The sequence below is a fragment of the Nocardia sp. A7 genome, assembly GCF_046549215.1.
Lineage (GTDB): Bacteria > Actinomycetota > Actinomycetes > Mycobacteriales > Mycobacteriaceae > Nocardia.
The window spans coordinates 1-115,343 of sequence record NZ_JAJPWE010000002.1; the positions used below are offsets into that span (position 1 = coordinate 1).

Sequence of the window (115,343 nt, forward strand, 5' to 3'; positions counted from 1 at the left end):
ACAACAAGGACGCCATCTCCAACATCATCATCAAGCTCAACGAGCTGACGACGATGCTGGCCGACAACGATCAGTCGGTGCGCGACTTCAGCGACCGGATGACCGCCATGACGGGGCTGCTCGCCGAACAGGCCCCCGGCCTGCAGGCCACCCTCGATCAGCTCAACCAGTTCCTGGCCAACACCTCGACGACTTTCGCCGGGCACCAGGACGAACTGGCCGCCTCGCTGACGGGCTTGACCACCGTCACCAACCAGTTGCGCGACAACTCGGGCGCGGTGGTCGAGATCGTCGACGTGGTGCCGTTGCTGATGCGGAACATCGACGGTGCGATGGACAAGGAAAGGGGCTTCATGCGCAATCATGCGCTGATCGGTACCGCTCTCTCGGGCGAGCTCATCAGCGTGTTCTGTGAGCGGATCCAGATGCGGGCCGATGGTTGCCGCACCGGCAACGTCCAGGATTTCGGCCCCGACTACGGGCTCACCGCCGCACTGCTCGGACTGACGAAGTAACGAAGCGGAGCCGGTACGCCAAACCTGCACACCTCCCCGGACTCGGGCGCGCAAAAGCGCCCGGATGCGGTGAGCAGCAACCAGCATCATCCGACCGAGCAATACACCACCGTTTCGACACAGCCGAATGTCGTGGTCGTGCCGTCTGCCGAAGCCGCGAGACCTCACCGAAGTCACAGGCGTTGTGCGGTCTGTGTTGCGGTGAACTGGCACTCACGAAGGAGACTTTCGTAGCGAATTCAACCCGGACGGGATCGCTCATCTGGCATTCTCGATTTCGTTGCCGCGATATGCGATCTCGTCGGCCCGCCGCAATTTCCGCACGATGTCCTCGTCGGAGTGCCGTTACCGTCCACCGCACCGGTCGAACTGCACGGCGTCGAGATCCCGGCGGCTGCCCGGGTCCTGCTGCTCACCGGATCGGCGCATCGCGACGAGACAGTCTCCGCCAACCCGACACCTTCGATCTCGACCGCGACACCGGTGCCGCCTTCGCCTTCGGTGCTGGCCGACATCACTGCATCGGGGAATCTGGCGCAGGTGGAACTGCGGGTGGCGCTGGAGGAGATCGTCGCCGCGTTGGCCTGGTCGACAGGCGCGTGATCATCGAGGCAGCAAGGTGATTCGTGCGTTGTCGGCTGGGCTGAGGCCGGTGTGATAGCGGCGCGGTGGTTCCATCGGGCCCGCGATCGTTGCGATGCGGCGGTGTTGCAGGACGGTGCGGAACAGGATGCGGGCCTCGGCGAGGGCGAACTGCGCGCCGAGGCAGCGGTGCGCGCCGGCGCCGAAGGTGAGCCAGGAGTGGGTGCTCGGTCGGTTGTCGAGGAAACGTTCGGGCTGGAAGGCCATTGGTTCGCTGTAGTGCCGTTCGGATTCGTGGATCAACAGGATCGGCACGATAACGATGGCGCCCCGCGGGATCGCGACACCGTTGATCTCGGTATCGCGCAACGCTCGCCGCCCGGTGAACGGCGACACCGGCCGCAACCGCATCACCTCGGCGACCACGGCGTCGAGGTAGGCGTCGAGTCGGTCGGTGTCACCAGCGTCGACCGCGGCGTCCACCTCGGCCATGGCCGCCGGATGGCCGGCCAGCATGGTCGCGATCCAGCCGAGGGTGATCGCGGTCGTCTCGTAGGCGCCGAGCAGGATGCCGCGCATATCGCGGGCAAGGGCGGCGTCATCGTGTTGATCGAGGTCGGTGCCGATGTAGCGCGAGAGCACGTCACGCCGCTCGCTCGCCGCACCGGGAGTGGCGCGACGTGCGGCGATCTCTTCGATGACGACGGCGTCGACCTCGTTCTGGCGCCGCCGCAGCGGCGGGTAGGGCACCGTGTAGCCGCCGATGAACGGGGTGATCAGGGTGACGGCGAGGAAGCCGCGACTCTCGATCTCGCCGAACCAGCCGCTCACCGCCGCCTTCAGCCGGTCTCGGCGGGCGGGCGCGACATCGCCGAACACGACGCCGAGCAACACCCCGATGGCCAGGTCATAGCCGGCCGTCAAGAACTCGAACGGTGTACCGACCGGCCAGGTGGGCAGTTCCCGCTCGACCACCTCGACCATCAATTCCTCATAGGATCGCAGCGCGGCGGTCTGGAAAGGCGGTGCATACAGTCGGCGTTCACGACGGTGCTCGGCACCATCGAGGAAGATCATCGTCTGTTTACCGAACATGACATCGTGGCTCGAGAATCGGCTCAGCACCTGCCCGATCGAGAAATCATCGTGATTGGCGAACAATGCGCGCACGTCGCCCATTTCGTGAGTGACCAGCATTGTCGGAAATCCCGGCGGTGTCACGACGAACCGTTCCCCGAGTTCGAGCAGGGGCGAGGCGTGCGTGCCCGGCCGCAGCAGTCCGCCGAGTTGAGCGAGGTTGCGGGTGCGTAGCCGGGGCAGGTCGCGCAGCGAGATCGCAGTGTTGGACACCTCGCCATCCTCACGGCTGGCTCTGCGACTTGCAATCATGAAATTACTTCCATAGCAATGAGAATCGATTCTGGGGTGCCCCCAATTCCAGGGGCTCACCATGACTGACTCTATTCCAATGGTCCCGCTGTGGGCTGCCATGACAGCTAGGGTGGGCGCAGTTCCTGCGTTCCACGGTCAGAGGAAGTAGTTCGTGCTCAACACTTTCGTCGAAACACTGTTTGCCCGGGTAGAGAATCGCAAGGACGGAGCGGTGTATCGGTTCCTGGACAATGGTGACGTCGATGGTTCCGTTCGCGAAATGTCCTATGCCGAGCTGGGACGGCGCGCCCGCGCGATCGGTGCCGTGCTGCAGGATTCGGCGCCGCAACGGGCACTGCTGCTGTTTCCGGCGGGTCTGGAGTTCGCCGAGGCCTTCTTCGGCTGCCTGGTCGCGGGTGTCGTCGCGGTCCCCGCGCCACTGCCCGAGCTCGACAACCGCTCACTGCGCCGCCTCCGACGGATGGTGGCGCACGCCGATGTCGATGTGGTGTTGGCCCCGCGGCGCGTTGTCGCGGAGTCAGCGGCGCTGTGCGCGGAGGTCCCCGAGCTGACCGGGGTGCCGTGGCTGGCCACCGACGAACTACCCAACGCTGCCGCGCTGCGCTGGCGGGAACCGGATCTGAAGCCGGATTCGCCCGCGTTCATCCAGTACACGTCAGGTTCGACGAGCGCGCCGCGCGGTGTCGTCGTGACGCACGGGAATCTGCTGCACAACCAGGAGGCGCTCGCCGCCGGGCTCGGCCACGACCGCGACCTCGGCGGTCTCGTCGATGGGTCCGACGGTGCGCTGTTCGCCAGTTGGCTGCCGATGTATCACGACATGGGTCTGATCGCGCCGCTGCTGCACACGGTCTATATCGGCGCGCATTCGGTGTTGATGTCGCCGCTGCACTTTCTGCAGCGTCCTGAGCGTTGGCTGCAGGCGATTTCCACCTACCGCGCGCACACCAGTGGTGGGCCCAATTTCGGCTATGAACTGTGTCTGCGGCGGATCACCTCGGCGCAGATCGATGAGCTCGACCTGAGCCACTGGCGGGTGGCGTTCAATGGCTCCGAACCGGTGCGGGCCGCGACGCTACGGCGGTTCACCGACACCTTCGCCCACGCGGGCTTTCGCGCCGAATCTCACCAGCCGGTCTACGGATTGGCCGAGTCGACCCTGATCGTGACCGCGCCGTCGACCGCGGCGGCACCGACACTACTGACGGTTCCCGCCAGCCTCGGCGACGGATCACGTTCGCGGGGTACGGAACTCGTCGGGGTCGGCCGGGCAGTCGTCGGCATGTCGCTCGCGGTTGTCGACCCGGACACCGGTGCCCCGCGTGGCGACGGTGTCGAGGGCGAGATCTGGGTCGCCGGCCCCAGCGTGGCCGCAGGCTACTTCCGGGACGAGCAGGCCGGCGCGGCGGTGTTCGGTGCGCGGCAGGTGGGCGACGATCGTCGTTTCCTGCGCACCGGTGATCTCGGAATCCTCGCCGATGGCGAGCTGTTCGTCACCGGAAGGCGCAAAGATCTGGTGATTGTGGACGGTCGCAATCACTATCCACACGACATCGAGTCGACGGTCGAGACGGCCCATAGTGATGTTCGCGCCGGATGTGTCGCGGCGTTCTCCGTCGATCTCGGGGTGGACGGAGAACAGCCCGTCGTCGTGGCTGAAGTCCGCAGCACCGACCCCGACGCACTGTCCGCGATCGAGGGTGCGGTGCGCGCCGCGGTGGCTACCGAGCACGGGCTCACCCTCGCCGCGGTACTACTGATTCGGCCGGGGACGGTGTTCAAGACCAGCAGCGGCAAGATTCAGCGGTCGGCGTGCCGGGCGGGGTATCTGTCGGGCGAACTGCTCACCCTGCTGGCAGGCCCGATGCGGTCACCGGAGGACGAGTTCGACTTCGAGGCCACAGAGACCACCGGGTCCGCCGAGCCGGACGAGGCCACCGAATTGTCGGCGGAGGCCGTGCGATCGTGGCTCGTGAGCGCCATCGCGCGGCAGGCGCTGCTGGATCCCGAGCGTATCGACGTGCATCGTCCGCTGGTCGAATTCGGTTTGGGCTCAGCTGATCTGGTGGAGCTCGTCGTCGATCTATCGGACTTCGTCGGCCGCTTCATCGACACCAATCTGTTCTTCGACCACCCGACGATCGACGGTGTCGCGGTGGCGCTGAGCGCGCCGACCGACCCGAGTCCCGCGGTGCCCGAACAGGTCGAGGACATCACCGACACCGATGACGCGATCGCGATCGTCGCGATGTCGTGTCGCTTCCCCGGGGCCGCCGATTCCCCCGAGGCACTGTGGCGGCTGCTCGACGGTGATGTCGACGGGCTCAGCGAGGTGCCGCCGGGCCGCTGGGACATCGACGGCCTCTACGACCCGGATCCCACCGCGACCGGCACGGCCTACACCTTCCGTGGCGGCTACGTCGATGGGGTCGACCGCTTCGACGCCGCCTTCTTCGGCATCGGCCCCCGCGAAGCCGCGGTCATGGATCCGCAGCAGCGGATGATGCTGCAACTCGCCTGGGAGGCGATCGAACGGTCGGGTCGTGATCCGCGCACCCTGCACGGCAGCGCGACGGGGGTGTACCTCGGCGTGTACAGCACCGGCTATCTCGCCGATCCCGCACCGGAACAGCTCAACGGACAGGTCGGAACGGGACTTTCGCCGAGCGTCGCGTCCGGTCGGATCTCCTACACGCTGGGACTGCACGGACCGGCCGTCACGTTGGATACCGCGTGCTCGTCCTCGATTGTCGCGATGCACCTGGCGATCCAGGCGTTGCGGGCGGGGGAGTGTGACCTCGCGCTGGCCGGCGGTGCGACGCTGCTGATGTCACCCATCGCCCATATCGAACTGTGCCGATTGGGTGTGCTGTCGCCGACCGGTCGGTGCGCGCCGTTCTCGGCCGAGGCCGACGGAACCGTGTGGGCTGAGGGCGCCGGGCTGGTGCTGTTGAAGCGACTCGGTGATGCCCGCCGTGACGGGGACCAGGTGCTCGCGGTTGTTCGTGGGTCGGCGGTCAACCAGGATGGCCGCAGCCAGGGACTGAGCGCGCCCAACGGTGCTGCCCAGGAACAAGTTCTGCGCTCGGCCCTGCGCACCTGCGGTCTGGCACCACACGACATCGACTATGTCGAGGCACACGGAACCGGGACGGCGCTCGGTGATCCGATCGAAGCGCGGGCCCTGGCACGGGTATTCGGGCCCGGTCGTGATCCGCAGCGGCCACTGGGCATCGGGTCGTTGAAATCGCATCTGGGACATACCCAGGCCGCGGCGGGCGTGGCCAGCGTCATCAAACTCGTGCTGGCACTGCAGCACGAACGCATCCCGGCGACCTTGAACGTGAGTACGCCCTCACCGCACGTCGATTGGGCGCGCAGCGGTGTCGCGGTGCACGCGCAGCCCGCGCCGTGGCGGCGTGGCGATCGGCCACGCCGGGCCGGGGTGAGTGCCTTCGGGCTCAGCGGGACGAACGCGCACCTGATCCTCGAGGAAGCGCCGGCGGCTGAGGTGAGCTCGCCGTCGCCGGATGACGGGCGGGTGTTGCTGCTACCGATCACCGCGCGCAGCGCGGCCTCGGTGCAGGGGCAGGCGCAGCGGTTACTCGACCTGGTTCGCGCCGATCCGACACTGCAACCGGGTCCGCTCGCGCGGGCGCTTGCCCTGCAGCGCACCCAGTTCGAGCGGCGCGCGGTCGTGCTCGCCGCCGATCGCGACGACCTGCTCGGTGCCTTGGGTGACCTGGTCGCCGCGACCTCGTCGGCGAATGTGGTGCTCGGCGCCGGACCGGTGCTCACCAATGCCAAGACCGCCTTCATCTTCCCCGGGCAGGGTATGCAGTGGGTCGGCATGGGTCGCGACCTGCTCACCGACTCCGCGGAGTTCCGCGCGGAATTCGATTTGTGCGACAAGGTATTCGGTGCGCACCTCGGCTGGTCGCTGACCGACCGGCTGACCACGATGAGTGCCGCGGACCTGGTCGACTTCCCGGTGGTCCAGCCGCTGCTGTTCGCCACGATGGTCGCGCTGGCGGCCACCTGGCGGGCGGCGGGGGTATCCCCGGACGCGGTCATCGGGCACAGCCAGGGTGAGATCGCCGCCGCCTACTGCGCGGGTGTGCTCGCACTCGATGACGCCGCCAGGATTGTTGTCACCCGCAGCCGTTTGATGCAGGCCATCGACGAACCCGCCGCGATGGCGATGATCGGGCTGCCCGAGGCCGATGTCGCCACGCGACTGCTGGACTTCGATGGCCGCGTTTCGATCGCGGCGGTCAATGTGCGGCGGTCGACGATCGTGGCGGGGGAGCAGGCCGCGGTGACGCAACTGCTGGCCGAGCTCGACCGGGCCCGGATCTACACCAGGCTCGGTGCCGCCGGTCCCGGCTTGGCCGGGCACTGCCGAATGATCGAAACGATCCGCGAGCCATTTACTGAGCAACTGGCCGACCTGACCACGGATTCGCCCGCGCTGCCGTGGTATTCGACCGTGACCGGTGCACTGGTGTCCAGCGCGTCGATCGAACCGGAGTACTGGTACCGCAATGCGCGCGAGACCGTGCGGTTCGCGGCCACCATCGAGCAGATGATCGCCGACGGGTTCCGGTATTTCGTCGAACTCGGCGCGCACCCGTCGCTCACCGCGGCGGTGCGGACCGTGTCCGAGGAGCTGGCGCGCGAAGTGGTGGCTGTCGGCTCGCTCGCGCGCGATGAGGACGGACCGACCGCGCTGGCGCGGGCGCGGGCGCAACTCTATGTCGCCGGGCATGATCTCGACTGGACCAGGTTGGTGCCGACGACCGGTCGCGTCGACCTGCCCACCTATGCCTTCGATGAACGCCGATTCTGGACCGAGGGAGCCAACCGCGCGAGCACCGCGCTCGGGATCGATGATCTGGCCCATCCGGTCCTCGGCGCCGTGGTGCCGCAGCCGGAGACCGGTGGTGTCAGCCTGACCGGTCGGTTCTCGCGGGCGCGCCAGCCATGGGTCCTCGATCACGCGGGCCCCGACACGGTGCTGGTACCAGGGGCCGCGCTCGTCGAATGGGCTGTTCGCGCTGGTGACGAAGTGGACTGCCCCGCCGTGCGCGAGCTGGTGCTGCGCGCCCCACTGCTGGTCCCCGAACAGGGGTCCGTGCAGATCCAGACGGTGGTCGGTGGTCGCGACGCCGACGATCGCAGGGCCGTGCGCATCTACGCCCGCGACGAAGGTCAACCCGACGCGCAGTGGACGCTGCATGCCGACGGAGTCCTGGGCGAGGAACCGGTAGCGGTCTCGACGCACCAGGACGGCGCGGTATGGCCGCCGACCGATGCCACCCGCGTCGATGTCGATGACCTGTACGGCCGCCTGCACGACCGAGGCCACCACTACGGCCCGCTGTTCCGGGCGATGCGGGCGGCGTGGCGGCGTGGCGACGAGCTCTTCGTCGAGGTCGAACTCGACGAATCCGCGCACGGTGACGCCGCGAAATTCGGTATCCACCCGGCACTGCTCGACGCTGCCCTGCACGCCACCGCGGTGTTCGCCGAGGACGGCGGGAATGCGCTGCTGCCGTTCGTCTGGTCCGATGTCGCGCTGTCGGCCACCGGTGCCACCGCACTGCGGGTGCGGCTCACGCGCTCGGGCCCCGAGACCGTCGCCATGTCGGCCACCGACCGAACCGGACGCCTGGTCGTCTCGGTGGGGTCGTTGTTGTTGCGCCCGGTCGATGCCGCCCAGTGGCAGGCCGCCGCGCTCGCACCGGCCTACCGCCGCCTGTTCCAGGTCGAGTGGTCGCGGCTCGCGCTCCCCGCCCAGTCACGCGGCCGCACCATCACCGACTGGAACGGCGCCGAGACCACCGCGACCGATACGGTCATTGCGACTGTGCCAGTGGGCAATTCGCCCGCTCAGGTCCATGAGGCCGCCCAACATGTCCTCGCCGTACTGCAGAGCTTCCTCGGCGATCCACGCTTCGAGCAGTCGACCCTGGTGGTGCTGACCCGTGGCGCGGTCGTGGTGAACGCAACCGGACACCAGCCCGCGGACCCGCACGGTACGCGGGTCAACGGTGCGAGCGCGGTGAGCGCCGAACCGGCGCGTGCGGTCGGCCCTGATCCGGCCGGCGCGGTGGCGTGGGGTTTGGTTCGCTCGGCGCAGTCGGAGAATCCGGGCCGGATCGTCCTACTCGACACCGCCGACCTCGCAGTGGACTTCAATGCTGTGCTGGCGGTCGAACACCAGCAGGTGGCCGTTCGTGACGGTGTGGTGTTAGCTCCGCGACTGGCCCGACTGGCCGAGACCGCGGTTCCGCACGATCGGGTGGTCTTGGGCGAGGGCGCGGTCCTGATCACCGGTGCGCCCGGGCGACTCGGATCGGCTTTGGCCCGACATCTGGCCGATGCCTACGGTGCCCGCGAGCTGGTGTTGGTCAGTCGGCGCGGGATCGACGGTCCCGGCGGCACCGAATTGCGCGATGACCTCGAAAAGCGTGGTGTGCGTGTGCGATTCGCCGCCTGCGATATCGCCGACCGGTCGGCGCTGGCCGAGCTGCTCGACGGTCTGCCCCTCGCGGGTGTCGTGCACGCGGCCGCTGTGTTCGATGACGCGACCATCGGCTCACTGACACCGTCGCAGTTGACGGCGGTCCTGCGCCCGAAAGTCGAGGCGGCGCACCATTTACACGAGCTGACCGCGGATCGGAAGCTCTCGATCTTCGTGCTGTTCTCCGCGGCGGGCGGACTGTTCGGTACACCGGGTCAGGCCAACTACGCGGCAGCCAACGCCTATCTCGACGCGTTGGCGGTGCACCGCCGCGCACTGGGTCTGCCCGGCCAGTCACTGGCCTGGGGCGCCTGGGACCTCGACATGCACGACCACCTGGCCGAGGCCGACATTCGGCGGATCAGCCGGGCCGGCGTGCGCGCGTTCTCGGTGCCCGACGGCATGGCCTGCTTCGATGCCGCACTGGCCCACGGTGATCCGGTGCTGGTACCGCTGCTGCTCGACACCGAGGTATTGCGGCGCTCGACCGCGGTGCCGCCGCTGCTGCGCGGGCTGGTGCGGCGGGCACCACGCCGTGCGGTCGCCGATCGAGCATCGGTGGAGCACGTCGCGGGATCGGCGTTCGCGCGAGAACTTCGAACAGCACCGCGGGCCGAGGCCATCAACCTGGCGATGGCCTCGGTCGCCGCCTGGATCGGTGAGGTGCTCGGTCATGCCGGTGGTGAGAAGATCGCCGCCGAGCAGACCTTCCAGAGCTTGGGCCTCGACTCGTTGATGGCTGTCGAACTGCGCAACAAGGTGCGCGAACACACCGGCATCGCGGTACCGCTCGGCACGATCCTCGCCGAGCAGAATCTCACCGACCTCGCGACCTATCTCGTCGACCAGGTCGCCGCACTCGACACCGGTGCCCGCACCGACACCGTCACCGCCGTACCCGAGGTGGAAACCCTGCCGGTGACCAGGGACATGATGCGACTGCTGCGCAGCGAACAACTCGGCATCCCCAGCGCCGCGCAGACCGGCGGTGTCGCGGTGCGGCTACCCATTGCGGTCACCAGGGCGCAGCTCGAACAGGCAATCGCGCGACTGGCAGGCCGACATGGCGCACTGCGCACCACCATTCACGCCGGCGACGAGCACGGTCGCCGACTCGAGATCCGCCGCGACGCTGTCCCGCCGCTCGCCTGGCGCGACCTCGACCACCTCGACACCGCCGTCGCCGAGGCCCATTTCCGGGAACTGATGGCGCGGCCCTACGACCTGGCGGCAGGCCCGCTCTGGCGGTTCGAACTTCTGCATACCGAATCCTTCGGGCAGATCCTGCTTTTCGGCGCGCACCACAGCATGAGCGACGTGCAGTCGATGCTGCTCGTCGCCGGTGAGCTCGCCGCCGAGCTCTCCGGTGCGCCACTCGACGACATCGTGACCAACCGGGACCTGCACCAACTGCTCGCTGCCCAGACGAGCCGCCGCGACGACACCGCGATCACGCGTTGGCGTGCGGCATTCGCCGGCGTGCAACGCCTCGAGCTGACCCTGGCCCAGCCACGTCCGGCCCAGCGCAGCTACGGCGCGGGAGCTCTCGCCCTCACCTTGCCTGCGGGCCTGCACGATCGAGTCGCTGACCGGGCTCGCGAACTCGGCATCACCCCCGCCGCGCTATTCCTCGGCGCACTGACGCTCACCCTGGCCCGCAGGCAACGGATCGACCGATTCGTCCTGGCGGTCCCGGTCGACACCCGGATGCACGCCGATGCCACCGACGCCGTCGGATACTTCGGTGTGCCAGTACCCTTTCCCGCGGTGCTCGACAGTGGCGACCTCGTCGCGGATGTGCTGCGGCGCACGGGTGATCGACTACGCAACCTGCTCGCCCCCGGCGCCGGATTCGCCGAAGTCCTCGCCGCGCTGGCCGGTGCGGGGCTCGCTCGCGACAATGCGCCGCTGGTCGAGGTCTACTTCAACTACCTGCGGGCCAACTCCGCGGTCAGCCACGCCGAGCTCGTCCCGGTGAGTACGGGTTTCTCCGACCTCGATCTGATGATCGCGGTGCTGCCCGACACCGGACAGGTGTGGTTCACCTACAACACCGACATCATCGACGCGCGCACCTGCACCGACTTCGGCACCGACTATCTGGCTGTAGTCGAAGCCGCGGTGGCTGATCCCGGTGCGCTCGCCCGACCCGAAACCGGTACGCAGCAGCCGAACTCCGGCGTGCGCGTCGCGCTGGGTGCGACCTTCGCGCTCGGCCGCGTGCCCGAGTTGTTGGCTGCCGCGTCATCGGAGTTCCCGTTGACCGTCGCCGAAGCGCCGTACCACCAGGTGCTTGCGTGTCTGCGCGATCCGTCCGGAGTCTTCGCCCAGCCCTCGACAACACTGGGCGCGGTGCTGGTGCGGGCGGCCGATCTGGAACGTTTCGGGGAGCTCTCCGACGAACTGCTCACCGAACTCGCCACCGAATTCTCGGCCGCGGTCGGTGATCTGGTTGCCCGCACCCGCCGACCGCTCATCGTCGCCATCCTGCCCACGCAGCGGCCCGCGCAGCGACTGCTCGACTGGGAACAGCTCCTCGCGCACCGCCTGCGCGAGGTACCGGGCGTCGCGGTGCTGGAGGCGGGGGACTGGTCGCACCGGCATCCGGTCGAGAATCCCTTCGACGACCGGACCGAGATCCTGGCGCACCTGCCCTTCACCCCCGAATTCCAGGCCGCGCTCGCCCTCACCCTCGTCGCCACCGTGACCGCCGCCACCGAACCAGCCCCGAAGGTCGTCGCCGTCGACGGCGACGACACGCTGTGGGGTGGCATCGCCGGGGAAATCGGTGCCGGCGGTGTCACATTCGACACACCGCGGCTGGCCTTGGCGACGCGGCTGCGGCAATGGCGCCGGGCGGGCACCCTGCTGGTGCTGCTCAGCAACAATGACGACGACATCGTCCGCGAGATCCTGGACCGACCGGACAGTCCGTTGCGATACGAGGATTTCGCTGTTGTCTCGACCGGCTGGGACGCCAAACCCGCACGGCTCGAACAGCTCGCGCGCACCCTCGGCCTCGGTCTCGACACCGTCAGCTATCTCGATGACAACCCGGTGGAAGTGGCGCGCATGCGCGCCCAGCTGCCCGAGGTGCTGTCGGTGACCTGCCCGCCCGGTGCGCAACTTCCGGCGTTCCTGCGCCGATGGTGGCCGGTCGTTCCGCTCGCCGCGACCGTCGAGGACCGCTACCGCGCCGACTTCTACCGTGCCGAGGCCGACCGCGACCACGCGCGTGACGGCACGGAATTCGCGGAGTTCCTCGATCGCCTCGACCTCGCGGTGACCATCGAGGCACTGACCGAGGACACCGCGCCTCGGGCCGCGCAACTGGTGCGCCGAACCAACCAGTTCACCCTCGCCGCGGTCACTGTCGCGGACCTGGACCGCTGGCGCACGGACGGCGAAGTATGGACCGCGACGGCGAGCGACCGCTTCGGCGACTACGGGCTTATCTCGGTACTCGCCCTGCGACCCGACGGCGACACCCTGCGGATCACCGGCTGGCAACTCAGCTGCCGGGCGTTGGCTCGCGGCGTCGAGGAGCGCCTGCTGTCCTGGGTCGCCGACCGCGCCGAGGTCCTCGGCTGCACAACGATCGCCATGACGGTCGAACACACCACCCGCAACGAACCAGCCCGCCGGTTGGCCGCCCTTTTGTCCGCGAGCCCCACGGGCGAGGGAGCACAGGAGGTCTCGGCGACTCCGCAGCACCTACGCGCGTTCAGGTCCTGGCAGGTAGTGGAGGCGACGCGATGACCGTTCCGAACGACCCGACGACAGTCCGCACCCCGGCCGTCGACCGTCGCGCCCGCGGTGAATCGCTCGAACGCGACCAGGGCGGCCTCGATGTCGCGTCGCTGCTCGCGCGGGTCGGTGCCGTCAGTACCGCGGCAGCGCCCGGGCCGGAGCCGAGTGCGCGTCGATCGGCGATCGCCGCACCCACACCGCGGACAGGCGCGCCGAGCAGCGTGGACGAACTGGCCACCGCGATCACCGCGGTGGCGAATCAGTTCACCGACAAGCCCCTCGACCCCGACACCGACTTCTTCGATGTGGGCGGAACCTCCCTCGCCGCGGTGGAATTGGCCGCGGCACTGGCACGTGAGCTCGATCTCGACCTCGATCTCGACACGGTGTTCTTCGACGCGCGACCCCGCAGGCTGGCCCATCGCTGGCTGGCCGAGCATCCGGGATATGTGTTGCCGCAATCCGCTGTGTTGCCGCGGCCCATGGTGTCGCCGCTCGCCACGGACACCGCGCTGAGCAACCCGGCCGGCACCGCGTCGGCACCTGTCCCGGCCGACACCGATGAGCTGGCCCAACTCTTTGCCGACCTCGCCGGTGCCGATCGCTTGCCGGTGGTGTCAGCGCCGCGACGGATCGCCCCACGACGCATCCTGCTGACCGGGGCCACCGGATTCCTGGGCAGTCATCTGCTCCTGGATCTGCTGCGGCACAGCGAAGCCCACGTCGTGTGCCTGATCCGGGCCGACGACGACGCCGCCGCGGCGAAACGTCTCGAACAAGCCATCCGCCGCTATTCCCTGCCCTGGTCACGGGAGGTACTGCGGCGGGTGACCCCGTTGGCCGGTGATCTGCGGGAGCCGCGGCTGGGGCTGACCGAGCAGCGGTGGGAATCGCTGGCCGCCGACCTCGACTCGATTGTCAATGCCGGTGCCGCCGTTGACTTCCTGCGCGGCTATCCGTCCTTGCGGCGAACGAATGTCCTCGGCCCGCTCACCCTGGCCGAACTGGCCTGTACCACCCGCCCCAAACCGCTGCACCACATCTCCTCACTGGCGGTGTTCAACGGCTCCGATGCCACCACCCTCGGCGAAGATGTCGCGACGGCCAACGTCGCCGACTTGCCGATCGGCTACGACCGAGCCAAATGGGCGGCCGAGGCGCTGCTGCGCCGGGCAGGCGAGCACGGTCTGGTGGTGACGGTGCTGCGGCCAGGTGGGATCGGCAGCCACCCCGAGACCGGGGCGCACAACCCGCGCGACCTCGCCACCGGCATCACCGCGGCGCTGCTGCGCTTGCGTACCGTGCCAGGTTTCCGGTATCTGAATGCGGCCCCGGTGGATTGGGTCAGCCGCGTCACCGCGCAGATAGTCACCACCCCGAGTGCCTGGGGCCACACCTACCACCTCACCGGCCCACCCACCTCCCTCGAACAAGTCGTCGCCGAAACCACGCTGGGCGGCATGGGCGTTCGCGTACAGCACTGGGAACAGTGGTGCGAGGACGTGGTGCGGGCGATCAGGGAGGAACCGGTGCCGCAACTGCAACCCCTGGCCCAGGTGTTGCAGAGTCCGGTGGCACGCCGACAGTTGGCGGCCATGGTGCGCACCCCGCCCGCCACGGCCACCCGCACCGACGCCTTTGTCGCGGCCAACGGCCTGCCCGCGCCGAACACCTCGGTCCAGGCCCGCGGGCGAATGCTGGCGGCGATGGCCGCCCTCGGCCCTCGCCCCGGCGAGCAGCCGTATCTGCGGTTCTCCGAGACCCTGTCCGGAACCATCACCGCCGCAGGCGAAACCGGCGAGATCCCGTGCGATCTGCGACTGACCCTGTCGGTAGTGAACAGCGCACAGGCCTTCACCGCGCGCACACTGGACGTCACCGGCGAGATCACCTGCCCCGCACTGCACGAGCACCCGCTCACCGTCGAGGGCACCGCGACGGTCCGCCCGCACGACGGGACCCCGCTGCGCGATGAACTACGGCATCCGATCATGCATTATCAACTGCGACTGCGTGATTCGTCGGGTGCGGACTGGTGGCTCGACGGCTACAAGTTCGCCGCGGCGCGCCGACGCCTGGTGCGCCAACTCGGCACCCAGGTGATCGAGATCGGCAGAAGCGGTGCACCGGCCACCTACACCGGTGAGGTCGCGGTCCCCCCGCACACCTACCTACCCGACCAGATCGACGGCATCGTCATCGACCCACGGCTCTCGCAACGTCAGCAACGCGTGGCGAAACTGTTGTGGCTCAGCTGGTTCGGCGGTCAACTCGGCCAGAGCCTGATGGAACCGGTCCTGCGGGTCGGTATCGACCTGCTCGACCTGCGTCGCGCCATGCGAAAGGAGCAGCGCCGATGAGTGCCCTGCGGTCGAGCCCTCTCGAACCCGAGGTGATCGAGTTCCGCACCGACGACGGCCTCGAGCTGCACCTGCGTCGCGTCGGCCCCGCCGATGGCCCCGCGGTGCTCCTGGTACACGGCCAGGGCGTGTCCTCAGAAATGTTCGCGCTCACCGAGATTCGCAATGTGACCGACGTGCTGGCCGACGCGGGCTACCAATCCTGGCTGCTCGACTGGCGGGGCAGTTGCCGCCTGCCGTACAACGAATCCGGCCCGCCCTACACCATCGATGACGTCGCGCTCTACGACCTGCCCGCCGCCGTGGCACAGATCAGAGCACGGATCGGCGACCGTTCGCTGTTCGTGGTCGGGCACTGCATCGGCGCACTGGCCGTGGCGCAGAGCCTCACCGCCGGCCTGCTCCCCGGACTGGCAGGCGTGGTCGCCCAGGGCGTCTTCCTCACGCCCAAGGTCGCCACCTCGACCCGCATGCGGGTACTGCTGGGCAGCGAACTCCTCGGCTCGCGGGTCGGCCACCTCGAATCCGACTTCCGCAAGGTCGGGCTGTGGTCACGGCGCACCCTGCTCTACGCGGCACTCTCGCGCAAGGGCGAGTGCCCCGACCCCACCTGTCGAATGGTCCATCACGGCTGGGGGATGGGCGCCGAACTGTTCGAACACGACCACCTCGACCCCCGCACGCACGACCGGCTGGGCGAACTGTTCGGCCCGATCGCACTGGGCGTGCTCGGCCATCTGCGGCAGATGGAACTCGCGCACGCCGTTGTGCGCTGGAACGTCGACGACGACCGCTACCGCGTGCTCCCGGAGAACGCACTCGATCACGCCGATCGCATCGACTGCCCCGTGCTGCTGCTCGCGGGTACCCGCAATGCGGCCTGGATCGATTCCAACAAGCTGTGTTACGAGGTGCTCGCGGACCGCAATCCAGGCCTCGATGTCCGCTACACCGAAATCCCCTCCTATGGACACCTCGACACCTTCATCGGCCGTGGCGCGGCGCTCGACGTCTTCGGCTATCTCGTCGACTTCTTCGACGAGCTGTCAGCTGGGCAGGCGTAGTGGCAGGCCCGCCGACCGGTAGACGGCATCGATGACCGACATGGTGTCGACGGCATCGTCGGGCGTGGTCGGCACCGGCACACCGCGCAGGACCGCAGCGGCGAAGGCGTCGAGTTGATAGTCGTAGGAGCTGCGGCGCGAGAACCGGTGCACCCGCCTGCCCTGTTCGGTGCGGACCACCAGCAGATGCCCCAGATGCGGCAGCACCGGGTTGACCAACCGCAGCCGGCCGCGCTCGCCGACCACTGTGGCGCTGATCCGCAGCAGGTCCGAAGACCACATCGAGCAGCGGATGCGGCCGGTGTGTCCGGACGGGAAACGCAGGTCGGCCGACATCGCGCGATCGATTCGCGCGTCGTGCAGCTTCGCCCGCGCCGCAACCACTTCCGGGTTCTCGCCACCGAGGAGCCGGGCCATGTGCACGGCGTAGCAGCCCGCGTCCATCAGCGCACCGCCCGCGAGGTCGTAGTCGTAGCGGATATCGGAGAACTTGGGCAGCGGAAACGACAGGGCGGCGTCCACGTTCCGCAGCGTCCCCAATTCGCCTGCGGCGATGATCTCTTCGGCGGCCTTCGTCAACGGGTGGTAGCGGTAGTGGAACGCCTCCATCACCACTCGATCGGAAGCACCGGCGAGCGCGGCGATCTCGCGCGCTTCCTCGGCATTGGCGGTGAACGGCTTCTCGCACAGCACATGCTTTCCGGCCGCCACGGCAGCGCGGGTCCAGCGACCGTGCAGACCATTGGGCAGCGGAATGTAGACCGCGTCGATATCGGGTGCGTCGATCAGCTCCTGATAGTTGTCGTACACCGTGCCGATGCGGTGCTTGCGGGCGAACTTCTCCCCGCGCGACCGCTCACGCGCCGCCACCGCGGCGACGACGACGACCTCCGGATTCCGCTCGGCCGGTCCGATCACCGCCGCGGGCGCGATACCGGCCGCGCCGAGGATTCCGATACGGAGTTCTGCGGGCCTGTCTTCGCTCACCACCAGACGTTAACACCGGAAACGACCACGAACGGAAGTCGAGAATATGCGTATCGCCTTGTTGACGGCGGGAACCCGCGGCGATCACCAGCCGTATCTCGCGCTGGCCGACGAATTCGCCGCGCGCGGCCATCACGTCGAGATCACCGCCACCGAGAACTACGCGGAGGTGGTGCGGCGCTCGGGTTTCCAACCACACGTTATCCCGTTCAACTCGGCGGAACTGCTGGAATCGCCGACGGCCAAACGGGCGCTGTCCTCGGGCAAGACGCTGCCGTTCGTGCGGATCATGCTCGACACGGTCAAGATCATGGCGGGCGAGCGCGGTGAGCGCATGCACCACGTGCTCAGCGACGCCTGCGACTCGGCGGATGTGATCGTCAGCTGTGCCTCGACCCTGCCGTGGGCGATGGAGCGTGGCGAGCAGACCGGCCAGCGGGTCCTCGGCTGCCTGCCGTATCCGCTCGAACGGACCGCGGAGTTCCCCTCCTCGTTCATGGTCAAGCGAATGATCTCCTCGCGCTGGTTGCGTCGCGCGAGCTATGCGGCCTTCGAATTCGCCTACGGTGTCGCCTATCGCCGGGTGGATCGGCGGGTGCGGGAAATGATGGAGTTGCCCGGTGCGCCGCGCAACCCGTTCCGGCGCATCCGCGAGGACGGCATCGCGTTGGTGCACATGGTGAGTCCGGTGCTGCTGCCCACCCCGGCGGACTGGCCGGACCGCTCGATCGTCGTCGGCGCGCCGACCCTGGCACCGCGGCTGCGCGGTGCGTGGGGTGAGGACGAGCTCGATTCGACGCTGACCGAATGGCTCGACGAGGGGGAGCCCCCGATCTACTTCTGTCTGACCGGAATGCCGATCCTCGACCCGGTCGGCTGCTGCGCGTTGATCGCCGCCGTGTGCCGCAGGTTGGGGGCGCGCGCCTTGGTGACGGTCAAGGGCGAGGGGTACCCGCGCGGCATCAGCGAGGACCGCACCCTCCATGTCGTCGACTCCTTCGACTATGACCGCGTGCTGCCTCGCTGCCGGGCGGTGGTCCACCACGGCGGCAGCGGCAATACCCACGACGTGCTGCGCGCAGGCCTGCCCGCGGTGGTGATCGGGGTGCACAGCGACCAGTTCTTCTACGGCTGGCGCATCACCGCCCTCGGTATCGGCGCCGACTTCCCCTATCCCGCGCTCACCGAGGACCGGCTGCACGACGCGCTGGTCCGCACGCTCACGCCCGAAGCGCGCAGCAGGGCAGCGGAACTCGGTCGCGAGGTCGCTGCCGAGAACGGTGTCCGGGCGGCGGCCGACGCCGTGGAACGCCTGGCCGTCGCGACCTCGGCCTGAGCGGTGGGCGATCGCGTGCATGTCGCGCTCTTCACCGACTTCCACCCCGACACCCTCGGCGGCGTGCAGACCGCGATGCGGTCACTGTGCGACGGGCTGCGCGGACTCGGTCATCGAGTGACCGTATTCACCGCTCCCGCACCGGGTTCCGTGCTCGGCGACGCGGACACCGTCGTGCTGTCGGCGTCGCCGTTCTCGATGTCGAACGGCCTGCCGATGGTGCTGCCGAGCCGAGCCAACCGGCGCCTGATCGATGCGGCGTTGCGTGCGCGAGATATCGATATCATCCACTCGCTGACCACCTACGGTGCCGGGATCGCCGGGATTCGTGCTGCCCGCCGACACGGCGTCCCACTCGTGCAGACCATGCAGAGCCGCGACGACACCGTCATCGAAAAGTACTCGCCTGCACCGTATCTCGCCGCGTGGATGATGCGTTGGGTGCATGGCCTGTTCGTACCGCTGCGCCGTCAACCGCCCTGTGCCGACGACAGTCGCACCGCCCGGCTCGCGTGGCGCCCGCTGATCGCTCAGGCACAGGCCGCCGACCGAGTGATCGTGCCGACCAACCACTTCGCCCGCCGCCTCGCTGATCGTGGCGTCGACCGCCCGATCCATGTGGTGTCCAACGGGATCGATGACGCGCTCCTCGACCGTGTCCGACACGGGCGCGGTGCGGCGAGGAACACCGATGCCCCACTGCGGGTTCTCTGGTGCGGTCGCCTGTCCGCGGAGAAGCGTCCCATCGAGGCGATCCAGGTGGTGGGCCTCGTCCCCGACTGCACCCTCGACATCTACGGCAGCGGTCCGCTCGCCGACCGGGTTGCTGCTGCCGCCGCCGATCTGCACGACCGCGTGCGCCTGCACGGCCGAGTCGACCAGGCCAGCTGCCTGGCCGCGATGGGTGCGCACGACCTGCTGCTGCTCACCTCCGACTGCGACACCCAGGGCATGGTCCTGCTGGAAGCGGTGGCCATGGGCCTGCCGGTCCTGTACTGCGACCCCGAACTGTCCGAAACCGTGCCCGCGCAGGGCGGTATCCGCACCACCGATGCCTCGGTGGAGTCCTTCGCCGCCGAACTCGCCGCTCTCGCGTCGGACCGAAACCGCCTGTCCACCATGGTCGAGGCGCTCACCGCCCATGCCGAGGAGCCACGCCAATCTCGACACCTCACCGATATTGTGTCGGTCTACACGGACGCCATGTCCACGACATCAACGACTGCGCGTTGACCTCCTTGACCCCGACCAATGCGCATTCATGCGAATCGTTGAGAAGTGTCGTTCCGCGAAACGGCTTGGTGCTGAGCACTATTGGGTCTTGATCGGTCACCCGGGCGCACCTATCGCTTTGCGCAGACTCGTCAGCGCCTGCGTCTGCGCATGCATGCGGCTGGCCGACCCACGGTTGACGTGGTCGACGGCGGCATACAGCAGCGCCCACATCATGTTCACGATCCACGAGGCATCGAGCGCTGCGTCGATCGAGCTGTCGTCGCGCCCCCGTTCTATCGCCGCGATCGCTTCGTCGTCGGACAGGCACGATGTGGTCTCGTCGTATACGCCGGATGTGAAGAACATGACCGTCAGGACATCGCTGAGTTCGAAGTACTCCTGACACAGCCGCAGGACCGCGTCGAGCCCTGTCCCGTCAGCCAGGCGCGCACGCTTGGAGGCGTCGGCCACGGCCTGTTCGGTGCGCCGCCCGACGGCGGTGATCAGGTCGGATCGTTCGGGAAAGTAGCGGTGCAGCGTCGTACGCCCGACGCGAGCCTTCTCGGCGACTTCCGTCAGCGACGCGTTGGGCGATTTCGCGAACGTCGCCACTGCCGCATCGAGAATCGCGCGACGGGTGCGTTCGCGGGCACTGGTCTCTTCGACATCCTCCACAGGAGCAGAGTAAACGAGATCCATCCTGGATATTCGCTTTACTAAAATGGAACAGTGCTGTTCCATTGAAGGGTGACGACGATTGCGCCTCCCACCGGAACCGCTCCACCGATGACCATGTCGAACCTGGGTGTCCTGATCGGTTATGCCCGACCGCACACCCGCGCTCTGCTGATCGGACTCGTACTCGCTCTCGGCAGTTCCGCGACGGTGATGGCGACGCCGATGGTGACCAAGTCGATCCTCGACGCGCTCGGCACGGGCGCGTCGATCATGGGCCCGACCGTTGCCCTGTTGGTGCTGCTCGTCATCGGCGCCGCACTCGGGTGGGGCTACTGGATACTGCTCGGGACCGTCGCCGAGAACATCGTCTTCGACGCACGCACGTCGCTCGTTCGACGACTGCTCGGCGCGACGGTTCCGTCGGTGCAGGCGCGTCCCACCGGCGAGTTGGTCACGCGCGTCACGGCGGACACCTTGCTGCTGAAGGAGGCCGCGTCGTCGGCGGTGATCGGCATCATCAACGCCACCTTCCTGACGGTGGGCACCGTGATCCTCATGGGTGTGCTCGACATGATGCTGCTCGGCGTCACCGTGCTGGCCATCGTGGTCGTCGGCATCCTGTTCGGAACACTCATGCCGCGAATTGCCAAGGCGGACGCGCAAACTCAGGAATCGCTCGGCCGCCTCGGCGGAGTGCTGGAAGGCAGCCTGCGTTCGGTGCGCACCGTCAAGGCGGCACGCGCCGAGCACCGCATCGCCACGTTGATCGGCGCCGACGCACGCAACGCCCGGACACACGCGATCGAGTCGGTGCGCGTCTCGGCAACGGCATGGACCGTCGCGTGGACCGGCGTGCAGGGCGCCATCATCGCGATCCTGGCCATCGGCGCCTGGCGCGTCGACAACGGTTCGCTGACCGTGTCGACGCTGATCGCGTTCCTGCTGTACGCGTTCACGTTGATGGGACCGATCCAAGAACTGACCACGCACATCACGGCCATGCAGTCGGGTATCGCTGCCGCCATGCGTATCCGGGAGATGGAGGCGCTGCACTCCGAAGCAGACGTGGCGCACGAGTTTGCGCCGGCGACGACCGCCGAGCCCGACGCCGCCTTGCGTTTCGACGACGTCACGGTCCGCTACGCACCTGATGGACCGCACGCATTGAAGGGATTGACGCTGCGGATTCCGGCGACCGGCCATACCGCCATCGTTGGCCCGTCCGGCGCGGGCAAGACAACGGTGTTCTCGACGATCCTGCGATTCGTCGAACCCAACACCGGGACCATCTCGGTGGGCGGCGTGGCGTACCGGAACCTGACGATGTCGGAAGTTCGCGCGCGTATCGCATACGTCGAGCAGGAATCCCCTTTGGTGCCAGGCACATTGAGCGACAACCTGCGATTCCTGCGCCACGATGCCACCGACGACGAAGTGGCCGAGGTTCTTCGCCTGCTCCGCCTCGACTCGGTCGTCGCGGCCCAGCCGAAAGGCCTGGACACCCACGTTCGCGACACCGATCTTTCGGGCGGGCAGCGGCAACGGATCGCGATGGCACGCGCGATGCTCGGTGACGCCGACGTGCTGCTTCTCGACGAAGCGACGTCGCAGATCGACACCCTGACCGAGGCATCGATCGTCGAAGCGATCGCCGTGCGGGCGCGCACCCACGCCGTCGTCACGATTGCTCACCGCTTGTCGACCGTGCGGCACGCCGATCGGATCGTCGTAATGGACGACGGCAGCGTCCGGGCAGTCGGGACGCACGACGAGTTGATGCGCGCCGACGACCTCTACGCGCGAATGGTCCGCGCCGGTGGATTCGCGTAGGCGCGCATAGTGTGTCGGCCATTACCCTCGGGCCAGAACTTGCACTCGCTGACTCGATTTCCTCCGGCACCGATGTAGTCACCGGTCTTCACGCGGATGGGTGTGGGATGGGAAGGAGCGGTTTCACCTGGTGGCGGTTCCGATCACTTTTCTGGGAGGATCGTCGCGGTCGGCGCTGCTGCGACGGTGGGGGTGAGTGCTGCTTCGGTGGTCGCGGGGTAATAGTCGGGGGTCGTGGTGCCCGTGAGGAAGTCGGCGGTCCAGCCGAGTGCGAGCGTGCGGAGCACCGTTGTGTTCGCGATGCTCGGGGTGCCGCACAGCAGTGTTCCCAGTGAATCCGAACTGGTGCCCTCGGCGTCGGTGTGCACGCCGTTGCTCACGCGGATGCCGAGGAACGGTCGATGAAGCTGTTGCTGGACTGCCGTGGTGCCGCTGCCGAGGTTGTTGCACAGCGACGGTGCCGCGGCGATCGTCAGGATGGGTAGGTCGGTGGGGTCGAGGTCGGCGAGTGCGCGGTCGCTGTTGTCGCCGAGAAAGGATTTCACCGGATCCAGCAACACCAGACCACGCAGGCGCGAGAACATCTCCTGGTGCGCGACATGAAGGCGGTGTGCGACGAATGCGACCGCCTCGGCGCCGGCGGAGTGTCCGACGAAAACAAGGTCGCTGGGCAGCTGTGGGGCGACCAGGCCCGCGTGTGCGGCCGCGGCCGTGAGGCTGCGGGCGAGTGCGCCGTTGGGGTCGGTGGCGGTACCGAACAGGGTCGCGACGTTGTCGAGGAATCCGGTGTTGTCGCCGAGATTCTGCAGCGTGCATCCGGCGAGATCCATGAACGGCAGTGCGGGCGCGAAGACCAGATAGCCGCTGTCGGCGAAGGTGGTGGCCAGCTGTGCGACGTTGCTGTTGGTGCGGGCGAAGCCGTGCTGGATCCAGACCAGGCCCTTGGGGGTTCCGGTCGGCAGGTACCAGTCCGCACTCTGCTGCAGAGTGGTTGCGGCGCAAGGGATATCGATCGCGCCTGGGAGTCGTGACGCGTCCGCTCCGGCGGTTGGCGCGGCGAAGGTGATGGTGCAGGCGGCGATGATGGCGGCGCTTAAAGCGGCCAGGGCCGAACCTCGAGAACTCATGGTGACTCCAACAATGGCGCGACGCCGGTTTCGCTCTGCGGAACGACGTTTCTTAACTGCGATGGTTCATTAGCGCCCACATATGTGTGGTTGTCAAGTGGTGGCCCGGCGACGTGTGATCGTGAATTCGCGCTGGACGGCACCGGCGTGAGCGCGATACGTTTCCATAGGTGAAACATTGTTTCAGAAATCGAGAGGTGCGGTGAGCTGGTGAGATCGGCGCTGTATGTCCCCGGCAATCGGCCGGAACTGTTCGACAAGGCACTGGCCGGTTCCGCCGACATCGTGCTGCTCGATCTGGAGGACGCCGTCCCGTTGCGGCAGAAGGAGACGGCGCGAGCCGAGGTCTCCGCTTGGCTGCGCACGGTCGCCGATGCCGGACAACGGATCTGGGTGCGGGTGAACTCCGGTTCGCTGTGCCCCGACGACTTGCGGGCGGTGGCACTGCCCGCGGTGTCTGCGGTATGCCTGGCGAAAACTGAATCAGCGGAACAGGTTCGGGCGGCGGACGAGGTGTTGCGGGAGTGCGAACCGCGCGTCGGCGCGATTCGGGTGTGCCCGCTGTTGGAGAGCGCTGCCGCCGTGCTCGACGCCAAGACGATTGCCGCCGCCCCTCGGGTATGGCGGCTGCAACTCGGGGAGGCGGATCTGCGCGCCGATCTGGGGATCGAAACCAGTTCCGACGAACGCGAACTGTTGGCGATCCGCACCCACGTGGTCCTCGCCAGTGCGGCGGCGAAAATCGCGCCGCCGCTGGGGCCCGTCGACACTGATTTTCGCGATCTGGACCGGTTGCGTGAGCGGACGAAAGCCTTGGCGCGGATGGGGTTCCGCGGGCGCGCCTGCATCCATCCCGCGCAGCTACCCGTGGTCAACGAGGTGTTCACCCCTGCCGCGGCCGACCTGGAGCGGGCCCGCGTACTCGTGGGCCGATTCGAATCCGCCGCCGGGGGCGTCCTGCTCGATGAGGGCGGCAAAATGGTGGACGCGGCCGTGATCCGCCAAGCGCGCCGCCTACTGGAGGATTGACACGGCATGCCGAGCATTCAGTGCTCACGCAGCAGCGAACCCGCACCCTCGATCCGGTCGTTGATGCCGTTGTCGCGCAGTGCCATCCACCAGGTCGCGGCATTGATGGCGATCACCGGTTTACCCAGCCAGCGTTCGGCCTCATCGGCCAGGCTCACCATGGACAGATTCGTGCCGCACTGGACGAGCGCGTCGATGTCGTCGCCGTCCACCTCCCGTAGGGCGTCGCGCAGCGTGTCCTCGGTGACATGGGCGATCGATACCGCGGTGGGGCAGCGCAGCCCGGTGATCGCGGCGACGTCGAAGCCGAGTTCGCCGAAGAACCGGACCACATTTTCGTCGCCGATCGGCTGATAGGGTGTCACGACGCCGATTCGCTTCGCGCCGTAGAGCGTCAGCGCCCGGCGGCATGCCTCGGCACCGGTGGCGACCTCCAGTCCGGTCGCCTCGTGGATCTGCTGGATGAATTTGCGGTTGCCTTCGACGCCGCCCCAGAAGGTTTCGGCCGACATACCCATCACCATGTAGTCCGGTTCGCAGGTCATGATCCGCGCACAGGTCCCGTCCATCTCGGCGCGAATCTGTTCGAGCAGATTGGCCATGCCCGCGTCGTCGCCCATGTTCTGGTCGCGGATGTGGATGCGTCCGAAATGCGCGGTGACCCCCGGTACGCTCATGCGTCCGAAATCCGGTTCGACCACGGTATTCGTCGATGGGGCGAGTACGCCGAACTTGCGTCGCCAGCCCAGTACGTCAGGCATTGCTCATCTCCCGGTTGCTTCGGCTTTCTCGGAGGTCACGGTGGCGGCGGACAACCGCCACGCGGCGGCCAGGAACGCGGCTTGGGCCGCGGTGTTGCACAACTGTTCAATCCACTGCAACGTCACTGACTGGTCCGCGCGGGAGGCCAGCGGTCCGAGGATGTAGAAGCTCAGCAGTTGCACGCCGAACAGGGCCGCGGTCACGGTGTCGTCGCGGTCACGGGCGATTCCGATCAAATAGATTCCGGTGATCGTCGCGAACACCGTGGTGCTGACCAGCATCGGGATCGAGTCGCGGGCCAGCACGGCGCCGAGACCGCAGACCACGGTGAGTCCGATGACCAGGTATCGGAGCCAGTTCGGCGAGGTGCCGGTCCTGGTTCGGGCCGCGGCCAGGCAGAGCAGCCCGAATCCCAGCGTCAGGAACGGAAACAGCATCTCACTGAGCCACGGCAGGACAGGACCGTCCGCCGCGGCCATCAGTTTCGCGCCTGCCTTGGTGAGCCCGCCGACGCCGACGAACACCGCGGCCGCGATCATCGCCGGTCCGCCGCCGAGCACTCGGCGCAGCAGCACAACCCCGACGGTGGTGAACAGCACCGGCGCGAAATCCTCGATCGCCAGCGAGATCGGGTAGTCGATGGCAGCCGTGCTCATTCGGCGAACAGATCGCGTCGTCGCAAGCCCGCGGTGGCGAAGCGGCCGATCACCTTCGGGGTGGTGAGCCAGCGGACGTGGGCGCCGTTGCGTCGGTGGGTGAGGGCGCGCTCGGCCAGCCAGGGCGTGACGGTCTCGACACGGTCGGCGAGGATGTTGAATATCTTGCGCGCCTTGGCCAGTTCCTCGGGATCGGCGTAGCCGTTGGTCAGCAGGTCGGTGACCACCATGCCCGGGCTGAGCAGCCCGACGGACACCCCGGCGGGGACCTCCTTCGCCAAGGCCTTGGTCAGGTAGGTCAGCGCCCGTTTGCTGGCGCCGTAGACCGACAGTCCTGGCACCGTACGGCCGTCGCTGCCGAGGCCTTCCATATTCCAGACGTGTCCGCCGCCCGCCGCCGCCATCCCCGCGATCGCGACGGCGGAGCCGTTGATCGCGCCGAGCAGGTTGGTTGATACGACCTTCGCGGCATCGGCGGCGGGCAGTTCCCACACGGGCGTGCGGGTGTGGGAGATGCCGGCATTGTTGATCCAGACGTCGACGCCCCCGAAGCGGGCCACCGTCGCGTCCCAGAGTGCCTGAAGCTGCTCGCGGTCGGTGACATCGGCGGGTACCGCCAGCAGTTCGGTGTCGGGAAGTTCCGCGCGCAGCGTGTCGATCCGCTCGGTATCGGTGCCGCACACCGCGACTCGATGCCCGCGTTGCAACAGCGCGCGGGCGATGCCGAGCCCGATGCCGCGGGTACCGCCGGTTACTACGACGGTGCTCGTCGTCGGCCCGCTCATGCGCGCACCAGTACCCCGTGCAGGACAGCGCTGAGGCTGTTGTGCTCGAACAGTTCGTAGACCACGGCGAGCTCGGCACCCGCGCCCATGCCAGGTTCGGCGTCCATCATGAACTCCCGTCCGTTGAGTTTGCCGCCATCGGGGAAGTGCAACACCGGGTAGTTGGCCCGGCCGTACGAGGTCGCGTTTCCCCAGGCGCCGGGCCCCTCGTGGAACGAGCGGACACCGTCACGGCGCACCGTCGCCCGGTATTCGCGGTCGAGGGCGCCGCTCCAGGTGACGTGGTGCTCGGCGGTCAACAGGCTCAACGGCGTCACCTCGATGGTGATGCGTACGGTGCCGTGGCGTTGCTGGTCGGCGCCCCACAGCTCGCAGTCGCCGACATAGCGGCTTGCGTCTTTGGTCGGCAGCACGAAAGGAGTAGCTCCGCAGCGTGTTTCGTGCTCGATGAGGTCGTCGGCGAGCGCCGGATCGCGAGTGTAGACGCCATTGAACACCCCGACCATGGCCGGTCCCTGGTACAGCACCGAGGAGTACACCTGGGTGTCACCGAGTGTCAGGTTCCAGGTGTTCAAACCTACCTGCCAACCGGGGCCGTAGTAGTGCGCGTCGACGAAGCTGCCATACGGTCGACCGGCGCCGTAGAAGTCGGGGCCGGTGTAGAGGCGATCGCTGTCGGAATCGACGACGCCGAAGGCGAACGGCGCACCGAGCGCGAACCGGCCTGCGAGTTCACCGCCGCCGGTGAGACCGCCGTCCATGAAGTAGGTCGTCGTTCCGTCGGCGAAGACCGATGAGCGGCGGATGTCTTCGAAACCACGCCAGACGCCGTCGGCGGTGAACAGCGACGGCCTGCCGACCCATTCACCCGCGATGCGCTGCTGCCACTGGCTCGGCGCTTCGGCGGCGGTCATGCGAGCAGCTCCGCGCGCACGCACGCGGTCTGATCGTCACCGAACAGTCGGGCCACCTGCGCCCAGACCGGATCCACTTCCGGGCTGAACAGATTCGCCCGGTTCACGCGGTCGCGGACGGCCGTATCGGCGTCGACCGCGGGAACTCCCCTGTCCACCAGGGTGAGCCAATGCTGGAGATAGTCGCCGACGGTGGTGTCGAGGGCGCGGAAGGCGGTTTCGGTGGCTCGACAGACGACCATCCACGGCGACATCATCGCCCGCTGCCGCGGACCGATCGCCGCCGCCGACACACCGTCGAGCTGCCAGGCCGCCTCCAGTAGCGGGGTCAGCGGCAGGAATGCGGCATCGAGATAGGTGAGGTTCACCGCCAGGTCGGCACGCGGAACGAGATCGAGGTGCATGGCGTAGTACTCGCCGCCGTGCACCGAATCCAGCGTGAAATGCGGGACCGCCGAGTCGGGAGGGGTGAAGGCGAAAAGCATATGGCTGTCGAGGTGGATCGCGGGGACCACCAGATCGACGGCGACGAGCTTGTCGATCCGGTCGCCGTGCAATACCCGCAGCCTGCCGACCGGTTCCGGCGACATCGCGCTGATCAGCGGAATATCCTCGGCGACAGTGAGTTCGAGTGCGGTGCTCAGTGTCTGCAAGGTGCGGTCGCTGAGTGCGGTGGGCAGGCTCATCGCGGTGTTCCTCCGTTGCGGGCTTTGTGCACCCAGGCTTGGGCGAGTTCGGGGTTGTCGCGGCGGGCCGGTGAGGCGATGACGGTGGCGGTTCGGCGCGGTCCGTCGCCGGTGATGGTGTCGTCCTCGCCCAGCCACCAGCCGTCCTTGATCAGCTGAGTGCGCCTGCGCCGGTAGGCGATTTGCAGCGCGTCGCTGCGGACATGCAATTCGTCGGCGAGGTCGAACGGCAGCAACTCCGGGCGCTGCCCCTCGACAATCGGTTTGTCCTGCAGCAGGATCGCTTTGATTCTTCTGCGGGTGTCGGCGTCGGCCCATTTACCGGTGAAGAAGTTGCGGTAGCCGAGGATCTTGATCAGGGTGCGGTCCTGCGACAGCGGGATATTGAAGTCGTAGAGCAGCAGATCGCCGATGGGTAGCCTGATGTGCAGTTTCACCACGTTGGGCAGGTACCAGCCGTTGGTGACCGTCACGAACTCGGGGCGTGGCTTGTTCCGGAACAGCAGCCCCCACAGCCCGCCCGGCGGTGGCGGACTGAGCTGGATATCGGCCTCCGCGGACCAATCATCTTGGCGGATGGAGAAATTCGGAATCTCGGGCTTGTCCGGATTGCCGAACCTGGTGCCGTGCACGAAGGGCGTGTGCGAGGCATCCACTACGTTCTCGAAGGTCCGCTCGTAGTTCGCCTCGACCTCCATCTCGAACTGCACGACCCGGAAACTCGGATCATCGTGGACGGGGATCTCCGGGATCGGCGGACGTTGATCCTCGGGCAGATCGCCGAGAAAGGCCCACACCATGCCGTAGCGCTCCTGGGCGGGGTAGGCGTCGACGCGGGCCTTCTTCGGGATGATCCGATCCTCGGCATTGGCCGGGATCCGCACGCAGGCGCCTTCGGCGTTGTACTGCCAGCCGTGGTACGGACAGGCGATGCAGTCGTCGGTCACCGTCCCCATCGACAGGGCGCCACCGCGGTGCACGCACAGGTCCGACAGGCACACCACCGACCCGGTTGTGGTGCGGTAGAGGACGAAGTCTTGGCCGAGGCAGGTCACCTTCTTCGGCGTGCGGCCGACCTTGTCGGCGAATTCCAGTGCGTACCAGAAGTTCTTCAGCATTGTTCTCGCTCCGATCGGTGGGGCCACAGGATGTCCGCGGCGACGAATTCGGCGAGTTCGGTTCGTGCTGCTGCCGAGTCGCACAGGTGGGTGCGCAGGAATGCGGAGGTCAGGCGCGCGAACGGGGTCAGCGCGTCCGCGTCGTCGCCGCCGTCGAGGAAGGCGCGGGCGGCGGTCGGATCGGCATCGGCGATACCGAAATGATTGGCTCCTTCGATGACTGCCAATAGGTGCTCGCCTGGTGGCAGCGCCTCGTGGAAGGTGCGAGCCACCGGATCGGGGCGGGTCTCGCCGTCCTCGCCGTAGCGGTCGGCGCTGCCCGCGATGACACCGTCATTGGTGCCGACGCCGAGCAGGACCGGACAATCGACCTGCGCGGGCAGCACGGTGCCCGCGGGCCAGCCGAGCATGGTCGCCACCAAAGTGTGCGCGCCCCAGGCGAATACCGCCGCGACGGAATCGAAGAAGCGTGCCGACTGCAAGACCACGGTGCCGCCTGCCGAGTGTCCGCCCAGCGCGATCCGGTTCAGGTCGAGTGCCCCGCGCAGCGGGCCCTGCGCGTTCAACTCGGCGAGGGCGTCGATGACCGCGCCGATGGTCGGGCAGGTCGGTCGGGTGCCGTAGGTATCCGGGCGGGCGGCGGCCAGATCGACGCCGCACGTCAGACCGCGCTGACCCCCGAACAATTCGGCCACCCGGTCGAAAGTCACGACGACGAAACCGCTGTCGGCAATCGCGGTGGCGAATCGGCGGTAGGAGTCCTGGCCGACATTGACCCCGGACAGGAACACGACCACCGGATACGGCGCTGCCGCGGGATCGGGCGCGAAGACGCCGGTCAGGCGTTCGGCATCGTCGCCGGTGGCGATCGCGGGGTAGTAGACCTTCAGATGGGCGGTATCGAACGGTGCGGTTCCCGCGGTGCGGGCCGACCACCAGAGTGAACGAACAAGTCTCACGCAGGCACCTCTTCGACGTGGTGTGGGCGGATCGGGTGCGCACTCATCCGACAGGCCTCGGCAGAATTCGGTCGCCGCCCCACAGGCCACGTACCAGACGCTGGGTCAGATCCGCCCCGAACATCCGCTCGCCCATGGCATTCGCGGGATCGCGTTCGGCGATATTGCGACGGATGGCCAGGTCTCGCTCCGCCAACCGGGCCCGCTCATCGACGGGCACCGGTGTCGCCGCGTCGACCCACCCCAGCCACTGCTCGACCCGCGCCGTGAGAATTTCGGCGACCGTCTCGCGATTGGCCTGGTTCGGTGGGAAGGAGTAGCAATACGCGGTGGGGGACAGGCTGGACCGGATGAAGCCGGTGCGGCTGGTGAACCAGGTGAAATCGGGATGTTCTTCCTTGAAGGCCAACCACGGCGCGTCATTGTCGGCGTAGTAGCTGTCGAAATAATCGCCGTCGCCGACCAGATCGCCGCGTGGTACCGCATCGACATAGAACCAACCCTGCGGCCACAGCAGCAGCGCGATGCCAAGATGTGGGACCTGGATCTGTGGTCCGAGCCACGCGGTGAGATGCAGATTCACGAAACCGGTGCGGGGGTCGCCGATCCAGGAATGCACCAGCCAGTCGATCTCCGGGCCGGTATAGGCGGCCAGACTCCCCGCTGGTCCCGTCGCGGCGTCGCCGTAGTTCTCCAGGGCCTCGGTCGAGGGATCTCTGGTCAACTCGAAACGTTCGGCGATCCGGGATTTCAGCCCGCTCAACAGATCTCGCCATTCCTGGAACGTCTCGGTGACGTCGATTCTGGCGGTGGCGTCGACCATCTGCTCGACGTGTTGCACGGTTTCACTCATCGTCGCTCCGGTTCTGTCGTCACTGCGCTTGCCTCGTCATGGCGTCCAGCGGCCACCGAGGGCGTCCGTCCACCAGGCCTGTGCCTTTGGATACGTTGCGGTTCATGGCTTGCGCAGGCCGCACGGTCGCCCGGACATCGGCCGCGCCGGGCGGTGCGACGGTCACGATCGGGTGGCTGATCACACCGGTGAACGGCCCGCTCCACGCGGTCCACAACGTGAAATCGGGGCTGAGCGCGTACACCGCGCCGAGCAGTTCGCCGTGTTCGTCGCTACCGGCGGCCACCACATTGAGCCGGTTCTCCGCCGCGCGTTCGGACAGACCGAGTGCCAATTCCCACGGTTCGGTCGGCGAGCAGGGTACGGCCACGACGTCGGCGTCCTGGAGCGCGGCCAGCCGGAATGTCTCGGGGAAGAGCGCGTCGTCGCCGACCACGATGGCCAGTCGGCCCCATGGCACGTCGAAGACGGTCACTGCGGTACCCGGCTCCGTCAGCCACGGAAGGCGTTTGGTCGGATGCAGTTGAGGTTGGCGGCCGAGCACCCCGTCGGCGGTGACCAGCACACCGTGGTGCGCACCGCCGGCGCGCACACTCAGCACCACGTGTGCCGTTGTGCCGTGTAGCGCGTCGACGACTTCCGGTATCGAAATCGTCGACAGCTCGGGGAGCACGATCAACTCGACTCCGTCGGCGGCGAGTCGGGCCAGTAGTCCCGGGTCGGCGACCGCGAGCGCGGTACTCAGCGAATCGGCCCCGGCGGCCGCGCGTCGCCCGCGCGGTGTGTCGGTGAGTGGCGCGTAGAGCTCGGGCCTGCGCGCGGCGAGGATGTCGGTGCCGTCCGGTCGACTCTTGTCATCGGCCAGTGACACGTCGATATCGGCGACGACGATCGCCTCACCGGTGGCGGGCGCTACCGCGACCGGGACGCCGTCGGGGCCGACGATCTGGCTTTCGCCCGCACCGTGCAGCCGATCCTGCGGCACCCCGAGGCGGTCCGCGATCGAGGGCAGCTGGTCGGCGGGGAGCAGGGGGCCGACCTTGTTGGCGGCCACCACCCAGACCTTGTTCTCCGCGGCTCGGACCGGAATGTGCAGGCTCGCTTCGTCGATGGCGAAGGAGTTGAGGCTGTTGAGCAACAGTTGGGCCCCGCGCAGTGCCAGCGACCGGGTGACCTCGTTGATGACGCCCTCCATGCAGGCGTACATACCGATCCGGCCGAGGGGAGTCTCGAGCACCGGCGATTCGGTCAGGCCCGGATCGAGATAGTCGTTCTCGGCGCCCATCAGGATCTGCTTGTCGGATTCGCCGAGCAGTTCGCCGTCGGGGCCGAACAGCAGGCTGGTGCCGGTGGTGCGGCCGTCGGCACGGGCCAGGGTGACGCCGATCTTCACGAACAGCCGATGGTGGCGCGCCCGCTGCGCGATCGAACCGCAGAAGGCGTCGCCGGGTGTGCAGGCCATTCGGCGCGCGTGCGCACGGTCCTCGTACCAAGATAGGTGGTTACAGAATTCGGGAAGAACCACCAGTTCGGCGCCCGCGGCGGCCGCGGCGTCGATCATGCGGAGGCAGGCGTCGAGGTTGACCGCGACGTCGGTTCCCGCGGCGAGTTGTGCGGCCGCGACTCGGGTCATGAACTCGGACCCTCTCACTCGTCCGGCGTTTCGGACAACGAAACGACGTTTCCAACAGTGCCCTGATTCTGTACCCCGGTGAAGGATCTGTCCAGGGGTGGTTCGACATTTCACGCGCCCGTAATTCGTGAAAACGTCGCTTTTTCCGTCTGTCTTGACAGTGGTCGGCACCGCGGGTTCAATGTGGCAATCGCGAAACTGTGTTTCTCTCAGCGGAACACGAGTGGAGGTTGAGGATGACGAGACATCCCGCATCCGTGTCGGCCGCACTCTGCGCAGTCACCGCCGGACCGGTCGCCGGTGGGCAGCTGGTGCTGCTTGCCAAACCCCTTGGTGGTGTGGTCGGAGTGCCCGGCGCGGTGGTCGGCTACATCGTGCTCACCGGTGCGGTGCTGGGTCTGTTCGCCGCGTTGCTGTGTCTATGGCGGTTGCGCTCTTCGGTCGAAATGGCAAGTGCGTGTGGTGTTCTCGCGGGCATCGCCGTTCTGGTTGCGGGCGCCGCGGATACCGTCGCGGTGTTCGCCGTCGCGGTGCTGGTGGCCGGTACTGTCACCGGGCCGCTGCTGGTCGCCGGTCGTACTCTCGCAACCGATCTCGGACGCCGGAGTTTTCTCGTCATGCACGCGGCGGCGACAGCGGGACTGGTCGTCGCCGCGTGGCTGGCCGGCCGGTACTACGAGAATCCCGGAGCCGGGGTGATCGCCGCGGGGGCGCTGACCGCTGTTCTCGGTGTGAGCACCGGACTGTTGCGAGCACGCCTCGCCGAAGCACCGATTTCGCGCCGTGCGGCCACAATCGGCGCCGTGCCCCGTGCCGCGCTGGCAGGATATGTCGCCGTAGGACTCGTGGTCGGGGGCACCGTGCTGCCCGCGCTGCATCTGCTGTTGTTCCGCTGGAACGAATTCGGCGCCGAGCAGCTCAGCTGGCTGTTGTTCGCTGCCGCACCCGCGGTGTTCGTGGTCGCGCTGCCGGGACGTCGACCGGCCGCCGTGCCCGTGCTGTTGATCCTGGCGGCGGGTGGACCGGTGCTCGTGGCGACCGCATCGGGGCCGGTGTTGCTGACGATCGGGCTGGCCGTGACCCTGGCGGTGGCGGCCCGTGCGATGACGGCCCTCGACGAGCAGGTGTGCCTGCGCGCCGATCGGGCCGCCGCCACCGCCGTTGTCACAGCGAGCGCGGGTTTGACCGGTCTGGGACTCGTTGATCTGCTCGGTCGAGTCATCGGTACCGGATCGGCGCTGACCGTGCTGGCCGCCTGCGTACTCGTCGCGGCCCGGCTCTGCGGCGGGCACGACCCCGCCGCGTCACCTCCGCCGGGCGTGCTCAGCTCACACAACGAAGGAGGCGCGTCGTGATCGGTTTCGCCACGATGACCCGAGCGGCCGCGGCCGCACTGCTCGGCGGATGTCTGATCGGCTTTCCGGCAGCGGCATTCGCGCAGGAGCCCGCCGCGATACAGGTCAGTGCGAGAACCGACCTGACCCAAGGACAGCGAATCACAGTCAGCGGCAGCGGCTTTCGAGCCGGTCTGGCGGCGGTCGCGGTGGGCATGTGCAAACAGGGCTTCACCAACGGGCTGAAGGACTGTGATCTCGACGGTGGCGCGACCTTCGTCAATATCGGCGGGGACGGCACCTTCGGCCCGCTGACGTTGACCGCGCACCCCACGTTCCACGCTATCGACTGCACCCGGCAGCAGTGCGTGATCGCGGCCGCACCGCTGCCGGGCACCGAACCACCCGCGGTCATCGCCGCCAATTCGGCTGCGGTATCGGTGGCTTTCGCGGGTTCCGGCCCGCCGATGCCACCGGCTCCCGCCCCGGCTCCCGCGCTGCGGTCCGACTCCGATACCGAAGGCCCATCCACCGTGCTGTGGGCGGTGACCGCGGGCCTACTGGTGATCGTCGCCGGTAGTGCCCTCGCCGATCGGCGGCGATTGTGAAATCCATCAGGAGGAAGATATGAAACGCATCGGTACCCCGCTCGGGATTCTCGGGGCCGTCGCGGTCGCCGCGATCTGGGGTGCGACCCCGGCGACGGCCGCACCGGCTTTGCAGGTGAGTAAGTCCACCGGACTCGCGGCCGGGCAGACCGTCATCGTGACGCTGGACGGACTGCCCCCGAATATGCCCGCCGTGGCGGTCGGGCAGTGCAAACCGCAGATCACCGGTCCCGCGGACTGTCATCTCTCCGGTTCGATTCTCGGCGCCGCCGACGGGCAGGGGCGGTGGCAACCCAACCCGGGTAAAGAGGCGATCACCCTGGTAGCCGCCGTCGGTACCACCGATTGCGCCGCAGCGCCCGGCGCCTGCACGCTCAGCGTCACCAGTCTGACGAACGCGACCGAGATCCTCGCCTCGGTGCCGTTGACCTTCGGCCCCGCCGCCGAAACGCCGGTGACCGCGACCGATACGGCCGAGGCCGAGTCCGAGGACGCCGACAGCAATACCGTCATGACGGTCGGCATCGCCGCGGGTGTGGTGGTGATCGCCGCGGTCGCCGTCGCCGTCGTGGTACGCAGGCGCGGCCGAAACAACTGAAATCCCCGGACGGCACGGCGGCTTCGCGCCGCCGTGCCGTTCGGCCGATCCCCGAACGGAGTACCCCGATGCCGCCAGCGACCAGGTACTGACCCATATCGTGCTGATGTTTCGCTACGGTCGCGCCGTGGTCGGATAGGCCCTCGCGGGTAGTCCGGTGCCGCCGGCGCGGAAGGCGCCCGGAGCGTGCGTGACGGTCGTTTGGACGTACTCGCGTAGGCCCTCTTCGGCGTATTCGCGGCCGAAGCCACTGTTCTTGATACCGCCGAACGGGGCCCGCAGGGACATGCCGGTGCGGTTGTGGGTGTTGATGAAGGTGAAGCCCGCCTCGACGCGAGCGGCGAACGCGCAGGCGCGGTCTTCGTCGGCCGACCACACCGAGGCGGCCAGGCCGAGGTCGGAATCGTTTGCCCTGGCCAAGACTTCGGCTTCATCACGATAGGTGAGTAGCGGTACGGCCGGGCCGAACTGCTCCAGGCGGACGAGGTCGGCATCGTCGGGAACGCCGAGCGCGAGGATCGGATCGAGGAAATAACCCTCCGAGGTCGGCGCGGTGGCGAGCGCGACGATGTCGGCGCCCCGATTCCTGGCGTCGGTGACGAGTCCGCGCACGCGTTCGGCGGCCGCCCTGGTGGCTACCGGGCCCATGGTGACATCGTCGTCCAGCGGATCACCGACGGTCAGGATGCGTTGTGCGGCAGCGATATAGGAGTCGACGAACTCGGCCAGCCGGGTCTGCGGCACATACAGCCGTTTGGCCGCCATACACACCTGGCCTGCCGTGGCGAAGGAGGCGAGGACCAGGCGTTCGAAATCTGCTGGGGACAGGGCGAAGTCGTCCAGGAACACTGCCGGGTCGTTACCGCCGAGCTCCAGCGTCACCGGCTTGATCGCGCGCCCGGCGGCGGCGGCGATCGCGCGCCCGGCTTCCTCGCCACCGGTGAAGGCGACCTTGCGGATCAGCGGGTGCGCGATCAGCGCGTGCACGGTATCCGGGCCGCCGTGGATCACTGTCGTGGCGGGCAGTAGTTCGGCCGCGGCGGTGACGGTCAGTGGTGCCAGTGGTGATGGTTTGAGCACGACCGCATTGCCCGCGGCGAGTGCGGGACCCAGTTTGAGCATCGAGAGAATGATCGGGGCGTTCCAGGGGGTGATGGCGGCGACCACGCCGAACGGTCGCGCGGACAAGGTGATCCGTCCGTGCGCGTCGTCGGTTGTCCGCGTGCGGAAGACCTCGGCCGCATGGTCGCGCACCCAGCGCAGATAGTGTGCGGCGAAGCCGATTTCGCCCCGGCAATCGGTGACGGGTTTGCCTGTCTCGCGCGCCAGCAGCATCGCCAGGTCGGCACTGCGGTCATCGAGTGCGTCCGCGGCGGTGCCGAGCGCGGCGAACCGGGTCTCGGGCGGGCATCGTGACCATTCGCGAAACCGGTGCTGTGCCTCGCCGACCACGGCATCGACCGCGTCCGGTGCGGTCGAGGTCACGGTGCCGACGATCTCGCGCGGGTGGGCCGGATTCTCGCGCTCGATTCTCACGGCCGGATCTCCAGCGAGTCGAGCAGGCAGGCCCGCCGTAGATAGGCGCGCGCGGCGACCGGATCGGCGGCCAGTTCGCGCAGGTGCTCGCGGTAGCCGACGTCGCGTTCGCGCATCCGGTTCCAGTTGTTGTGACTGATGCGCTGCACATGGTCCACGGCAACGTTTCGACGGTGCGCCGCCACCTCGTCGAGCCGGGCATCCGGGCCGCCCTCGATGACATCGGCCAGCGCGGATGCCATCTGGACCGCATCGTGGATTCCGCTGTTCATGCCCATCCCGCCGAGCGGGTTGTTGACATGGGCCGCGTCACCCATCAGCAGGACCTTGCCGTACCGGAATCGGTCGGTGACCCGCTGGTGCACCCGGTAGAGCGAGGCATGGGCCAGCTGCCACGGCCTGCCGAGGTCGACGACCGCCGCCAAACGCTCTGGCAGCCGCCGCAATTCGTCCTCGTCATCGGTGTCGACCGGGGTCGGCAACAGCACCCGCCAGTGCTGCGGGGTGCGCAGCAGCACCAGCCACTCGTCCGGGTCGAAGACATAGTTGATCGGCGCGATACCCGGTAGTGCGGCGGCCAGGTCCTCATCGACCGAGGCGACCAGGAAGCGTTCCGGGTAGGTGCTGCCACCGAATTCGACGCCGAGGCCGCGCCGGACAGCGGAATGCGCTCCGTCGGCGCCGATGACCCACTCCGCGTGCACCGGCCCCTTCGCGGTACGCAGCACCACCGAATCGGCGGTGCTGAGCAGCCCGTCCACCCGGTAGCCGAACCGGACATCGGCGTCGGCACCGAGGGCATCGAGCAGGATGGGCGTGAGTTTGCTCTGTTCACACTGCACCCGGAACGGGAAGGGGGTGTCCCCGGCCAGTACCTCGAGATTCAGAGTGGCGATCTCGCCGCCGCCGCGTTCCCGGTACTGGAAGGTCGAGGCGCGAATGCCCTTGCTTAACAACGCATCGAGGACATCGAGGTCTCGAAGCATCTCGAGGGTCGGTGGATGGAAGGTGGAGGCCCGCGACTCGGTAGCCAGCTCCTCGCCCTGCTCGAGTACGGTGACCGGGAAACCCCGGCGGGCGAGCGTCAGCGCGGCGGTGAGTCCGACCGGACCGGCGCCCACGACGACAACGGTGGGCTTGCTCATGAGGTGTGCAGGGCGAAGCGACCTTCGACGCCGACGACGCGAGCACCGGTGAAGAAGCGCAGCGTCTCCGCCGTCCCCTCCTCGCCGAGTCCGGACAGACCCCACGCGGGACGCGGTGTCATCAGGTGCAGGCTCATGATGGACGAGCCGTTCACCTTCACCTCACCGGCGCGGATCTGTCGAGCGATCCCGAGCGCGTGTTGTTCGTCGGCACCGCAGACGTAGCCTTCCAGGCCGTAGGGCACGGCATTGGCCAGCGCTACCGCCTCCTCGACCCGGTGATAGGTGAGGACACCGGCTACCGGTCCGAAGACCTCATCGGGCAGATCACCGTCGAGCAGTGCGGGGGCGAGGAAGTTTCCAGCCTCCGGCACCGCGCCGAAGGTGCGGACTTCGCGGTCGACGAACGAATGACGCACGGTCTGAACATGTTTCGAATGCAGGAGCGGGCCGAACTCGGTGAGCGGATCCAAGGGGTCACCGACCCGAAGTCCGGCGAGGCGTCGACCGATCGCGTCGACCAACTCCTCGGCCCGGTCGGCGGGCAGGATCAATCTGCCCAGGGCCCGGCACCATTGGCCGTTCAGGGTGGTCAGCAGTTCGGCGGCCATCCGCGCGGCGGTATCGAGATCGGCGTCGGGCAGCACCACGAGCGGATTGTTCCCGCCGAGCTCGAGCTGGCACGGGCGAAACAGCCCGGCGGACGCGGTAGCGACCGAGCGCCCACCGCCGAGACCGCCGGTGAACGAGACCGCCTTGATCTCGGGCGCGGCGACGAGTTGCGCGCCCACCTCCGCACCGCCCTGCACCAGCTGGAACATGCCGGCTGGCACGTGTTCGGCGATCGCCTCCGCCAGTGCCATCGAGCTGTAGGGCGCCAGTTCGCTGACCTTGAGGATCACCGGGCAACCGGCGGCGAGCGCGTTGGCGACTTTATGGGCGGCCATGGGCGCCGGCGCGTTCCACGGCACCAGGCACAGGGCAGGCCCGAGTGGCAGCCGATGCACCTCGACCCCTTCTCGGTCCTGGCGCAGTGCTCCGGTGCGCAACTGCTCGGCCGCGAGCCGAAACGACCCCGATACGATCGCACCGAGCAGCGAGGTCTGGGCGATCGGGACGCCGGTCGCGCGCGTATCCAGTTCCGCGATCCAGGGCAGCCGCTTGTCCAGACCGGTGGCGATCGCGTCGAGCATGTCGGGAGTGATCCGTCCCGCCGCCGTGTCGGCGACCGCGATGGCCCGTTCGACGCGCTCGGTCGCCGTCGCGACCGCCCTGGCGGCGGGTTTCCCGGTGGCCGGATCTTCCAGTGCGACACCGAGATCCACGGCCGGGGTGCCCCATTGCCCATCGATCAGGTCGGCGATGTCGGGGAGTTCGGCTGTCATCGGTCCGCCTTCGTCGGTGCGGTGGCGAACAATTCGTTCGCCTTGGCGTCGGTCACGATGCGGGCGACCTCGAGCATGCCCCGCTCGGCGGGGAAGGTCATGACCAAGCCCATGGCCAGATCGCGCAGTGCGCGCCCGGCCACCCCGCTCATTCCCGCCGCCGAGGTGCCGCCCGCCTTGAACGCGCCGAGCGCGACCTGGAAGCAGGCTTCGGTCACCGCGCCCTTGCCGAGACGCCACTGGGTGAACACCTCCGGCTTCGGTTTGAACGGCGGCTCCGCGGTTTCCACGGTCAGCTGATAGCGCAACCAGAGGTAGGCAGTCTGCAAGTTCCGGGTCATCTCACCGATGAGGACCTGGTGCACCGGGGCGGAGGCGATCGGTTCGCCGGTATCGGCGAAGGTCTTCGTGGTCGTCGCCGCGAGCATCTCGTCGTAGACATTCTGCGCGCAGCCGGTGTAGACCGCCGCGATGGCGAGCTGGTTGCCGACGAAACTGCCTCTGCTCATGGTGAGCATCTTCGCGAACGCGCCGGGCACCGCCAAGGCTTCGTCCTCGGGGATGAAGACCTCGTCGAGTCGAATGCCGTTGTTGGCGGTGGCCCGCATGCCGAGCCCGTCCCAGGGTGCCCGCACACTCACCCCCGGCGCGTCGCGGGGCACGAAGAAGGTCGCCAGCCCCTCGGCCGTGTCGTATCCATCGAGCTTGGCCGAGGTCAGGTAGTAGTCGGCCACGCCGGTCGCACAGCCGAATGATTTCTCACCCTGCAGGATCCAGCCACCCTCGACCCTGCGGGCGGTGGTGGCGATGGTGATGTTCGCGGCGGCGGTCTTGATCGCTTCGGAGGCGAAGTTCGCCAGCCACTTGCCTTCGGCCATGCGAGTGAGGACCTTCTCGGCGAAGGCTCGCACGATGGGGATCTCGTCGTCGGCGAACAGTCCGGCGTCGATGGCCTCCAGCGGCAGCAGGCCGCGTGAGGCGCTCGTGTTGTGGAAGAAGAACGCCAGCGCGGTGGACGGGCAGGCGGTGCCCATCGCGAAGGTGGCGGCGGCCAGATCACGCAGGGTGCCACCGAGTCCGCCGAACTTCTCCGGCACCACCAACCCGAGTAGTCCGGCCGTGCGCAACAGTTCGACATGGCTCGATGGGAAAGTGCCGAGCCGATCGGCTTCCTCGGCGGCCGCGCGCAGGGCGGGTAGCACGGCGTCGACCCGTTGTGCGCGTTCGCGTTCGGCGTCGGTCATGTCTTCGACGAGTCGTGCACCGATCATCGGATGATCCCCTCGTGATAGTTGCGGTCGTGGTAGATGAGTGGCGCGGCGGACCGGGGCGTCGCGGCGTCGCGCACGGACCCGACGACGATGGTGTGGTCGCCCGCGGTGTGACAGTCGGTGAGTGCGCAGTCGAGCCACGCGACGGCGTCGGTCAATACCGCCGCGCCGGTGCGCGCGGTGTCCCAATGCCCGGTGGTGAAACGATCGGCTGGTGCGGACCGGGTGATGGACGCGAAGCGTCTGCCGATGGCCTCGTGATCGTGCCCGAGGACGTTGACGGCGAAAACACCGCTCTCGCGGATCATTCGGCAGGTCGTGCTCGTTGAAACGAGGCATATCGAGATGAGCGGCGGGTCGAGGGACACACTGGTGAACGAACTGGCCGTCATGCCGTGTCGGGCGCCGTCGGCCCGGACGGTGGTGACGACCACGACGCCGCTCGCCCATCGGGCCAGAACCGCGCGGAGAATATTCGGCTCCACCTGGACATCCGTTTCGATAGTGGAAACACTGTTCCGCTCACGGTAACGCTCGATGTCGACTCGGCGCAAGCGCAATCACGATGGGGATGGTGTTTCCCATCGGGAAATCGACCGCTTAGACTGTCGGTGTGTCCGAAATCGAATCCGACAACCAGAGCCGGTCGATCGCCGCGGTCGAGCGCGCCATGGATGTGCTGTTGCTGTTCGGCCGTAGCGGCAGGCCCGATCTCGGTGTCACCGAGATCGCCACCGAACTCGGTATCACCAAGGCCGCGGTGCACCGCATCCTCACCGCGCTGCGCAATCGCGATCTCATCACCCTCGAACCGACCACGCGCCGTTACGCACTCGGGCATGCCGCCATCGCGCTCGGCCGGGCGTATCTGGCGCGCACCGACCTTCGGGTGATGGCCGCCCCGGAGCTGCGCAGGCTGGCGTCGGTGACCGGCGAGACCGCCACCCTCTCGATTCGCCGCGGCGACACCAGGATGTACGTGGATCAGGTGGTGCCGGATCAGGAATTGCGAATGGAGGTCGTGCTCGGTGTGCCGTACCCGCTGTACGCGGGCAGCTCCTCCAAGGTGATCCTGGCGTTCCTGCGCAAGGAGGAGATCGACGAATATCTGAGCAGGCACGAGTTGACCGCGTTCACCGACGCGACGATCACCACGGTCCGCAAGTTGCGCACGGAACTGAACGCCACGAAGAAGCGTGGTCATGCGATCTCGATGGGAGAGCGTCAGATCGGGGCGGCCTCCATCGCCGCGCCGATCCTCGACCACGACGGCGGGGTCGTGGCAGCGATCAGTGTGTGCGGTCCGCTCTCGCGCTTCCAGCCGCGCATGGCCGACTGTGTTCCGATGCTGCTGAAGGCGGCCGGGGCGATATCGGCCCAATTGGGCTACACGCCGTAGCCACGCCTCACAGCTGGGCACCGGGCTTGATGACACCCAGTACCGCCGCCGCGAGCACGCTGCCCCAGATCAGCCACACATAGGGGAGACAACCGTCGACGCTGCGCCGCAAGGTGCGCTCGACGGCCTCGCTCGAGCCCTCGGTCATCAGGGTGCCGAAGGCCGCACCGAAGGGGCGCAACGTCATTCGGATGCCGAGCCCCGCGGCGATCGCCAGGGTGTACAGCAGAATTTTCGCGCCGAGCCAGCGCGGGTTGGTCGTCACGCCGAACGGCTCGCTCGCCAGCAGGGCGTAGCCGCCTGCTCCGGCCATGGCCGCGATCACCGCGACCCGGATGGTGAGGTCGGCGCGACGGACCGAGGCGACCTTCCCGTGCGTGCGGTGTGCCTGCACCGCCAGCGCCAACCAGCCCGCGGCGAAGATCCACACCAGCACGACCGACCACCAAGGAAACAGGGCGATGCCGAACAGGCTCGCACCGTGTGGCTCCAGTGCCATCAGCGTGATTCCGCTGGGTAGGAACAGGATCAGACAGATCTTGGGCGCCAAGTCCAAGCCGCTCATGATCGTCAGCGCCGTGGCGCGGGCGGGCGGGGTGAGCGCCGGATCGAGCACTGAACGGCTGGAATAGAACACGCCGAGATCGCCGCCGAGCCAGAACACGAACAGCGTCAGGTGCAGCACGATCCACCAACCGTGCGGATGTTGGCCCATGGGAATCCTCGTCCTCGACTTTCGGGAAACAGTGTTTCCAAGTACCGTTCCGCCATAGTTTCATACCGAAACGCTGTTTCTGCAACCGAAACGGGGGGCTCCATGCGCGCCTTCTTCCTGACCGTCTTCTGTCTGCTCTCGGTGACTGTGACGACACCAGCACCCGCGTCCGCCGAAATCGGCGTCGCACACTTCGAGACCCGCATCGCCGGTGACGCGACGACGGTCTGGTATCCACTTGGCACCGATCGCGCACTACCGGTGGCAGCGGTGCTGCCCGGCGCCGACGTGAAGCGCGAGTACTACGGTCGGTTCGCCACCGAACTCGCCGGATACGGCTTCGTGGTGGTGATTCCCGAGCGCTACCCACTGCCGTTCGTCGACCGCAGCCTGGCCAGCGAATACTCGCTCACCGATATCGCGGCGTGGGCGCACGCTCAGCCGGGTGACCTGTCCTCACCGGTGCGCACCGTGATCGACCCGGAAACCCTGGTGGCCGCGGGTCATTCCTTCGGTGGCGCGACAGCCCTCTACGCTGCCGCGAATCGATGCCAGATGCCGTTCTGCTTCGGCTTGTCGTATCAGCATCCGCGCGAACTGCGCGCGATCGTCGGCCACGGCACCAACACCACGATCGGCAGCAGCGTGGATCCGGTGACGGTGAACGACATTCCGACGATGCTGATCAACGGCACGCTCGACGGTGTCTCCGAACCAGCCGAGGCCTACGACACCTTCACCCGATTGACCGGCACACCGGCCGCGGCCTTCGTCAGACTTGTCGGGGCGAACCATTTCGGCCTCGTCGATCAGAACAACCCACCCGGCGCCGCACCCGACCATCACGAGGCGACCATGCCTCGTGATCAGTCGGTGCACGCCGCCGCGCAGTGGACCGCACTGTGGTTCCGTGCCCAGCTCGGTGATGCCGAGGCGCGCGAGAGCATCCAGCGCACCGCCGTGGGATCCGACCCTGCGGTGACCATCGAATTGCGCTGAAACACAGTGCGGTGCTGACGTTTTCGTTTCCGAGGAGGGCGGCGAAACCGTCAGCGGCGTGGCCCGAGGGCTCCGGATCAGCGCAGTACCGCGAGGGCTTCCTCGAGGCTGAGGACATCGGCGTACTTGATGTCGAGGTCGGTGAGGTTGGCCTCGTGCAGGGCGGCGTCACGATCGCCGCAGGCGTCGGCGACGACGAGTGGTCGGAAACCGTGCTGCATCGCATCGGTCGCGGAGGCGCGCACGCAACCGCTGGTGGTGAGACCGACGATGACGAGGGTGTCGATGCGTTGAGCGGCCAGTGTCGCCGCCAGCGCAGTGGCGTGGAAGGCGCTCGGGTACTGCTTGGTGATCACCACGTCGCCGGGGGCCGGTGCCGGGTCGTCGAGAAAGTCGCCGAGCGGATTGCCCTGCTCGAATACTCGGAGCACGGGCACTTTGCGACGGAACAGCCCGCCGTCGGGACCGTTCGGTTCGAAACGCACGCGGGTGAAGATCACCGGCAGCCCTGATTCCCGTGCCTGCGCGACGATGTCGGCGGCGGCGCGCACCGCGTCCTCCACCGGTGCGCGCAGCGGTGAGCCGTCGGTGACGTAGGCGGCGCAGATGTCGACCACCAGTACTGCGGGGGAGTTGCCCGCGCCGAGGCGCGCGCTGTAGCCGGAGCGACGGTAGTCGCCCGCACGATCGGTCATGGCGACCTCCTTCTCAGATGATGCCGTCGGCGGCGAGTTGACCGATGGCCAACTCGTCGAGACCGAGCAGACCGCCGTAGACGTCCTGGTTGTGCTCGCCGAGCTCCGGGCCGGGGTGGCGCACCGATCCCGGGGTCTCGCTCAGTTTCGGGAAGACGTTCTGCATCGGCAGCTCGCCGAACTCCGGATGCGCGAGTCTCACAATGGCCTCGCGCGCGGCGAAGTGCGGGTCGGTGAACATATCTCGCGCGGTGAAGATCCGGCCCGCCGGTACGCCCGCCGCGTGCAACTGCTCGAGCAGCGCATCGGTCTCGAACGTCGCGGTCCACGCGGCGATCAGATCGTCCAATTCGGTCATCCGGGCGCCGCGGGCGTTATGTGTCGAATACCGTTCGTCGGTCGCTAGTTCGGAGCGGCCCATGGCCTCGACGAGGCGGGCGAAGACGGTGTCCTGGTTCGCGGCGACCAGGATCATCTCGCCACCGAGGGTGGGGTAGATGTTGCTGGGTGCGACATTCGGCAGCACCGACCCGGTGCGCTCACGCTGATACCCGGTGACCGCGAATTCGGGCAGCAGTGACTCCATCATCGCGAGCACCGCCTCGTAGATGGCCGAGTCCACCATCTGGCCGCGCCCGGTATTCGCGCGGTGGTGCACCGCGGCGAGGGTGCCGATGGTGGCGAAGACCGCGGCGAGCGAGTCGCCGAGCGAGATGCCCGCTCGGGCCGGGGCATGGTCGGGATCGCCGGTCACATAGCGAATTCCGCCCATGGCCTCCCCGATGGAGCCGTATCCGGCGCGCGGCGAGTACGGCCCGGTCTGGCCGTATCCGGTGACCCGCACCATGATCAGCCCGGGATTGGTCTCGCGTAGCCGGTCGAATCCGAGGCCCCAGCGTTCCATGGTGCCGGGCCGGAAGTTCTCGATCACGATATCGGCGCGCTCGATCAGCTGCCGTGCCAGCTGCTGCCCGGCGGGATCGCGAAGGTCGCAGGTCACCGACTTCTTGTTCCTGGCCACCACCGGCCACCACAGCGACTTGCCCGCCGACTGCTCCCGGCCCCACTGCCGCATCGGGTCGCCGGTGCCGGGGGATTCCAGCTTGATCACCTCGGCGCCGAGGTCGCCGAGTAGCTGGCCGCAGAACGGTCCGGCGAGCAGCTGTCCCATTTCCACCACTCTCAGATCGGCAAGCGGACCCGTCGGTGTTGTCGCCTCGACTGCCATGTGGTCGTCTCCATTCCGTGATATCTGCGTCGATGTCGCGGTGGACATATCGCGAACCCTCAATTTGGATACAATGTATCCCTTAGCGGAACAGAGCGGCAAGATGGCCGCTTACCCCCGCGACGAAAGCGTTGTGTCGACAGCAAATCTGGAGGATCTGTGAACGTCACGTTGGTCGAGGTCGCGCCGAGGGACGGCCTGCAGAACGAGCCGGTCATCGTCACGGTCGAGGACAAGATTCGGCTGGTGCAACGCAGTGTCGACGCCGGACTGCGCCGGATCGAGGCGGTCAGCTTCGTCCACCCGAAGCGGGTGCCGCAGATGGCGGACGCGGAGGCCGTCATGGCGGGAGTGCCACGGATCGACGGCGTGTCCTACGCCGGGCTGATATTCAACGACCGCGGCTTGGATCGCGCACTGGCGGCGGGTGTCGACGAGATCAATGTGGTGGTCGTCGCCACGGATTCGTTCAGTCGGCGCAACCAGGGATGCTCGACCGAGCAGGGGATCGAACACTGGTTGGCGTTGGCGGCAAGGGCGAAAGAGACGGGGGTGCGCCGCACGGTGACGATCGCCGCGGCGTTCGGCTGCCCCTTCGAGGGAAACGTCGCCGAATCGACGGTGCTGGAACTCGTGCGCCGCGTCGCCGAGGCACAACCCGAGGAGATCGCGCTCGCCGACACGATCGGCGTCGGCATCCCGGATCAAGTCAGCGCGCTGGCCACCGGCGCGGCGAAGATCGCCCCGGATGCGGACCTGCGGTTTCATTTCCACAACACCCGAAACACCGGGTACGCCAATGCCATTGCGGCACTGAACGCCGGCGTCCGCATCCTGGATACCAGCACCGGTGGCATCGGCGGCTGCCCTTTCGCACCCGCCGCGACGGGCAATATCGCCACCGAGGACCTGCTGTACACGCTGCACCGGATGGGCATCGAGACCGGCGTGCAGATCGAACGGGTCATCGAAACCGGTTCGTGGCTGGGCGAATTGCTCGGGCAGCCGGTGCCCGCTCTCCTCGGCCGGGCCGGTCTGTTCCCGGAACCGGCCCGAACCGCACCGGTCGACGCGTAACCGTTCCGCACCGCAGCGCCCCCCCGCGGGGGCGTCGCTACCGCGCCTCGCGCAGCAGTGCCATCACAGTGTCCAGATCGGGCTGGTTCGCCAGATCGGCGACCACCTTGCTGATTTCGTCCGCCCGATCGCCCGAGAGGGTGCGTTCGGTGTTGAGCCGGAACTTGGTAGCGAGTTCGGCTCCGGACAGCGGATTACCGGGGCCACCCCGGTTCACCTCGACGCGCTCGGTACGGACGCGACCGTCGTGCAACCAGGCCGTGAGGACAGCCGGGAACTGCTGAGGGAAGATCGCGTCACAGCGTGGATCCGCGACACAGGTGACCCGAGCCGCGAGGGCGAGCCGATCGGGGTCCGCGGCGGCCGCATCGGTGAAGTCCTGGTGGAACACGCCGAGTCCGCCGCCACCGAGTAGCGCGGCCGCCACGGTGTACGGGCCGGAAAAGGCCGCGTGGTAGCCCGATTTCGGGCGGATCTTGTCGGCGTGTGGTTCGCCGATGGTGCGCAATACCGCGGTCGGTACACCGAGTTCGAGGCGCTCGATGTCGTCGGCGGTGATGCCATCGGCGCGGAGCCGCAGTGCCGCGTCGATGCCCGCGTGGGTGAAATGGTTGCAGGGGTAGGGCTTGAAGAACACGCCGGGCAGCTCCCAGTGTGTGCCGAGACCGTCGAGGATCGCGGCCGGGTTGCTCTGCTCGCCACAGAACGCCTGCAGCAGGCCGAATCGTCCCTCGAAGACCGTCGGCGGCCCGGTCAGCCCGGCGCGCGCGAGGGCGGCGGCGGTGACCGCGGAGTGTGCGGCCCACCCGCAGTGCACCCGCTTCACCGTGCCGCCGGTGCGGTTGGCTTCCAGCAGACCCGAGCCCATACTCGCCGCGATACCGATCGCGTGGGCGATGCCGTCGGCATCGGCACCGGACAGCATCGCGGCGGCCGCGGCGCCACCGAGGGCGCCGCAGATGGCGGTCGCGTGCAGACCACGTTCGAAGAAGACCGAATTGCCCAGCGCTTCGTCGTAGCCAGCCATGCCGACGCGGACCGCGATTTCCACCCCGACGGCGATGGCATCCAGCAGCGCGGCACCATCGGCATCGCGGGATTCGGCGACAGCGAGGGCGGCAGGCACCACCGTCGCTGAGGGATGCAGGACCGACGGCAGATGTGTGTCGTCGAAATCCATGGCATGCGCGAGTGTCCCGCCGAGTAGCGCGGCACTCGCATCAGGCCAGCGACCCGGCAGGCCGAGTGCCGTGGCCCGAGGTGCGCCGCCCCACTCCGTGATCACCGTGCGCACGGCGTGTACCGGTGCCGTCCCCAGCGCGGCGATGCTGTTGCCCAATACGTCGAGCACTCGCTGCGCCGCATTCGCGCGCAACTCGTCCCCGACGCCACGCTCGCGCGCCGATGCGGCGAAGGCGCCCACCCTCCCCACGATGGTGGTGTCGTTCATCGGCTGACCGCCGCGAGCGGGCGGATAGGGGAGCCGGTGCCGCCCACAATGCGCAAAGGGGCGAGCAGGAAGGCGAATTCGCTGATCCCGGCATCGGCGAGATCCTCCAGCGCGAGGTGTTCCATGATGTAGATGCCGGATTCGACGAGGAGCACCCGGTGCACCGGCAAGATGCTGTGGCCGGCCTTCGGCGCTATGCACTCGTAGGCAGTGGTATCGGAACCGGTCGCCGACACCTCGTGCTCGGCGAGCCAGTGGGCCGCGTCGACGCCGATCCCCGGGACGCCGGTTTCCTGGCCCAGGTAGGCGCCGGGTTCGTCGAACAGCCGCGACCATCCTGTGCGGATCAGCGCAACGTCGCCCGCCGTCACCTGGACTCGTGCCTGCCGGGCCGCCGCTTCCAGATCGTGCACCGTGATCTCGTAGCCACCGGGGAGAGTGTCGGTCTCGTGCGCCCGCGCGATGTCGAGCAGTACGCCTCGGCGCAGCATGCCGGGCAGATGTTCGGCGCCGTGCGCGCTGAACTTGCCGCCACGCTGGGCCTCCTGCGCGTCGACCCCGCCGTGTAGTGCGCCGTCCTGGCTGACGTGGCTGAGTGCGTCGATGTGGGTGCCGACATGCCCGCCGGTCACGATGATCTCGTTGGCGGCCGAGCCGCCGTCGGCACGCACCATGTCACCGTGCCTGCGAGCCAACGTCATTCGGAAACCGGGATGATTCGGCGAGCACGGCATGCCGGTGAAGAAGGGCTGCCCCAACTCGATCAACCGGATATCGCCACGCACGGCCACGATCAACGGATCGATGGCGGCTTCTTCGGGCACGACGGACTCCTGTGATCCTCGTGTGGTTGTCATCGGATCACCCCGGCAGCGCGAAGCTCGGCGATGTCGCTCGCGTCGACGCCGTAGCGACCGAGTACCTCGTCGGTGTGCGCGCCCAAAGTCGGCCCGGTCCAGCGTATTTCGCCCGGCGTCTCCGACAGCCGGAACAGGATGTTCTGCATGCGTACCTGTCCCAGCTCGTCGTCGGGCAGTGTGATGATCGATCCGAGTGCCTGGAACTGCGGATCCGCCATGACGTCGGCGGCCGTATAGATCGGCGCTACCGCGGCGTCGGCCTTCTCGAAGGCGTGTATCACCTCCTGGGTGCTGTGCTGTGCGATCCAGCCGCCGACCGCCGCATCAAGTTCATCGGCGTGCTCGGCTCTTCGGGTGCCAGAGGCGAACCAGGGTTGGTCGATGAAATCGGGTCGCCCGACCAACCGCACCACCCGTTCGGCGACCGATTGCGCGCTGGTGGAGACCGCGACCCAGCCACCGTCGGCGGTGCGATAGGTGTTGCGCGGCGCATTGTTCGACGACCGGTTGCCCATTCGAGGTTGCAGCTCGCCGAGTTGGTCGTAGGCGATGATCTGTGGACCGAGCAGGGTCAGGATCGGTTCGATGATGGCGAGGTCGACCTGCTGGCCGTGACCGTCGTGTTCGCGGGCGCGAAGCGCCGTCATGATCGCGAAAGCGGTTGTCAGAGCGGCGATTCCGTCAGCGAGCCCGAAGGGCGGCAGGGTCGGCGGGCCATCCGGTTCACCGGTCACGGCCGCGAAACCGCTCATCGCCTCGGCGAGTGTGCCGAAGCCTGGCCGTCGCGCGTACGGCCCGAACTGGCCGAATCCGGTGACCCGTGCCAGCACCAGGCGCGGGTTGATGGCACGCAGTTCGGGGTAGCCGAGTCCCCACCGCTCGAGGGTGCCGGGGCGGAAGTTCTCGATCACCACATCCGCGTCAGCGACCATGCGCCGGAAGATCTCCTGGCCCTGCGGTGAGCCGAGATACAACGTCACCGACTTCTTGCCGCGGCCGAGTATCTTCCACCACAGCCCGATCCCGTCGCGCTGGGCGCCGTGGCTGCGCACCGGATCACCGTTGGGATGCTCGATCTTGACGACGTCGGCGCCGAAATCGGCGAGCAGGGTGGCCGCCAGTGGACCGGCGAACAGCGTCGCCACATCGAGCACCCGGATTCCGGCTAACGACTGCACCATCGCTCACTCCTTCACGCCGCGAGCGTTTCCCGTGCCGAAACGGTGCGGGAGCTCGCGACATTGACTACCAGCGCATGCTACTGCGATGATCGCCAAATTGGTAATGCTGTTTCGCACAGAGAAACTTGGAGGGTTGCTGTGCCCGCGACCGAACTGCTGATCCGCAATGCCCGCGTGGTACGTCCGGACGGCCCACCGTCGGACAGTCCCGAACCCCTCGACATCGCGATTTCCGGGGACACGATCGACGCGATCGGCCCGAACCTGCCCGTCGATGATCGGACGCGGGTGATCGATGCCAACGGCCTGCTCGCCTTCCCCGGCGTTGTCGACGCCCATCAGCACTGGGGGATCTACCGAGATCTCGCCGCCGACACCGAGAGTGAGAGCAGGGCCTGCGCCCAGGGTGGGGTCACCACCTCGTTGACCTACATGCGTACCGGGCGGTACTACCTCAACCGCGGTGGTTCCTATCGCGATTTCGTCCCCGAGGTCCTCGACCGGATGGCCGGGCGATCCCAGGTGGACTACGGCCTGCACCTGGCGCCGATGACCGCCGAGCACATCGACGAAATCCCCTATCTCGTCGAAGAATTCGGCATCGCTTCGTTCAAGATCTTCATGTTCTACGGCGGCCACGGCCTGCACGGCCGATCATCGGACCAGGCCGAGTTCCTGATGATCCCGCCGACCGAACGCTACGACCTGGCCCATTTCGAATTCGTGATGCGTGGAATCCAGCGCGCCCGTGAGAAGTACGGCGACCACATCTCGCTGTCGCTGCACTGCGAGACCGCCGAGATCATGGCCGCCTACACCGCGCTCGTCGAACAGGACAGCACGCAGACCGGGCTGCGCGCCTACAGCGCTTCGCGCCCAGCGCATTCCGAAGGCCTGGCGATCACGATGGCCTCTTATCTCGCACACGAGACGGGCCTGGCGAACATCAATCTGCTGCACCTGTCGTCGGAGAAGGCCGTGGCGGCCGCGCTGACGATGGCCGAGGCGTTCCCGAACGTGAACTTCCGTCGTGAGGTCACCATCAGCCACCTGCTCGCCGATGTCGACACCGCCCACAGTATCGGCGGCAAAGTGAATCCGCCGTTGCGTGAGCGCGCCGATGTGGAGGCGCTGTGGCGGCATCTGCTGGCAGGCGAGATCGACTGGGTGGTCAGCGATCACGCGTGCTGCCGGGCCGAGCAGAAATTCGGTGCCGATCGCGACGATGTGTTCCTCGCCAGATCCGGCTTCGGAGGTGCGGAATATCTGCTTCCCGGCCTGGTCGGTGAGGGGCGCAAGCGTGGCCTGTCACTACAACGCATCGCCGAACTCACCGCGGCCAACCCCGCTCGTCGTTACGGGCTGAACCGCAAGGGGCACTTGGCCGCGGGGTATGACGCGGATGTCGTGCTCGTCGATCCGGTCGCACGATGGACGGTGCGGGCGGCGGACTCCGAATCCGCGCAGGAATACACACCTTTCGAGGGCTTCGAGATGAACGCGAGCGTCACCGATGTGTTCCTGCGCGGAATCCACATCGTGCGCAAGGGGCAACTGCAGGGGCCTGCGCACGGCCGCTACCTGCGTCGCGGTCCGGACGGCAGCTGATCCACGCCGACGCCGACCGCGCCGCTGGGAGCAACGGCGTTGTCGGATTACTGGTAGGTGGGGTCGGTCCACGCTCCGATGGAACGGGAGCGGACCGGCTCGACCAGCCGTGGTGCGAGGCTGTGCGCGAAGTCCGGTCCCCAGTTCGTCGCGTCGCCGGATATTTCGATCTTGGCGTTGTCGGTGTACCAGTCGACGAGATCGGCATCCGAGCGCACGATCCAGGTGCACCCGTGTTCCGCGTCGGCGGTGAAGTCACCGTGGCGAATCAGGGCAGGCCGCCAGAAATAGGTTCCGGGCCACATCTTTCCGAAGTTGTAGTCGAAACCACCATCGAGGCAGTAGGCCTCCTCGCTGCACGGGTGATGGGCGAGGGGTTCCTCTCGCCACCCGGGCTTGGCCTTGATGAGACGGGTGTAGAAGCCGGTCGTCACGTCGCGCCGCAGGAGCTTGATGTAGAGGCCGGGGACGGGGGTGCCGCCCAGGTCGAAGCGCATCGGGCTGCCGTCCTTGACATCGATCCACGGCATCGACGCGGTGTCGAGGACGACCAGTTTCTGGTCTTCGCGGACGAAATCGCGGTCCGCGTCGGCGATATCGAAGTGCCAGTCGCCCCCTTCGCGGAAGAGCAGGATCTCGGTGCCCGCGGTCACGGAGATGGCCGGTGTCCACACGCCGATCGGCGCCATCCAGAAGCCGTGGGGACCGAGTTCGGTATCGCCGATGGTGACCTGTCCGGACAGCACGTACCACTCGGTCGCGGCGTGGTGTACGCCGGCGGGCCGCGACCAGTCGGTGGTGAAGCGGACCTTGAGCGAGGCGGAGCCGTCTTCCTCGTCGTAGCTGAGATTGCGTTGTTCGGCAGTGCCGGTGGCGTTCTGGAACTCGGCGGGGTGCTGGATCAGATCGCGTTCGTCGATGATTTCGACATGTGGACGCATGGGGTCCTCCTGAGGCGAGCGGTAATTCCACTACAAAATGTACTGGTTATTAATAACCACGACAAGATGTATCGTTTATTCCTGTGAGTAAGCCAGGACGCCCCGCCGGTCCCGCCGCCGAGACCGCAGAGCTCGTGCTGTCCGCGGCCTTGGATCTCCTGCTCACCGAGGGCGGCGCCGCGTTGACACCGCAACGCCTGCACGCGGTGACGGGCGTGGCCAGAACCACGATCTATCGGCACTGGCCGATGCCACGTGACTTCCTCGCGGCCCTGATCGCCGTCGCCCCGCATCCGAGTCCGCAACCGTCCGGCGACCCGGCCGCCGATCTGCACGCCGAAGTCGATCTGCTGTGTGATCGCTTGCGCGACAAACCCGTTGCCGCCTTCCTGCGCGCGCTCGTCACCGCCTCGTCGACCGATCCGGACTGTGTGCCGCTGCGTCAGCGTTACGTCATGGACTTGCTCGCTCCGGTCCATCGGTCGGTCCGCGCGCTCGCTGTCACCGCCGAGTGTGACGTCGAGGAGGCCGCCATGACGATTGTCTCGCCGCTACTGGTCGATGCGCTGCTGCTCGACCGGCCGGCCGAGCGGAACCGGGCGCATCGCGCCGTCGACGACCTACTGGCGCGGGCCACCGACCCGACGTGACACCCGACCGATCGAGGAATGAGCAGCAGATGACCAACGCAGTCGGCACCCGAGCCGTTTTCGGTGTGATCGTGCCGAGCACGAACACAGTTGTCGAACACGACTATTGGCGGGCCGCGTTGCCCGGCATCGCATTCCGTTCGGGATCGATGTACATCCCGAATCCGGTGATGGGCAACGACGAGGACTTCCGAGCCCTCCTCGGGCAGATCCGCGCCTCCATCGACACCGCGGTGCGCGATGTGCTGACCGCCGAGCCGGATCGCCTGGTGATGGGCATGTCCGCCGAGACCTTCTGGGGTGGGGTAGCGGGCAACGAGGCCTTCGAGCAGCGCCTGCGCGAGCGCACCGGATTACCCGTGACGACCGGCGCGAGCTCGTGCCGGGCCGCCCTCGGTGAACTCGGTTGCCGCCGTATCGCGGTGTTCTCGCCATATCAGCCGATCGCCGACATCGAAGTCGGCCGGTTCTTCACCGAGGCGGGCTTCGACGTCGCCGCGATCACCGGACTGCGCTGCGCGACCGCGACCGACATCGCCCGGGTCGAGGCAGACCGGCTACGCGAGGTCGTCGCGAACATCGACGGACCGGATGTGCAGGCAATCGTGCAGGTGGGCACCAACCTGTCCTTCGTCGCCCTCGCCGAGGAGTTGGAGCGTGACCTCGGCAAGCCCGTTATCGCCATCAACGCTGCCACGCTGTGGCACGCGCTGCGCGAGCACGGCCTGGACGACCGCGTGCAGGGTGCGGGCCGCCTGCTGCGCGAGCACTGATTCCGCGGTGCGCGACGCGATCACCCTTGTTTCTCCCATGGGAACGGTGTTTCCTGTACGAAAGTTTGTTCCAGGAACGGAGAATCGCGTGTTCGTATCAACTCGGCGTGTTTCCACATTCGCTCTCGCCCTAGCCGCCGTGGCGCTGAGCCCGCTCTCGGCGGCGCCCGCGGGGGCGGACCCGACCGACTACGGCAACCTGTGCATTCGCGCGCAGACGCAGACCGCGGATCTACACCCGCGCAAGTTCGAACACGAGGGTGGAACCCTCGACAACGTCGACTATCCGGACGCGGCCGGTTTCGCCGCGTCCAAACCGCAGCTGCGCCCGCTCACCACCACGCGGTACACAACCTATGAGGACGCCGCGAAAACCCAGCCGAAACAGGTGCGGTGCAAAGGGAAATCGGCCGATCACATCGCCGCCGAATACGGTGCGCGGGTCACGGGCGAGGAAGGCACCTGCGCGGAGGTCAACGAGCGGACGGTGCGCGAGGTCACCAAGGATCTCACCAACCACGAACGAAAAGCGTTGGTGCACAACCCTCGCGACATCGTCATCGACCCGGACACCGTCGCGGCGACCGGTCAGGAGTGGGTCGCCGAATTCCCCACCACGACCATCGATGCCGCCGGAGTCCTGCACCTCCCGTCCAAGGCGTTGTACGTCCCGTTCGACACCCCCGGTATCCCGGAGGCGTTCAAGGGGCAGCACTACTGCACGCTGGTCGCCCACGCCTATCTGAAGCGTGTGATGCTCGGGCAGGTCACGCCGTAAGGGTGTCTCAGGTCGCAGACCCCGGCATCAGTCCACCACCCTGACGAGAGGCGATCGGCCTGTCGGATTCGGTGTACCGAACCCGACGCGCCGAGGAATCGACGCGTAAACGATGCGCAACGGATTGAACGGGTGTCACAATCGAGGCAGATGGATCGACTGTTTCACCGCTTGGACCACGTGTTGTTGACCGAGAGCTAGGTGGCACGATGCAGCGCTGGCAGTACCTGATCGTCATGGGACTGTGTTGGGTGGGGACACTGCCGTTGGAGGCGTTCGGCGCGGGTGTGTATCGACGCCCCGTCCGGGTCGTCCGTTGCGTACTGCCGGTCGCCGCCGTGTTCTTGATATGGGATGCGATTGCCATCGCTGCCGGAGTCTGGACCTACAGCCCCCGTTATCTGACCGGGTGGTTGCTGCCTTTCGCGATACCGGTCGAGGAGTTGGTCTTCTTCCTCGTCATACCGCTGTGCGGGCTGCTCACCTATAACGCGGTCGAGGTCCTACTTCATCGATTCCGCCCCACCAGGGCTTCCTCGTCATCTTCGGAGCGGGCCTTGTGACCGGTCTCGGCTATACGTTGCCGGCGGTGATCGCGGTGGTGCTGGTGTGCGGATGGGAGATCGCGATCCTGCGGACCGGCTTGTTCCGGCGGCCCGGATATTGGTTGTCGATGATCATCGTGCTCAGCTTTCAGATCGTGGTCGACGGCTGGCTGACCAAACTCAGCGCACCGCTGGTGCTGTATGACCCGGCACATATCACCGGGATCCGGTTCCCCTGGGACATCCCGGTGGAGGACTACCTGTTCGGCTTCGCCTTGGTCACCGCGGTTCTGTTGCTGTGGGAGCGCGAGCGAATCCGGGATCGAAAGGTTGGCTCGTGAACGACTCTCGGATCAGTGCCACCGGACTACCACGCGAGGAGGTCACGACCGCCTTCGACGCGGCCGCCGACGATTACGACCGCCTCGTTGCGGTGAACCCCGGCTATCACAAACACCTGCGCATCTCCGCGCGCCGGATGCAACTTCCGAACGGCGGGGCAGGTCTGCGATTGCTCGACGCCGGGTGCGGCACAGGTGCTTCCACCGCCGCGTTGTTGTCGGTAGCCCCGCACGCTGAGATCGTCGCTGTCGACGGATCAGCACAGATGCTCGCACGAGCGCGTGCGAAACCGTGGCCCGATTCAGTCCAGTTCGTGCACAGCCGCATCGAGCGCATCGAGGCCGCAGGCGTTGTCGGTCCCTTCGACGGCATCTTCGCCGCCTATCTCCTGCGTAATCTCGCCGATCCCGACGCTCAACTTCGCGCGTTCGCTGCCCTGCTACGCCCGGGCGCCCCGTTGGGGGTGCACGAATACTCGGTGGCGGAATCGAAGTGGGCTCGCATCGTATGGAACACGGTGTGCCGCACCATCATCGTGCCCGCCGGCTGGATGCTCAGCCGAGACGCCACCCTGTACCGGCACCTGCAACGAAGCGTCGTCTCCTTCGACAGCACCTCTCGATTCCGGGATCGGCTGCGCGACAACGGCTACACGGCCGTCTGCAGCGAAACCGTTCCGGGATGGCAGCACGGAATCGTGCACACGTTCCTCGCGACCCCCCATCGATCACACAATCCGGAAGGGCAGGAGCGCTAGTGGACGTCGCTATCGGCCGCGATCGGCGCATCGTCCACCATGTCGCCGCCCTCCCTGTCAACGGTGAGCTGGCCACGCGCCCGCAGGTGGTAGTAGTCGGTGGGGGCATCGCCGGGCTGGCCGCCGCTACCGGACTCGCCGAACGCGGCATCGGGGTGGAGGTGATCGAAGGCCAGGAGTATCTCGGCGGACGCGTCGGGGGATGGACCGACGCCCTTCCCGACGGCACCCCGGTCGCCGTGAACCGGGGCTTCCATGCGTTCTTCCGGCAGTACTACAACCTGCGGCAACTGTTGCGCCGCACCGATCCCATGCTGCAGCGCATGATGCGCGTCGACGACTATCCGCTGCTGGATGCCGAAGGTCGGCGCGATTCATTCCGTGGCCTGCCGCTCACGCCGCCATGGAACGCGCTGGCCTTCGCGGCGCGCAGTCGCACGTTTCCGCTGCGCGAATTGCGCCGACTCGATGCCAGGGCCGCGGCCCCGTTGGCGATGGTGTCGGTGCCCGCCGTCTACGAGCAGTTGGATCATGTGGACGCGGAAACATTTCTGCGGAAGATCAAATTTCCGGTCGCCGCACGACATCTCGCCTTCGAAGTGTTCTCCCGCAGCTTCTTCGCCCCGCCGACGCAGATGTCGGCCGCCGAATTGGCTGCCATGTTCCACATCTATTTCCTCGGCTCCAGCGAGGGTCTGCTCTTCGATGTGCCGACGTCGAACTACGACACCGCGCTGTGGTCGCCGCTGAGCGAGTACCTCGCCTCGTGCGGAGCCCGGATCCGCACCGGAACGAAGGTCACCAGGGTGCAGGCGGGTGGAGACCGAACCTTCCGGGTCCACGACGACGCGGGTGGCGTTGCCGATGCCGATGCGGTGGTGCTGGCGACCGACGTCGCCGGGCTGCGTCGTATCGTCGCCGACTCCCCGGACCTCGGCGATGCCGACTGGCGCTCACGGATACAGGCGTTGCGCGGCGCCCCACCGTTTCTCGTCCATCGCCTGTGGTTGGATCGGCCGGTCGCCCAGGACAGACCGGCGTTTCTGGCGACCGGCGGTATGCCGCCGCTGGACAACATCAGCGTCCTGAACCGCTATGAGCAACAGGCCGGCTCCTGGGCCGAGCGGCACAACGGTGCGGTGCTCGAACTGCATGCCTACGCACTGCCCGACGTTCGGACACCGGAGCTCGAGCGCGAGATCCGCACGCAGCTTCTGGCCCGACTCCACCGTCTGTATCCGGAGACAGCCGACGCGCGGATCGTCGGTGAACACGTGCAGTGGCGACAGGACTGCCCCATGTTCGGAGTAGGCGACCACGCCCACCGCCCGGCCGTTCGGACACCACACGACAAGCTGATGTTGGCCGGCGACGGCATCCGTATCGACCTACCCGTGGCATTGATGGAACGCGCCGCCACGACCGGCTGGACCGCGGCGAATGCGCTGCTCACGCAGTGGGGCCTACCCGGCCACGACCTGTACACGGTACCTACCACCGGACGGCACGCCGTACTGCGACGCCTCGCCGCGCGCACCATGTCGAAAACAGCACACCAGGAGGAAACTGTATGAGCGACAGGATCTTTCGGCGCTGGCCCACCGCCTGGCCGGTGCAACCTGTCGATTCCGAACGTTGGTCCACACAGCATCCCACCTACCGCGACGCCGACCCGAAGGTCATCGCCGCCGCCCTCGAGCGGTCACAGAATCGTCCGTCCGGCAACTGGTACGTCTTCGGAGCGAGCCGCGACGTTCGAAACGATCGGCCTTTCGGCGCCACGGTCGCCGGCGAAGAGCTCGTGGCCTGGCGCGACCAGCAGCAACGGCTGGTGGTCGGACCCGGCGCGTGCCCGCACCTCGGTGCGCCTCTGGCACAGGCGCGCGTCGACTGCGGGGCGCTGGTATGCCGATGGCACGGCCTACGGGTGAGCGGTGCCGGGGGACCGGGGTGGACAGCGCTGCCGTGCCACGACGACGGCGTTCTGGTCTGGGTCCGCCTCGACCACATCGGTGACGAACCGCCCTCGGAAGCGCCGGTCATCGGTGCTCGTCCACCCTCGAATCGCGCGATCTCGGCGGTCGCCACCGTGACCGGCGTGTGCGAGCCCGCCGACATCATCGCCAACCGGCTCGACCCCTGGCACGGATCCTGGTTCCACCCCTACTCGTTCACCCATCTCGAGGTGCTCGAATCCCCTGCGGCAGCACACGAACCGGCCGACTCCGCGGAACGGTTCGTCGTCGCGGTCACCTTCCGGGTCGGCGGTCGGCTCGGCGTCCCTGTACACGCCGAATTCGTCAGCCCGGAACCGCGGACGCTGACGATGCGCATCATCGACGGCGAAGGAGCGGGCAGCGTCGTCGAGACACATGCCACTCCGCTGGGTACCGGACCGGACGGGCAGCCACGCACGGCAGTCATCGAAGCAGTGATCGCGGACAGTCCGAGGCCGGGTTTCCGCGCTGCCCGACATGCCGGTGCCGCGCTGAGGCCGCTGATGATCCACGCCGCGACCCGGTTGTGGCGTGATGACCTCGCCTACGCGGAGCGCCGCTACCAAATGCGCACGCGCCACCGGACCGGGTGAACCCCGACGGGAATGCATCAATTGTGCATCGTTTGTCCGATCGCGTCCGTTTCGCTCCTAGCATCACTGGAGTCGGAAAACACCTCTCGAGGAGATCGAAATGAACGGATTCCACTACGGACGAGCGGCAGGACTCGGGTTCGGCGCCGCCATCGCGGTGGCGGGTGCGATCGCGATGGCACCGACTGCCGCCGCAGCGCCGGTCGAGTGCCGCGCGCCCGGAGCGAGCACTATTCAAAATTCTTCTGACACTTCGGAGTGTTCGGCATCGAGCGTCGGTGGCAGTGCTGCCGCCGCGTTCGGCGTCGATGGATCCGCTGCCGCGGCCACGGGGTCGCAGGGGCTCGCGCTCGCGATCGCCATCGGCGGTGGGACGGCGACTTCGCAAGCGCAGGGTCTGTCCGGCCCGGCCGCGATCGCGGTGGGCCCAGGTTCTGTGATCGACGCGACCGGTGTACGGCCCGGACTGGCGCTCGGCATCGCCGGACCCGGTGCGACCGTCACCATCGACGGCGTAACCAGGCCGACCTGCACCGGTGGCCCGGCACTGGCCGGAGACTTCCAGACATTGAACGGATGCGTCTCCTTCGGCTGACGCTCCTATTCGGCATCGGCTAGTGGGATCGGGCGGGCGGTGACGTCAGCGAGCGCGTCGGCGATGGCGTCGAGCGGTGTCGCGGCGGCGAAGTCCCGGCTCAACCGATGTGCCGCGATGCGGTAGTCGGGGTTGGACAGAATCTGATCGACCGCGGTGCCGATGGCGCCCGGTGTCGGATGGGCGGTGCCGAGGTCGATGCCGGTACCGGTGTATGCGACACGCGCCGCGACTTCGGCCTTGTCCGCGGTTTCTCCGGCGACGATCACGGGTACGCCGTAGCGGAGTGCGTGCTGAACGCCGCCGTATCCGCCATTGGTGATCATGACATCGACGTTGGGCAGCAGTTGCTCATAGGGCAGGTAGTCCGTGACGAAGGCGTTGGTCGGCACGGGGCAGCGCAGAGTTCGGATCGGGCCGCCTCCGGTGGTGGCGATGACGAAACAGTCCGCCCTGTCGGCGAGCGCGCGCAGGGTGGTGCCGAGCAGCTGATCGAGGTCGGTGTTGTCCCAGGTCCCCTGGGTGACGTGAATGATTGTGCGACCGGTGCTCAACTGATCCGACCACGGCGCGACACTGGGCTCGTCGGCTGAGTTCGGAAGCAAATGGCCGACAAAGCTGACATTATCGGGCAGGTCAGCTCGCGGGTATTCGAAGCCTGGCACGGTCAGTTGGAGCATTTTGTCGGCCAGTCGAGGCCAATCGGTGAGGAACACCGGTGAGCGCTCGGCGCCGACCCCGCGCAGGGCACGATTGAGGCGGTTCTGCGTGCGGGAGAACATGACACGATGCACGAACCGGGTCATGTTGGCGTAATCCACCGAGGGTTGCGGTGGCCATCCCACCCCGAACGGTGGGGTCTGCGCGCTCGACAACGTCAGCGGGCCGACGCCGCACACCAGAATCGGCGGACGCGGGTGCGCGCTGAGCAGACAGGCGAGCGCGCCGGTGAAGGCGAGGTCGACCAACACCGCATCGACCGGCTCGCGACGCAGGACGGCTCGCAGAGCGTCGAACTGCGCGGCCAGTGGCGCGATGAACACCGAGTCGAGTTCTGCCCGCCCCCGCAGATAGCGGCGGATCGTCGGCGCAATCCTGCTCGGACGCGCCGAGTCAGAGGGCGGGATGTGGGCGTCGGGGGGCAGCACCGCCAGACGCATTCCGGCTCGGCGAACGCGGTCACGGTACTGCTCGCCGGTGAGCAGGCAAACGTCATGGCCGCGTCGACGCAGATCCGCGCCGATGCCCAAAATGGGCAGCACGTGGCCGACGATGGGTGTGGCGGCCAATAGGTAGCGAGCCAAGGAGTTCCTCGAGGTTGTGGTCGAAGCGTCATCCCGACGAGGGCGTGCTGTCGGCGGCGGTGCGGTCGGCAGTGCTGGTGATGTTACGGACCATGCCGCCGAACACAGCGCTGTGAAACGGTGTGATCGCCCGCCAATACTGATACCCGGCAACTCGGCGGGTCTACCCTGATTTGATGCAAATTCGCTTCAACTCCGCCTTCCCGGACCGGGCTTTGTCCCATCCGACGCCGCGAGTACGGCCAGTTCGGTATCCAGCGCCGCCAGCCCGTCCGCATCGGACGGATTGCCCTGCGACGCAGACTCTTTCGCGGTCGGGTCGAGGGCCGGATCGATGTCGATCGTGCTGCGCAGCGGACGGTTCGGAAGCCACACGGTCGCGAGGAGGGCGACGACCGCCGCTCCCGTGGCGATGAGGAAGATCCGACCGGTCGCATCGCCGTAGGAGGCGCGCACGATCGTCGCTACCGGTGCGGGCAGGCCGTGCAGGTTCAGATTGCTGCCGCCGGAGGAACTGGTCGTCACACCGATCTTCGCGAAACCTTCTGTCGACAGCTCGCTCACCCGGGTGGCCAGCACCGACCCCAGCACCGAGACACCGACCGCGCCACCGAACGTGCGGAAGAACGCGACGCTGCTCGATGCCGCGCCGATATTGTGCACGCTCACGGTGTTCTGCACGGCCAGCACCAGGTTCTGCATCATCATGCCGACCCCGAGCCCGACAATGGCGATGTAGGTGCCGACCAGCCAGAGGTTGGTGGCGTGATCGATCGTCGAGAGCAGCCCGAACCCGACCACCAACAGCGCACCGCCGGTGACGACGAACGCCTTCCATTTCCCGAACCGGGTGATCAGCTGTCCCGAACCGGTCGACGCGACGAGCATGCCCGCGACCATCGGGATGGTCAGCACACCGGCCACTGTCGGTGAGTATCCGCGCGCGGTCTGGAAGTACTGGCCGAGGAAGGTAGTCGCTCCGAACATGCCGATTCCGACCGCGATCGAGGCGAGGATCGCCAGACCGGTGGTGCGTTCGGTGACGATCGAGAGCGGGATGATCGGCGACTCGGCACGGGATTCGACCAGCACGGTCGCGAGCAGCAGCAAGACGCCGACGCCGACGTACAGGGCCGATTCGCGGGAGAACCACTCGTAGTAATCCGCCTTCCCCGCGAACGACACCCAGATCAGCAGCACCGACACACCGGCCGTCATCAGGGCGGCACCGAGCCAGTCGATCGACACCCCGTCCTTGCGTTCGGTCGGTAGCCGCAGGGTCCGCTGCAGCAGCACCAGGGCGATCACGGCCAGGGGCACACAGACGAAGAAGCACCAGCGCCAGCCGAGCGGACTGTCCACGATGACGCCGCCGAGAATGGGTCCACCCGACATCGACACCGCCATCACGGCACCCATGTAGCCGGAATAGCGTCCGCGTTCACGCGGCGAGACGATGGAACCGATGATCGCGACGACGAGCGCGGTCAATCCGCCCATGCCGATGCCCTGGACGACTCGTGCCGCCAACAGCATCGGCACGTTGCCCGCGACGCCCGCGATCACCGAACCGATGACGAAGATGACGATGGCCGACTGGACCAGCAGCTTCTTGTTGAACAGATCGGCGAACTTGCCCCAGATCGGGGTGGACGCGGCGTTGGCCAGCAGTGCTGTGGTGATCACCCAGGCGTATGCGGTCTGTGACCCCTCCAGGTCGCCGATGATCGTGGGCAGCGCGGTCGCCACGATCGTGGTGCTGAGCAGCGCTGTGAACAGCGCCGCCAGCAGTCCGGTCATGGCCTCCAGGACTTGACGATGGGTCATCACGTCCGGGGCACGCCGCGTACCCGCCTCGACTGAATTAGACATCCACTTCCTGACTTTCTGTCGAATCCGGCCGACGCGCGCCCACCGCGGTGTGGGGCGCGACTGCGGCCAGCGTTTTCCTGAGCTTCCGAACAACCGAGGTGGCCTGTTCGGCTTCGTCCTCGTGCCACTCGGCGAGAGCGGTCTGCAATCCCTGTGCCCGTGATATTCGGACGCGCCGCAGCAGAACGCGTCCTTCGTCGGTGATCTGGATGAGGGTGGCTCGGCCATCGCTGGGATCGGCGTGGCGGGCGATGTTGCCCGAGCGCACCAGCTCGGCGACGTGCCTGCTCAGTGTCGACGGGCTGATGCACAAGTCGACAGCCAGATCCACCTGCCGGCACGGCCCTCTGGCTTCTAGCGAGCCCAGCACGCCGACACCGCCTGGAAGCAGGTCCTCTTCGTCCAGATGAGAGAGAGCAGCGCGGAAGGCCCGGCTCACGAAATAGAGCTCTCTGATCAGGCTCTGAGCCTTATCGAGTGACACTGCCATGGCTTCTCCCGGACACGAACAATTACTTGCAGAATGCAACTATACATTATATTACTTGCACTAAGCAACTAACTGGCCTCAGTAGTCCCTGTCCGCGTGGCCCGGCAGCGAAGGAAGCGGAAGGGTTCAGGCGCGGGGTAGCACGCCCAGTAGCGACGAGGTGAAGGAGATCCGCAGAGCGTCACGCAGATCTATGTGGAGCACGCCGAGAGCGGGCTCGTCCGCATAGGCGGCGAGGAGGCTGGGCGGTGGCGGTGCGTAGGACGACAGGGCGCCCGCCGAGACGAGGCTCATCAGGCAGAACAGTTGCGCGCCGTCGCCGAGTTCGGGCAGGTGGCGGTGCACGAGCTCGGTCATGGCCGTGAGCTTGGTGAGGGAGGAGCGCTTGTGCCGCTTGACCACCTCGACCGAAACGTTGTGCTCGAGAACGCCGCCTTGCGCGCCGAAGAGGTCGCACAGCACCACCCGGTCCGCCAGTGACCGGCTGAGGATCTCGGCCAGCTGGCCCGCCCGTACTTCCGGTGCCGCCTGTGCCTCGATGCCCGCGGCCAACTCCTCCGTCAGTTCGGCGAGCCAGGTTCCCAGGAAGTCGTCCAGCAGTTCGAGCAGCACCGCCTCGCGCGACTCGAAATATCGCAGGACGTTCGACTTGGCCAAGCCCACCCGTCGACTCAGTTCGTTGAGGCTCACCTCGGCCACGGGCATCTCGTCGAGCATCGACGCCGCCGTGTCCAGGATCGCCCGGCGGCGGATGCTCCGCTGCTCCTCACTTCGCGCCCGCTGGAAAGTCACGCTCTCACTCTAGCTTAAAGACCGCCGGTCCCTTGACATGAGACCGCCAGTCTCTTAAGCTCGTTCCATAACAGACCGACGGTTTTTTAGGAGCGCACCATGAGCAGTAACTGGACCGAGCAGCACATCCCCGACCAGCACGGCCGGGTGGCGATCGTGACCGGCGCCAACACCGGGCTGGGCTTCGAGACCGCCCGAATGCTGGCCGAGCGCGGGGCGGCGGTGGTCATGGCCGTCCGCGACGTCGAGAAGGGCAAGCAGGCAGCCGCCCGCATCTCAGGCGACGTCACCGTCCAGGCCCTCGACCTGACCTCCCTGGAATCGATCAGGTCCGCGGCGGCCGACCTGCGCGCCGCCCACCCGCGCATCGACCTGCTGATCAACAACGCGGGCGTGATGTACACCCCGAAGCAGGCCACCGCCGACGGCTTCGAGCTGCAGTTCGGCACCAATCATCTCGGCCATTTCGCCCTGACCGGCCTGCTGCTGGACCGGCTCCTGCCCATCCCCGGCTCTCGCGTCGTGACGGTCAGCAGCGGCGCCCACCGCATCCGGGCCGCCATCCACTTCGACGACCTGCAGTGGCAGCGCTCGTACAGCCGCATCGGCGCCTACGGCCAGTCCAAACTCGCCAACCTGATGTTCACCTACGAACTGCAGCGCCGGCTCGCATCGCACGACACCACGGTCGCGGTCGCCGCCCACCCCGGCGTGTCCAACACCGAACTCCTTCGCAACACGCCCGCCGCGCTCCGCCTGCCGGTCACCTGGCTCGCGCCACTGCTCACCCAGCAGGCCGACATGGGCGCCCTGCCCACCCTGCGCGCCGCCACCGACCCGGCCGTCGTCGGCGGGCAGTACTACGGCCCCGGCAACCGGGGCGAGATCCGTGGGTATCCGAAGCTGGTCACCTCCAGCCCCGACTCCCACGACCAAGCGGCCCAGCAGCGCCTGTGGACCGTCTCCGAAGAGCTCACCGGGGTGACGTTTCCCGTGCGGTGAGTTACTCGGACTCGCCGGACAGTAAGGAGAACCGGCCGGATTTCAAGAGACCGGCAACGGCGTTCACTCTCGTGCGGGGGCAGGCGTAGTCCGGATGAACGCGGAGCACCGCCGCGGCGTCGTGTAGCGCGATCATCTGCTGTTCGGCTTCCGCGGCGCTACGGCCCCCGCTGGTGACGGGGTGGGTGGCCAGCTCGGGCCGCTGCTGATCTATCCGGCCGGTCGACACGGCGTGGGTGATACGCCGCGAACACCGACATCGGGCCTGGTCGTTCGCGTGGCCGCAGGTCGAGGTCAAGAATGCGCGCAGGCGCTTTTTGGTCCGCTCGAGACGTTTTCGGTAGGCGACGGGTGTCAGGTCCAGAATCCACGCGGCATCGGCGGACCCGACACCGAACACGTCGTCGAGAACGAACGCGATCCGTTCCTCGCGGGTCAGGCACTGCAACATCGCCTGGCTGCACTGGAGGCGTACTTCGGTGGCGAGTAACTCCGCATCAGGTCCCCGATGGTCGGCTGCCAATCCGTCGGCCAGCGCGTCACCGAAGGCGTCGAGACTGAGCTGCGCCGCCTCCTGCGCCGACTGCCTTCGTAGATTGAGCAGGTGGTTGACGCCGATGCGGTACGCCCAGGTGAGCAGCTTCGCCTCGCCGCGCCACGTGGTGAGCCGGGTGAACACACGCAGAAGGATCTCCTGCGTGGCGTCCTCGGCGTCGGCGCGCCGGCCGGTCATCCGAAGCGCCAGCCGGTAGATCGGATCCTGCAGCCTGCGCATCACCTCGGCGGCCGCGGCGGCGTCGCCGTCGATGGCTTCGGCTACGAGCGCGACCTCGCTCGGGTCGACTGAGCTGAGGCCGGTCGGCGCGTCGTCGGTCATCGATGAATCGTCTACCCGTGGCGGGGTAGGCGCAACGATGGTCATCGGTTCGGTGTTCCGGTGAGGGAGTGCCGCTGCAACCATTGGGCGATCGCGGTGCCGATTTCGTCGGGGCGGTCCTCGGCGGCGTGATGTCCGGCCCGGCCGCAAGCCACGACATCCAGTGCCGCGATGTGGTGTCGGCACCAGTCGGTCATCGCTTCGTCGATGAGCAGCGTGGGGGAACCTTCGAAAGTCATCAGCAGCTTCGGTGTGCCGGTGCTGGTCGCCAGCCACCGGTCGTAGGCCTCGATGCGAGCGACGAGCTCGGCGGGATCGCCGCCGAGCGGTATCTGGCGCGCCCAGGCGAGGACGGGCCGGCGACTGTCGGGGGTCGGGTAAGGCGCGAGGTAGACCTGGAGATCCGCCTCGTCGACGGGATCGAGGACACCCCCGGTGAAGGCCTGGCGGATGAACAGGTCCTGCTCGAGCACCATCTCCTCGCCGATGCCCGGGGTTCGGATGGACTCGGACCGGGCGCGCGCTTGCGGGGAGAGATCTTCCCATGCCATCGGTTTGATGATGGTTTCGAAGAAGGCCAGTCCGCGCGCCCTTTCCGGGTGCCGGGCGGCCCAGTCGCACGCGAGCGCGCCGCCCCAGTCGTGGCCGATGAGGACGACGCGGTCGAGGTCGAGGGCGTCGAACCAGGCGTCGAGGTAGCGGGCGTGGTCGGCGAAGGTGTAGTCGATGTCGGGTTTACCGGATCTGCCCATGCCGACAAGGTCCGGCGCCAGCAGCCGCCCGGCAGCGATGTGGGGCAGGATGTTGCGCCACACATGCGAGGAGCTCGGGTTGCCGTGCAGGAACACGAGCGGATCGCCTGCGCCGATTTCGGTGTAGGACATGTGCGTGCCGAGAACTTCTGCGGTATTCACGATCTGGCCTTTCTTGTCGGGCGACCCGCATCCGCAGGAGGCGATGGCGATCCCAGCGGCGATACCTCGGAGCAGCGCCCGTCGAGATACCGGCCGACCGGTGTGGGGTGTGTCCGAGCCGAGGTGCCTGCGCATAGCGATCCCTTCGCGCCCTGGACGGTGGGCGGGTGTCGATGACTGATACACCTCTTTCGACACCGGAAAGCGACAGCCGTGACACCACCCAGGTAGTGATCTGCGTCACCCGGTGTCGAGGGTGGACACGCTGAATCATGTTGCGGTGAAGCGACTCTGCCCGAGCACGGTCCGCGAGGAAGGGCGGATTCCCGCGGCGGACAAGGCTGTCCGTGGGATCGGTTAGCATCCTGCGTACTACCTTTCGGTCCAGCAACCGGCCGGCGGAGTCAGTTCGCGCAGTGGGCGCCTGTGATCGGAGGATTTCGTGCACACCGTGGGTTTAGTGCTGTCCGGTGGTCGTGGTGCGCAGTGACGCGTTGAACGCCGAGTCCTTCGGTGCCGGTGCAGGGCACGGATCGCGGCGCCGACTCCACATCCTGCTGGTGGAGGACGACCCCGGCGACGCCTTGCTGGTGGAGGAGATGGTCGCCGACCTGTCCCCGCGGCCGCGCCTGGATTGGGTGCGCACCCTGTCCGAGGCCGGTGCACGCCTGCGCACCGACGTTCCCGATTGTGTGCTGCTCGATCTGCATCTACCCGATGCGCACGGGCTCGAGGCCTTGGCCGAGATCCGCGCTCAGAACGACCAGGTCGCTGTCGTGGTGATGACCGGCCTCGACCAAGAGCGGACCGGGCTGTCCGCGCTGGCCTCCGGCGCGCAGGACTACCTGGTCAAGGGCCGGGTGGACCCGGAATTGTTCGGGCGCGCAGTGCGTTACGCGATCCAGCGCAAGCAGGCCGAGCGCACCGGCGCGGCGTTGCAGGCCAGCCAGATGCGGGCGCAGGAGAACGCCCGCCTCGAACGCGGCCTGTTGCCAACGCCACTGCTTGGCGCCGACAGCGTGGTCGAGGTGGTGTCGCGGTATCGGCCCGGCCGCGACCACTCACTACTCGGTGGCGACTTCTACGACGTGGTGCAGGACTCGACCGGCGTCGTGCACGCCGTCATCGGTGATGTCTCCGGCCATGGTCCCGATGCCGCGGCGACCGGAGTCGCCTTGCGGTTGGCGTGGCGCACGCTGGTACTCAGCGGCGTCACCGGCGCCAGGCAGCTGAATCTGCTCGAGGAAGTTCTGCTCGCCGAACGCGCCGACCAGCAAACCTTCGCCACCGCGACGAGCTTGGTACTCGACCCGGCGACCCGGCAGGTGACGGTGCGCCGCGCAGGTCACCCCGGAATGCTTCGGTGCACCGATACCGGACTGAGTTGGGTGGAGGTGCCGGGCGGACCGGCCCTCGGCTTCGTCCCCGGCTTCGCGCAGTGGCCCGCGCACGAGGTGGCACTGGCGTCCGACGCCGGGTTGATGCTGTTCACCGATGGTCTGTTCGAAGGGCGCGTCGGCGACGGGAGCACCCGGCTCGGTGAAGACGGACTGTTGGAGCTGGCGCGAACACTGCCCGCCGAGCCGCCCGAGTCCTTCATCGACGCGCTGATCGGGCAGGTCGCGGAACTGTCCTTGGCGGCAGGAGGTTTGGACGACGATGTGGCCATTCTGTATGTGCGATGGAGCGATGCGATGAGGCGGACGAAGTGACGACCAGAACATCGGTTCGGTCGGGGTTGATCGGCAGAATGACAGCGCAGGGCTGGTTCCAGTTCGTGTTCGCACTGATGATCCTGGTGGTGATCGTCGGTGCCGCCGCGGGTGCGCAGGTCATCTCCCATACCGGCCGGGTCACCGATCGCCTGCTCACGCAAACCCTGCCCGCTGCCACCGAAGCCCATCGGCTGCAGGGTGCGCTGCTGAATCAGGAGACCGGGATCCGCGGTTACGCCATCACCGGCGACCCACAGTTCCTCGAGCCATATGACCGTGGGCGACAGGAACAGGTTCGCGCCGCGGACCACCTGCGCGAACTGCTCGCCGGCCATCCGGAGTTGCTCGCCGACCTCGCCGCGGTCGAGCTGGCTGCCCAGCGGTGGCAGTCCGACTTCACCGACCCGGCGACCGGATCGGTGTCCTCGCGCGCGGGCATCGGTGTCGACGCCGCCACCGGGGCGGTCCGCAGGAAGGCGCTCTTCGACGAAGTGCGCGGGAGCTTCGCGGTGCAGAACGCCCATCTCGTCTCGGTCGTCGACCGCGACACCGATGAGCTGGCACAGGCACACACCACGCGCAACGTCGTGCTGTCCGGCATCGTCGCGGTCTTCCTGCTCTCCGGTGCGCTGCTCACCGTTCTGGTGCGGCGACTGGTGGTGCAGCCGTTGCGCTATCTCACCGAGTCGTCGCGGCGGGTGGCCGGGGGCGAATTCGACGCGCACATCGAGACTGTCGGTCCCTTCGACATCGCGCTGGTCTGCGAGGCGGTGGAGAACATGCGCCACCACATCGTCGCCGAGCTCGACTCCGCGCGCGTTCAAGAGGCGGCACTGCTACAGCAGAAGGACGACCTCGACGTCCAAGCCGAGGAACTGCGCCGATCCAACACCGAATTGGAGCAGTTCGCCTATGTCGCCTCCCATGATCTCCAGGAGCCGCTGCGCAAGGTGGCCTCGTTCTGCCAGTTGCTCGAAAAGCGCTACGGCGACCAGTTGGACGAGCGCGGCAAGCAGTACATCGATTTCGCTGTCGACGGTGCCAAACGCATGCAGGTACTCATCAACGACCTGCTCACCTTCTCCCGCGTCGGCCGGATGTCGGAGGGCACCGAGCCGATCGGCCTCGATCAGACGCTGGACGAGGCGGTGGAGGCCTTGTCTGCGACCATCGAGGAATCCGGGGCCGTGATCGAACGCCCGGAGACATTGCCACAGCTCGTCGGGGAACCGACCCTGCTGACCATGCTGTGGCAGAACCTCATCGGCAACGCGATCAAATTCCGCACTCCCGGCCTGACGCCGGTGGTTCGGGTGATGTGCTCGCCCAGCGTCGACGACCCCGAGGAATGGCAGTTCTCGGTGTCGGACAACGGGATCGGTGTCGCGGCCGAATTCGCGGAGAAGGTCTTCGTCATCTTCCAGCGGTTGCATCCGCGAGATGCCTACGGTGGCACCGGTATCGGACTGGCCGTGTGCAAGAAGATCGTGGAATTCCACGGCGGCCGGATCTGGATCGACACCGACTACCGCGACGGCACCCGCCTGTGCTTCACCCTGCGGGCCACCGCGACCATCACCCCTGCTCCGTCCATCGAGAACGAGGTATTCGCATGACCGATCCCGGCCGGCCGGTCGACATCCTGCTCGTCGAAGACGACCCCGGCGACGAACTGATGACGCGGGAAGCCTTCGAGGACAACAAGATCGGCAACACGCTGCACGTGGTCCGGGATGGGCAGGAGGCGCTGGACTTCATCTACCGCACCGGTGCCCACGTCGACGCTCCGCGGCCTGATCTGATTCTGCTGGATCTGAACCTGCCCAGATACGACGGCAGGCAGGTGTTGGAGAAGATCAAAGCCGACCCGGATCTGGCTCACATCCCCGTGGTCGTACTCACCACCTCGGCGGCCGAGGAGGACATTCTGCGCAGCTACAAACTGCATGCGAATGCCTACGTCACCAAACCGGTGGATCTCGACCAGTTCATCGCCGCGATCAGGCAGATCGATGAGTTCTTCGTCCAGGTCGTGCGGCTCCCGCGAGTGCGGGAGCCGCGACCTCGGACCTAGTGCGCGTTCGGCTCCGCGGCGATCGCCGCCTCCAGCGTGCCGTAGACGGCGAGCAACTTGTCCAGCCCGGTCAGTTCGATCGGCCGCGCCACCTCGCGGGAGGCGACCACCCGCAGCTGGTAGGGCGCTGCCTTGGAGACGACCAGCAGCGCGCTGAGCCCGGCCGAGCCGAGGAAGCCGACCTCGGTCATATCGACCACCAGCGTCCGGCCGCCCTGCTGCGCCTTCTCCAGCACCGCTTGCAACTCGGGGGCCGAAGCCATGTCCACTTCACCGCGCACGGTGAGGATTTCGAATTCGTCCTGCGCACGGACCTGTACGTCGAGGTCTCGGAAGCTGCCGTCGACAGTCACCGGAGGTCTCCTCGGTCGCGATTCGCCACTTTTCCACCTCTTACCTCTGGCTTCGCCGAGTCGGCGAAGCCTGCGAGCGATTTCTTGCCCCCGCAATTTACCCCATCCACGCAGGCCGCGAACTGTTGCGCAGCACCGGGGTAAACCTGGCCCAACGTCTCCGCCGGGCTGCCGTGAGAGGGCCTTGTCACGCTCCGGGGCGGAATATCCGGGGACCGCGTGGGTACTTGCCAGGACATGGGAGTTCTCGCGGATCAGTTCGACGTCGGGATGACAAGGGAGGCATCAAGTGACGACGCACCCGTCTCGGCAGGAGAACACGGTGAAACCGTTCGAGGTAAATTTCTCGGCAGACGCCGTGCGGTTGGCCGAAGTGCGTCATGCGTTACAGGAGTGGCTGGCCGACGTACCGGTCGACCCGACCGCGGCATACGACATAGTTCTCGCAGTCGGTGAGGCATGCACCAACGCCGTCGAACACGGCCACCGCGGCGACGGCGGCACGGTACGCCTGTCCGCCGCGCTCACCGAAACCCACGTCCACATCATCGTGGCCGACGGTGGCCGCTGGGTCACACCTGAAGCGGGCACCGATCGGTCACGCGGACGTGGAATGGGCATCATGCGCGCGCTCAGCAACGAATTCGAGGTCAGCACGTCGGCGGCGGGCACCGTCGTCGACATGCGGTTCGCTCGGGAGTGAAACGCGGATCACCCACGCAGGGTCTGCCGCGGTGGCCGCCCGTAGAGACGGCGGTAGGCCGTGGCGAAGCGGCCGGGATGGGTGAAGCCCCATCGGTAGGCGACAGTGGCGACGGTCTGACCGTCACCTGGCAGCGCGGCGCTGAGCTGTTCGTGTGCCGCGGCCAACCGCAGTCGTTGCAGGTACGCGAGCGGCGTCATGTTCAGATGACGGCGAAAAGCCAGCTGTAGTGCGCGCGGTGTGACGAAGGTTGCCGCGGCTACGTCGGTGATCGCGATTCGGTCACCGAGATGCGACTCCAGGTACGCGATGGCGCGGCGCACGGTCTCGGGGTGCGCGTCGTGACGATCGGTGGCGCTCGGCTCGTGCTCGGCGGTCGTCGGCATGGTGGCCAGCACCGTCGCGGCGAGATAGTCCGACGCCGTCGTGACGGTGAGCGGGCTGTTCGCTGCGTCGGGGTCCGAGGCGAGCTGCTGGAGATGGGTGAGCACGCGGCGGAGTCGGTGCCCGGCAGTGGTACTGACCGGCCGGTGCCCGCTGACTCGCACACGGTCCCCGCCCGCGCTGGTGGCGACCCGGTTCAGGATTTCGGGGTCGAACATGGTGATGTCGTAGCGGCTGGTCCGGATGACCCCCGAGTAGGGCAGATCGTCCGGCGTGAGCAGGCCCGTCTGGCCCGGCACGAAGGTGTCGGGGCCGAAACCGTGATAGTTCTCCTCGATCCGCCCGCTGTGAACGGTCACCAGGCAGACTCGGCCCAGCGGGTCGGCGTCGTATGCCATGTCGAAACCCATTTCGAGCTGGTCGAAGTTGATCGGGCCGAGCACCTCGCGGCGGATCCGGGTGCGCACCGCGTGTGGGCCGTGATGTCCGATCTGCACACGCGTGTAGGCGCTGTTGAGGAACTCCTCGGTCGCGGCCAGATCGTCACTGTAGAAATCCAGACTCACCACGACGTCCCTTCCGCTGACACGCGATGATCGACCCTGCTGGAGCACTGGGCACCGGACACCGCGCCCGCATGCTACCCGGCTGCCGGGCCGACGATACGAAATGCGAAATTCGGCTCATCGCCGATCAGGACCGATAGCGAACAAGTGGGCGCCGGGTCCACGGCCGGTTGCGGCAGTTGCCAGGCCTCATGCTGGAATATGGTGACCAGCTCGATCTTGAGCAAACAGGACTGCTGGCGGCGCACTGCGTGTAGTCGGTGCCGGAGAAACGAGTCCTGTTGAACAACCGTCACGACGAAACCCGCCCTTCGCCCGGTGCCGATCCGGCTGCCGAGCTCTGCCGTCGTTTGGGTGCCGTCGTGAAATCCACCGGACAGGTTGTCGTGCTGCGTGCTCGCGGGGAGGTCGACGCGTACACCCTCCCGCGCTGGCGGAGTCTGCTCGATTCCGCCGCGTCCGAAACCGCCGTCGGTGGCCATCTCGTCGTCGAGCTGAGTGAGGTCACGTTTCTGTCGGTACGCGCCGTCATGGTCCTCGCGGACCTGGCAGAGCACCTGAGCCGACGTGGCATCGCGATGTGCCTCGTCACCGCCCGCGCCGCCCCGACCATCGGCCATGTCCTCGACCTCGCCGAAATGAGCGAGTGGCTCCCGATCCACCGAGACCTCACCACCGCCCTCGCCGCCACCGGCCGCCCTACCGACCCCGACCAGACCACCGCGGTGCCGGAGCCCGGCTAGGCCGATGCGACAGAGCCGCTGACCGGCGGCTCCCGCCTCGGTACCGAGTGCTCAGCTGATCGTCGAGATGGCTCCGGCGAGTTCGACTCGGCTGGTGATGCCGAGGCGGGGGTAGATGCGGTAGAGGTGGGAGCCGACGGTGCGGTGGGAGAGGTAGAGCTTTTCCGCGATCTGGCGGTTGGTGAGGCCCTCGGCGGCCAGGGTGGCGATGTGCAGTTCCTGGGAGGTGAGCTGGTCGCGGGCGGCGGGGGAGCGGCGGGTGCTGGTTTCGCCCGCGGCGCGCAGTTCGTTGCGGGCGGCCTTGGCCCACGGGTCGGCGCCGAGGGAGTCGAAGGTGTCGCGGGCTTCGCGGAGGGGTTCGCGCGCTTCGGCGGTGCGGCGTAGTCGGCGCAGGCGTCGGCCGTGATGGAGTTGCAGTCGGGCGCGGTAGAGCGGCCACGCGCCCGCATGGCCGTTGAGTGCGGCGGTGTAGGCAGCGTCGGCGTCGGAGTCGTCGGCGAGTACGGCGCGGCTGTATTCGTCGACGACGAGCAGCATCGAGGCAGGTACCCGCTTCGCCAGCATCGGCAGGTCGGCCAGCAATTCCCTTGCGACACTGATGTTTTCGGAGGCAACGGCGGCATCGGCGAGTTCGGGGGCGACCCACCAGCATTGCATGGGGTGGCTCACCGGGTCTGCCGGATCGTAGACCCGCGCCAGTGTCGCGAACGCGTCCTCGGCTCGCCCGGCCAACAGCAGGAGCATCCCGCGGGTCTGCTGCGCGGCGATCTGGATGCACCGCATCCCGGTGGACAACGGGCTGGCGCCGATCGCGCGTAGATGCTCGGCGGCCAGTTCGGGTTCGCCGCGCAACGCGGCGATCATCGCCAGATTGACGCGCCCGGTCGCGGCATAGAACTCCTGGCCGTTTTCCTCGGCGAACGTGCGGGCCTCCTCGGATTCGGCGCGGACCCTGTCCCAGTCGCCGAGCCAGATGCGAATCCAGTTTCCGGCGCCGAGAATGCCCGAGAGCAGCCCCAGCCGCCCCTGGCTGCGACTGATCGCGGCGGCATCGTCGATGTAGGCCGTGCCCCGGCGGAAATCGCCGAGGAACATCGCGGCGTAGCCGAGTAGACGCAGGGTGGCCGCGTCGGTGCGATCGGGATCGAGCTGTCGGAGTCGCTCGAGGATCTCGTCACCGCGCTCCCACGGCAAGCTGAGCGCGCCGACCGCGAGGACGCGGGCGTCGTGTGCGGGCAGACCGAGGGAATCCAATTGAGCGGCAATGCCTTTGCGTGAAGCGTCGTCGGCGTTTTGGGACGAGCATCGTGCGGCCGCAGACCACAATATCCCCGCTGCCAGGTCGGTATTTCCTGCCGCGTGCACGTCGGCGGCGATATCGACGAGTTCCCGGATGCGACGATCGGCGTCGCCGTAGCGCTGGAACGCGACGATTTCCTCGACGGCGGCCAACCGCGCCCGTTCGATCGGGCCGAGAACGCTGAGATCGGCCCGGTCCAACAGGTCTACGGCCTCGCGGCGCGCGCCGGTCTCGCTCGCCAGTTCCGCGGCCTGTAGGAGCAGAGCGGTGGTGCGGGCGGGTCGCTCGGACAGTTCCGCCGCACGGTTCAGCGCGGCGACCGCGGCCATGGTGGCACCGCAGGCTCGCGATCGCTGCGCATAGTCCTCGAGCCGTGCGGCGATGGCGTCGTCGGTGCCGAGCGCGGCGGCGGCATGATGCCAGAGTTGTCGGTCGGGGAAGTCGGCGAGCACCTCGGCCAGAATCGAATGCGCGCCGAGCCGTTGGGTCAGCGGTGCCCGGACATAGGTCGCCGAACGCATCAGTGGATGCCGGAAGCGCAGGAGCGGGCCCGCCATCTCGACCAGGCCTGCGTCGATGGCTTCTTGCAGGTGCAGGGTGCCGACCGTGGTGTCGGCGAGTTCGGTGGCCGCCCGCAGGAGCCTGCCCGCGTCGCAGGTGACATCGGCGGCGAGGACGATCAGAAGAGTCCGGGTCGGCTCGCTGAGCTCGGCCGAACGCGCGGCGAAGGCCGCTTCGAGGCGGGCGGTCAACGGGAAGTCCTCGACCACCCGCTCCCCGGTCTCGCGTATCGCACGCGGTAACTCGATGAGCGCCAACGGATTTCCGTCGGCTTGGCTGAGCAGCTTCTGACGCACGGTGCTCGACAGCATGGGCGCCTGCGCCGCGAGCAGCGCGGCGGCGGCCTGTTTGTCCAGCGGTTCGACCATGATCTCCGGCAGTCCCGCTCGGCGCGCGGAATCCTCGGAACCGGTGCGGGCGGCACCGAGTACGAGCACCGCGTCACAGCCGATCCGGCGCGCGAGGAAACTGAGCACATCGGCGCTGCAGCTGTCGAGCCACTGGAGGTCATCGAGGATCAGCACGGTCGGCCGAACGGCGGCGGCCTCGCATACCAGTTGCAGCGCGGCCAACGCCACCGCGTACAGGTCGGGCGCTCCGTCTTCCTGTCCGAACGCCGCGCGCAGCGACCGTTGATGAGAGACGGGGAGCTTGGCCATCTCCGAATGGAGGGGACGCAGGAGTTGATGCAGGGCGGCGAAAGGCAAGCCGGCTTCGTTCTCGACACCGATCGCGGAGACGACGGTCAGGTGCCGGCTGGTTGCCACTTCCCGAATCGTGCTCAGCAGAGCCGACTTTCCGATACCCGCGGGCCCGCGCAGGATCATCGCCGAGCCGTTCCCGGCGACCGCTCGATCCAGGAGGTCTCCCAGCAGGGCCGAATACCGGTCTCGGCCGACCAACGCCGACTGTGAAATCTCACCGAACATCGCCCGATCCTGACAGAGAACCCGCGGTTTCACAACGCGACGATGCAGGTAGATGCAGTAAACCAGCAATGACTGAGTCATCGAACAACACCATGACTCAGTCGGTGGTGCAGTCATTCGACTGATGCGTACGGGGTCGGTCCGCTCGTAATTTCATCGGCATGACAAACACTTTCACCACCACCGACGGTGCCGAGATCTTCTTCAAGGACTGGGGCACCGGCCAGCCGGTCGTCTTCAGCCACGGCTGGCCCCTGAGCGCCGACGCCTGGGACGACCAAGCCCGCTTGGTCGCCGAGCACGGCTACCGCGCCATCGCCCACGACCGCCGTGGTCACGGCCGGTCGAGCCAGACCTGGGACGGCAACACCATGGATCGCTACGCCGACGACCTGGGCGAGCTGATCGAGCACCTGGACCTGCACGACGCGGTCCTGGTCGGCCACTCCACCGGTGGCGGCGAAGTCGCCCGCTACCTTGGTCGCCACGGTAGCGGCCGAGTTGCCAAGGCGGTGCTGCTCGGCGCGGTGCCCCCGGTGATGGTCAAGTCCGAGACCAACCCCGACGGCACTGCGATGGAGGTCTTCGACGGGATCCGGGCAGGCGTCGCCGCTGACCGCTCGCAGTTCTACTGGGATCTGAGCGAGGCCTTCTACGGGTTCAACCGGCCCGACGCGACCGTCTCCGAAGGTGCGCGTCGTGCGTTCTGGCGGCTCGGCATGCAGGTCGGTGTGCGCGCCGCCTACGAATGCATCGCCCAGTTCTCCGAAACCGATTTCACCGCGGACCTGCTCGGGATCGACGTGCCGGTGCTGGTCGCCCACGGTGACGACGACCAGATCGTCCCGCTCCACGACTCGGCGATGAAGTCGGCGGAGCTGATCAAGAACGCGACGCTGCGGGTGTATCCCGGTGCGCCGCACGGCCTGCACGGCGAATTCCGCACCGCGTTCGAAGCCGACCTGCTCGCCTTCCTCGCGCACTGACCACCTTCAGCACACCTTTTCAGGAGCCCGTCATGAGCACACCCACCGTCATCCTCGTCCACGGCGCCTTCGCCGAGTCCGCCAGCTGGAGCGGCGTCATCAGCCGACTGCGCACTGTCGATGCCACCGTGATCGCCGCTGCCAACCCGCTGCGCGATGTCGATTCCGACGCCGACATCGTCCGCGGCATCGTCGACTCCGTCGAGGGTCCGGTAGTCCTCGTCGGACATTCCTACGGCGGACAGGTCATTTCCCAGGTCCACGACCCCAAGGTCGCCGCCCTCGTCTACGTTGCCGCCTTCGCTCCCGAAGAGGGCGAGTCGATCGGCGAACTGTCCGGGAAGTTCCCCGGCAGCACACTCGGTGACACGCTGAACCAGGTGGCGCTGCCCGACGGCAGCACCGACTTCTACATCCAGCCCGCCAAGTTCCATCAGCAGTTCGCCGCTGACATCTCCGCCACCAAGGCCGCGATCGACGCCGCCACCCAGCGCCCGCTCAACGACCGCGCCCTCAACGGCAAATCCGGTGCGCCGAACTGGAAGACGCTGCCATCGTGGTTCGTCTTCCCCGATGCCGACTACAACATCCCGGTCGCCGCACACCGTTTCATGGCCGAACGGGCGGGTGCCCGCGCCACGATCGAGATCGCCGGTGCCTCGCACGCACTGCCCGCGTCCCAGCCCGCCGCGGTCGCCGAGGTCATCATCACCGCGCTCGAAGCCATCGCCGACTGACCGAGTCGCACCCACCTTCTCCGCTCACCCCGAACAGCTCTCCCGAGGAAACCGCCATGCGTATCACCACTATCGTCAAGCTCACCGCCGTCGCGTTGGGTCTCACGGCCACCGTCGCCAGCGCGGGTTGCGCCAGCGCCCAGCCCGCCCCCGTCAAGCCGACCGTCGTCCTCGTCCACGGAGCCTTCGCGGAATCCAGCAGCTGGAACGGTGTGATCGACAAGCTCAACGAGCGGGGTCTGACCAGCATCGCCGCAGGTAATCCATTACGCAGCGTCTCCGGTGACGCAGACGCTGTCCGCAGCGTGGTGGCCTCGATCGACGGCCCGGTTGTACTGGTCGGGCACTCCTACGGCGGGCAGGTCATCTCCCAGGTCCAGGATCCGAAGGTCAAGGGGCTGGTCTACGTCGCGGCCTTTGCTCCCGAAGAGGGCGAGACGATCGGTGAGCTCTCGGGCAAGTTCCCCGGCAGCACGCTCGGCGACACGCTGAACAAGGTGGCCCTGCCCGACGGCAGCACCGATCTCTACATCCAGCCCGCCAAGTTCCACCAACAGTTCGCCGCCGACGTCCCCACGGCCCAGGCCACCTTGGACGCCGCCACCCAGCGCCCGCTCAACGACCGCGCCCTCAACGGGAAGTCGGGTGCGCCGAACTGGAAGTCCGTGCCGTCGTGGTTCGTGTTCCCGGATGCCGACTACAACATCCCGGTCGCCGCACACCGCTTCATGGCCGAACGGGCAGGCTCGCGCGCCACGGTGGAGATCAAAGGTGCCTCGCACGCGCTCACCCTCTCCCAGCCCGACGCGGTAGCGAAGGTCATCGTCGAGGCGGCCGCCGCAATCGGCTGACCTTTTCCCGAAACAGGCTGGGCCGCGTGGACAACTCCACGCGGCACAGCCTGTTTCGGTCAGTGAGCAGTGTCGGCCTGGTGAGCTGCGCCGGGACCGATCAGCCCCGCGCTGCTGTCGGGGTGGCGCGGGGTTTGCGGGGCGCGGCCGAGCGCGGCGGTTGGGCGCGCATGTGGTCGCGGACGCGGGTCATGATGTCGCCGAGGTGGGCGACATCGCTGCCGGTCAGGGAATCGAACAGCAGGTCGCGGGAGAGCTGGACGTGGCCGGGCAGCACCCGGTGGAACAGGGCGCGGCCGCTGTCGGTGAGGGTGACCAGTGTGGCGCGTTCGTCCTCGGGGGAGGGGGCGCGGGTGATCAGGCCGGCCTTCTCCAGTAGCCCGGCCTGGTAGGTGAGACCGCTGCGGCTGTAGACGACGCCGTCAGCCAGTTGCGTCATGGTGAGCGGGCCGGGGGCCTCGAGCAGGCGCGCCAGGAGCTGGAACTGCACGTAACTGATGTCCCCTTCGGCGCGTAGTTGCTGTTCGATGGCGTGCTGGAGCAGGCCGACGGCTTCCAGGAGCGCGAAGAAGGCCCCGAGTTGGCCGGGTTCGAGCGGCTCGACATCGCGGCCGGTGTCGGCGGGGGTGGAGTCGTGGGCTGCCATGCCCGCACCCTACCTGCTTCGAATTCGAAACATAGTGATGACGATCACCCTGTTCGCGGGTATTGCTTCGAACTCGAAGCAGGTTACTGTCTGTACATGCTTCGAATTCGAAGCAGCTGACAGAGGAGAGATCATGAAGGCAGTGCGATTCCACGCCCACGGCGACAGTGCGGTCCTGGCGTACGAGCAGGCGCCCGAGCCCGTCGCCGCAGCGGGGGAGGTTGTGGTGAAGGTGGCCGCGACCTCGTTCAATCCGGTGGATGTCGCGATTCGCGCCGGATACCTGCAGCAGGTGTTCCCCGTGTCCTTCCCGCATGTGCCGGGCATCGACGTGGCGGGCACCGTCGCCGAAGTCGGTGCGCAGGTGAGCGGTTGGGCAGTCGGGGACGCGGTCGTGGCCTTCCTGCCGATGAATGTCGACGGTGCGGGCGCGGAGTACGTCGCTGTCGCCGCCGACCTGTTGGCCGCAGCCCCGCGCACCATCGAATTGGCTGATGCCGCAGCGCTTCCGGCTGTCGGGCTGACGGCCTGGCAGGCGCTGTTCGAGCACGCCGGTCTGGTCGCGGGGAGCAGTCTGCTGATCAATGGTGCCGGCGGTGCGGTCGGCGGCTACGCCGTCCAGTTGGCCGCACGGGCCGGCGCCGCGGTCACGGCGACCGCGAGCACGCGAAGCGCCGACCGGGTTCGCGCCAACGGTGCGGAGCGGATCGTCGACTACACCGCAATTCCGTTGACGCAGGCGGTATCCGGGCAGCGGTTCGACGTCGTGCTCAACTTGGTGTCCACCTCACCGGAGGAGACCGCGGCCCTGGTCGGCCTGACCGCCGACGGTGGAACCTTCGTCAGCACAACCACTCCCGGTGAACCCGACCCCGAACGCGGAGTGCGTGCGGTACGGGTGTTCGCCCGCAGCGACGCCGCACAGCTCGCCGAACTGGTCGCTCTCGTCGACGCAGGCGATCTCCGTATCGACGTAGCCGGGCGCCGATCGCTGAGCGAAATGGCGACCGTCCACGCCGAAGCCGTCACCGGAAAGCTGCCAGGCAAGACGATCCTGCTGCCATGAACCGGCCGCCAACCCCACTCGCTTTGACACCTACCCCGTTGTCGCCCAAGGAGTTACATCATGGCATTCACTCTCGATCCACAAGTCGCTGACGCGCTGGCCCCGATGGCCACTGCAATGGCCGACAGCACACCTCCGCCGGTCGGCGATGTCGCCGGCCGCCGCGCGATCCTCGAGCAGGTCATCGCCCACGCCGACACCGCCCAGCCGGCCGCGTCCGATGTCACCATCACCGACCACTCGATGATCACCGCCGACGGTGCCACGATCCTGGTGCGCTGGTACGAGCGCGATGACCGTTCGACCGAACCGGGTCCGGCCGCGATCTATCTGCACGGCGGCGGCATGATCCTGGGCAATGTCGGACTGTTCGACGGGTCGGTCTCGCGATACGTGTCGGCGAGCGGCACGCCGATCCTGTCGGTCGACTACCGGCTCGCACCGGAACATCCGCATCCCACACCGGTCAGCGATGCCTACGACGCCTTGGTCTGGTTGCACGAACACGCCGCCGACCTGAACGTCGACCCCGCCCGGATCGCGGTGTTCGGCGACAGTGCGGGCGGTGGGCTGGCCGCTGCGGTAGCGATCCTGGCCCGCGACCGCGGCGGACCCGGCATCGCCCGCCAGATGCTGCTCATGCCGATGCTCGACGATCGCACCCGCACACCCGACCCGCACCTCGCGCCGTTCGTCCTGTGGTCATGGGACGACAACCGAACAGGTTGGCAAGCCCTGCTGGGCGACGCCGCCGGTGGACCCGACACCCCAGCCCACGCCGCCCCCGCTCGCGTCACCGACCCTGCGGGACTACCGCCGGCGTACATCGAGGTCGGCCAACTCGACATCTTCCGCGACGAGGACCTCGCCTATGCCCTGCGACTGTCCCAGGCAGGGGTCCCGGTGGAATTCCACCTCCACACCGGCGTTCCGCACGAGTTCGAAGGGATCGCCTTCACCTCCGATGTGGCACGGCGCGTCATGGCAGACCGCGTCCGAATCCTGGCGTCGCTCTGAGCATCCTGACCCGTCCTTGCACCGGGCGGGTCAGGCGTTTCACCCGAATTCGCATCGGGCCGATGTAGTGCGCGTTCATTGGATGCTCATCGCCGCACCGCACGCTCTGACTCGATCCGCCGAACACGCAGAACAGCATTCCGAACGAAAAGAGCCCACGCGATGAACCACACCATTCCCGGATTCGACTACCACCGCGTCCCTGTCGCCGACGACGTCTCCCTCAACGTCGCCGTCGGCGGTTCGGGGACCCCGATCGTGCTGCTGCACGGCTTCCCACAGACCCACCTGATGTGGCGTCACGTCGCCGCCGATCTGGCCGCCGACCACACCGTGATCGTCGCGGATCTGCGCGGTTACGGCGACAGCGACAAACCCGCCGAGTCCGGTCCCGGCACCTACTCGAAGCGGACAATGGCCGCCGACATCATCTCTGCCGCCGAAACTCTCGGACACGAACGCTTCGCGCTCGCCGGACACGATCGCGGTGCGCTGGTCGCCTTCCGGGCCGGCCTGGACCACCCCGGTGCGGTCACCCACCTCGCCTGCCTGGACGTGCTGCCCACACTGGACATGTGGGAAGTCCTGCACGGCACTACCGCCGCCGTCGGATTCCACCTCTACCTGATGGCGCAGCCGCCGGGACTGCCCGAACAGATGATCGCCGCCAGCGCCGACGCGTTCTTCGGCTACTTCCTCGACCAGTGGACCAAGGATCCGGCCGCGATCCCCGCGCCGGTCCGTGCCGTATACCTGGACGCCTGCCGCGCGGCGGTCCCCTCGATCGTGGCCGACTACCGCGCCTCGGCAACCATCGACGTCGACCACGACCGCGTCGACCGGGCTGCCGGCAACCGACTGTCGATGCCGGTGACGGTCATGCAGCAGGACTGGGGTGCCGCACTCGGATATGAGGCCACCGCGCTGTGGTCGAGCTGGGCACCGAACCTCGACCACCGCACCGTCGACGCGGGTCACTTCATGGCCGAAGAGGAACCCGGAACTGTCAGCGCCGCCCTCCGCGACCTGGTCCAGCGCTGAGGCCGGCACCTGCTCAGATGCCGTCCGCGGCGAGCAACCCGGCCAAGCCGAAGAAGCACACTCCGCTGCCGAGATCGATCCGGCGTGATGTTCGTGCGGAGAAACCGGTCGCTCCGAGGAGACCGCCCACAATGACGTAGCCAAGGCCGACGACCAATTCGATGCCGACATACGCCGTGCCGAGCAGAGCGAGCTGCGTGCCGAATTCGCCCGCCGATTCGTCGGCGAACTGGGGAAGCAACGCGGCGAACAGCAGCAGTGCCTTCGGGTTGCTGATTCCGACTGCGAATTCGTTTCCGACCACGCGCCATCGGAGCGCGCTCGCGTTCGGTCCCGGTCCCGAGATGGGCCGGGGCCGCCAGGCGCGCCGCAGGCCCTGAATCCCGATCCACGCGAGATAGGCGACACCTACCCACTTGATCGAGGTCAGCGCGGTTGTCGAGGCCGCCAGTGTCGTGCCGAGTCCGGCCACCACCAACGCGACGAGTACGGCGAAGGCGGCCAGCCGACCACCCACCCCGGCCATGGCGAACCGAATGCCATGGCGCACAGCATTGTTCAGGCCAAGGATCTGGCTCGCCCCAGGAATGAGTGAGACGAGTACAGCGGCGGGGAAGAACCCGACCCAGTTGATCGCGTGCATTCTGCGGGCTCCTTCAGCGTGGATCTGAGGAGTCCATGGTCACCCCGGAAGCCGCTCACTTCCCAGACCGTTCGACTGTTCACCAGTGCTCGAAATCAACGCGACGCGGCGAGGTAACCGAGTCATTCGATGCAGTCGAGGGTGCAGTCGTTCGACTGATTCGGCAGGGGTGCCCGAATTCGTAATTTTATTGAGCACCTTTTGGTCTGGGAACTGAGCGCTGTTCCGGCCGACAGTTGCCAGACCTCCTCCCGACAACTCAAAGGAAAGACATCATGCGAACCACCGAAGAAGACCGGCAGAGGCACGTGGTAGTACTCGGCAGCGGGCCGACCGGCTTGACCACGGCCATGCTGCTGGCCCGCGAAGGCCACCGAGTCACGGTGTTGGACAGAGATTCCGGTTCCCCCGGTGCCGATGCCGAGCAGGCGTGGGACCAGTGGAAACGGCCAGGGGTGAACCAGTTCCGGCATCCGCACGTCATGCTCCCGGGCGCGTTCGCCCTGCTCTCCCGCGAACTGCCGCAGGCAGTCACCGAGCTGCGGGCGCTGGGGGCACGCACGCACAACATGCTCGACGGCGCCTACGATCTGCCTGCCATCGGAGGCCGCAAACCCGGCGATGAACGATTCGACACCCTGGCCGCCCGCCGACCGGTCATCGAGCAGGGACTCGCCGCCGCCGCGGCCGCCGCCGGGGTCACCGTGCGCCGAACCACCCCGGTCACCGGATTCCTGACCGATGCCACACCGCCGACCGGGATCGCGCACATCACCGGCGTGCTGACCGCGCATGGTGAGTCCATCCACGCCGACCTGGTCGTCGACGCACTCGGTCGCAACTCTCCCGCGAGCAAGATGCTCGTCGACATCGGCGCTCCCGCGCCTGTCCTCGATCGGCACGAGACCGGCTTCCTGGCCTACAGCCGCTATTTCCGCTCGGCCGACGGCTCCTATCCGCAGCAGGCGGCCTGGCCGTTGGAGCACCACGACAGCATCTCGCTGACCACCGTTCCCGGTGACGAAGGTACCTGGGCACTGGCCCTGTTCGTCTCCGCCAAGGACCGCGCCATGCGGGCATTGAGCGACCCGGAAGTCTGGCAGCGAGTCGCGGCCCTGTATCCCGGTATGGCGCACTGGGCTTCCCACGGTGAGCCCATCACCGGGGTACTGGCCATGTCCGGCATGGAATCGCGGCACCGGAGCTTCGTCGTCGACGGCAAACCGGTCGCGACCGGATTGCTCAGTATCGGAGATGCTTGGGCGACAACGAATCCCACGTTCGGCATGGGCATCACCATGGGTATGGCACACGCAGTGTTGCTGCGGGATGTGCTGGCGGAGGTCGGTTTCGGCGATCGGGACAAGCTCGCGCTCCGGTTCGCCGAGCTCACCGATGCGACGCTGCTGCCCGCCCAACAGGCATCTGCGGCATGGGATCTGCATCGTCTGGCGCAGATCGATCTCGACATCGCTTCCATTCCTTATGAAGTCGGTGTCGGCTATGAGACCGACGACGCGAACTGGAATCTGCGTCAGGCGCTGGAGGTCGCGAAGTTGCGCGATCCAGACGTACTGCGGGCGTTCGGTGATGTCGGTTCGGCACTGACCAGCCCCGAGGAAGCGCTGGCCCGACCCGGCGTACTCGATCGGATCATGGAGCTCGGCGGCGACCCGGAACCCGGCCCGTCGCGGATCGAGCTGCTCGCCGCGATGGTGGCGGGCTGATGACGCAGCCGGCCGACCTGTCTCAGATCACTGCCCCGACCCCGCCTTCTTCTTCAGGAGCTATCATGAACGACCAGATCCTCTGGACACCTGCACACCTGGGCAGTATCGCCCTGCCACACCGCCTCGCCATGGCACCGATGACCCGCAGCCGCGCCGCTGCTGACGGCACAGTCACCGATCTGACCGCCACCTATTACGAGCAGCGGTCCTCGTTCGCGATGCTCATCAGCGAAGGCACCCAGCCTTCCCCTGACGGTCAGGGCTACCTCAACACTCCTGGTAGCTACGAACCCGCCCATGTCGAGGCATGGAAACGGGTCGCCGCCGCAGTCCACGAGTCCGATGCCGCGTTCGTCGTCCAGCTGATGCACGTGGGCCGGGTCTCCCATCCCTCCAACACACCCCACGGCCGCCCACCGGTCGCGCCGTCACCGATCGCGGCCGAGGCGATGATGTTCACCGCCGCCGGGCCGCAACCCATGGCCCAACCGGTGGCACTGGACACCGCCGCCATCGCGCGCACCGTCGACGAGTTCCGGGTGGCGGCCGCCATGGCCATGGACGCGGGAGCCGATGGCGTCGAGATCCACGGTGCCAACGGATATCTGCTGCATCAGTTCCTCAGCACCAACGCCAACCAGCGCGCGGACGAATACGGCGGCTCCATCACCGGACGGGCGCGCTTCCCCCTCGAAGTCGCCGCGGCGGTGGCCGCCGAAATCGGTGCCGATCGCACCGGATTCCGTATCTCACCGGCAAACCCGTTCAACGACATCACCGAAACCGACACCCCTGCGCTCTACACACACCTCGTCACCGAGCTGGCCGGGCTCGACCTCGCCTACCTGCACCTGGTCCACGCCGGAGACGAAAAGCTCCTGCGGACGATCAGGGGTATCTGGCCAGAGCGGCTGGTCGTGAACCGCGCGGGGGCCGATCTCGACAGCCGCATCGCCGACCTCGACAACGGCACAGCCGATGTCATCACCGTCGGCGCTGCCGCTTTGGCCAACCCCGACCTACCCGCCCGTGTTCGCGCCGGTGCCGCGCTCAACGATCCCGTCCCGGCCACCTTCTACGGCGGCGACCACCGCGGCTACACCGACTACCCCACGCTCACCGCCTGACGCCCGGGCCAGCTCCGGTGCGGGTCTCGCAGTTTCGGACGGTGCCGACCGGGTAGATCCGGGTTGATTCCGAACGACGAGTGACTGGGGTAATGGTGCGGCGACAACGATGACCACTTTCGATATCGAACGCCTGTACCTCGCAGCCGGAATCGCACTGCTGTTGGCCGCGACGCTTCCTCGAATCTTCAAGGACCGGGCGATCACCGCTCCGATGCTCATGTTGGGAGTCGGGGCCATCGGTGGGCTCGTGATCGGACCCAGCGGATTGCAAACGGTGTCGCCCTTGTCTCATCCCACTGTGATCGAGCACCTGGCGGAGCTGTGTGTGATCGTGGCGCTGATGGGTGTCGGGCTCGCGATCGACCGCCCCCTGAATTGGCGTACTTGGGGCTCGACCTGGCGTCTGCTGCTGATCACCATGCCGCTGTGTATCGCGGCGGTAGCGGTGTTCGGGTGGTGGGCGGCAGCGCTGACGCCTGCCGCGGCAGCTCTGCTGGCGGCTGTGCTGGCACCCACGGACCCGGTGCTTGCCGCGGATGTGCAGGTCGAGGGCCCGACAACGGGTGGCGCCGGTTCGACTGAGGAGGACGATGAAGTCCGTTTCGCCCTCACGTCGGAAGCGGGCCTCAACGACGCCCTGGCCTTCCCGTTCGTCTATCTGGCGATCTTTCTCGCGACCAAAGGTTCGGTCCAGACCTGGTTCGTCGGTTGGTTCGCCTGGGAACTCGTCGGCAAGATCGCGGTCGGCATCCTCATCGGCGGGATCGTCGGGAACGTGCTCGGTCGTGGCTTGTTCCGATTCCCGATCAAGGACGCACGACTTGCCGACCGCGGGGAACCGATCGTCGCCTTGGCCGCGGTGTTCGCGGTGTACGGGCTCACCGAACTCGTCGGCGGCTACGGATTTCTCGCCGTGTTCGTGTGCGCGATCGCTGTGCGCCGTATCGAGCGCGACAGCGAATACCACGAACAGATGCACACGCTGGTCGAACAGCTCGAACATGTCCTCACCCTGGTCGTTCTACTGCTGCTCGGTGCGGCCCTCACCACGGGTCTGCTGGCCGCTCTTTCCTGGCAGGGAGTCGCGGTCGGCGTGCTCCTGGTCTTCGTCGTTCGGCCTGTCGCGGGGTGGCTCGCGCTGCTGCGATATGACGTGATGGAGCCCAAGGAGCGCGTTATCACGGCCTTGTTCGGTGTCCGTGGAATCGGTTCGATCTACTACCTCGCGTACGGGCTGACCCAGGCAGACCTCAGCGCGGAGGCCGGTGCGTTATGGGCGATCGTGGCGTTCACGATCGTGCTGTCCGTGATCGTGCACGGCGTCAGCGCGGGCTGGGTGATGCAATACCTGGAGAACGCACGGGCAGGCGGGCGTCGAACCGGTCGGATCCAGCCTTCCTGAACGTGGACCACACCTACCGCTGTTCGGTGAAGGCCCGACGCGACTCCTCGTGCAGGATCGCGAGGAGTTCCTCTTCCAGCGCGACGAATTCGGGGGCGGTGATCGTGGACAACTCGCGCGGCCTCGGCAGGTCGATGCGCAGTTCGTGGCGGACGGTGGCCGGGCGCGCCGACAGGACGAGCACGCGGTCCGACAGATACACCGCCTCACGGACATCATGGGTGATCATCAGCACCATCCAGCGGTAGCGCTGCCAGACCTCCTGCAACCACGACTGCATCTCGGTACGGGTCAGTGAGTCGAGCGCGCCGAAGGGTTCGTCGAGCAGCAGCAGTTCGCGCTCCTGGACCACGGTCCGCAGCAGGGCGGCCCGCTGTCGCATCCCGCCCGACAGTTGGGACGGTCGGGCGTCCTCGAAACCGGACAGGCCGAACACCGGGAACAGTTCGCGCGCGCGGCGCCGGGCCTCGGTTTTCGGGACTCCCTGCACGCGCAAACCGAGGATGGTGTTGTCGAGGACGGTTCGCCAGGGGAACAGCAGGTCCTTCTGCGGCATGTAGGCGCAGTGCGATGCGGTGTCCTCACCGTCGGTAGCGCGGAAGCCGACGCTGCCGGAGTCGGGGGAGTCGAGTCCTGCCAGCATGTTGAACACGGTGCTCTTGCCGCAACCACTCGGCCCGATGACGGTGACGAACTCACCCGATCGGACCGTGAACGAAACCCCGCCGAGCACCGCGAGATCAGGGCTGCCCCGACCGGGCTGCGGAAACGACTTGGTGAGCTGGTCGACGACGATGCGGTCGCCCCCGGCGTCAGTCATGTCGGCTCCTGCTCTCTGCTCGCGACCAGGGCGCGACGAGGCGTTCGATCGCGAACGTCGACAGGTAGAGGGTGATGCTCAGCAGTGCCGTGACCAGCACCGCGGCCAACACCAGGTCGGTGCGGAACGAATTCTTCTGCAGGCTCATATAGATGCCGAGACCGACGCTCGCGCCGACGTACTCGGCGAACACCGCGCCGACAACCGCGTAGGTGATGCCGATCCGCAGCGCCGTGAAGAACCGCGGCAGCGCGGACGGCAATCGCACATAACGGAACACCTGCAGCCGGGAGGCGCCCATGCTGCGCAGCAGCGCGCCCGCGTCACGGTCGGCCGCGGCGAATCCCTCGATCAGGCCGATGGCCATCGGGAAGAAGGTGACCAGCGCGACCACCAAGATCTTCGGCAGCAGCCCGAACCCGAACCAGATGATCATCAACGGTGCGATCGCGACGATCGGCACGGTCTGCGACGCGACGAACAGCGGCACCAACGCACGCCGCAGCCACGGCGAGAAGTCGACGACCACCGCCAGCACCCACGCCAGACTCAGCGACACCGCGAACCCGACCAGTGTCACCTGCAGGGTGGCGGCCGCATGCGAACCGATCTCGTCGCGGTGCGCCCAACCCTGCTGGACGACCCGCAGCGGTGACGGCAGCACCTGCGGACGGACACCACTGCTCGTGACATAGACCTGCCAGATCGCGACGAGCGCCGCCACCGTGACGAAAGGCGGCACCGCCCACCGGATTCCCGCCCAGCCAGCCGTCCCGCCGTCGTCACCGGTGGGGACCAGCGGTGACGCGGCTACGGACAGCTCACGGGTTGGCGAGGTACTCATCGGTGAAATATGTCGACCAGTCGGGTTCGGTGGTCAGCGGCTTCCCGTCGGGGCCGGTCAGCAGACCACCCCGGTACAGGAAGCTGGAATTCGCCGACCACTGCTCCACCGTCTGGGTGCCCACCTTGCCCCCGGCGTCCTTCATGAACTGGTCGGCCAGCATGCGCTGGCTCTCGAAGACCAGCGCCTCGTCGTTGAACGCGCCCGGATTGGCGTCGAGGAGATCCTGGGCCGCCGCGTCCGGATTGTCCGCGGCGAACTGGTAGCCGCGTTGCAGCGCCTGCACGAATTTCGCGGCGCGGTCCGGGTTCTCGGCCAGCCAGCCCTCGTTGGCGTCGATCACGATCGCGTAGGAGTCAGGGAAACCGAAGTCGGTGTAGCGGAAGTACCGCATCGGGGTGCCGTGGTGTTGCGCCTCGATCCCTTCCCACGCCAGATACGAGACGGTGAAGTCCGCCTTGCCGGAGTAGACCGCTTCGTACGCCGACGAACCCAGCATCACCGAGGTGAAATCGCCGGTGCCACCGTCGTTGCGGATGACCTGCTGTAGTGCTTCCCGCTCGCCCGGATCGCCGAAACCGGCGTAGGTCTTGCCGTCGAGGTCCTTCGGCCTCGCGAGATCGGCGCGGTCGGCACGCACCCCGATGCCCGTGGCCCAGTGCTGTAGCGGGGCGAGTACCGACTTGACCCGCGCACCCGACGCGCGGGCGAAGGTCGACGAATTGTGGGTACTGATCCCGAATTCCGCGTTTCCGGCATCGATCATCGTGTCGACCGAGGTGTTGTTGTACGGCAGAACCTGCACATCCAGACCGGCGTCGGCGAAGTAGCCGCGCTGCAACGCGACGTAGAGCCCGGTGTGGTTGGTATTCGGCGTCCAGTCAAGTGCGAACCGGATGGTGTGATCGGAGTCGCCGCCCGAACCGCAGGCGGTGACCAGCGACAGCGTGGCGACGGTGGTGGCCAGGACCGCGAGCGCGCGGCGAAGACGCCCGCTCATGCGGCAGGCCAGGGCTGCGGATGCAGGGCGGTGTCCCAGAACATCAACTCGTAGCGCACGGCGAGGATGAATGCCTGCTCCATCGCCGCCCGCTCCTGCTCGCTCGCCGACTCGGCAGCGGCATCGACAAGGGCTCGAGCCGTGGCCGCGGACTGCTGGAACTCCGCCGCGCCGTAGGTGGTGACCCACTGGGCGTACGGGTGGGCGGGGTCGGCGGCGATCACCTTGGCGGCGCTCTCGGCCAGGTCGCGGCCCACTTCGGCATAGATCCAGAAACAGGGCAGCGCGGCCGCCGCGGCGACGGCGTAGGACTCGGTCGCGGCGGCGGCGATCAGATAGGAGACGTAGGCCAGGCAGGTCTGCGAATGCTCCGGCTCGCCCTGCCGCGGGGGCAGCGCGCCACCGGTGAGCAGCTGATCGTGCATGGCCGACTCGACAGCGGCGGCATTCGCGGACGAGGTCGCCCAGAAGGCCGCGGTCCGCGGGTCCGGCGACTTGGCGGCGAGCATCGCCAGCGCCTTCGCATACCCGGTGAGATAGAGCGAATCCTGCTCGATGTAGGTGCGGAACACCTCGAGCGGCAAAGTGCCCGCACCGAGGTGGCGCAGGAATTCCAGGTCGTCGATCGCACTGCGCAGGACTTTGGTCCGGTCCCAGAGGCGATCGGTGAACAGGCCTGTATTCGTGGTGTGGACGTGCAACACCGTGACATCCCTTCGTCAGCATTACCTGAACAGGTTCATCGGGTCTGTTCTCAGCCTCGCGGTCGCGAGACACCCCGTGTCAGAACTCGACCGACACTAGCAGCGACCACCGACACGCGGGCCACACCCGGTTCCTCGGGTAACGCCGGTCACGGTGGTAGCTGTTCGGCGCGAGCGCGGGATCAGGCGATCCCCAGGATGCTCTCGGGTGCCGGGGCGAAGGTCGACTCGACATGACGGACGAGGTCGTCCGAGGAGGCGGGCGAGGCGGCGTAGCCGAGGTAACCGTCGGGGCGGACGATGTAGGCCGCACCGGCCGCGCAGCGATATCGCCGGGCGAAGTCGCCGCCGCTGTCGCGGATGACCGGGAGGATCGTCGAGCCGAGGGTGGCCGTCGGGCTCGCGACGAGGTAGGTGTCGAGGTAGTCGTCGGTCAGTTTCCGCAGCAGCTCGACGTGGCGTTCCAGCTCGGTGAGAGTGGCGGTGTCACACGTGTTGTCGATGTAAAACGACGGCGCGGCGACCTCCGCGACAGCCAGCGCGAGCCTCCACGCGAGGTTTTGGGCGTCCTGGATACCGGTGTTCATGCCCTGGGCACCCGTGGGCGGGTGCTGCTCGGCGAAAGCCGCACCCTCGAACGTCAGTCCCAGCGTCTTGCGGACGGTGCTGTGCGCGCCGTCGCAGCCCACCAGATACCGCGCCCGCACCCGTGTGCTCGCCCTCGGGTCCGGCGAGCACGGCATCGACGCCGTCCTCGTCCTGGGTGAACCCGACGAGCCGGACCCCGCGCTCGACACGCGTACCCAGCGACTCCAGGTGTCGGCGCAGGATCCGCTCGGTCGCGTACTGGACCTGCGCCGACGATCAGCACATCGGTATCGAACATGCGATATCACCTGACCCTGGAAGCCCCCGCCTCATCGTGCGGCGCGGTGCCGAGGGCGACCCTTCCGCGTGTGCCCACCGCATCGACCATCGCCCGCATCGGGCGCTGGACGGAACCGACTCGCTCTCCGGCTCAGGCGACAGGTGGGTGTTTACGGGCGCCCATCGACTCGACCGCGAACAGCAGCACCACCGCGGCGATCACCGCGAGCACGAAGCCCCAGAAGTTGAGTTCGGTGATGGAGCCGACGCCGATGAGGCTGGCGATCACGCCGGCGATCAGGGCCGCGGCCATGCCGAGCACCAGGGTCATGCCCATGCTCATGTTCTCCTTGCCCGGTTTCAGCATCCTGGCGAGGACACCGACCACCGCGCCGATGATCAAGAATCCACAGATCTGAACAATCGCGTTCCACATCGCACGAACCTCCACGTAGTGCCGTTGGCCGGGGAGTGACACCGGCTGTGTTCGATCATTTCTCCCATTCGCCCGGAGAACCAGGTGTCGTGTCCTCGGCGTTGCCGAAGCGTGTCCGCGCCGACGTCAGATCACACTTCCACGCCTCGGGGCGGTGCCGTCGCCAGTTATTCGGGAGCCTGCCCCGGCTCCGGTAGCTCGGCGAAGAACTCGCGTAGTGCGGCCGTGACGCCGACGAGTACGCGGTGGGCCGCGGCCAGGTCGGCATCGGGGAGGGCGGCCAGGGCGGCCCGGGTGCGCGCACCGAGGGGGCCGAAAAATCCGGACGCGACGAACATGCCCTGGTCGGTATAGCTCAGATGGACTCGCCGACGATCCGTCGGGTCGGGTACGCGTTGGAGGTGTCCGGCTTCGATCATGCGCTCGACCAGGTAGGTGACGGCGGGCGCGGAGACACCCATCAACTTGCTCAGCTGGCCCGCGCTCAGCGGTGCGCCCTCGGCGTCGGCCGTCGCGACGTGCATCAGGGCACGGAAGTCGTTCGGGCGCAGGTCGTTCGAGCGCGCGAAGCCGTGACCGATCTGTTCGGAGACCGCGGTCAGGGCGCGGATGTCCCGGGAGATATCGGTCTCCAGCCCCGCCCGGTCGGTGGCAGGGTTGATGTCGTCACCCATGCGCGACCTCCTCTTCTCTGTTCGAGGAGCTTAGCTGCCGCAACCGTCGCGATTGCCTATTAGTTAAGTTTCTGAAATACTTTCGGCGTGATGCGAATGAGCGACGGAAACATCTGGGACCGGTTCGCCGGGCTGGTCACCGGACGGCGATCGTGGGCCGTACTGCTCGTCGTCGTCGCGGCCGCCATGGCCGTGATGGCACTGGCGGGGAGCAACGACAGCGCGGGCCAGGCTCCGGTGTCGTTGCCGCGATCGGCGGAATCCGCCTTGGCGGCCGAAGCCGCCGCACGGTTTCCCGATGCGGGAACCGCCACGGCGATCATGGTGGCGACGCGTGCCGACGGCGGCACACTGACACCAGCCGATCTCGCTGCACTGGACGCGGCGCTCCCCCGCGCGGGGGAGTCCTCGACCGACGACGCCAGGGTGATCGTCGCTCCCGACGGGCAGGCCGCGCTCGCCCAGATTCCGGTGTCCGACCAGCTCAACGGCTTCGCGCTCACCGACCGGATCGGCGAACTGCGCACCGCCGTCGCCACCGATCTCCCCGATACGCTGCGGGTGCAGATCACCGGCGGACCGGCTTTCGGCGCCGACATCGCCGACTCCTTCTCCGGCGCGAACGCGCTGCTGCTGATCGTCACCGCGATCGTGGTGATGGTCTTGCTCATCGTCACCTATCGCTCGCCGGTGTTGTGGCTGGTTCCGTTGACGGTGGTCGGTCTCGCCGACCGCGTGGCCTCCAGCGTCGGTACGTTGTTGGCCGAGCTCACCGGGCTCTCCTTCGACGGTTCGACCTCGGGTATCACCAGCGTTCTGGTTTTCGGGGCGGGGACGAATTACGCGCTGCTGTTGGTGTCGCGGTACCGCGACGAACTGCATCGCCACACCGACCATCGGGTGGCGTTGCGCGCCGCGGTGCGTCATGCCGCGCCCGCCATCGTCGCCAGCAATGTCACCGTTGTCCTGGCTCTGCTGACGCTGTTGCTCGCGGCGCTGCCCAACACCCGCAGCCTCGGCGCGTTCGCCGCGGCAGGGCTCGTGGTCGCGTTGATCTTCGTGCTCGCCGCGTTGCCGCCCGCGTTGGCGCTGTGCGGGCGGCGGATCTTCTGGCCGTTCGTGCCGAAGGCGGACGGTCGCGACGCGGCCGAGCAGGGTGTCTGGTCAGTCGTCGCGAAGCGGGTGGTTCGGCGCCCGGCCGTCGTCGCCGGGGCGGCCGCGGCGGTTCTGATCGTCTTCGCGACCGGGCTCGCGACCACCGACATCGGGCTGTCGCAGACCGAGCAGTTCCGCGTCGAAGCCGAGTCGGTCGACGGGCTCGAGACGATGGCCGAACACTTCCCGTCGGGCTCGTCGGACCCAGCCGTGGTGATCGCGCGGAGCGAGACGACCGCACCGATACAGTCGGCACTCGATGGCGTGCAGGGTATTTCGCGTGCCACGGCCACCGGTACCTCCGAAGACGGTTCGACACGGTGGTCGGTCGTGCTCGACGCGGCACCGGGCTCGGCGGAAGCGTTCACCACCATCGCGGCGACCAGGGACGCGGTCGGTGCGGTCCCCGACGCCGAGGCACTCGTCGGCGGGTCGGACGCCGAAGCGCTCGACATCCGCGACGCTGCCCGTCGAGACCAGGCGCTGGTCATTCCGCTGATCCTCGCCGTCGTGCTGCTGGTGTTGCTTGCTCTGCTGCGCGCGGTGCCTGCCGCCGTGCTGCTCGTCGGCGTCACGGTTCTCAGCGCGCTCGCCGCGCTCGGAGCGGGCAGCTGGATCAGCGGCGCCGTCTTCGGCTTCCCCGCACTGGACACGAACGTACCGCTGTTCGGCTTCCTGTTCCTGGTCGCGCTGGGTGTGGACTATACGATCTTCCTGGTCACCAGGGCGCGCGAGGAAGCGGGTGCGCACGGCACCGTCCAGGGGATGGTGCGCGCCGTCGCCTCGACCGGAGCCGTGATCACCAGCGCCGGTGTCGTCCTCGCCGCGGTGTTCTGTGTGCTCGGTGTGCTGCCGTTGATCACGCTGACCCAGTTGGGCATCGTGGTCGGAGTCGGCATCCTGCTGGATACGCTCGTGGTGCGCACGCTGGTCGTCCCCGCACTGTTCGCGTTGCTCGGCGACAAGGTGTGGTGGCCGGGAGCGCCGGCGAAAGCTACGGCGACGCCGCCGGCGTCGCGCGAAACAGCCGACGTCGGCTGATCGTCGCGCTGCCGACCTCGACCGGGTTGTCGTCCTTCGATGGGTGGTGCTGAGGGCCGGCGAGAATGTCGGCCCCCGGTGGCAGGATGCGGGGGTGGGTGATTACTTCGAACGAATTGTCGATCTCGATGTGGCCGCGGCGGACGCCGGAGCGGTTGCGGAGCGGATGGTCGAGTGGATGGTGTCGCGGGGGTGGCTGCTGCGGGAGACCTCGAGTGACGGCGTCTACAGCCTCCTTGCCGACGAAGGGTATGTGGCGGGCCCGGATTGGGCTCAGCTCACCCAGACATGGGGCGAGGATTGGATTCCCGGGCCGGTGGCCGTCATCGTCGGCAGGAATGCCCACCACGGCGGTCAGGGCGACATAGAGCCGGCTGCCGTGATCTGCCCGCACTGCCGGGCGAAGACCGTGATCATCGACTACCCGCAGGCATGGGAAGCCGATCCCGCTGTGTGGCAACCGTTCTCGGACGCGATCGACTCCTGGATCGAGTCCGGCGACGGCGCGGTCACCTGTGGCTCCTGCGCCACACCGAGTCCGATCATCGCCTGGCAATGGTGCGACGGTTTCGCTCTCGGCGCCCTCGCCTTCGACTTCTGGGGCTGGCCACCGCTCACCGACGAATTCCTCGCCGCCTTCACCGCCGAACTGGGCCACCGCACCGAGCACCTCACGGGCAAGTTCTGAATCGCGGCCCCCCTTCGTCGGCCCACCCACCGGTCACCGGTGCGACGCCGATCTCACCGGTGGGGAGTGGCCCTCGGTGAAAATTCCGCGCTCACTAGCATCGATACAACGCAAACATCGTTGAAAACTAGAGGACGTGTGTTGACTACCGAACAACTTGATCGCTGGAATGCTCAGGAAGCTGCGGCGGAGGCGATGATTCCGATCATCGGGACGCTGTATCGCAGCAAGGGTGTGACGATTCTGCTGCACAGCCGGTCGCTGGTGAACAAGTCGGTGATCAGCATTCTGCGCACGCATCGGTTCGCGCGCCAGATCGGCGGCGAAGAGCTGTCGGTGGACGAGACGTTGCCGTTTCTGCAGGTGATCAGCCGCTTGGATCTGGGGCCGTGCAAGATCGATCTGGGCCAGCTCGTGATGGCCTATCACGCCGACGATCGGGGACTGCCGGTCGAGGAGTTCACCACCTCGGTGCTGGCCGAGGTGAGCGACGGCAACAAGGCCGTGTCGCAGGGGCCCCGTGACGTGGTGCTCTACGGGTTCGGCCGGATCGGGCGGCTGGTCACCCGGCTGCTGATCGAGAAGGCCGGGTCGGGCAACGGGCTGAGCCTGCGCGCGGTGGTGGTGCGCAGAGGCGGCGACGACGACCTGGCCAAGCGGGCGTCGCTGCTGCGCCGCGATTCGGTGCACGGGCACTTCAACGGCACGATCAAGGTCGATACCGACAACGACACGATCACCGCGAACGGCAACGTCATCAAGTTCATCTACAGCGATGACCCGACGACGATCGACTACACCGCCTACGGCATCGACAACGCGATCCTGATCGACAACACCGGTCGCTGGCGTGATCGCGAGGGCCTGGAACAGCACCTGCGCCCCGGCATCGCGAAGGTCGTGCTCACCGCGCCGGGCAAGGGCGACGTGCCCAACATCGTGCACGGCGTGAACCACCGCGACCTCGACCTGTCGCAGCAGATCTTCTCCTGCGCCTCCTGCACGACCAACGCGATCGTGCCCCCGCTCAGGGCCATGGACGACGAATTCGGCATCGTGCGTGGGCACGTGGAGACGGTGCACTCGTTCACCAACGACCAGAACCTGCTCGACAACTACCACAAGGCCGACCGTCGCGGCCGCTCCGCGCCGTTCAACCTGGTGCTCACCGAGACGGGCGCCGCCTCCGCGGTGGCCAAGGCGATGCCGGACTTCAAGGCCAAGATCACCGGCAACTCGATCCGCGTGCCCACCCCGGACGTCTCCGTCGCGATCCTGAATCTGCAGCTGAAGCAGGACACGACCAAGGAAGACGTGCTCGCGTACCTGCGTCAGGTCTCGCTGGCAGGCCCGTTGAGCCGCAACCTCGACTACACCGCCGCCACCGACGCGGTGTCGAGCGACTTCATCGGTTCGCGCGCGGCCTCGATCATCGACGCCAACGCCACCATCGTCGAGGGCGACACCGCGATTCTCTACGTCTGGTACGACAACGAATTCGGCTACTCGTGCCAGGTGGTGCGGACCGTGCAGTACATCTCGGGCATCGAGTACCCGACCTACCCGCAGTTGGGTGCGCCGGCGCGTGAGCTGACCGACGCGCGGTAGTCAGCCGCTGGTGCGGCGGGCTCCGGGTCGCTGACCTGGGCCCGCCCACCTCGCCGACCCGGGTGCGGACCGTCACCGCTTGTCGGGTCGCGCGCAGTTGTGCATACTGGCCTCATGACATCCAGTCGAAAGGGCGTCCTGCGCCCGGGCCGTTGAGCCCCACGCCGGTCATCGAACCGGCCCCTCTCCCGCTCGATCGCGGGGAATTCACCGAAAATCAGCAGCGTTGCCGCGCGTCGTTCGACGATGCGCGCCGAGACCTTTGGCTTCGTGTGCGCGAATTCGCGGTGCCGCCCGCCATGATCGAGGGTGCCACCGCCCGCAGGCTCGTCGGCGACTGGTCCGGGGCTTGCACCGCGGCTCACGTCGATGTCGAGGTGGATCTGCGGTCGTTGGCGCGGACCCACGGGCGCGAACTCGCCGCGCGCGTGCGTGCCGACCTCAGACATCTGGCACCGGATCTGCTGCGCTGGCATCTACCCAGAATCGCACCGGACGGCTTGCTACGGCCCGGGTTGACGATGGTACTGGCTCGCTACGACACCGGGAGCGTCGAACACCTCGATGACGAAAGTTCTTGGACCAGTACGGGTTCGGTGCACCTAGTGGTGCGCACCCCACCGGCTTGGGCGGCTGCCGGTCAGCGGATCAGCCTCGCGTTGTGGGACTCGGCGAGCCCCGCAATCGCCGCGCGTCTGCACCCGCACCCCCGACCCAACAGTCGCTATCGGCTCGATCTGCACCGTCACCTGTGGGACTCGCGCAGAGCGGCGGAGCTGCGAGACCGTTCCGGCGCAATGCAATGCGCTGTCCCCGGGCTCGCGCCGGACGACGAACCCGACTCCGGGCTGCCCGGTCCGGTCTCGCGCGACGGCGGGCTCGACTTCGGGCTGTCCGGGTCGGTGCCGCCCGGGTGTGCCGTCGATCGTTGGGCGGCCGAGGCGGGCATTCTGCTGCAGGCGTCGGGGCGCCGGTCCGGGCTGGTTCTGGTGCGGTGCGGTGCCAGGAAACGGGTCGTGTTGGACGTGCACGCGGATGACCCACCCGCAGTGCGGATTTCGAGGCAGTATCCGCGCGGCGGGATCTCCGCCCTTCCGGTCCTACCCGACGCGGCGACCTGGGTGCTCCCCGACCTGGAGTTGCTCCGCGTGGGCGCGATCACCGCAGATCGCCTGCATCCACTGATCGCGTCGGCACTCGGTCGCGACGCCGCGCCGACCGAGACCTCCGGGGTCACCCCCGGTCATCGGATCGTGGAATGCCGGGGCGAACGCCACCGGATCGGGTTGGTGAACGGGGTGCTCGCCGCCCTGGACCACGAGCCCGCCGAAATCCGGCGCGAAGAGCTCCTGGCAGCCCTGACCGGAACCCCGATGCCCTGCCTGCAAGCCATCGACCGATCCCTGCGACATCCGGATCGGCTCGTCTGCGACCGTCTGGACCACGGCGATATCGACGGCGCCCTCGCCATCGTCGAAGCCGAGCTCGGCGCCGACGCGGTACTGCGCGACGGACCGTTGCGCGATGCACTCGAAGCCGCTGTGCGACAACGGATCACCTACGGTCTTTTCCGCGCCGGCCTGCCCGCACCAGGTCGTGGCCACACCCCTCCCGACCGGTACGACCGTAAGGGTCGTCGCGCACGTCCGAGACACACCGCCTCGCGCTGAATTGCCGATCAGGCCATCAGCGTCGCGCTGACGGGCCGAACCATGCCTTCGGCTCGCGCGGGCTCAGCGCTGTCGCCGCACTTCGTCGACCGACATGCGGCAGAGCTCGATCCCTCCGATCACATCCATCGAATTCTTCTGACCCCAAAGGTGATTCACATGACTGTTCACACCCTCCGCCCGCCGCTCCCGATCCGCGCCGCCGACTCCCAGCTCGATGTCGCGGGCGAACTTCTCGCCATGCTGGGCGAAGTGAAGACAGAGCCGCGTCGCAATACGCAACTGGAAGCTCTCACCTTGGCCGTGGCCGCCGACCTGCCGGTGCTCCTGTGGGGCGAGCCGGGCATCGGCAAGACCGCTGCCCTCACCCAGCTCGCGCAGTCGCTGGAGCTGCCGCTGACCACGGTGATCGCGAGTGTGCACGAGCCGTCGGACTTTTCGGGACTGCCCGTCATCGGCGACGACCCCGCGACCCAGGGTGTTCCGATGGCGCCGCCGGACTGGGCCGTACGACTGGTGAGAGCCGGACGAGGCTTGCTGTTTCTCGACGAACTGTCCACCGCGCCACCCGCCGTACAGGCCGCACTGCTGCGCGTGGTTCTCGAAAGGCGCGTCGGCGCACTGGAACTGCCGCCGGGTGTGCGCATCGTCGCCGCCGCCAACCCGCGCTCCTCGGCCGCCGACGGCTGGGAACTGAGCCCGCCGCTGGCGAACCGCTTCGTGCACCTGCAGTGGACCCACGAGCACGACGTCGTCGTGCGCGGTCTCGGCGGAACATGGCCGCGCGCGACCCTGCCTCGGCTCGCGCACGAAAGCCTCTCGGGGGCCGTCGCTTTCGCCCGTCGCGCGGTCTGCACATTGCTCGCGGCGCGGCCCAAACTCGTGCATCAGATCCCCACCACCGAAACCCGGCGAGGCGGGCCGTGGCCGTCGCCGCGCAGTTGGGAGATGACCCTGCGGTTGATCGCCTTCGCCACCGCGGCCGACGCGAGCCGCGACGTGCTCTCGCAGTTGATCCGCGGCACGGTCGGCGACGGCGCCGGTTTCGAACTGCTGACCAGCATCGATCGGATGGATCTGCCCGACCCGGAAGCGCTGCTTGCCGATCCCGCCGCCGCCGAACTGCCGACGCGGGGTGACCTGCGCCAGGCCGTGCTCGACGGTGTGGTGGCCGCGGTCCGCAAACGACCGGAGCAGGAGCGTTGGGATGCGGCTTGGTCGCTGCTGGTCAAAGCCGTGCAAACCGGGGCCCCCGACCTGGTTGTCGTGCCCGCGACCACCCTGGCCACGCTGCGCCGCGACAACTGGGACGTGCCCGCGTCGATCGAACAACTCGCCGGGGTGGTGTCGGTGTCGCAGAGTGCCGATCGCGCCGCGGCCCGCGTCGCGGTCGAGGCGGGCCGATGACAGCGGACACCACCACGCTGGATTTCGAGAAGCTGTACGCCGCACGGCTGCAAGCTGTTTCGGCCCGCCCCTATCTGGCGACCGCGCTGTACGCGCTGCACATCGTCGAGTCGCGAGCAGTGCCGACGATGGGTGTGGACAAGCACTGGCGGTGCTACGTGTCGCCCCGTTTCGTCGACTACACACCGGTGGAGGAACTGGCTTCGATTCTGGTGCACGAGGTTTCGCACCTGCTGCGAGACCATCACGCCCGCAGCGATCGCTACGCCCATGCCCACGACCTGAACGGCCCGGCGGAGCGACTGCGCATGAATATCGCCGCGGATGCCGAAATCAACGACGACGCGTTCGGTGACGGGTTGGTCCCGCCCGCGGGCGCGGTTCTGCCCAGCACATTGGGGCTTGACGCGGGGCAACTCATGGAGGACTACCTGGGTCAGTTCCGCCTCGGGCATCTGACGGAAGGCATGGCATGGCTCGACTGCGGTAGCGGCGCCGACGGCTCCGACCGCGAGTGGGAGTTGGGCCCCGACGGCGCGGACGGCCTCAGCGAACAACAGCGCGACGGCGTCCGATTCCTCGTGGCGCAGGGCATCGTCGGCCGTCCCGGCAACGCACCACAGGGTTGGCGACGCTGGGCGAAGGAAGCACTGCACCCGTCCCAACCATGGCGGGATCTGCTCGGCGCCGCCCTCCGCGCGGCCGCCTCGGCCCCCGGTGTCGGCGAGGACTACACCTACCGCCGCCCGGCCCGCCGCTCCACGGCACTCCCCGGCATCGTGCTGCCGAGCCTGCGCCGCACCCCGCCCAAGGTCAGCGTGGTCATAGACACCTCGGGATCGGTCAGCGACGACGAACTCGGCAGCGCGCTGCTCGAAGTGGCCGCGATCGTCCGCGCCGTGGGTGGGCGCCGCGACCTGGTCACCGTGTTCTCGTGCGACGCCGCGGCCCGGATCGCCCACCCGCTGTGCCAGGCAGAGGGGATGACGCTGATCGGCGGTGGTGGCACCGACCTGCGCACCGGTTTCATCAAGGCCCTGCGCACCCGCCCTGATGTGCTCGTGGCCCTGACGGACGGTCAAACGCCCTGGCCGTCACAACAACCGGCCTGCCGAACCGTGGTCGGCCTCTTCCGCCGGGAACGCGCATGGCAGGAGAACGATCCTGATTACGTTCCGGACCGACCACCCGCGTGGGCACGGGTGGTCGACATCGGCTGAGGGCGCGGTCGGCTATCCGCCGGAGGCCGCCCGCCGCGCCCGTAGCAGCGGCGACACCAGCATGACCGACCCCGACACCAAGAGCCCGGCGAGTGGGATCAACGGCAGATAGGACACCCACACCACCGGCTCTTGCTGCGCCAGTGCGATGACAGTGGCGACAACGGTGACAACGAACACGACCACCGACCAACGATGGACCTGACGAACGCGCCGGTCACGCGCGCCGGTGGCGGGAGCCGCTCGCGAGCCACGATAGACCAGCACGTACATCAGCGCACCGGACAGGAAGAGTCCGGCGAGCGGAATCAGCGGCAGGTAGACCACCCATTCCGGTCCGCTGAGCGACAACCCGATCACTGTGACAACCACTGCCGCGAGAAAGCCGACGGCAAGCCATCGATGAGCTCGTCGAACTCCGATGATGTTCATCGAAAACCCCTTCGTTGATCACGTGGAAACAATGCTTCCACGGCACCGACCCAGGAACTTCTCCATTCCTGATCGTTTCTTCCCCGGCGACGACCGACAGTTGGTCGACCCGTTTTCAATCCGGCAATTCGTTGAAAGTATCAATCGACGCGGGCCGTCGAAGCCCTGCCAGACTCGTCGTGTGATCAGCGCGATTGTGCGAATTCGGTCCATCACCTACGAATCAGAGGGCGTGCTGTCCTTTGTGCTCACCGACCCCGGCGGCGCGCCACTGCCGCCGTGGGAGCCGGGTGCGCACGTGGATGTCGTCCTGCCGGACGGCGTCGTTCGTCAGTACTCGCTGTGTGGCGATCCGGCGAATCGGGACAGTTATCGCATCGCGGTGCTGCTCGAGGAGCAGGGTCGGGGCGGGTCTGCCTGGATGCACGAGAAAGTGCGGCCGGGCATGCTGTTGGAGATCCGGGAGCCACGCAACAATTTCCCGCTCGCCCCGGCGGCGAGCTACCTCTTGATCGCCGGCGGTATCGGGATCACCCCGCTGCTGCCGATGATGCGCGAACTCGAACAGCGCGGCGCCGCATGGCAGTTGCACTACGGTGGCCGCACCGACGCGCGGATGGCCTTCGCCGATGAGTTGTCCGCCTATGGTGCGCGGGTTCGTCGCTACGCGCAGGACGAAGTCGGGCTGATGCCACTGGCCGAGATTCTCGAGCCGGTGACCTCGGGCACGCTCGTGTACTGCTGTGGCCCTGAGCCGCTGCTCACCGCGGTCGAGCAGCACTGTGTGTCCGATGTTGTGCGAGTCGAGCGTTTTCATCCGAAGGAGATCGCCTCGACCGGACCGGACCGGCCAACGACGGTCGTGCTCAACCGCTCCGGCCGGACCATCGAAGTTCCGGCCGATTCGTCTGTCCTGGACGCGCTCGAACGGGCCGGTGCGGACGTGCTGTGGTCGTGCCGGGAAGGAACGTGCGCGACCTGCGAAACCACCGTGCTCGAAGGTGACGTCGAGCATCGCGATTCGGTTCTCACACCGGCTGAACAAGAGGCGGGCAAAACCATGATGATCTGCGTCTCCCGAGCACGCACTGACCGCCTCGTACTCGATGCCTGAAAGGTCGAAGACTGTGCACGATGTCATTGTTGTCGGCGCGCGCTGTGCCGGTGCCACGGTCGCGATGCTGCTCGCGCGGCGTGGTTACCGGGTGCTCTGCGTCGACCAGGCGCTGTTTCCCAAGGACGCGGTGTCGACCCATATGCTGCGCCAGAGTGGGCTTGCGCGACTGCGGGATTGGGGCCTGCTCGATCGGTTGAAAGCCACCGGCTGCACGCCGATTCACTCGATCACCATGTCCTACGCCGACGCCCACTTCTCCGGCTTCTCCGACCCGATCGACGGTATCGCCGAGACCTTCGCGCCGCGGCGCATCGTGCTCGACAAGCTGTTGCAGGACGCCGCCCGCGAGGCCGGGGTCGATCTGCGCGAAGGCGTCACCGTGACAGATCTGGTGCGCGAGGGCGAGTGCGTCACCGGCATCGTCGGCCGCGACCGCGACGGCGAACCGGTCACCGAACATGCCCGCCTGGTCATCGGTGCCGACGGTTACGCCTCGACCGTGGCCCAGCTCACCGGCGCCCAGAAATACGACGTGATCCCGGGGGAGACCTTCACCGCCTATTCGTACTGGTCCGGCCTGACCATGCAGAGCCAGTTGCGGATCGGCGACAAACAGGCGGTCGGCGGTTGGCCGACCAACGACGGCAAGACACTGATCTGGTGTGTGCAATACGTCGACCGATTCGCCCCGTTCCGCACCGACATCGAGCGCAACTTCTCGTTGGCGTTCAAGGAAACCGCGCCCGATCTCGCCGAACTCCTCGAGACCGGCGAACGCGACGAACGCTTCTACATCGCCCGCTACCCGGAGAACTTCTATCGCGAATCACATGGCCCCGGTTGGGCATTGGTGGGCGACGCCGGGTACCACAAGGATCCCTTCACCGGCCTCGGGATCAGCGACGCGTTCACCTACGCCGACCTGCTCGCCGAGCGGGTCCACGAGGGACTGTCGGCGGCGCGGCCACTCGACGAAGCGCTCGCCGACTACCAAGCGCAGCGGGACCGATCGAGTAAGCCGATGTACCGATTCACCTGTGACTCCTCGCGACTTGTCCTGCCGGACAAGCATGTCGAGGTGATGCGTGCGCTGCCCAGCAGCCCGAAACACACCAAGCAGTGGTTCCGGATGATGGCGGGCGGGCTCAGCGGCCGGGAGTTCTTCGCCGAGGACAACCTCGCCATGCTGCTGAATCCGCAGGGCTCACGATGACCGTGCCACCGTTCGACACCGCCGGAATCTTCCGCGACGAGAACGGTGTCGCGCACTACGCGGATCTGCCGGATTCGCTGGTGGACATGCTGCGGCACACGGTGCGGACCTGGCCGGACCAGGAAGCGATTGTCGAGGTCGGTGGCGAGCGACTCTCGTACCGGCAACTGTGGGATCGCGCTACCAGGGTCGCGGGTGGTCTGCGGGACAGGGGAGTCCAACCGGGCGACCGGGTCGCCAGTCTGATGGACGCCGGGAGTGATTGGGTCGTCGGCTTCCTCGGAATCGTGCTGGTCGGCGCGGTGGCGGTGCCGGTCAACACCCGGTTCGCTGCCCCGGAAATCGAACACGTCCTGCAAGATTCCGACGTCACTTTCACTCTGCGGCCGAAAGAGGCACTGCCGCAGGGTGATCCCTATGTGTACGAGGGTGCGGGCCCGACCGACCTGGCCGCGATCTTCTACACCAGCGGCACCACCGGCCGCCCCAAGGGCGCGATGACCACGCACCGCAACCTGCTGTCCACCGTGGAGAACGTCCGCCGACTCGCCGACATCGCCGCCGACGAAGGCCCGACCCTGCGCAACCTGGTCTCGGTACCGCTGTTCCACGTCACCGCCTGCAACAGTCAGCTGATTCCCCAGCTTGCCATCGGCGGAACCACGATCATCTTGCCGCAGTTCAAGATTCACGACTTCCTGCGAGCGATCGTGGACGAGAAGATCACCTCGCTCACCAACACGCCCGCCATCTACTATCTCGCTTTCCGGCAACCCGACTTCGCCGCATTCGATCTGAGCGCGGTGAACCGGGTCGCCTACGGTGGCGCGCCCGTCGCACCCGCGTTGGTCGCCGAGATCGCCCGGCACTTCCCGAACGCACGCCTTGCCAACGGTTTCGGCCTCACCGAGACCTCGTCCATCTCGACCTACCTACCCCACGAATGGGCCACCGAACACGCCGAATCGGTGGGGTTCGCCGCGCCCATCGTCGACCTGGTCATCGACGCACCCGATCCCGTCAGCGGGGTCGGTGAACTGCTCATCCGGGGCGCGAATGTCGTTGCCGGATACTGGAACAATCCCGTCGCCACCGCCGCGACCTTCGTCGACGGCTGGCTGCGCACCGGTGACCTGGCCCGGATCGACGAGCGAGGACTGGTGTCGATCGCCGATCGGGCCAAGGACATGATCAACCGCGGTGGCGAGAACGTGTACTGCGTCGAGGTGGAGAACGCCCTCGCCGGTGCCCCCGGCATCGGCGAATCCGCGGTGGTCGGGGTGCCCGACGACATGATGGGGGAGAAGGTCGGTGCGGTAGTCGTGCCGGTGCCGGGCACCGAGTTCGACGAAGCCGCCGTGCTCGGCTACCTGCGCGAGCGGCTCGCCGATTTCAAAGTCCCCCAGTATTTCTCGGTGCGCACCGAGCCGTTGCCACGCAACCCGGGCGGCAAGATCGTGAAGACCGCGCTGCGGTCCGAACCGTTCAAGCCCGCGGCACGAGGGTGATGCTGGTCCGCTTCTGTTCGGCGAAGGCGTAGATGTCGTCATCGGGTGCCAGATCCTCGGCACGGTAGCCGATCGTGCTGAGGACGGCGGAACGATCCAGGTCGAAGATATCGGTGTAGTAGAGCGCACGGCTGACCCTGGTGTAGGCCGGATCGGCACCCCGATCGGTGCCGGAGAGATTGACGTTCGCGGTGAACCAGCCCGCCCGCTCCGCCAGCAGGGTGCTGAGTACGCGAGTGGTCGCCCCGGGCACCCAGCTCCAGTCCCAGCTGTCCGGCTCGGCCCACGGCCCACCGAACTCGCGCGAGATCGCGACGCCGGGCACGCCGCGCGCCCCGGCTTCCTGGACGGCACCATAGGTACCGCTGACATTCAGGGTGGCCCCGATGTTCTCGCCCGCGTTCACCCCGCTCAGGCACAGGTCGACCGGCGCGACGATCCCGGACGTCAGCGCGAACACCACGCACGCCGCCGGCGTCGACCCCACGTGGATGGTGGGAATTCCGGCGGTCGGCGCCGCCCACGCCCAGTCCACCGCGACACCACTGCGCCGCGACTGGCTCGCGCCCGACATCGGTCCGCTCGGTGCCACCACCGTCGCGTCGATGCCGAGCGCGCGCACGGCTTCCGCTGACGCCAGGAGCCCTGGCGCGCGGTAGCCGTCATCGTTGGTGATCAGCAGGTGCATCGAAAGCCGTCACTCGGGCACCGGTTTCCGGGTCGAACAGGTGCAGCCGGTCCGCCGCGACGGTCACCTGGATTCGCGAGCCGACCGCCGGAGCCGGATCGTTCGCGGGCAGCGTCACGGCCCAGCGACCCGATTCGCCGGTGCACTGCGCGATCAGGGAGTCGCCGGTGAACTCGACCAGCTCCACCAGCCCGTGCACGACCAATCCCGTGCCGTCACGGCGGCGCAGCGTGCCGTCACCCGGCCGCCAGCCCAGCTTCAGCTGCGGTGGGAGACCCGCGACATCGTGCGGGAGCAGCACTTCCAACCCGGGGCCGGTCATCCCGTCCGCGTTCACGGTCACCGTCGCCAAGTTCATCGGCGGGCTGCCGAGGAACGTCGCGACGAACAGATCGACCGGCCGCTGGTACACCTGCGCCGGACTGCCGACCTGCAACACCCGCGAATCGTTCATGACCACCAGGTGGGTGGCCATCGACAGCGCCTCGAGCTGGTCATGAGTGACCAGCACGACGGTATTGCCGAGTTCACGATGCAACCGCACCAACTCCACCCGCGCCTGCTGGCGCAACTGCGCGTCGAGCGCCGACAGCGGCTCGTCGAGCAGCAGCACCTTCGGCTGCCGGACGATCGCCCTGGCCAGCCCGACTCGCTGGCGCTGACCACCCGACAACTGCGCGGGCCTGCGATGCCGCAGTTCGCTCAGCCCGAGGCTGTCACACGCCCCTGCCACGCGCCGCTCGATCTCGGTGCGGTCCAGCCCCGACTGACGGTTGTGCTTGCCTTCCAGGCGCAGGCCGAAGGAGATATTGCGTTCCACGGTCATGTGCGGATACAGCGCGAAGTCCTGGAACACCATCGAGACACCTCGACGTCCCGGTGCCACGTCGGTGACATCGGCGCCGTCGATGAGCACCCGCCCCGAGGTAGGCGGGATCAGGCCCGACACCACGCCGAGCGCGGTCGATTTCCCGCAACCGGACGGCCCGACCAGCACGGTCAGCGACCGTCCTGGCACATGCAGCAGGTCCACGTCGAGCGCGGGGCGGTCCTCGCCGTACTGCTTGGTGATGCCGTCGAGCACCACACCGGCCGAAAGATCGAGCTCGGTGGTCAGCACCGGGGGCTCGCTCACACTGAGACTGGTCATGTCGATTACCGAACCCCTGAATGAAGGAAGGCGTCCGCGATCCGTCGCGACGCCAGGACATAGATGATGACGACCGGCAGCGACGCCAGCATCGCCGCGGCGAGCATGGGCCCGTACTGCGCGCTCTCGGGCCCGATGAACAGCGCCAGACCCGGCTGGATGGTGGTGTCCTCCGGATCGGGCATCACCAGCAGTGGCCACAGGAATTCGTTCCACGTACTGATGAACAACAGGATCGCCACCGCGCCCAGTGCCGGACGCAGCACACCGAGCACCACGTGCCGCAGGATCTCCCACGACGTCGCGCCCTCGAGCACCGCCGCGGCGATCAGCGATTGCGGCACCGACCGAATGTGGTCGCGCAGCAACAACACCGCGAGCGCGCTGACACCGAGCTGCGGGATGATCACCCCGATCGTGTGGCCCTGCCAACCCAGCTTCGCGGTCATCAGGAACTGCGGGATGATCAGCGCCTGCGGCGGGATGAGCAGCGAAATGCCAACGGCCGCAAGGACGAAACCGCGCCCGCGCGCCTTGTCGAACCGCACCAGCGCGTAGGCGGCGGGTATCGCGACCAGCATCGTCGCGACGGTGACGCCCGCGGCCATCACGAAGGTGTTCCACAGCAGCCTGCCGATCGGGAAGTTGCCCACGGCCAGGTCGTAGTTCTCCATGCTCGCCGGGAACGGGATCGGATTCAGATCGAAGATCGTCGACACCGGCTTGAAGGAGGTGGCCAAGGCCAGCGCCACCGGGAACAACATCAGCACAATCGCTGTGATCAGTAGCAGGTGTCTGCCGATCGCGTCACCGCGTCGCACGGAATCTCCTCGAGAGCAGGGTGTGGAAGGTCAGCAGCAGCCCGAACGCGACCGCGATCACGATGGCCGCCGCCGATGCGGTGCCCGCGTCGAAAAAGGTGAAACCGTAGGTGTAGAGCCGGTAGTAGACGTTGTCGGTGGCATTGCTGGGTCCACCTCGGGTGAGCACACCGATATTGGTGAACAGCCACGGCCACACCACCACCATCGACAGCATGCCGAGCAGAATGATCGGACGCCGTAGCTGGGGCAGGATGATCGCTCGGGTGATCTCGCCCTCGGTGGCGTCGTCGAGGCGCGCGGCGTCGACGGTGCGGCGATCGAGGTTGGCCAGTGCCGCACCGAACAGCAAGGTGTTGAGCGCCACTACTTTCGGCGCCGTCACCACGACCACGGTCGGCAGGGCGGTGGCCGGGTCGCCGAGCCAGTTGATCGGTTCCACACCGGCGAACCCGAGCACCTGATTCAAGGTCCCGTACAGCGGATCCAGAATGAACTGCCACGACAGCGCGTTGGCCACCGGCGCGAGGACGACCGGCAGGAACAGCAGCATCCGGTAGAACTCGCTGATCCGGCCCGGGCGCTTCCACAGCGCGATCGCCAGCGCACACGGGACGACCGTCGCGAACGGCAGCACGAACAGCGCGTACTTCAGCGTGTTCCACGCCGCGTTACCGAATTCGGGTTCGGTGAGCAGGGTTTGGTAGTTCTTCAGGCCGTTGAACTCGATATCGGGGGAGACCAGGTTCCAGTCGAGGAAGCTGAGCACCGCGGTGAACACGAGCGGACCGTAGACCCACACCACGATCGCGAGCATGGCAGGCGAGAAGTACAGCCAGGCCACCCCGGTCGCGGCGGGGCGCTCGACCGCACGCACGGTGCGCTCCGGCTCGCGCGTCTTGGTGAGTGTCATGAACGGGACCGCACATCGAGCATGCGCACGGTGGTGTCCAGTGCCTCGGCGTAATGGCGGGCGTGGCGCATCTCGATGATGATCGCCGGATCGCGGGCGAAGGTCGTTTTGAGCACATCACCGAGCGGGATCGTGCCCCAGCCCGGTGGCAGGTGCAGGTCACCTTCACCGAGCAGTTCCAGTTCGTACGGGCTGGCGTCGGGCTGGCGAGCCATCCGGCCGAAGTTGTCGTGCAGGTGGATGTGGCCGACGACCGGGGCGACCTCGCGAATCGCGGCCAGGAAGTCGTAATTCAGGTACCCGGCCGACAAGAACGCGTGGCCGACATCGAGACACATCGACACCGCGGGGTGATCGATCTGCTGTACCTGTTCGGCGACCAGATCCAGGCGCATCCCGTAGGAACGGCGGGCGAGCACCGCGGGTCCCGGCGCGCGATTCTCGACCGCGATCATCACCCCGCGTGCGCCGGATTCGTCGGCGAGATCGCGCAGCATCCTGCGTTCGGTCGCCATGCCCGCGGTGAACGCGTCACCGTCGCTGTACAGGTTCGGCAGCACGCCGGCGTGGTAGACCAGCACCTCGGCGCCGATCGCGGCGGCCACTTCCAGATCCGCCAGTAGTCCGAGTTGCTGGGTCTGCGCGCTGCCGGGATCGAGCAGATTGCCGGTGCGTCCGGAGGAATGCCATGAGCTGTGCAGGGTCAAACGCAACGGGCACCCGGCCAGCGCGTCGCGCAGCGCCGCCAGCCGGGAGCGCTGCACCCGCCCGCCGATCACCACCCCGAGCCCGCAGCCGCCGAGTTCGGCATAGCCGAATCCGGCGGTCGCGGCCTCGTCGAGGAATTCGCGCATCTCCTCGAAATCGGAACGCAGGAGCTGCTTTCCCGACCACGGATTGACCGTCAGGCCGATCTTGTTCGGGATTGCGCCGCCGTGGTGCGAACCGTTGGGCGGCGTGGATGCGAATACCTGGTGTGACAACGTTGTCTTCCTTCGAGGTGGTGACTCAGCGGGTGGTGCGCGAACTCAGTTGAGTCCGCGGATCTTCGTGGCGGCGGCGCGCAGGGTCGCCGCCGGGTCGGCACCGCGCAGGACGATCGGCTCGACAGCCTCGTCCTGGAGGATCACGACGCCCTGGTTGGACTGCTTGCCGGGGAAGGCGGTGTAGGGCGCCAGGTCGGCCATCTGCTTGACGGCCGAGCCGAGCCGCGGATCGGCCGACGACTCCGCCGCGGTACGCAGCGGCAGGTAGCCCATCTGTGAAGCGATGAGCTTGAAACTCTCGTCATTGGTGAGGAACTGCACGAACTTCCACGCCGCCTTGGCCCTGGCGTCGTCCTTGGCCACGATCGTCAGGCCGGAGCCGGAGAAGGTGGGGCGGGCGGGCAGGTTGTCGAAGGCGGGCAGCGGCGCCACCTGCAGGGCGAACTTGCCCTTGGCAGCCGCGTCGAGGGTCAGCAGACCGCCACCGGTGGTGACCAGCATGCCGAGCTTGCCCGAGTTGAAAGCGCTTTGCGCGGAAGCGAAGTCGACCGCGGGCTGCACACCGGACTTGGTCAGATCCTGAATCGTCGACAGCGCGGTGATCACCGGGGCCGAGTCGACGGTGATCTCACCGCTGCTCGACACCAGCGCACCACCGGCACTGTTGACCAGGGACTGGGTCAGGTAGTCGGACTTGCCCGGGTCGGCCGCCGAGACGTACACGCCCTGCGCCTCGGTCTTGTCCTTGATCGCCTGCGCCGCCTGCTTGAGCTGGGCCATCGTCTTGGGCGGCTGCGCCGGGTCGAGCCCGGCCGCGGTGAACAGGTCGGCGTTGTAGAAGACCACCGGGGTGGCCATCATGAACGGCATCGCGACCGGCTTCTTCGCACCCGCGACCGGCGTCGCCTTCAGCACCGACGGCACGAAACCCGCCATGTGCTTGTCCCACTCGCCGGACCCGGCGACCTCCTCGAGCGAGCGCAGCGGCAGGGTCTGCGAGGCCTGCGCGACCTTGCTCCACCCGATCTGCGCCACGTCGGGCGGGTTGCCCGCGACCACTTCGCTCTGCAGCTTGGTGAGCGCGTCCGCGGTCGGCACCGACTGCGGCTTCACCGTGATCTTCGGATTGGCCGTCTGGAAGTCGTTGATCAACTTCTCGATGCCCTTGCCCAGCGGGTTGGCCTGTCCGTAGGTGTAGGACAGGAAGGTGATGGTCACCGGGTCGTCGGCCCCGGCCGGGGCCGAGTTGTTCTGGCCGCAGGCTGCGAGCAGCGTGGTGACCGCGACGAGCACGATCCCCCATCCGGCCTTACGGCCGTGGTGGTGCGAGTTCATAACAGGCTTTCTGTGGAGGGGGTGGTCGAATCGGGTGTCAACGGAGTCGGACTCCGCCGTGCGTGACGGTCATGCTCTCGATGCCACGCAAGTTCACATTGGGCCGGTACCGCAGCGAACCCGGCACGAGCACCGGATCGATCACGCGCGAGGCGAAGGCGGACAGTGCCGCGCCGCCCTCGGCCCGGCCCAGGGCCGCGGCGAGGCAGAAGTGCGCCCCGGCGGAGAAGGCGAGGTGGTCGGCCGCACCGCGCGCGACATCGAAACGGTCGGCGTCGGGGTAGTGCGCGGGATCGCGGTTGGCGGCGGCAAGCAGCACCAGCATCGCGGTGCCGGGGCTGATCGCGGTGCCGCTCACCTCCATGTCGCGGGTGGCGATGCGCATCACGAACTGGATCGGCGCGTCGTAGCGCAACACCTCGTCGGCGGCACTGATCCCCAATCCGGGGTCGGCGGCGAGGATCTCGCGCTGATCCGGGTGCTGGAGCAGCGCGAGCACGCCGCTGGCGATGAGGTTGGCGGTGGTCTCGTGACCGGCGACCATCAGCAGCACACAGGTGGCGAGCAGTTCGCCCTCGCTGAGCACTTCACCTTCCTCTTCGACCTCGATGAGCCGCGAGAGCAGGTCGTCGCCGAGGTTGCCGCGCCTGCGGGAGATCAGGTTGACCAGGTAGTTCATCAGCTCGTTGCGCGCGCCTTCGGCGTCGTCGAGGTCGTCGTTGTGGACGACGAGGTTGAAGTCGAGGACGCGGCCCAGCCTGCGAGCGGCGGGTTCGAAGTCGCCGAACTCCTCGACGGGGATGCCGAGCAGGGCGCACATGATCCGCACCGGCAACGGCAGCGCGAATTCGGAGACGACGTCGAATTCGGACTTACTCGCGATCTGGGCGATGAGATCATCGACGATCGAGTGGATCTGTGGCTGCGATGCCCGAATCACCCTGGGGGTGAAAGCCTTCGAGACGAGTCGGCGAATGCGGGTGTGCGCGGGCGGATCGAGGAACAGCAGGGATTCCGGGCGTTCCGGGTGATCCTTACCGAGCCGGGAGAGCTTGGGGTCGTTGCGGACCGACGGGTCGCGCAGCACCTGCTGGCAATCGGCGTAGTTGGCGATGATCACGAGGTCGCCGCCTTTGGCGACCAGCGGGGACTTCGTGCGCAGGGCGCGGTGGACGGGATAGGGATCGGGTCGGGTGTCGGGAGCGAACAGTTCGGCCAGCGTCGACTCGGCGTCGTGCTGGCTGGCAACCGTGGTCGTCATTTTCTGGGCTCCTTCGAAATCGGCGTCGAAATTACTTCGCCTGCACCGGATAAAAGTCTTCCACCCTGATGTCGCGGACGACAACGTAGAACGCATTATTGATCAATTGCGGTACGAAATGGATCGCCCTGTCAAGGAGTGGGATCATCGTTTTTTTCTGGGCCAGCGATTCGATTGCCGAATCGACCGCGTTCAACGCCCCGTTCGGCTGCGGCAGGTACCGCGAGGCGAGCAGGACACGCCGTGCGGACGGCAGGAATTCGGACGCTGCTCATCTGAGCTTCACGGGCGCGTTCCCCGATGACGTGCGGTACCGCTATACAAGGTGCATATCTCGGACAAGTCACGTCACTGATTACGCGAGGCGCGCACTATGGAGACACGGCATATCGAGGCATTTCTGGCCATCGCTGACGAACTGCACTTCGGGCGGGCGGCCGCCAGGCTCCACCTCACGCAGCCGTCCCTGAGTCAGCAACTCAAGCGTCTGGAACGCCATCTCGGCGTCGAACTGGTGTCGCGGACCTCGCGGGTGGTGCAACTGACCCCCGCGGGCGAGGCGTTCCGCACCGACGCCCGGCGGATCCTCGGCGAGGTGAACTCGGCGACGAGCACGGTCCGCGACATCGCGGCCGGACGGATGGGCAAGATCAACATTGGGTTCAACGGTCGGGCCGGTCAACTCATCATGCCCAGGTCACTGGCCCAATTGCACGCGAACTATCCCAACATCACGACCAAACTGACTTCCAGCCGCTCCGGGCCGCAGCTCTCGGCTCTCACCCGCGGCGACCTCGATGTCGGGTTGCTCTACGGTGGCGCGTCCAACGGCGGGTCGGTGTTGTCGCGGTGTCTGGTGCAGATGCGCATCGGCGCGCTGGTCGGGCAGGGGCACCGGTGGGCCGATCGGTCGTCGATCTCGATCAGCGAACTGGCCGAGACGCCGTGTGTGCTGTTCAACCGCGAAGTGAGCCCGGCGATGTACGACGCCATCATGTCCGCGGGTGAGCGGGCGGGCGCGTTCCCGAAGGTCGCCGAGTACATGAACGACTCGGTGGCCACCGGGATCACCGTGGCGGCCCGCCGGTATGTGGGGTTCGCGTCGTTCATCAGCATGGACGAGCCGCGGCCGATGGGATTGAAGGTGGTTCCGCTCGTCGATCCGGAGCCTGTGGTGGAATTACAGGTCGCCTGGCGCGTCGACAGCCCCAACGAGGTGGTACAAGTATTTCTCGACAGCCTCGACTCGACAAAGAATTTCCTGCAGTCCACCATCCGGGGCAAAGTGTACGGCGAACCATTGGCGAGTTGATTGCCATTCGGACGATTGAGATCGCCAATGGAAATACGCAGCGGCGGCCGGGGATGATGCAATTAATACATGGCACCTGAACTGAAAACCTCAGCCACCCTCGGTTCGGTATTCGAGGCGATCGATCCGGATAACCCCGACTTCCTGCTCTTGCAGCGAATTGTCAGCAAGCTGGTTCCTTTCGGCACCCACGCGGGCACCGAAATCACCGAAATCGGTCCGCACCGCGCGATCGTGGAAATTCCCGACGAGCCCTACATCCTCAACCATCTGCGCACCGTGCACGCGGGCGCGCAATTCCTGGCCGCCGATATCGCGGGCGCGTGCGCCTTCGTCGGCGCGCTGGCCTCGCGGTTGTCCGCCATCGACACGTTGGTGCTGCGGGACGCGCGGCTGTCGTTCCGCAAACCGGCCATCGGGCGGATCCGGGCGATCGGGGTCATCGACCCGAGTGATGTCGCGACGGTGCTGGCGGCCCAGGCGGGCCAGCGGGTGGACGTGGACGCGCGGGCGCTGATGTACGACAAGGCCGGCGTGCTGGTCGGCAAGGTCGCCCTCGACTACGTCTGCACCCTGGCGGCGTGATGAGTGAGCAACGCACCGAGATCGTCGGGCTGGAATCGACCACCGTCCCCACCACGGACGGCGCGGCCCTCGCGGTTCGGCTACTGGCGCAAGCGGATCCGAGTGCACCGGTCGTGCTGATCCTGCCCGCGATGGCGATCAAGGCCAAGTACTACCTGCCGCTGGTCACGGCTTTGCACGCCGCCGGGCTCACGGCTGCCGTCCTCGATCTGCGTGCGCAGGGCGACAGTAAGCCCGCGCTGG

At 67.4% G+C, this 115,343-nt stretch carries 101 protein-coding genes, 2 pseudogenes and 1 riboswitch (1 of these 104 running past the window's edge); of the genes and pseudogenes, 52 read left to right on the plus strand and 51 right to left on the minus strand.

Annotation, left to right across the window (positions count from 1 at the left end):
* Positions 1 to 515: pseudogene (locus tag ACLJPD_RS11460) on the plus strand (mammalian cell entry protein); the annotation flags it as partial.
* Between the two features lie 339 nt (positions 516 to 854).
* Positions 855 to 1,118: a hypothetical protein gene (locus ACLJPD_RS11465; RefSeq protein ID WP_410872012.1), complete on the plus strand. Its 264-nt coding sequence runs from the start codon at positions 855 to 857 to the stop codon at positions 1,116 to 1,118.
* Here the strand turns inward: ACLJPD_RS11465 and ACLJPD_RS11470 are convergent, their stop codons facing one another.
* The gene (locus tag ACLJPD_RS11470) at positions 1,119 to 2,447 is read right to left on the minus strand and encodes a cytochrome P450 (RefSeq protein ID WP_410872013.1); all 1,329 of its coding nucleotides are present in this window, start codon (positions 2,445 to 2,447) and stop codon (positions 1,119 to 1,121) included. It abuts the gene before it with no gap.
* A 193-nt stretch (positions 2,448 to 2,640) separates the two neighbouring features.
* On the opposite strand from ACLJPD_RS11470, the gene ACLJPD_RS11475 reads away from it, so the two are divergent.
* Genes ACLJPD_RS11475 through ACLJPD_RS11485 form a run of 3 tightly spaced genes read left to right on the plus strand, consistent with a single transcriptional unit; the run spans position 2,641 to position 16,189 of the window.
* The gene (locus ACLJPD_RS11475; protein ID WP_410872014.1) at positions 2,641 to 12,774 is read left to right on the plus strand and encodes an HAD-IIIC family phosphatase; all 10,134 of its coding nucleotides are present in this window, start codon (positions 2,641 to 2,643) and stop codon (positions 12,772 to 12,774) included.
* The gene (locus tag ACLJPD_RS11480) at positions 12,771 to 15,125 is read left to right on the plus strand and encodes a thioester reductase domain-containing protein (protein WP_410872015.1); all 2,355 of its coding nucleotides are present in this window, start codon (positions 12,771 to 12,773) and stop codon (positions 15,123 to 15,125) included. The genes ACLJPD_RS11475 and ACLJPD_RS11480 overlap by 4 nt, the downstream gene beginning before the upstream one ends.
* Positions 15,122 to 16,189 (plus strand): alpha/beta hydrolase, encoded by a 1,068-nt coding sequence (locus ACLJPD_RS11485; protein ID WP_410872016.1) that lies wholly within the window; start codon positions 15,122 to 15,124, stop codon positions 16,187 to 16,189. The genes ACLJPD_RS11480 and ACLJPD_RS11485 overlap by 4 nt, the downstream gene beginning before the upstream one ends.
* Here ACLJPD_RS11485 and ACLJPD_RS11490 read toward each other — a convergent pair.
* Positions 16,172 to 17,176 carry a Gfo/Idh/MocA family protein gene (locus ACLJPD_RS11490; RefSeq protein WP_410872017.1) on the minus strand — a complete coding sequence of 335 codons (1,005 nt, stop codon included), beginning with the start codon at positions 17,174 to 17,176 and terminating at the stop codon, positions 16,172 to 16,174. The genes ACLJPD_RS11485 and ACLJPD_RS11490 overlap by 18 nt on opposite strands.
* Before the next feature lie 46 nt (positions 17,177 to 17,222).
* Here ACLJPD_RS11490 and ACLJPD_RS11495 point away from each other — a divergent pair, with 46 nt between their 5' ends.
* Entirely contained in the window at positions 17,223 to 18,512 is a 1,290-nt protein-coding gene (locus tag ACLJPD_RS11495) for a glycosyltransferase (RefSeq protein WP_410872018.1), read from the plus strand.
* Between the two features lie 15 nt (positions 18,513 to 18,527).
* Positions 18,528 to 19,745, plus strand: a complete 1,218-nt coding sequence (locus tag ACLJPD_RS11500) for a glycosyltransferase (RefSeq protein ID WP_410872019.1) — start codon at positions 18,528 to 18,530, stop codon at positions 19,743 to 19,745.
* A gap of 96 nt (positions 19,746 to 19,841) precedes the next feature.
* Here ACLJPD_RS11500 and ACLJPD_RS11505 read toward each other — a convergent pair whose 3' ends face one another.
* A complete protein-coding gene (locus ACLJPD_RS11505) occupies positions 19,842 to 20,402 on the minus strand; it encodes a TetR/AcrR family transcriptional regulator (protein ID WP_410872020.1) in 561 nt (186 codons plus the stop codon).
* Between the two features lie 111 nt (positions 20,403 to 20,513).
* Here ACLJPD_RS11505 and ACLJPD_RS11510 point away from each other — a divergent pair, with 111 nt between their 5' ends.
* Positions 20,514 to 22,235, plus strand: coding sequence for an ABC transporter ATP-binding protein (locus ACLJPD_RS11510; RefSeq protein WP_410872021.1), 1,722 nt, complete (start codon positions 20,514 to 20,516; stop codon positions 22,233 to 22,235).
* Between the two features lie 143 nt (positions 22,236 to 22,378).
* Here the strand turns inward: ACLJPD_RS11510 and ACLJPD_RS11515 are convergent, their stop codons facing one another.
* Positions 22,379 to 23,362: an alpha/beta hydrolase gene (locus tag ACLJPD_RS11515; RefSeq protein WP_410872022.1), complete on the minus strand. Its 984-nt coding sequence runs from the start codon at positions 23,360 to 23,362 to the stop codon at positions 22,379 to 22,381.
* A 210-nt stretch (positions 23,363 to 23,572) separates the two neighbouring features.
* Between ACLJPD_RS11515 and ACLJPD_RS11520 the strand changes: the two genes are divergently transcribed.
* A complete protein-coding gene (locus ACLJPD_RS11520; RefSeq protein WP_410872023.1) occupies positions 23,573 to 24,391 on the plus strand; it encodes an HpcH/HpaI aldolase/citrate lyase family protein in 819 nt (272 codons plus the stop codon).
* A gap of 17 nt (positions 24,392 to 24,408) precedes the next feature.
* Here the strand turns inward: ACLJPD_RS11520 and ACLJPD_RS11525 are convergent, their stop codons facing one another.
* The 9 genes from ACLJPD_RS11525 to ACLJPD_RS11565 are packed head-to-tail and all read right to left on the minus strand — an operon-like array spanning position 24,409 to position 32,757.
* A complete protein-coding gene (locus tag ACLJPD_RS11525; protein WP_410872024.1) occupies positions 24,409 to 25,152 on the minus strand; it encodes an arylmalonate decarboxylase in 744 nt (247 codons plus the stop codon).
* Positions 25,153 to 25,155: 3 nt separating this feature from the next.
* Positions 25,156 to 25,809: a hypothetical protein gene (locus tag ACLJPD_RS11530; protein ID WP_410872025.1), complete on the minus strand. Its 654-nt coding sequence runs from the start codon at positions 25,807 to 25,809 to the stop codon at positions 25,156 to 25,158.
* Positions 25,806 to 26,594 (minus strand): SDR family oxidoreductase, encoded by a 789-nt coding sequence (locus ACLJPD_RS11535; RefSeq protein ID WP_410872026.1) that lies wholly within the window; start codon positions 26,592 to 26,594, stop codon positions 25,806 to 25,808. The genes ACLJPD_RS11530 and ACLJPD_RS11535 overlap by 4 nt, the downstream gene beginning before the upstream one ends.
* Positions 26,591 to 27,508, minus strand: coding sequence for a hypothetical protein (locus ACLJPD_RS11540; RefSeq protein WP_410872027.1), 918 nt, complete (start codon positions 27,506 to 27,508; stop codon positions 26,591 to 26,593). The genes ACLJPD_RS11535 and ACLJPD_RS11540 overlap by 4 nt, the downstream gene beginning before the upstream one ends.
* Positions 27,505 to 28,194, minus strand: a complete 690-nt coding sequence (locus tag ACLJPD_RS11545; protein WP_410872028.1) for a hypothetical protein — start codon at positions 28,192 to 28,194, stop codon at positions 27,505 to 27,507. The genes ACLJPD_RS11540 and ACLJPD_RS11545 overlap by 4 nt, the downstream gene beginning before the upstream one ends.
* Positions 28,191 to 29,312: a Rieske 2Fe-2S domain-containing protein gene (locus ACLJPD_RS11550; RefSeq protein WP_410872029.1), complete on the minus strand. Its 1,122-nt coding sequence runs from the start codon at positions 29,310 to 29,312 to the stop codon at positions 28,191 to 28,193. Before ACLJPD_RS11550 ends, ACLJPD_RS11545 begins: the two co-directional genes overlap by 4 nt.
* Positions 29,306 to 30,271, minus strand: a complete 966-nt coding sequence (locus ACLJPD_RS11555; protein WP_410872030.1) for an alpha/beta hydrolase family protein — start codon at positions 30,269 to 30,271, stop codon at positions 29,306 to 29,308. The genes ACLJPD_RS11550 and ACLJPD_RS11555 overlap by 7 nt, the downstream gene beginning before the upstream one ends.
* A 43-nt stretch (positions 30,272 to 30,314) precedes the next feature.
* Positions 30,315 to 31,124 carry an oxidoreductase gene (locus tag ACLJPD_RS11560; protein WP_410872031.1) on the minus strand — a complete coding sequence of 270 codons (810 nt, stop codon included), beginning with the start codon at positions 31,122 to 31,124 and terminating at the stop codon, positions 30,315 to 30,317.
* Positions 31,125 to 31,143: 19 nt separating this feature from the next.
* Positions 31,144 to 32,757 (minus strand): carbon-nitrogen hydrolase family protein, encoded by a 1,614-nt coding sequence (locus tag ACLJPD_RS11565; RefSeq protein WP_410872032.1) that lies wholly within the window; start codon positions 32,755 to 32,757, stop codon positions 31,144 to 31,146.
* A gap of 236 nt (positions 32,758 to 32,993) precedes the next feature.
* Here ACLJPD_RS11565 and ACLJPD_RS11570 point away from each other — a divergent pair, with 236 nt between their 5' ends.
* The 3 genes from ACLJPD_RS11570 to ACLJPD_RS11580 are packed head-to-tail and all read left to right on the plus strand — an operon-like array spanning position 32,994 to position 35,297.
* Positions 32,994 to 34,112, plus strand: coding sequence for a hypothetical protein (locus ACLJPD_RS11570; protein ID WP_410872033.1), 1,119 nt, complete (start codon positions 32,994 to 32,996; stop codon positions 34,110 to 34,112).
* Positions 34,109 to 34,699: a neocarzinostatin apoprotein domain-containing protein gene (locus ACLJPD_RS11575; protein WP_410872034.1), complete on the plus strand. Its 591-nt coding sequence runs from the start codon at positions 34,109 to 34,111 to the stop codon at positions 34,697 to 34,699. Before ACLJPD_RS11570 ends, ACLJPD_RS11575 begins: the two co-directional genes overlap by 4 nt.
* 19 nt (positions 34,700 to 34,718) lie before the next feature.
* On the plus strand, positions 34,719 to 35,297 hold the full coding sequence (locus ACLJPD_RS11580) for a neocarzinostatin apoprotein domain-containing protein (protein WP_410872035.1): 579 nt from the start codon (positions 34,719 to 34,721) through the stop codon (positions 35,295 to 35,297).
* A 114-nt stretch (positions 35,298 to 35,411) separates the two neighbouring features.
* Here ACLJPD_RS11580 and ACLJPD_RS11585 read toward each other — a convergent pair whose 3' ends face one another.
* From ACLJPD_RS11585 to ACLJPD_RS11605, 5 genes are read right to left on the minus strand one after another with little or no spacing between them, the layout of a single operon-like run.
* The gene (locus tag ACLJPD_RS11585; RefSeq protein ID WP_410872036.1) at positions 35,412 to 36,833 is read right to left on the minus strand and encodes an aldehyde dehydrogenase family protein; all 1,422 of its coding nucleotides are present in this window, start codon (positions 36,831 to 36,833) and stop codon (positions 35,412 to 35,414) included.
* A complete protein-coding gene (locus ACLJPD_RS11590) occupies positions 36,830 to 37,978 on the minus strand; it encodes an FAD-dependent oxidoreductase (RefSeq protein ID WP_410872037.1) in 1,149 nt (382 codons plus the stop codon). The genes ACLJPD_RS11585 and ACLJPD_RS11590 overlap by 4 nt, the downstream gene beginning before the upstream one ends.
* Complete coding sequence (locus tag ACLJPD_RS11595; RefSeq protein WP_410872038.1) at positions 37,975 to 39,363, minus strand: aldehyde dehydrogenase family protein; 1,389 nt, start codon at positions 39,361 to 39,363, stop codon at positions 37,975 to 37,977. The genes ACLJPD_RS11590 and ACLJPD_RS11595 overlap by 4 nt, the downstream gene beginning before the upstream one ends.
* Positions 39,360 to 40,634, minus strand: a complete 1,275-nt coding sequence (locus ACLJPD_RS11600; protein WP_410872039.1) for an acyl-CoA dehydrogenase family protein — start codon at positions 40,632 to 40,634, stop codon at positions 39,360 to 39,362. The genes ACLJPD_RS11595 and ACLJPD_RS11600 overlap by 4 nt, the downstream gene beginning before the upstream one ends.
* A complete protein-coding gene (locus ACLJPD_RS11605) occupies positions 40,631 to 41,119 on the minus strand; it encodes a flavin reductase family protein (RefSeq protein ID WP_410872040.1) in 489 nt (162 codons plus the stop codon). The genes ACLJPD_RS11600 and ACLJPD_RS11605 overlap by 4 nt, the downstream gene beginning before the upstream one ends.
* 128 nt (positions 41,120 to 41,247) lie before the next feature.
* On the opposite strand from ACLJPD_RS11605, the gene ACLJPD_RS11610 reads away from it, so the two are divergent.
* The gene (locus ACLJPD_RS11610) at positions 41,248 to 42,033 is read left to right on the plus strand and encodes an IclR family transcriptional regulator (RefSeq protein ID WP_410872041.1); all 786 of its coding nucleotides are present in this window, start codon (positions 41,248 to 41,250) and stop codon (positions 42,031 to 42,033) included.
* A 7-nt stretch (positions 42,034 to 42,040) separates the two neighbouring features.
* Here ACLJPD_RS11610 and ACLJPD_RS11615 read toward each other — a convergent pair whose 3' ends face one another.
* Positions 42,041 to 42,748 carry a hypothetical protein gene (locus tag ACLJPD_RS11615; RefSeq protein WP_410872042.1) on the minus strand — a complete coding sequence of 236 codons (708 nt, stop codon included), beginning with the start codon at positions 42,746 to 42,748 and terminating at the stop codon, positions 42,041 to 42,043.
* Between the two features lie 102 nt (positions 42,749 to 42,850).
* Here ACLJPD_RS11615 and ACLJPD_RS11620 point away from each other — a divergent pair, with 102 nt between their 5' ends.
* Positions 42,851 to 43,747: a hypothetical protein gene (locus ACLJPD_RS11620; protein WP_410872043.1), complete on the plus strand. Its 897-nt coding sequence runs from the start codon at positions 42,851 to 42,853 to the stop codon at positions 43,745 to 43,747.
* A gap of 77 nt (positions 43,748 to 43,824) precedes the next feature.
* On the opposite strand, the gene ACLJPD_RS11625 is transcribed toward ACLJPD_RS11620, so the two are convergent.
* Together ACLJPD_RS11625 and ACLJPD_RS11630 are read right to left on the minus strand one after the other, a co-directional pair.
* On the minus strand, positions 43,825 to 44,442 hold the full coding sequence (locus tag ACLJPD_RS11625) for an isochorismatase family protein (protein WP_410872044.1): 618 nt from the start codon (positions 44,440 to 44,442) through the stop codon (positions 43,825 to 43,827).
* Between the two features lie 13 nt (positions 44,443 to 44,455).
* Entirely contained in the window at positions 44,456 to 45,670 is a 1,215-nt protein-coding gene (locus tag ACLJPD_RS11630) for a CaiB/BaiF CoA transferase family protein (RefSeq protein ID WP_410872045.1), read from the minus strand.
* Positions 45,671 to 45,829: 159 nt separating this feature from the next.
* Between ACLJPD_RS11630 and ACLJPD_RS11635 the strand changes: the two genes are divergently transcribed.
* Positions 45,830 to 46,747, plus strand: coding sequence for a hydroxymethylglutaryl-CoA lyase (locus ACLJPD_RS11635; protein ID WP_410872046.1), 918 nt, complete (start codon positions 45,830 to 45,832; stop codon positions 46,745 to 46,747).
* Positions 46,748 to 46,784: 37 nt separating this feature from the next.
* Here the strand turns inward: ACLJPD_RS11635 and ACLJPD_RS11640 are convergent, their stop codons facing one another.
* The 3 genes from ACLJPD_RS11640 to ACLJPD_RS11650 are packed head-to-tail and all read right to left on the minus strand — an operon-like array spanning position 46,785 to position 50,238.
* On the minus strand, positions 46,785 to 48,197 hold the full coding sequence (locus ACLJPD_RS11640) for an MmgE/PrpD family protein (protein WP_410872047.1): 1,413 nt from the start codon (positions 48,195 to 48,197) through the stop codon (positions 46,785 to 46,787).
* Positions 48,194 to 49,054, minus strand: a complete 861-nt coding sequence (locus tag ACLJPD_RS11645) for a cyclase family protein (protein WP_410872048.1) — start codon at positions 49,052 to 49,054, stop codon at positions 48,194 to 48,196. Before ACLJPD_RS11645 ends, ACLJPD_RS11640 begins: the two co-directional genes overlap by 4 nt.
* On the minus strand, positions 49,051 to 50,238 hold the full coding sequence (locus ACLJPD_RS11650) for a CaiB/BaiF CoA transferase family protein (RefSeq protein ID WP_410872049.1): 1,188 nt from the start codon (positions 50,236 to 50,238) through the stop codon (positions 49,051 to 49,053). The genes ACLJPD_RS11645 and ACLJPD_RS11650 overlap by 4 nt, the downstream gene beginning before the upstream one ends.
* A 138-nt stretch (positions 50,239 to 50,376) precedes the next feature.
* On the opposite strand from ACLJPD_RS11650, the gene ACLJPD_RS11655 reads away from it, so the two are divergent.
* A complete protein-coding gene (locus ACLJPD_RS11655) occupies positions 50,377 to 51,846 on the plus strand; it encodes a dihydroorotase (protein ID WP_410872050.1) in 1,470 nt (489 codons plus the stop codon).
* 47 nt (positions 51,847 to 51,893) lie between these two features.
* Here the strand turns inward: ACLJPD_RS11655 and ACLJPD_RS11660 are convergent, their stop codons facing one another.
* Positions 51,894 to 52,787 carry a DUF4437 domain-containing protein gene (locus ACLJPD_RS11660; protein ID WP_410872051.1) on the minus strand — a complete coding sequence of 298 codons (894 nt, stop codon included), beginning with the start codon at positions 52,785 to 52,787 and terminating at the stop codon, positions 51,894 to 51,896.
* 83 nt (positions 52,788 to 52,870) lie between these two features.
* On the opposite strand from ACLJPD_RS11660, the gene ACLJPD_RS11665 reads away from it, so the two are divergent.
* From ACLJPD_RS11665 to ACLJPD_RS11705, 9 genes are all read left to right on the plus strand, one after another.
* Complete coding sequence (locus tag ACLJPD_RS11665; protein WP_410872052.1) at positions 52,871 to 53,437, plus strand: TetR/AcrR family transcriptional regulator; 567 nt, start codon at positions 52,871 to 52,873, stop codon at positions 53,435 to 53,437.
* A gap of 29 nt (positions 53,438 to 53,466) precedes the next feature.
* Positions 53,467 to 54,210 (plus strand): arylmalonate decarboxylase, encoded by a 744-nt coding sequence (locus ACLJPD_RS11670; RefSeq protein WP_410872053.1) that lies wholly within the window; start codon positions 53,467 to 53,469, stop codon positions 54,208 to 54,210.
* 88 nt (positions 54,211 to 54,298) lie between these two features.
* Positions 54,299 to 54,988, plus strand: a complete 690-nt coding sequence (locus tag ACLJPD_RS11675; protein ID WP_410872054.1) for a hypothetical protein — start codon at positions 54,299 to 54,301, stop codon at positions 54,986 to 54,988.
* Between the two features lie 209 nt (positions 54,989 to 55,197).
* Positions 55,198 to 55,551 carry a lycopene cyclase domain-containing protein gene (locus ACLJPD_RS11680; RefSeq protein ID WP_410872055.1) on the plus strand — a complete coding sequence of 118 codons (354 nt, stop codon included), beginning with the start codon at positions 55,198 to 55,200 and terminating at the stop codon, positions 55,549 to 55,551.
* Complete coding sequence (locus tag ACLJPD_RS11685; protein WP_410872056.1) at positions 55,548 to 55,874, plus strand: lycopene cyclase domain-containing protein; 327 nt, start codon at positions 55,548 to 55,550, stop codon at positions 55,872 to 55,874. Before ACLJPD_RS11680 ends, ACLJPD_RS11685 begins: the two co-directional genes overlap by 4 nt.
* A complete protein-coding gene (locus ACLJPD_RS11690) occupies positions 55,871 to 56,632 on the plus strand; it encodes a class I SAM-dependent methyltransferase (RefSeq protein ID WP_410872057.1) in 762 nt (253 codons plus the stop codon). The genes ACLJPD_RS11685 and ACLJPD_RS11690 overlap by 4 nt, the downstream gene beginning before the upstream one ends.
* Positions 56,632 to 58,206 (plus strand): FAD-dependent oxidoreductase, encoded by a 1,575-nt coding sequence (locus tag ACLJPD_RS11695; protein WP_410872058.1) that lies wholly within the window; start codon positions 56,632 to 56,634, stop codon positions 58,204 to 58,206. Before ACLJPD_RS11690 ends, ACLJPD_RS11695 begins: the two co-directional genes overlap by 1 nt.
* Positions 58,203 to 59,222 (plus strand): DUF5914 domain-containing protein, encoded by a 1,020-nt coding sequence (locus ACLJPD_RS11700; RefSeq protein ID WP_410872059.1) that lies wholly within the window; start codon positions 58,203 to 58,205, stop codon positions 59,220 to 59,222. Before ACLJPD_RS11695 ends, ACLJPD_RS11700 begins: the two co-directional genes overlap by 4 nt.
* Positions 59,223 to 59,322: 100 nt before the next feature.
* Positions 59,323 to 59,817, plus strand: coding sequence for a DUF6764 family protein (locus tag ACLJPD_RS11705; protein WP_410872060.1), 495 nt, complete (start codon positions 59,323 to 59,325; stop codon positions 59,815 to 59,817).
* A gap of 5 nt (positions 59,818 to 59,822) precedes the next feature.
* Here ACLJPD_RS11705 and ACLJPD_RS11710 read toward each other — a convergent pair whose 3' ends face one another.
* The 4 genes from ACLJPD_RS11710 to ACLJPD_RS11725 all read right to left on the minus strand — a co-directional run bounded on the left by ACLJPD_RS11710 (position 59,823) and on the right by ACLJPD_RS11725 (position 64,275).
* Positions 59,823 to 61,121, minus strand: a complete 1,299-nt coding sequence (locus tag ACLJPD_RS11710; RefSeq protein WP_410872061.1) for a glycosyltransferase — start codon at positions 61,119 to 61,121, stop codon at positions 59,823 to 59,825.
* A 189-nt stretch (positions 61,122 to 61,310) separates the two neighbouring features.
* Positions 61,311 to 62,948 carry an MDR family MFS transporter gene (locus tag ACLJPD_RS11715; protein ID WP_410873387.1) on the minus strand — a complete coding sequence of 546 codons (1,638 nt, stop codon included), beginning with the start codon at positions 62,946 to 62,948 and terminating at the stop codon, positions 61,311 to 61,313.
* Between the two features lie 37 nt (positions 62,949 to 62,985).
* The gene (locus ACLJPD_RS11720; RefSeq protein WP_410872062.1) at positions 62,986 to 63,483 is read right to left on the minus strand and encodes a MarR family winged helix-turn-helix transcriptional regulator; all 498 of its coding nucleotides are present in this window, start codon (positions 63,481 to 63,483) and stop codon (positions 62,986 to 62,988) included.
* Positions 63,484 to 63,609: 126 nt separating this feature from the next.
* The gene (locus ACLJPD_RS11725) at positions 63,610 to 64,275 is read right to left on the minus strand and encodes a TetR/AcrR family transcriptional regulator (RefSeq protein WP_410872063.1); all 666 of its coding nucleotides are present in this window, start codon (positions 64,273 to 64,275) and stop codon (positions 63,610 to 63,612) included.
* Positions 64,276 to 64,374: 99 nt separating this feature from the next.
* Here ACLJPD_RS11725 and ACLJPD_RS11730 point away from each other — a divergent pair, with 99 nt between their 5' ends.
* Positions 64,375 to 65,277 carry an SDR family NAD(P)-dependent oxidoreductase gene (locus ACLJPD_RS11730; protein ID WP_410872064.1) on the plus strand — a complete coding sequence of 301 codons (903 nt, stop codon included), beginning with the start codon at positions 64,375 to 64,377 and terminating at the stop codon, positions 65,275 to 65,277.
* A 1-nt stretch (position 65,278) separates the two neighbouring features.
* Here the strand turns inward: ACLJPD_RS11730 and ACLJPD_RS11735 are convergent, their stop codons facing one another.
* Complete coding sequence (locus ACLJPD_RS11735; protein ID WP_410872065.1) at positions 65,279 to 66,154, minus strand: RNA polymerase sigma factor; 876 nt, start codon at positions 66,152 to 66,154, stop codon at positions 65,279 to 65,281.
* A gap of 41 nt (positions 66,155 to 66,195) precedes the next feature.
* Positions 66,196 to 67,068: a haloalkane dehalogenase gene (locus ACLJPD_RS11740; protein WP_410872066.1), complete on the minus strand. Its 873-nt coding sequence runs from the start codon at positions 67,066 to 67,068 to the stop codon at positions 66,196 to 66,198.
* 479 nt (positions 67,069 to 67,547) lie between these two features.
* Between ACLJPD_RS11740 and ACLJPD_RS11745 the strand changes: the two genes are divergently transcribed.
* The 3 genes from ACLJPD_RS11745 to ACLJPD_RS11755 are packed head-to-tail and all read left to right on the plus strand — an operon-like array spanning position 67,548 to position 70,857.
* Positions 67,548 to 68,780, plus strand: a complete 1,233-nt coding sequence (locus ACLJPD_RS11745) for a PP2C family protein-serine/threonine phosphatase (RefSeq protein ID WP_410872067.1) — start codon at positions 67,548 to 67,550, stop codon at positions 68,778 to 68,780.
* A 38-nt stretch (positions 68,781 to 68,818) separates the two neighbouring features.
* Positions 68,819 to 70,399 carry a sensor histidine kinase gene (locus ACLJPD_RS11750; RefSeq protein WP_410872068.1) on the plus strand — a complete coding sequence of 527 codons (1,581 nt, stop codon included), beginning with the start codon at positions 68,819 to 68,821 and terminating at the stop codon, positions 70,397 to 70,399.
* Positions 70,396 to 70,857: a response regulator gene (locus tag ACLJPD_RS11755; protein ID WP_410872069.1), complete on the plus strand. Its 462-nt coding sequence runs from the start codon at positions 70,396 to 70,398 to the stop codon at positions 70,855 to 70,857. Before ACLJPD_RS11750 ends, ACLJPD_RS11755 begins: the two co-directional genes overlap by 4 nt.
* On the opposite strand, the gene ACLJPD_RS11760 is transcribed toward ACLJPD_RS11755, so the two are convergent.
* Complete coding sequence (locus tag ACLJPD_RS11760; RefSeq protein ID WP_410872070.1) at positions 70,854 to 71,210, minus strand: STAS domain-containing protein; 357 nt, start codon at positions 71,208 to 71,210, stop codon at positions 70,854 to 70,856. The two genes, ACLJPD_RS11755 and ACLJPD_RS11760, sit on opposite strands and share 4 nt — an antisense overlap.
* A gap of 322 nt (positions 71,211 to 71,532) precedes the next feature.
* Between ACLJPD_RS11760 and ACLJPD_RS11765 the strand changes: the two genes are divergently transcribed.
* Positions 71,533 to 71,913, plus strand: a complete 381-nt coding sequence (locus tag ACLJPD_RS11765; protein WP_410872071.1) for an ATP-binding protein — start codon at positions 71,533 to 71,535, stop codon at positions 71,911 to 71,913.
* An 8-nt stretch (positions 71,914 to 71,921) separates the two neighbouring features.
* Here ACLJPD_RS11765 and ACLJPD_RS11770 read toward each other — a convergent pair whose 3' ends face one another.
* Complete coding sequence (locus tag ACLJPD_RS11770) at positions 71,922 to 72,863, minus strand: helix-turn-helix transcriptional regulator (protein ID WP_410872072.1); 942 nt, start codon at positions 72,861 to 72,863, stop codon at positions 71,922 to 71,924.
* Positions 72,864 to 73,144: 281 nt separating this feature from the next.
* On the opposite strand from ACLJPD_RS11770, the gene ACLJPD_RS11775 reads away from it, so the two are divergent.
* The gene (locus ACLJPD_RS11775) at positions 73,145 to 73,606 is read left to right on the plus strand and encodes an anti-sigma factor antagonist (RefSeq protein ID WP_410872073.1); all 462 of its coding nucleotides are present in this window, start codon (positions 73,145 to 73,147) and stop codon (positions 73,604 to 73,606) included.
* A 51-nt stretch (positions 73,607 to 73,657) separates the two neighbouring features.
* Here ACLJPD_RS11775 and ACLJPD_RS11780 read toward each other — a convergent pair whose 3' ends face one another.
* Positions 73,658 to 76,396 carry a helix-turn-helix transcriptional regulator gene (locus ACLJPD_RS11780; protein WP_410872074.1) on the minus strand — a complete coding sequence of 913 codons (2,739 nt, stop codon included), beginning with the start codon at positions 76,394 to 76,396 and terminating at the stop codon, positions 73,658 to 73,660.
* Between the two features lie 161 nt (positions 76,397 to 76,557).
* Between ACLJPD_RS11780 and ACLJPD_RS11785 the strand changes: the two genes are divergently transcribed.
* The 3 genes from ACLJPD_RS11785 to ACLJPD_RS11795 are packed head-to-tail and all read left to right on the plus strand — an operon-like array spanning position 76,558 to position 78,970.
* Entirely contained in the window at positions 76,558 to 77,382 is an 825-nt protein-coding gene (locus ACLJPD_RS11785; protein ID WP_410872075.1) for an alpha/beta fold hydrolase, read from the plus strand.
* Between the two features lie 32 nt (positions 77,383 to 77,414).
* Positions 77,415 to 78,119, plus strand: coding sequence for an alpha/beta fold hydrolase (locus ACLJPD_RS11790; protein ID WP_410872076.1), 705 nt, complete (start codon positions 77,415 to 77,417; stop codon positions 78,117 to 78,119).
* Positions 78,120 to 78,175: 56 nt separating this feature from the next.
* Entirely contained in the window at positions 78,176 to 78,970 is a 795-nt protein-coding gene (locus tag ACLJPD_RS11795) for an alpha/beta fold hydrolase (RefSeq protein WP_410872077.1), read from the plus strand.
* Positions 78,971 to 79,070: 100 nt separating this feature from the next.
* On the opposite strand, the gene ACLJPD_RS11800 is transcribed toward ACLJPD_RS11795, so the two are convergent.
* Positions 79,071 to 79,616 carry a MarR family winged helix-turn-helix transcriptional regulator gene (locus tag ACLJPD_RS11800; RefSeq protein WP_410872078.1) on the minus strand — a complete coding sequence of 182 codons (546 nt, stop codon included), beginning with the start codon at positions 79,614 to 79,616 and terminating at the stop codon, positions 79,071 to 79,073.
* Positions 79,617 to 79,749: 133 nt separating this feature from the next.
* Between ACLJPD_RS11800 and ACLJPD_RS11805 the strand changes: the two genes are divergently transcribed.
* The 3 genes from ACLJPD_RS11805 (at position 79,750) to ACLJPD_RS11815 (ending at position 82,740) form a co-directional block, all read left to right on the plus strand.
* Positions 79,750 to 80,682, plus strand: a complete 933-nt coding sequence (locus ACLJPD_RS11805; RefSeq protein WP_410872079.1) for an NADP-dependent oxidoreductase — start codon at positions 79,750 to 79,752, stop codon at positions 80,680 to 80,682.
* 60 nt (positions 80,683 to 80,742) lie between these two features.
* A complete protein-coding gene (locus ACLJPD_RS11810; RefSeq protein ID WP_410872080.1) occupies positions 80,743 to 81,699 on the plus strand; it encodes an alpha/beta hydrolase in 957 nt (318 codons plus the stop codon).
* 162 nt (positions 81,700 to 81,861) lie between these two features.
* The gene (locus tag ACLJPD_RS11815) at positions 81,862 to 82,740 is read left to right on the plus strand and encodes an alpha/beta fold hydrolase (RefSeq protein WP_410872081.1); all 879 of its coding nucleotides are present in this window, start codon (positions 81,862 to 81,864) and stop codon (positions 82,738 to 82,740) included.
* Positions 82,741 to 82,753: 13 nt separating this feature from the next.
* Here ACLJPD_RS11815 and ACLJPD_RS11820 read toward each other — a convergent pair whose 3' ends face one another.
* On the minus strand, positions 82,754 to 83,383 hold the full coding sequence (locus tag ACLJPD_RS11820) for a LysE family translocator (RefSeq protein WP_410872082.1): 630 nt from the start codon (positions 83,381 to 83,383) through the stop codon (positions 82,754 to 82,756).
* A 275-nt stretch (positions 83,384 to 83,658) separates the two neighbouring features.
* Between ACLJPD_RS11820 and ACLJPD_RS11825 the strand changes: the two genes are divergently transcribed.
* The 3 genes from ACLJPD_RS11825 (at position 83,659) to ACLJPD_RS11835 (ending at position 87,645) form a co-directional block, all read left to right on the plus strand.
* The gene (locus tag ACLJPD_RS11825; RefSeq protein WP_410872083.1) at positions 83,659 to 85,110 is read left to right on the plus strand and encodes an FAD-dependent oxidoreductase; all 1,452 of its coding nucleotides are present in this window, start codon (positions 83,659 to 83,661) and stop codon (positions 85,108 to 85,110) included.
* Positions 85,111 to 85,175: 65 nt separating this feature from the next.
* Complete coding sequence (locus tag ACLJPD_RS11830) at positions 85,176 to 86,240, plus strand: alkene reductase (protein ID WP_410872084.1); 1,065 nt, start codon at positions 85,176 to 85,178, stop codon at positions 86,238 to 86,240.
* Between the two features lie 109 nt (positions 86,241 to 86,349).
* Entirely contained in the window at positions 86,350 to 87,645 is a 1,296-nt protein-coding gene (locus ACLJPD_RS11835; RefSeq protein ID WP_410872085.1) for a cation:proton antiporter, read from the plus strand.
* 13 nt (positions 87,646 to 87,658) lie between these two features.
* Here the strand turns inward: ACLJPD_RS11835 and ACLJPD_RS11840 are convergent, their stop codons facing one another.
* From ACLJPD_RS11840 to ACLJPD_RS11870, 7 genes and pseudogenes are all read right to left on the minus strand, one after another.
* Positions 87,659 to 88,465 carry an ABC transporter ATP-binding protein gene (locus ACLJPD_RS11840; protein WP_410872086.1) on the minus strand — a complete coding sequence of 269 codons (807 nt, stop codon included), beginning with the start codon at positions 88,463 to 88,465 and terminating at the stop codon, positions 87,659 to 87,661.
* Positions 88,458 to 89,309, minus strand: a complete 852-nt coding sequence (locus tag ACLJPD_RS11845; protein WP_410872087.1) for an ABC transporter permease — start codon at positions 89,307 to 89,309, stop codon at positions 88,458 to 88,460. Before ACLJPD_RS11845 ends, ACLJPD_RS11840 begins: the two co-directional genes overlap by 8 nt.
* Positions 89,287 to 90,309: an ABC transporter substrate-binding protein gene (locus ACLJPD_RS11850; RefSeq protein WP_410872088.1), complete on the minus strand. Its 1,023-nt coding sequence runs from the start codon at positions 90,307 to 90,309 to the stop codon at positions 89,287 to 89,289. Before ACLJPD_RS11850 ends, ACLJPD_RS11845 begins: the two co-directional genes overlap by 23 nt.
* The gene (locus ACLJPD_RS11855; protein ID WP_410872089.1) at positions 90,306 to 91,013 is read right to left on the minus strand and encodes a TenA family protein; all 708 of its coding nucleotides are present in this window, start codon (positions 91,011 to 91,013) and stop codon (positions 90,306 to 90,308) included. Before ACLJPD_RS11855 ends, ACLJPD_RS11850 begins: the two co-directional genes overlap by 4 nt.
* Positions 91,004 to 91,100, minus strand: a riboswitch (TPP riboswitch). (Overlaps the previous gene by 10 nt.)
* A gap of 425 nt (positions 91,101 to 91,525) precedes the next feature.
* A pseudogene (locus ACLJPD_RS11860) lies at positions 91,526 to 91,862 on the minus strand (FAD-dependent monooxygenase); the annotation flags it as partial.
* 169 nt (positions 91,863 to 92,031) lie between these two features.
* The gene (locus ACLJPD_RS11865) at positions 92,032 to 92,316 is read right to left on the minus strand and encodes a GlsB/YeaQ/YmgE family stress response membrane protein (RefSeq protein WP_266290867.1); all 285 of its coding nucleotides are present in this window, start codon (positions 92,314 to 92,316) and stop codon (positions 92,032 to 92,034) included.
* Positions 92,317 to 92,483: 167 nt separating this feature from the next.
* Positions 92,484 to 92,990 (minus strand): MarR family winged helix-turn-helix transcriptional regulator, encoded by a 507-nt coding sequence (locus ACLJPD_RS11870; protein WP_410872090.1) that lies wholly within the window; start codon positions 92,988 to 92,990, stop codon positions 92,484 to 92,486.
* Positions 92,991 to 93,086: 96 nt separating this feature from the next.
* On the opposite strand from ACLJPD_RS11870, the gene ACLJPD_RS11875 reads away from it, so the two are divergent.
* From ACLJPD_RS11875 to ACLJPD_RS11900, 6 genes are all read left to right on the plus strand, one after another.
* On the plus strand, positions 93,087 to 95,186 hold the full coding sequence (locus tag ACLJPD_RS11875) for an MMPL family transporter (RefSeq protein WP_410872091.1): 2,100 nt from the start codon (positions 93,087 to 93,089) through the stop codon (positions 95,184 to 95,186).
* Between the two features lie 94 nt (positions 95,187 to 95,280).
* On the plus strand, positions 95,281 to 95,874 hold the full coding sequence (locus ACLJPD_RS11880; protein WP_410872092.1) for a hypothetical protein: 594 nt from the start codon (positions 95,281 to 95,283) through the stop codon (positions 95,872 to 95,874).
* Between the two features lie 195 nt (positions 95,875 to 96,069).
* A complete protein-coding gene (locus ACLJPD_RS11885) occupies positions 96,070 to 97,482 on the plus strand; it encodes a glyceraldehyde-3-phosphate dehydrogenase (RefSeq protein WP_410873388.1) in 1,413 nt (470 codons plus the stop codon).
* Positions 97,483 to 97,754: 272 nt separating this feature from the next.
* Positions 97,755 to 99,152, plus strand: a complete 1,398-nt coding sequence (locus ACLJPD_RS11890; protein ID WP_410872093.1) for a hypothetical protein — start codon at positions 97,755 to 97,757, stop codon at positions 99,150 to 99,152.
* 159 nt (positions 99,153 to 99,311) lie between these two features.
* Positions 99,312 to 100,559, plus strand: coding sequence for an AAA family ATPase (locus tag ACLJPD_RS11895; RefSeq protein WP_410872094.1), 1,248 nt, complete (start codon positions 99,312 to 99,314; stop codon positions 100,557 to 100,559).
* Positions 100,556 to 101,779: a DUF2201 family putative metallopeptidase gene (locus ACLJPD_RS11900; protein ID WP_410872095.1), complete on the plus strand. Its 1,224-nt coding sequence runs from the start codon at positions 100,556 to 100,558 to the stop codon at positions 101,777 to 101,779. The genes ACLJPD_RS11895 and ACLJPD_RS11900 overlap by 4 nt, the downstream gene beginning before the upstream one ends.
* 12 nt (positions 101,780 to 101,791) lie before the next feature.
* Here the strand turns inward: ACLJPD_RS11900 and ACLJPD_RS11905 are convergent, their stop codons facing one another.
* The gene (locus ACLJPD_RS11905) at positions 101,792 to 102,211 is read right to left on the minus strand and encodes a hypothetical protein (protein ID WP_410872096.1); all 420 of its coding nucleotides are present in this window, start codon (positions 102,209 to 102,211) and stop codon (positions 101,792 to 101,794) included.
* Between the two features lie 181 nt (positions 102,212 to 102,392).
* Between ACLJPD_RS11905 and ACLJPD_RS11910 the strand changes: the two genes are divergently transcribed.
* Genes ACLJPD_RS11910 through ACLJPD_RS11920 form a run of 3 tightly spaced genes read left to right on the plus strand, consistent with a single transcriptional unit; the run spans position 102,393 to position 106,049 of the window.
* A complete protein-coding gene (locus ACLJPD_RS11910) occupies positions 102,393 to 103,325 on the plus strand; it encodes a PDR/VanB family oxidoreductase (protein WP_410872097.1) in 933 nt (310 codons plus the stop codon).
* A 13-nt stretch (positions 103,326 to 103,338) separates the two neighbouring features.
* The gene (locus ACLJPD_RS11915) at positions 103,339 to 104,541 is read left to right on the plus strand and encodes an FAD-dependent oxidoreductase (protein ID WP_410872098.1); all 1,203 of its coding nucleotides are present in this window, start codon (positions 103,339 to 103,341) and stop codon (positions 104,539 to 104,541) included.
* The gene (locus tag ACLJPD_RS11920; protein ID WP_410872099.1) at positions 104,538 to 106,049 is read left to right on the plus strand and encodes a class I adenylate-forming enzyme family protein; all 1,512 of its coding nucleotides are present in this window, start codon (positions 104,538 to 104,540) and stop codon (positions 106,047 to 106,049) included. The genes ACLJPD_RS11915 and ACLJPD_RS11920 overlap by 4 nt, the downstream gene beginning before the upstream one ends.
* Here the strand turns inward: ACLJPD_RS11920 and ACLJPD_RS11925 are convergent.
* Genes ACLJPD_RS11925 through ACLJPD_RS11955 form a run of 7 tightly spaced genes read right to left on the minus strand, consistent with a single transcriptional unit; the run spans position 106,027 to position 113,203 of the window.
* Positions 106,027 to 106,737, minus strand: coding sequence for a 5'/3'-nucleotidase SurE (locus ACLJPD_RS11925; protein ID WP_410872100.1), 711 nt, complete (start codon positions 106,735 to 106,737; stop codon positions 106,027 to 106,029). The genes ACLJPD_RS11920 and ACLJPD_RS11925 overlap by 23 nt on opposite strands.
* On the minus strand, positions 106,712 to 107,887 hold the full coding sequence (locus ACLJPD_RS11930; protein ID WP_410872101.1) for an ABC transporter ATP-binding protein: 1,176 nt from the start codon (positions 107,885 to 107,887) through the stop codon (positions 106,712 to 106,714). Before ACLJPD_RS11930 ends, ACLJPD_RS11925 begins: the two co-directional genes overlap by 26 nt.
* A 5-nt stretch (positions 107,888 to 107,892) precedes the next feature.
* Positions 107,893 to 108,708 (minus strand): carbohydrate ABC transporter permease, encoded by an 816-nt coding sequence (locus ACLJPD_RS11935; RefSeq protein WP_410872102.1) that lies wholly within the window; start codon positions 108,706 to 108,708, stop codon positions 107,893 to 107,895.
* Entirely contained in the window at positions 108,695 to 109,621 is a 927-nt protein-coding gene (locus ACLJPD_RS11940) for a carbohydrate ABC transporter permease (RefSeq protein ID WP_410872103.1), read from the minus strand. The genes ACLJPD_RS11935 and ACLJPD_RS11940 overlap by 14 nt, the downstream gene beginning before the upstream one ends.
* Positions 109,618 to 110,604 (minus strand): sugar phosphate isomerase/epimerase family protein, encoded by a 987-nt coding sequence (locus ACLJPD_RS11945; RefSeq protein ID WP_410872104.1) that lies wholly within the window; start codon positions 110,602 to 110,604, stop codon positions 109,618 to 109,620. The genes ACLJPD_RS11940 and ACLJPD_RS11945 overlap by 4 nt, the downstream gene beginning before the upstream one ends.
* Before the next feature lie 45 nt (positions 110,605 to 110,649).
* On the minus strand, positions 110,650 to 111,942 hold the full coding sequence (locus tag ACLJPD_RS11950) for an ABC transporter substrate-binding protein (RefSeq protein ID WP_410872105.1): 1,293 nt from the start codon (positions 111,940 to 111,942) through the stop codon (positions 110,650 to 110,652).
* Positions 111,943 to 111,979: 37 nt separating this feature from the next.
* Positions 111,980 to 113,203, minus strand: a complete 1,224-nt coding sequence (locus ACLJPD_RS11955; protein ID WP_410872106.1) for a cytochrome P450 — start codon at positions 113,201 to 113,203, stop codon at positions 111,980 to 111,982.
* Positions 113,204 to 113,576: 373 nt separating this feature from the next.
* On the opposite strand from ACLJPD_RS11955, the gene ACLJPD_RS11960 reads away from it, so the two are divergent.
* The 3 genes from ACLJPD_RS11960 to ACLJPD_RS11970 all read left to right on the plus strand — a co-directional run.
* Entirely contained in the window at positions 113,577 to 114,515 is a 939-nt protein-coding gene (locus tag ACLJPD_RS11960) for a LysR family transcriptional regulator (protein WP_410872107.1), read from the plus strand.
* Between the two features lie 69 nt (positions 114,516 to 114,584).
* A complete protein-coding gene (locus tag ACLJPD_RS11965; protein ID WP_410872108.1) occupies positions 114,585 to 115,100 on the plus strand; it encodes a DUF4442 domain-containing protein in 516 nt (171 codons plus the stop codon).
* Positions 115,100 to 115,343: the start of an alpha/beta fold hydrolase gene (locus tag ACLJPD_RS11970; RefSeq protein ID WP_410872109.1), read on the plus strand. Its footprint extends 635 nt past the window's final position; only the first 244 of its 879 coding nucleotides appear in the window; the start codon lies at positions 115,100 to 115,102; its stop codon lies beyond the right edge, outside the window. The genes ACLJPD_RS11965 and ACLJPD_RS11970 overlap by 1 nt, the downstream gene beginning before the upstream one ends.

Coding starts and splice junctions, on each gene's coding strand:
- ACLJPD_RS11615 (WP_410872042.1), bottom strand. CDS start 42,748: ATGGGCCAACATCCGCACGGTTGGTGGATCGTGCTGCACCTGACGCTG.
- ACLJPD_RS11950 (WP_410872105.1), bottom strand. CDS start 111,942: ATGAACTCGCACCACCACGGCCGTAAGGCCGGATGGGGGATCGTGCTC.
- ACLJPD_RS11735 (WP_410872065.1), bottom strand. CDS start 66,154: ATGACCGACGACGCGCCGACCGGCCTCAGCTCAGTCGACCCGAGCGAG.
- ACLJPD_RS11925 (WP_410872100.1), bottom strand. CDS start 106,737: ATGCACCTGCTGATCACCAACGATGACGGCTACCGCGCGCCAGGGCTC.
- ACLJPD_RS11510 (WP_410872021.1), top strand. CDS start 20,514: ATGACCATGTCGAACCTGGGTGTCCTGATCGGTTATGCCCGACCGCAC.
- ACLJPD_RS11600 (WP_410872039.1), bottom strand. CDS start 40,634: ATGATCGGTGCACGACTCGTCGAAGACATGACCGACGCCGAACGCGAA.
- ACLJPD_RS11480 (WP_410872015.1), top strand. CDS start 12,771: ATGACCGTTCCGAACGACCCGACGACAGTCCGCACCCCGGCCGTCGAC.
- ACLJPD_RS11820 (WP_410872082.1), bottom strand. CDS start 83,383: ATGCACGCGATCAACTGGGTCGGGTTCTTCCCCGCCGCTGTACTCGTC.
- ACLJPD_RS11830 (WP_410872084.1), top strand. CDS start 85,176: ATGAACGACCAGATCCTCTGGACACCTGCACACCTGGGCAGTATCGCC.
- ACLJPD_RS11645 (WP_410872048.1), bottom strand. CDS start 49,054: ATGACAACCACACGAGGATCACAGGAGTCCGTCGTGCCCGAAGAAGCC.
- ACLJPD_RS11895 (WP_410872094.1), top strand. CDS start 99,312: ATGACTGTTCACACCCTCCGCCCGCCGCTCCCGATCCGCGCCGCCGAC.
- ACLJPD_RS11825 (WP_410872083.1), top strand. CDS start 83,659: ATGCGAACCACCGAAGAAGACCGGCAGAGGCACGTGGTAGTACTCGGC.
- ACLJPD_RS11595 (WP_410872038.1), bottom strand. CDS start 39,363: ATGACAGCCGAACTCCCCGACATCGCCGACCTGATCGATGGGCAATGG.
- ACLJPD_RS11700 (WP_410872059.1), top strand. CDS start 58,203: ATGAGCGACAGGATCTTTCGGCGCTGGCCCACCGCCTGGCCGGTGCAA.
- ACLJPD_RS11875 (WP_410872091.1), top strand. CDS start 93,087: ATGAGCGACGGAAACATCTGGGACCGGTTCGCCGGGCTGGTCACCGGA.
- ACLJPD_RS11755 (WP_410872069.1), top strand. CDS start 70,396: ATGACCGATCCCGGCCGGCCGGTCGACATCCTGCTCGTCGAAGACGAC.
- ACLJPD_RS11955 (WP_410872106.1), bottom strand. CDS start 113,203: ATGACGACCACGGTTGCCAGCCAGCACGACGCCGAGTCGACGCTGGCC.
- ACLJPD_RS11570 (WP_410872033.1), top strand. CDS start 32,994: ATGACGAGACATCCCGCATCCGTGTCGGCCGCACTCTGCGCAGTCACC.
- ACLJPD_RS11800 (WP_410872078.1), bottom strand. CDS start 79,616: ATGGCAGCCCACGACTCCACCCCCGCCGACACCGGCCGCGATGTCGAG.
- ACLJPD_RS11870 (WP_410872090.1), bottom strand. CDS start 92,990: ATGGGTGACGACATCAACCCTGCCACCGACCGGGCGGGGCTGGAGACC.
- ACLJPD_RS11590 (WP_410872037.1), bottom strand. CDS start 37,978: ATGAGCAAGCCCACCGTTGTCGTCGTGGGCGCCGGTCCGGTCGGACTC.
- ACLJPD_RS11625 (WP_410872044.1), bottom strand. CDS start 44,442: ATGACCGATCGTGCGGGCGACTACCGTCGCTCCGGCTACAGCGCGCGC.
- ACLJPD_RS11965 (WP_410872108.1), top strand. CDS start 114,585: ATGGCACCTGAACTGAAAACCTCAGCCACCCTCGGTTCGGTATTCGAG.
- ACLJPD_RS11485 (WP_410872016.1), top strand. CDS start 15,122: ATGAGTGCCCTGCGGTCGAGCCCTCTCGAACCCGAGGTGATCGAGTTC.
- ACLJPD_RS11805 (WP_410872079.1), top strand. CDS start 79,750: ATGAAGGCAGTGCGATTCCACGCCCACGGCGACAGTGCGGTCCTGGCG.
- ACLJPD_RS11715 (WP_410873387.1), bottom strand. CDS start 62,948: ATGACCCATCGTCAAGTCCTGGAGGCCATGACCGGACTGCTGGCGGCG.
- ACLJPD_RS11780 (WP_410872074.1), bottom strand. CDS start 76,396: ATGTTCGGTGAGATTTCACAGTCGGCGTTGGTCGGCCGAGACCGGTAT.
- ACLJPD_RS11650 (WP_410872049.1), bottom strand. CDS start 50,238: ATGGTGCAGTCGTTAGCCGGAATCCGGGTGCTCGATGTGGCGACGCTG.
- ACLJPD_RS11680 (WP_410872055.1), top strand. CDS start 55,198: ATGCAGCGCTGGCAGTACCTGATCGTCATGGGACTGTGTTGGGTGGGG.
- ACLJPD_RS11920 (WP_410872099.1), top strand. CDS start 104,538: ATGACCGTGCCACCGTTCGACACCGCCGGAATCTTCCGCGACGAGAAC.
- ACLJPD_RS11530 (WP_410872025.1), bottom strand. CDS start 25,809: ATGAGCACGGCTGCCATCGACTACCCGATCTCGCTGGCGATCGAGGAT.
- ACLJPD_RS11705 (WP_410872060.1), top strand. CDS start 59,323: ATGAACGGATTCCACTACGGACGAGCGGCAGGACTCGGGTTCGGCGCC.
- ACLJPD_RS11620 (WP_410872043.1), top strand. CDS start 42,851: ATGCGCGCCTTCTTCCTGACCGTCTTCTGTCTGCTCTCGGTGACTGTG.
- ACLJPD_RS11810 (WP_410872080.1), top strand. CDS start 80,743: ATGGCATTCACTCTCGATCCACAAGTCGCTGACGCGCTGGCCCCGATG.
- ACLJPD_RS11790 (WP_410872076.1), top strand. CDS start 77,415: ATGAGCACACCCACCGTCATCCTCGTCCACGGCGCCTTCGCCGAGTCC.
- ACLJPD_RS11720 (WP_410872062.1), bottom strand. CDS start 63,483: ATGGCAGTGTCACTCGATAAGGCTCAGAGCCTGATCAGAGAGCTCTAT.
- ACLJPD_RS11815 (WP_410872081.1), top strand. CDS start 81,862: ATGAACCACACCATTCCCGGATTCGACTACCACCGCGTCCCTGTCGCC.
- ACLJPD_RS11495 (WP_410872018.1), top strand. CDS start 17,223: ATGCGTATCGCCTTGTTGACGGCGGGAACCCGCGGCGATCACCAGCCG.
- ACLJPD_RS11850 (WP_410872088.1), bottom strand. CDS start 90,309: ATGAGCGGGCGTCTTCGCCGCGCGCTCGCGGTCCTGGCCACCACCGTC.
- ACLJPD_RS11565 (WP_410872032.1), bottom strand. CDS start 32,757: ATGACCCGAGTCGCGGCCGCACAACTCGCCGCGGGAACCGACGTCGCG.
- ACLJPD_RS11840 (WP_410872086.1), bottom strand. CDS start 88,465: ATGACTGACGCCGGGGGCGACCGCATCGTCGTCGACCAGCTCACCAAG.
- ACLJPD_RS11750 (WP_410872068.1), top strand. CDS start 68,819: ATGACAGCGCAGGGCTGGTTCCAGTTCGTGTTCGCACTGATGATCCTG.
- ACLJPD_RS11640 (WP_410872047.1), bottom strand. CDS start 48,197: ATGAACGACACCACCATCGTGGGGAGGGTGGGCGCCTTCGCCGCATCG.
- ACLJPD_RS11525 (WP_410872024.1), bottom strand. CDS start 25,152: ATGCCTGACGTACTGGGCTGGCGACGCAAGTTCGGCGTACTCGCCCCA.
- ACLJPD_RS11730 (WP_410872064.1), top strand. CDS start 64,375: ATGAGCAGTAACTGGACCGAGCAGCACATCCCCGACCAGCACGGCCGG.
- ACLJPD_RS11540 (WP_410872027.1), bottom strand. CDS start 27,508: ATGACCGCCGCCGAAGCGCCGAGCCAGTGGCAGCAGCGCATCGCGGGT.
- ACLJPD_RS11550 (WP_410872029.1), bottom strand. CDS start 29,312: ATGCTGAAGAACTTCTGGTACGCACTGGAATTCGCCGACAAGGTCGGC.
- ACLJPD_RS11865 (WP_266290867.1), bottom strand. CDS start 92,316: ATGTGGAACGCGATTGTTCAGATCTGTGGATTCTTGATCATCGGCGCG.
- ACLJPD_RS11545 (WP_410872028.1), bottom strand. CDS start 28,194: ATGAGCCTGCCCACCGCACTCAGCGACCGCACCTTGCAGACACTGAGC.
- ACLJPD_RS11940 (WP_410872103.1), bottom strand. CDS start 109,621: ATGACACTCACCAAGACGCGCGAGCCGGAGCGCACCGTGCGTGCGGTC.
- ACLJPD_RS11885 (WP_410873388.1), top strand. CDS start 96,070: ATGATTCCGATCATCGGGACGCTGTATCGCAGCAAGGGTGTGACGATT.
- ACLJPD_RS11630 (WP_410872045.1), bottom strand. CDS start 45,670: ATGGCAGTCGAGGCGACAACACCGACGGGTCCGCTTGCCGATCTGAGA.
- ACLJPD_RS11960 (WP_410872107.1), top strand. CDS start 113,577: ATGGAGACACGGCATATCGAGGCATTTCTGGCCATCGCTGACGAACTG.
- ACLJPD_RS11930 (WP_410872101.1), bottom strand. CDS start 107,887: ATGACCAGTCTCAGTGTGAGCGAGCCCCCGGTGCTGACCACCGAGCTC.
- ACLJPD_RS11660 (WP_410872051.1), bottom strand. CDS start 52,787: ATGCGTCCACATGTCGAAATCATCGACGAACGCGATCTGATCCAGCAC.
- ACLJPD_RS11560 (WP_410872031.1), bottom strand. CDS start 31,124: ATGAGTGAAACCGTGCAACACGTCGAGCAGATGGTCGACGCCACCGCC.
- ACLJPD_RS11905 (WP_410872096.1), bottom strand. CDS start 102,211: ATGAACATCATCGGAGTTCGACGAGCTCATCGATGGCTTGCCGTCGGC.
- ACLJPD_RS11835 (WP_410872085.1), top strand. CDS start 86,350: ATGACCACTTTCGATATCGAACGCCTGTACCTCGCAGCCGGAATCGCA.
- ACLJPD_RS11515 (WP_410872022.1), bottom strand. CDS start 23,362: ATGAGTTCTCGAGGTTCGGCCCTGGCCGCTTTAAGCGCCGCCATCATC.
- ACLJPD_RS11535 (WP_410872026.1), bottom strand. CDS start 26,594: ATGAGCGGGCCGACGACGAGCACCGTCGTAGTAACCGGCGGTACCCGC.
- ACLJPD_RS11795 (WP_410872077.1), top strand. CDS start 78,176: ATGCGTATCACCACTATCGTCAAGCTCACCGCCGTCGCGTTGGGTCTC.
- ACLJPD_RS11900 (WP_410872095.1), top strand. CDS start 100,556: ATGACAGCGGACACCACCACGCTGGATTTCGAGAAGCTGTACGCCGCA.
- ACLJPD_RS11845 (WP_410872087.1), bottom strand. CDS start 89,309: ATGAGTACCTCGCCAACCCGTGAGCTGTCCGTAGCCGCGTCACCGCTG.
- ACLJPD_RS11670 (WP_410872053.1), top strand. CDS start 53,467: ATGACCAACGCAGTCGGCACCCGAGCCGTTTTCGGTGTGATCGTGCCG.
- ACLJPD_RS11785 (WP_410872075.1), top strand. CDS start 76,558: ATGACAAACACTTTCACCACCACCGACGGTGCCGAGATCTTCTTCAAG.
- ACLJPD_RS11580 (WP_410872035.1), top strand. CDS start 34,719: ATGAAACGCATCGGTACCCCGCTCGGGATTCTCGGGGCCGTCGCGGTC.